The organism is Kribbella sp. NPDC048837, from assembly GCF_055586945.1.
Genome location: NZ_JBVJHF010000003.1, coordinates 507,830 through 621,624, shown reverse-complemented (window position 1 = coordinate 621,624; position 113,795 = coordinate 507,830). Strand labels below are relative to the sequence as shown.

Annotated in this window: 102 protein-coding genes, 1 tRNA gene, 1 pseudogene and 2 riboswitches (1 of these 106 cut by a window edge); of the genes and pseudogenes, 79 read left to right on the top strand and 25 right to left on the bottom strand. The window is 69.6% G+C overall.

All coding sequences use genetic code 11. From position 1 onward, the window contains the following. The 10 genes from ACZ6O0_RS18550 to ACZ6O0_RS18505 all read left to right on the top strand — a co-directional run. Positions 1–168, top strand: the 3' portion of a protein-coding gene (locus ACZ6O0_RS18550) for a Trp biosynthesis-associated membrane protein (RefSeq protein ID WP_465766135.1). 375 nt of this gene lie to the left of the window's left edge; the window shows 168 of its 543 coding nt (coding positions 376–543); the start codon falls outside the window, past its left edge; it ends in the stop codon at positions 166–168. A 68-nt stretch (positions 169–236) separates the two neighbouring features. Continuing rightward, complete coding sequence (locus tag ACZ6O0_RS18545) at positions 237–491, top strand: HGxxPAAW family protein (protein ID WP_465766134.1); 255 nt, start codon at positions 237–239, stop codon at positions 489–491. A gap of 13 nt (positions 492–504) precedes the next feature. After that, positions 505–1,311 carry an indole-3-glycerol phosphate synthase TrpC gene (gene trpC, locus ACZ6O0_RS18540; protein WP_465766133.1) on the top strand — a complete coding sequence of 269 codons (807 nt, stop codon included), beginning with the start codon at positions 505–507 and terminating at the stop codon, positions 1,309–1,311. A 74-nt stretch (positions 1,312–1,385) separates the two neighbouring features. Further along, positions 1,386–2,594, top strand: coding sequence for a tryptophan synthase subunit beta (trpB, locus tag ACZ6O0_RS18535; RefSeq protein ID WP_465766132.1), 1,209 nt, complete (start codon positions 1,386–1,388; stop codon positions 2,592–2,594). After that, on the top strand, positions 2,587–3,411 hold the full coding sequence (gene trpA / locus ACZ6O0_RS18530) for a tryptophan synthase subunit alpha (RefSeq protein WP_465766131.1): 825 nt from the start codon (positions 2,587–2,589) through the stop codon (positions 3,409–3,411). Before trpB ends, trpA begins: the two co-directional genes overlap by 8 nt. Before the next feature lie 7 nt (positions 3,412–3,418). Beyond that, a complete protein-coding gene (locus ACZ6O0_RS18525) occupies positions 3,419–4,078 on the top strand; it encodes an SCO family protein (protein WP_465766130.1) in 660 nt (219 codons plus the stop codon). After that, positions 4,075–4,578, top strand: a complete 504-nt coding sequence (locus ACZ6O0_RS18520) for a MauE/DoxX family redox-associated membrane protein (protein ID WP_465766129.1) — start codon at positions 4,075–4,077, stop codon at positions 4,576–4,578. The genes ACZ6O0_RS18525 and ACZ6O0_RS18520 overlap by 4 nt, the downstream gene beginning before the upstream one ends. Further along, positions 4,575–5,282 carry a DsbA family protein gene (locus ACZ6O0_RS18515; RefSeq protein WP_465766128.1) on the top strand — a complete coding sequence of 236 codons (708 nt, stop codon included), beginning with the start codon at positions 4,575–4,577 and terminating at the stop codon, positions 5,280–5,282. Before ACZ6O0_RS18520 ends, ACZ6O0_RS18515 begins: the two co-directional genes overlap by 4 nt. A gap of 72 nt (positions 5,283–5,354) precedes the next feature. Next, on the top strand, positions 5,355–6,365 hold the full coding sequence (gene lgt / locus ACZ6O0_RS18510) for a prolipoprotein diacylglyceryl transferase (protein WP_465766127.1): 1,011 nt from the start codon (positions 5,355–5,357) through the stop codon (positions 6,363–6,365). Continuing rightward, complete coding sequence (locus tag ACZ6O0_RS18505) at positions 6,358–7,083, top strand: VIT1/CCC1 transporter family protein (RefSeq protein WP_465766126.1); 726 nt, start codon at positions 6,358–6,360, stop codon at positions 7,081–7,083. Before lgt ends, ACZ6O0_RS18505 begins: the two co-directional genes overlap by 8 nt. Here ACZ6O0_RS18505 and ACZ6O0_RS18500 read toward each other — a convergent pair. After that, complete coding sequence (locus ACZ6O0_RS18500; protein WP_465766125.1) at positions 7,044–8,093, bottom strand: 1-aminocyclopropane-1-carboxylate deaminase; 1,050 nt, start codon at positions 8,091–8,093, stop codon at positions 7,044–7,046. The genes ACZ6O0_RS18505 and ACZ6O0_RS18500 overlap by 40 nt on opposite strands. Before the next feature lie 11 nt (positions 8,094–8,104). Here ACZ6O0_RS18500 and ACZ6O0_RS18495 point away from each other — a divergent pair, with 11 nt between their 5' ends. The 12 genes from ACZ6O0_RS18495 (at position 8,105) to ACZ6O0_RS18440 (ending at position 25,647) form a co-directional block, all read left to right on the top strand. Next, a complete protein-coding gene (locus tag ACZ6O0_RS18495) occupies positions 8,105–8,896 on the top strand; it encodes a protein kinase family protein (protein ID WP_465766124.1) in 792 nt (263 codons plus the stop codon). Between the two features lie 366 nt (positions 8,897–9,262). Further along, complete coding sequence (gltB, locus tag ACZ6O0_RS18490; RefSeq protein WP_465766123.1) at positions 9,263–13,786, top strand: glutamate synthase large subunit; 4,524 nt, start codon at positions 9,263–9,265, stop codon at positions 13,784–13,786. Beyond that, a complete protein-coding gene (locus ACZ6O0_RS18485; RefSeq protein ID WP_465766122.1) occupies positions 13,786–15,252 on the top strand; it encodes a glutamate synthase subunit beta in 1,467 nt (488 codons plus the stop codon). The genes gltB and ACZ6O0_RS18485 overlap by 1 nt, the downstream gene beginning before the upstream one ends. Positions 15,253–15,344: 92 nt before the next feature. Then, positions 15,345–16,895, top strand: a complete 1,551-nt coding sequence (locus ACZ6O0_RS18480) for a metallophosphoesterase family protein (RefSeq protein ID WP_465766121.1) — start codon at positions 15,345–15,347, stop codon at positions 16,893–16,895. Between the two features lie 99 nt (positions 16,896–16,994). Continuing rightward, complete coding sequence (pyk, locus tag ACZ6O0_RS18475) at positions 16,995–18,446, top strand: pyruvate kinase (protein ID WP_465766120.1); 1,452 nt, start codon at positions 16,995–16,997, stop codon at positions 18,444–18,446. Between the two features lie 240 nt (positions 18,447–18,686). Next, positions 18,687–18,769 (top strand) — tRNA-Leu (locus ACZ6O0_RS18470). A 172-nt stretch (positions 18,770–18,941) separates the two neighbouring features. Beyond that, positions 18,942–19,532, top strand: a complete 591-nt coding sequence (locus ACZ6O0_RS18465; protein ID WP_465766119.1) for an ANTAR domain-containing response regulator — start codon at positions 18,942–18,944, stop codon at positions 19,530–19,532. 178 nt (positions 19,533–19,710) lie between these two features. Continuing rightward, positions 19,711–20,952, top strand: a complete 1,242-nt coding sequence (locus ACZ6O0_RS18460; protein ID WP_465766118.1) for a branched-chain amino acid ABC transporter substrate-binding protein — start codon at positions 19,711–19,713, stop codon at positions 20,950–20,952. Between the two features lie 84 nt (positions 20,953–21,036). Further along, entirely contained in the window at positions 21,037–22,353 is a 1,317-nt protein-coding gene (locus ACZ6O0_RS18455) for a branched-chain amino acid ABC transporter permease (protein WP_465766117.1), read from the top strand. Further along, positions 22,350–24,065, top strand: coding sequence for a branched-chain amino acid ABC transporter permease (locus ACZ6O0_RS18450; protein WP_465766116.1), 1,716 nt, complete (start codon positions 22,350–22,352; stop codon positions 24,063–24,065). Before ACZ6O0_RS18455 ends, ACZ6O0_RS18450 begins: the two co-directional genes overlap by 4 nt. Continuing rightward, the gene (locus ACZ6O0_RS18445; protein WP_465766115.1) at positions 24,062–24,934 is read left to right on the top strand and encodes an ABC transporter ATP-binding protein; all 873 of its coding nucleotides are present in this window, start codon (positions 24,062–24,064) and stop codon (positions 24,932–24,934) included. Before ACZ6O0_RS18450 ends, ACZ6O0_RS18445 begins: the two co-directional genes overlap by 4 nt. Next, positions 24,931–25,647: an ABC transporter ATP-binding protein gene (locus tag ACZ6O0_RS18440; protein ID WP_465766114.1), complete on the top strand. Its 717-nt coding sequence runs from the start codon at positions 24,931–24,933 to the stop codon at positions 25,645–25,647. Before ACZ6O0_RS18445 ends, ACZ6O0_RS18440 begins: the two co-directional genes overlap by 4 nt. Before the next feature lie 39 nt (positions 25,648–25,686). Here ACZ6O0_RS18440 and ACZ6O0_RS18435 read toward each other — a convergent pair whose 3' ends face one another. Further along, a complete protein-coding gene (locus tag ACZ6O0_RS18435; protein WP_465766113.1) occupies positions 25,687–26,427 on the bottom strand; it encodes a DUF554 domain-containing protein in 741 nt (246 codons plus the stop codon). 126 nt (positions 26,428–26,553) lie between these two features. On the opposite strand from ACZ6O0_RS18435, the gene ACZ6O0_RS18430 reads away from it, so the two are divergent. Then, positions 26,554–27,189 (top strand): GNAT family N-acetyltransferase, encoded by a 636-nt coding sequence (locus ACZ6O0_RS18430; protein WP_465766112.1) that lies wholly within the window; start codon positions 26,554–26,556, stop codon positions 27,187–27,189. On the opposite strand, the gene ACZ6O0_RS18425 is transcribed toward ACZ6O0_RS18430, so the two are convergent. Next, on the bottom strand, positions 27,152–27,559 hold the full coding sequence (locus ACZ6O0_RS18425; protein WP_465766430.1) for a hotdog fold thioesterase: 408 nt from the start codon (positions 27,557–27,559) through the stop codon (positions 27,152–27,154). The genes ACZ6O0_RS18430 and ACZ6O0_RS18425 overlap by 38 nt on opposite strands. 96 nt (positions 27,560–27,655) lie before the next feature. On the opposite strand from ACZ6O0_RS18425, the gene polA reads away from it, so the two are divergent. Next, a complete protein-coding gene (polA, locus tag ACZ6O0_RS18420) occupies positions 27,656–30,358 on the top strand; it encodes a DNA polymerase I (RefSeq protein WP_465766429.1) in 2,703 nt (900 codons plus the stop codon). A gap of 10 nt (positions 30,359–30,368) precedes the next feature. Here the strand turns inward: polA and ACZ6O0_RS18415 are convergent, their stop codons facing one another. Next, positions 30,369–30,848 carry an NUDIX hydrolase gene (locus tag ACZ6O0_RS18415; RefSeq protein WP_465766111.1) on the bottom strand — a complete coding sequence of 160 codons (480 nt, stop codon included), beginning with the start codon at positions 30,846–30,848 and terminating at the stop codon, positions 30,369–30,371. 245 nt (positions 30,849–31,093) lie between these two features. Between ACZ6O0_RS18415 and ACZ6O0_RS18410 the strand changes: the two genes are divergently transcribed. Genes ACZ6O0_RS18410 through ACZ6O0_RS18400 form a run of 3 tightly spaced genes read left to right on the top strand, consistent with a single transcriptional unit; the run spans position 31,094 to position 34,766 of the window. Continuing rightward, the gene (locus tag ACZ6O0_RS18410) at positions 31,094–32,848 is read left to right on the top strand and encodes an extracellular solute-binding protein (RefSeq protein ID WP_465766110.1); all 1,755 of its coding nucleotides are present in this window, start codon (positions 31,094–31,096) and stop codon (positions 32,846–32,848) included. Next, the gene (locus tag ACZ6O0_RS18405; protein WP_465766109.1) at positions 32,845–33,780 is read left to right on the top strand and encodes a carbohydrate ABC transporter permease; all 936 of its coding nucleotides are present in this window, start codon (positions 32,845–32,847) and stop codon (positions 33,778–33,780) included. Before ACZ6O0_RS18410 ends, ACZ6O0_RS18405 begins: the two co-directional genes overlap by 4 nt. Positions 33,781–33,782: 2 nt before the next feature. Then, positions 33,783–34,766 carry an ABC transporter permease gene (locus tag ACZ6O0_RS18400; RefSeq protein ID WP_465766108.1) on the top strand — a complete coding sequence of 328 codons (984 nt, stop codon included), beginning with the start codon at positions 33,783–33,785 and terminating at the stop codon, positions 34,764–34,766. Position 34,767: 1 nt separating this feature from the next. Here ACZ6O0_RS18400 and ACZ6O0_RS18395 read toward each other — a convergent pair whose 3' ends face one another. After that, positions 34,768–36,033 (bottom strand): MATE family efflux transporter, encoded by a 1,266-nt coding sequence (locus ACZ6O0_RS18395; RefSeq protein WP_465766107.1) that lies wholly within the window; start codon positions 36,031–36,033, stop codon positions 34,768–34,770. A gap of 38 nt (positions 36,034–36,071) precedes the next feature. On the opposite strand from ACZ6O0_RS18395, the gene ACZ6O0_RS18390 reads away from it, so the two are divergent. Next, the gene (locus tag ACZ6O0_RS18390; RefSeq protein WP_465766106.1) at positions 36,072–37,784 is read left to right on the top strand and encodes an MmpA family trehalose lipid delivery protein; all 1,713 of its coding nucleotides are present in this window, start codon (positions 36,072–36,074) and stop codon (positions 37,782–37,784) included. Beyond that, positions 37,676–37,936 (top strand): DUF2613 family protein, encoded by a 261-nt coding sequence (locus tag ACZ6O0_RS18385; RefSeq protein WP_465766428.1) that lies wholly within the window; start codon positions 37,676–37,678, stop codon positions 37,934–37,936. The genes ACZ6O0_RS18390 and ACZ6O0_RS18385 overlap by 109 nt, the downstream gene beginning before the upstream one ends. Here ACZ6O0_RS18385 and ACZ6O0_RS18380 read toward each other — a convergent pair. Next, on the bottom strand, positions 37,824–39,008 hold the full coding sequence (locus ACZ6O0_RS18380) for a glycosyltransferase family 4 protein (protein ID WP_465766105.1): 1,185 nt from the start codon (positions 39,006–39,008) through the stop codon (positions 37,824–37,826). The genes ACZ6O0_RS18385 and ACZ6O0_RS18380 overlap by 113 nt on opposite strands. A 117-nt stretch (positions 39,009–39,125) precedes the next feature. Between ACZ6O0_RS18380 and ACZ6O0_RS18375 the strand changes: the two genes are divergently transcribed. Then, positions 39,126–39,881, top strand: a complete 756-nt coding sequence (locus ACZ6O0_RS18375; protein ID WP_465766427.1) for a class I SAM-dependent methyltransferase — start codon at positions 39,126–39,128, stop codon at positions 39,879–39,881. Beyond that, on the top strand, positions 39,869–43,993 hold the full coding sequence (locus ACZ6O0_RS18370) for an alpha-(1->3)-arabinofuranosyltransferase domain-containing protein (protein WP_465766104.1): 4,125 nt from the start codon (positions 39,869–39,871) through the stop codon (positions 43,991–43,993). Before ACZ6O0_RS18375 ends, ACZ6O0_RS18370 begins: the two co-directional genes overlap by 13 nt. Positions 43,994–44,019: 26 nt before the next feature. Here ACZ6O0_RS18370 and ACZ6O0_RS18365 read toward each other — a convergent pair. Both ACZ6O0_RS18365 and ACZ6O0_RS18360 read right to left on the bottom strand, forming a co-directional pair. Then, positions 44,020–45,054 (bottom strand): annotated as a pseudogene (locus ACZ6O0_RS18365) (acyltransferase family protein); the annotation flags it as partial. Next, positions 45,051–46,811 carry a hypothetical protein gene (locus ACZ6O0_RS18360; RefSeq protein ID WP_465766103.1) on the bottom strand — a complete coding sequence of 587 codons (1,761 nt, stop codon included), beginning with the start codon at positions 46,809–46,811 and terminating at the stop codon, positions 45,051–45,053. The pseudogene ACZ6O0_RS18365 and the gene ACZ6O0_RS18360, both read right to left, overlap by 4 nt. A 100-nt stretch (positions 46,812–46,911) precedes the next feature. On the opposite strand from ACZ6O0_RS18360, the gene pgfA reads away from it, so the two are divergent. Next, entirely contained in the window at positions 46,912–48,000 is a 1,089-nt protein-coding gene (pgfA, locus tag ACZ6O0_RS18355; protein ID WP_465766102.1) for a cell envelope lipid trafficking protein PgfA, read from the top strand. Here the strand turns inward: pgfA and ACZ6O0_RS18350 are convergent. Continuing rightward, positions 47,959–48,750 carry a class I SAM-dependent methyltransferase gene (locus tag ACZ6O0_RS18350; RefSeq protein WP_465766101.1) on the bottom strand — a complete coding sequence of 264 codons (792 nt, stop codon included), beginning with the start codon at positions 48,748–48,750 and terminating at the stop codon, positions 47,959–47,961. The genes pgfA and ACZ6O0_RS18350 overlap by 42 nt on opposite strands. A gap of 25 nt (positions 48,751–48,775) precedes the next feature. On the opposite strand from ACZ6O0_RS18350, the gene ACZ6O0_RS18345 reads away from it, so the two are divergent. Next, the gene (locus ACZ6O0_RS18345; protein WP_465766100.1) at positions 48,776–49,666 is read left to right on the top strand and encodes a phosphotransferase family protein; all 891 of its coding nucleotides are present in this window, start codon (positions 48,776–48,778) and stop codon (positions 49,664–49,666) included. A gap of 250 nt (positions 49,667–49,916) precedes the next feature. Continuing rightward, positions 49,917–51,395 (top strand): 30S ribosomal protein S1, encoded by a 1,479-nt coding sequence (gene rpsA, locus ACZ6O0_RS18340; protein ID WP_465766099.1) that lies wholly within the window; start codon positions 49,917–49,919, stop codon positions 51,393–51,395. A 67-nt stretch (positions 51,396–51,462) separates the two neighbouring features. On the opposite strand, the gene ACZ6O0_RS18335 is transcribed toward rpsA, so the two are convergent. After that, the gene (locus ACZ6O0_RS18335) at positions 51,463–52,104 is read right to left on the bottom strand and encodes a hypothetical protein (protein WP_465766098.1); all 642 of its coding nucleotides are present in this window, start codon (positions 52,102–52,104) and stop codon (positions 51,463–51,465) included. Positions 52,105–52,140: 36 nt separating this feature from the next. Here ACZ6O0_RS18335 and coaE point away from each other — a divergent pair, with 36 nt between their 5' ends. From coaE to uvrB, 6 genes are all read left to right on the top strand, one after another. Beyond that, on the top strand, positions 52,141–52,731 hold the full coding sequence (gene coaE, locus ACZ6O0_RS18330) for a dephospho-CoA kinase (RefSeq protein WP_465766097.1): 591 nt from the start codon (positions 52,141–52,143) through the stop codon (positions 52,729–52,731). Positions 52,732–52,959: 228 nt separating this feature from the next. Further along, positions 52,960–54,096, top strand: coding sequence for a PrsW family glutamic-type intramembrane protease (locus ACZ6O0_RS18325; protein ID WP_465766096.1), 1,137 nt, complete (start codon positions 52,960–52,962; stop codon positions 54,094–54,096). After that, positions 54,093–55,121 (top strand): hypothetical protein, encoded by a 1,029-nt coding sequence (locus ACZ6O0_RS18320; RefSeq protein WP_465766095.1) that lies wholly within the window; start codon positions 54,093–54,095, stop codon positions 55,119–55,121. Before ACZ6O0_RS18325 ends, ACZ6O0_RS18320 begins: the two co-directional genes overlap by 4 nt. Further along, positions 55,118–56,005, top strand: coding sequence for a hypothetical protein (locus ACZ6O0_RS18315; RefSeq protein WP_465766094.1), 888 nt, complete (start codon positions 55,118–55,120; stop codon positions 56,003–56,005). Before ACZ6O0_RS18320 ends, ACZ6O0_RS18315 begins: the two co-directional genes overlap by 4 nt. Before the next feature lie 34 nt (positions 56,006–56,039). Then, the gene (locus ACZ6O0_RS18310) at positions 56,040–56,843 is read left to right on the top strand and encodes a hypothetical protein (RefSeq protein WP_465766093.1); all 804 of its coding nucleotides are present in this window, start codon (positions 56,040–56,042) and stop codon (positions 56,841–56,843) included. Positions 56,844–56,890: 47 nt separating this feature from the next. Then, positions 56,891–58,996: an excinuclease ABC subunit UvrB gene (uvrB, locus tag ACZ6O0_RS18305; RefSeq protein ID WP_465766092.1), complete on the top strand. Its 2,106-nt coding sequence runs from the start codon at positions 56,891–56,893 to the stop codon at positions 58,994–58,996. Here the strand turns inward: uvrB and ACZ6O0_RS18300 are convergent, their stop codons facing one another. Then, the gene (locus ACZ6O0_RS18300) at positions 58,997–59,926 is read right to left on the bottom strand and encodes a carbon-nitrogen hydrolase family protein (protein WP_465766091.1); all 930 of its coding nucleotides are present in this window, start codon (positions 59,924–59,926) and stop codon (positions 58,997–58,999) included. It lies immediately after the preceding gene. Positions 59,927–59,995: 69 nt separating this feature from the next. On the opposite strand from ACZ6O0_RS18300, the gene ACZ6O0_RS18295 reads away from it, so the two are divergent. From ACZ6O0_RS18295 to ACZ6O0_RS18280, 4 genes are all read left to right on the top strand, one after another. Next, positions 59,996–60,364 (top strand): VOC family protein, encoded by a 369-nt coding sequence (locus ACZ6O0_RS18295; RefSeq protein ID WP_465766090.1) that lies wholly within the window; start codon positions 59,996–59,998, stop codon positions 60,362–60,364. Then, positions 60,361–60,720 (top strand): MmcQ/YjbR family DNA-binding protein, encoded by a 360-nt coding sequence (locus ACZ6O0_RS18290; protein WP_465766089.1) that lies wholly within the window; start codon positions 60,361–60,363, stop codon positions 60,718–60,720. Before ACZ6O0_RS18295 ends, ACZ6O0_RS18290 begins: the two co-directional genes overlap by 4 nt. 252 nt (positions 60,721–60,972) lie before the next feature. Further along, complete coding sequence (locus ACZ6O0_RS18285; protein ID WP_465766088.1) at positions 60,973–62,082, top strand: TerC family protein; 1,110 nt, start codon at positions 60,973–60,975, stop codon at positions 62,080–62,082. A 135-nt stretch (positions 62,083–62,217) separates the two neighbouring features. Then, positions 62,218–64,023, top strand: coding sequence for a lytic transglycosylase domain-containing protein (locus ACZ6O0_RS18280; RefSeq protein ID WP_465766087.1), 1,806 nt, complete (start codon positions 62,218–62,220; stop codon positions 64,021–64,023). A 99-nt stretch (positions 64,024–64,122) separates the two neighbouring features. Here the strand turns inward: ACZ6O0_RS18280 and ACZ6O0_RS18275 are convergent, their stop codons facing one another. From ACZ6O0_RS18275 to ACZ6O0_RS18250, 6 genes are all read right to left on the bottom strand, one after another. Continuing rightward, positions 64,123–64,356: a hypothetical protein gene (locus ACZ6O0_RS18275; RefSeq protein WP_465766086.1), complete on the bottom strand. Its 234-nt coding sequence runs from the start codon at positions 64,354–64,356 to the stop codon at positions 64,123–64,125. A 53-nt stretch (positions 64,357–64,409) separates the two neighbouring features. Further along, a complete protein-coding gene (locus tag ACZ6O0_RS18270; protein WP_465766085.1) occupies positions 64,410–65,189 on the bottom strand; it encodes a class I SAM-dependent methyltransferase in 780 nt (259 codons plus the stop codon). A 56-nt stretch (positions 65,190–65,245) separates the two neighbouring features. Next, positions 65,246–66,157 (bottom strand): DUF4394 domain-containing protein, encoded by a 912-nt coding sequence (locus tag ACZ6O0_RS18265; RefSeq protein ID WP_465766084.1) that lies wholly within the window; start codon positions 66,155–66,157, stop codon positions 65,246–65,248. 133 nt (positions 66,158–66,290) lie between these two features. Beyond that, on the bottom strand, positions 66,291–67,157 hold the full coding sequence (locus ACZ6O0_RS18260) for a C40 family peptidase (RefSeq protein WP_465766083.1): 867 nt from the start codon (positions 67,155–67,157) through the stop codon (positions 66,291–66,293). Then, positions 67,154–68,218, bottom strand: coding sequence for a mandelate racemase/muconate lactonizing enzyme family protein (locus ACZ6O0_RS18255; RefSeq protein ID WP_465766082.1), 1,065 nt, complete (start codon positions 68,216–68,218; stop codon positions 67,154–67,156). The genes ACZ6O0_RS18260 and ACZ6O0_RS18255 overlap by 4 nt, the downstream gene beginning before the upstream one ends. Continuing rightward, on the bottom strand, positions 68,215–69,027 hold the full coding sequence (locus tag ACZ6O0_RS18250) for a serine hydrolase (protein WP_465766081.1): 813 nt from the start codon (positions 69,025–69,027) through the stop codon (positions 68,215–68,217). Before ACZ6O0_RS18250 ends, ACZ6O0_RS18255 begins: the two co-directional genes overlap by 4 nt. A 42-nt stretch (positions 69,028–69,069) precedes the next feature. Between ACZ6O0_RS18250 and ACZ6O0_RS18245 the strand changes: the two genes are divergently transcribed. From ACZ6O0_RS18245 to ACZ6O0_RS18235, 3 genes are read left to right on the top strand one after another with little or no spacing between them, the layout of a single operon-like run. Then, positions 69,070–70,014: a cobalamin biosynthesis protein gene (locus ACZ6O0_RS18245; protein ID WP_465766080.1), complete on the top strand. Its 945-nt coding sequence runs from the start codon at positions 69,070–69,072 to the stop codon at positions 70,012–70,014. Then, on the top strand, positions 70,005–70,685 hold the full coding sequence (locus ACZ6O0_RS18240) for a phosphoglycerate mutase family protein (RefSeq protein ID WP_465766079.1): 681 nt from the start codon (positions 70,005–70,007) through the stop codon (positions 70,683–70,685). Before ACZ6O0_RS18245 ends, ACZ6O0_RS18240 begins: the two co-directional genes overlap by 10 nt. After that, positions 70,676–71,653, top strand: a complete 978-nt coding sequence (locus ACZ6O0_RS18235) for a DUF3500 domain-containing protein (protein WP_465766078.1) — start codon at positions 70,676–70,678, stop codon at positions 71,651–71,653. The genes ACZ6O0_RS18240 and ACZ6O0_RS18235 overlap by 10 nt, the downstream gene beginning before the upstream one ends. A gap of 4 nt (positions 71,654–71,657) precedes the next feature. On the opposite strand, the gene ACZ6O0_RS18230 is transcribed toward ACZ6O0_RS18235, so the two are convergent. Further along, positions 71,658–72,932 (bottom strand): vanadium-dependent haloperoxidase, encoded by a 1,275-nt coding sequence (locus tag ACZ6O0_RS18230; RefSeq protein ID WP_465766077.1) that lies wholly within the window; start codon positions 72,930–72,932, stop codon positions 71,658–71,660. Between the two features lie 158 nt (positions 72,933–73,090). Beyond that, positions 73,091–73,219: riboswitch (cobalamin riboswitch) on the top strand. A 36-nt stretch (positions 73,220–73,255) separates the two neighbouring features. On the opposite strand from ACZ6O0_RS18230, the gene cobN reads away from it, so the two are divergent. From cobN to ACZ6O0_RS18210, 4 genes are all read left to right on the top strand, one after another. Beyond that, positions 73,256–76,963 carry a cobaltochelatase subunit CobN gene (gene cobN, locus ACZ6O0_RS18225; RefSeq protein ID WP_465766076.1) on the top strand — a complete coding sequence of 1,236 codons (3,708 nt, stop codon included), beginning with the start codon at positions 73,256–73,258 and terminating at the stop codon, positions 76,961–76,963. Between the two features lie 12 nt (positions 76,964–76,975). After that, positions 76,976–77,740, top strand: a complete 765-nt coding sequence (surE, locus tag ACZ6O0_RS18220; protein WP_465766075.1) for a 5'/3'-nucleotidase SurE — start codon at positions 76,976–76,978, stop codon at positions 77,738–77,740. Next, positions 77,737–78,069, top strand: a complete 333-nt coding sequence (locus ACZ6O0_RS18215; RefSeq protein WP_465766074.1) for an alpha/beta fold hydrolase — start codon at positions 77,737–77,739, stop codon at positions 78,067–78,069. Before surE ends, ACZ6O0_RS18215 begins: the two co-directional genes overlap by 4 nt. Before the next feature lie 232 nt (positions 78,070–78,301). Beyond that, positions 78,302–78,574, top strand: coding sequence for a hypothetical protein (locus tag ACZ6O0_RS18210; RefSeq protein WP_465766073.1), 273 nt, complete (start codon positions 78,302–78,304; stop codon positions 78,572–78,574). On the opposite strand, the gene ACZ6O0_RS18205 is transcribed toward ACZ6O0_RS18210, so the two are convergent. Beyond that, the gene (locus ACZ6O0_RS18205) at positions 78,568–81,471 is read right to left on the bottom strand and encodes a helix-turn-helix transcriptional regulator (protein WP_465766072.1); all 2,904 of its coding nucleotides are present in this window, start codon (positions 81,469–81,471) and stop codon (positions 78,568–78,570) included. The two genes, ACZ6O0_RS18210 and ACZ6O0_RS18205, sit on opposite strands and share 7 nt — an antisense overlap. A gap of 247 nt (positions 81,472–81,718) precedes the next feature. Beyond that, entirely contained in the window at positions 81,719–82,372 is a 654-nt protein-coding gene (locus ACZ6O0_RS18200) for a TetR/AcrR family transcriptional regulator (RefSeq protein WP_465766071.1), read from the bottom strand. Positions 82,373–82,462: 90 nt separating this feature from the next. Between ACZ6O0_RS18200 and ACZ6O0_RS18195 the strand changes: the two genes are divergently transcribed. The 11 genes from ACZ6O0_RS18195 to ACZ6O0_RS18145 all read left to right on the top strand — a co-directional run bounded on the left by ACZ6O0_RS18195 (position 82,463) and on the right by ACZ6O0_RS18145 (position 94,533). After that, a complete protein-coding gene (locus ACZ6O0_RS18195) occupies positions 82,463–83,482 on the top strand; it encodes an aldo/keto reductase (protein WP_465766070.1) in 1,020 nt (339 codons plus the stop codon). Between the two features lie 10 nt (positions 83,483–83,492). Further along, entirely contained in the window at positions 83,493–84,353 is an 861-nt protein-coding gene (locus ACZ6O0_RS18190) for an LLM class flavin-dependent oxidoreductase (protein WP_465766069.1), read from the top strand. A 146-nt stretch (positions 84,354–84,499) separates the two neighbouring features. Continuing rightward, a riboswitch (cobalamin riboswitch) is annotated at positions 84,500–84,636 on the top strand. A gap of 72 nt (positions 84,637–84,708) precedes the next feature. Continuing rightward, positions 84,709–86,709: a putative cobaltochelatase gene (locus ACZ6O0_RS18185; protein WP_465766068.1), complete on the top strand. Its 2,001-nt coding sequence runs from the start codon at positions 84,709–84,711 to the stop codon at positions 86,707–86,709. A gap of 1 nt (position 86,710) precedes the next feature. Beyond that, positions 86,711–87,325: a cob(I)yrinic acid a,c-diamide adenosyltransferase gene (gene cobO, locus ACZ6O0_RS18180; protein WP_465766067.1), complete on the top strand. Its 615-nt coding sequence runs from the start codon at positions 86,711–86,713 to the stop codon at positions 87,323–87,325. After that, on the top strand, positions 87,322–88,674 hold the full coding sequence (locus tag ACZ6O0_RS18175) for a cobyrinate a,c-diamide synthase (RefSeq protein ID WP_465766066.1): 1,353 nt from the start codon (positions 87,322–87,324) through the stop codon (positions 88,672–88,674). The genes cobO and ACZ6O0_RS18175 overlap by 4 nt, the downstream gene beginning before the upstream one ends. Then, the gene (gene bluB / locus ACZ6O0_RS18170; protein ID WP_465766065.1) at positions 88,671–90,038 is read left to right on the top strand and encodes a 5,6-dimethylbenzimidazole synthase; all 1,368 of its coding nucleotides are present in this window, start codon (positions 88,671–88,673) and stop codon (positions 90,036–90,038) included. Before ACZ6O0_RS18175 ends, bluB begins: the two co-directional genes overlap by 4 nt. Next, positions 90,035–90,637 (top strand): LURP-one-related family protein, encoded by a 603-nt coding sequence (locus tag ACZ6O0_RS18165; protein ID WP_465766064.1) that lies wholly within the window; start codon positions 90,035–90,037, stop codon positions 90,635–90,637. Before bluB ends, ACZ6O0_RS18165 begins: the two co-directional genes overlap by 4 nt. 158 nt (positions 90,638–90,795) lie before the next feature. Beyond that, on the top strand, positions 90,796–91,896 hold the full coding sequence (locus ACZ6O0_RS18160; RefSeq protein ID WP_465766063.1) for a LolA family protein: 1,101 nt from the start codon (positions 90,796–90,798) through the stop codon (positions 91,894–91,896). Between the two features lie 14 nt (positions 91,897–91,910). Further along, positions 91,911–92,831: an ABC transporter ATP-binding protein gene (locus ACZ6O0_RS18155; protein WP_465766062.1), complete on the top strand. Its 921-nt coding sequence runs from the start codon at positions 91,911–91,913 to the stop codon at positions 92,829–92,831. Then, the gene (locus ACZ6O0_RS18150; RefSeq protein WP_465766061.1) at positions 92,818–93,687 is read left to right on the top strand and encodes an ABC transporter permease; all 870 of its coding nucleotides are present in this window, start codon (positions 92,818–92,820) and stop codon (positions 93,685–93,687) included. Before ACZ6O0_RS18155 ends, ACZ6O0_RS18150 begins: the two co-directional genes overlap by 14 nt. 12 nt (positions 93,688–93,699) lie before the next feature. Further along, positions 93,700–94,533: a putative RNA methyltransferase gene (locus ACZ6O0_RS18145; protein WP_465766060.1), complete on the top strand. Its 834-nt coding sequence runs from the start codon at positions 93,700–93,702 to the stop codon at positions 94,531–94,533. A 52-nt stretch (positions 94,534–94,585) separates the two neighbouring features. Here the strand turns inward: ACZ6O0_RS18145 and ACZ6O0_RS18140 are convergent, their stop codons facing one another. Then, positions 94,586–95,254 (bottom strand): FMN-dependent NADH-azoreductase, encoded by a 669-nt coding sequence (locus tag ACZ6O0_RS18140; protein WP_465766059.1) that lies wholly within the window; start codon positions 95,252–95,254, stop codon positions 94,586–94,588. A gap of 116 nt (positions 95,255–95,370) precedes the next feature. On the opposite strand from ACZ6O0_RS18140, the gene ACZ6O0_RS18135 reads away from it, so the two are divergent. After that, positions 95,371–95,931: a MarR family winged helix-turn-helix transcriptional regulator gene (locus ACZ6O0_RS18135; RefSeq protein WP_465766058.1), complete on the top strand. Its 561-nt coding sequence runs from the start codon at positions 95,371–95,373 to the stop codon at positions 95,929–95,931. A gap of 10 nt (positions 95,932–95,941) precedes the next feature. On the opposite strand, the gene ACZ6O0_RS18130 is transcribed toward ACZ6O0_RS18135, so the two are convergent. Continuing rightward, positions 95,942–96,598, bottom strand: a complete 657-nt coding sequence (locus ACZ6O0_RS18130; protein WP_465766057.1) for a response regulator transcription factor — start codon at positions 96,596–96,598, stop codon at positions 95,942–95,944. A gap of 1 nt (position 96,599) precedes the next feature. Then, entirely contained in the window at positions 96,600–97,967 is a 1,368-nt protein-coding gene (locus ACZ6O0_RS18125) for a sensor histidine kinase (RefSeq protein ID WP_465766056.1), read from the bottom strand. Between the two features lie 373 nt (positions 97,968–98,340). Here ACZ6O0_RS18125 and ACZ6O0_RS18120 point away from each other — a divergent pair, with 373 nt between their 5' ends. The 13 genes from ACZ6O0_RS18120 to ACZ6O0_RS18060 all read left to right on the top strand — a co-directional run bounded on the left by ACZ6O0_RS18120 (position 98,341) and on the right by ACZ6O0_RS18060 (position 109,449). After that, positions 98,341–99,366 carry an ABC transporter substrate-binding protein gene (locus ACZ6O0_RS18120; RefSeq protein ID WP_465766055.1) on the top strand — a complete coding sequence of 342 codons (1,026 nt, stop codon included), beginning with the start codon at positions 98,341–98,343 and terminating at the stop codon, positions 99,364–99,366. Positions 99,367–99,376: 10 nt separating this feature from the next. After that, positions 99,377–100,183: an ABC transporter ATP-binding protein gene (locus ACZ6O0_RS18115; protein ID WP_465766054.1), complete on the top strand. Its 807-nt coding sequence runs from the start codon at positions 99,377–99,379 to the stop codon at positions 100,181–100,183. Then, positions 100,180–100,959, top strand: coding sequence for an ABC transporter permease (locus tag ACZ6O0_RS18110; protein ID WP_465766053.1), 780 nt, complete (start codon positions 100,180–100,182; stop codon positions 100,957–100,959). Before ACZ6O0_RS18115 ends, ACZ6O0_RS18110 begins: the two co-directional genes overlap by 4 nt. Continuing rightward, positions 100,956–102,044, top strand: coding sequence for an Ldh family oxidoreductase (locus tag ACZ6O0_RS18105; RefSeq protein WP_465766052.1), 1,089 nt, complete (start codon positions 100,956–100,958; stop codon positions 102,042–102,044). Before ACZ6O0_RS18110 ends, ACZ6O0_RS18105 begins: the two co-directional genes overlap by 4 nt. Further along, positions 102,044–102,439: a RidA family protein gene (locus tag ACZ6O0_RS18100; protein ID WP_465766051.1), complete on the top strand. Its 396-nt coding sequence runs from the start codon at positions 102,044–102,046 to the stop codon at positions 102,437–102,439. Before ACZ6O0_RS18105 ends, ACZ6O0_RS18100 begins: the two co-directional genes overlap by 1 nt. A gap of 40 nt (positions 102,440–102,479) precedes the next feature. Then, positions 102,480–103,316, top strand: a complete 837-nt coding sequence (locus ACZ6O0_RS18095; protein ID WP_465766050.1) for a fumarylacetoacetate hydrolase family protein — start codon at positions 102,480–102,482, stop codon at positions 103,314–103,316. After that, positions 103,313–104,011: a GntR family transcriptional regulator gene (locus ACZ6O0_RS18090; protein ID WP_465766049.1), complete on the top strand. Its 699-nt coding sequence runs from the start codon at positions 103,313–103,315 to the stop codon at positions 104,009–104,011. Before ACZ6O0_RS18095 ends, ACZ6O0_RS18090 begins: the two co-directional genes overlap by 4 nt. Then, entirely contained in the window at positions 104,008–104,736 is a 729-nt protein-coding gene (locus ACZ6O0_RS18085) for an SDR family NAD(P)-dependent oxidoreductase (protein WP_465766048.1), read from the top strand. Before ACZ6O0_RS18090 ends, ACZ6O0_RS18085 begins: the two co-directional genes overlap by 4 nt. A gap of 3 nt (positions 104,737–104,739) precedes the next feature. After that, entirely contained in the window at positions 104,740–106,314 is a 1,575-nt protein-coding gene (locus tag ACZ6O0_RS18080) for an FAD-dependent monooxygenase (protein WP_465766047.1), read from the top strand. After that, positions 106,311–106,700: a cupin domain-containing protein gene (locus tag ACZ6O0_RS18075; RefSeq protein ID WP_465766046.1), complete on the top strand. Its 390-nt coding sequence runs from the start codon at positions 106,311–106,313 to the stop codon at positions 106,698–106,700. The genes ACZ6O0_RS18080 and ACZ6O0_RS18075 overlap by 4 nt, the downstream gene beginning before the upstream one ends. Continuing rightward, positions 106,690–107,601 (top strand): amidohydrolase family protein, encoded by a 912-nt coding sequence (locus tag ACZ6O0_RS18070; RefSeq protein WP_465766045.1) that lies wholly within the window; start codon positions 106,690–106,692, stop codon positions 107,599–107,601. Before ACZ6O0_RS18075 ends, ACZ6O0_RS18070 begins: the two co-directional genes overlap by 11 nt. Before the next feature lie 64 nt (positions 107,602–107,665). Continuing rightward, on the top strand, positions 107,666–108,604 hold the full coding sequence (locus ACZ6O0_RS18065; protein ID WP_465766044.1) for an alcohol dehydrogenase catalytic domain-containing protein: 939 nt from the start codon (positions 107,666–107,668) through the stop codon (positions 108,602–108,604). Between the two features lie 152 nt (positions 108,605–108,756). Then, a complete protein-coding gene (locus ACZ6O0_RS18060; protein WP_465766043.1) occupies positions 108,757–109,449 on the top strand; it encodes a GntR family transcriptional regulator in 693 nt (230 codons plus the stop codon). Here ACZ6O0_RS18060 and ACZ6O0_RS18055 read toward each other — a convergent pair. Together ACZ6O0_RS18055 and ACZ6O0_RS18050 are read right to left on the bottom strand one after the other, a co-directional pair. Next, a complete protein-coding gene (locus ACZ6O0_RS18055; RefSeq protein ID WP_465766042.1) occupies positions 109,439–110,158 on the bottom strand; it encodes a PIG-L family deacetylase in 720 nt (239 codons plus the stop codon). The genes ACZ6O0_RS18060 and ACZ6O0_RS18055 overlap by 11 nt on opposite strands. 1 nt (position 110,159) lies before the next feature. Further along, positions 110,160–110,624: a PPOX class F420-dependent oxidoreductase gene (locus ACZ6O0_RS18050; protein WP_465766041.1), complete on the bottom strand. Its 465-nt coding sequence runs from the start codon at positions 110,622–110,624 to the stop codon at positions 110,160–110,162. On the opposite strand from ACZ6O0_RS18050, the gene ACZ6O0_RS18045 reads away from it, so the two are divergent. From ACZ6O0_RS18045 to ACZ6O0_RS18035, 3 genes are read left to right on the top strand one after another with little or no spacing between them, the layout of a single operon-like run. Beyond that, on the top strand, positions 110,623–110,790 hold the full coding sequence (locus ACZ6O0_RS18045) for a hypothetical protein (protein ID WP_465766040.1): 168 nt from the start codon (positions 110,623–110,625) through the stop codon (positions 110,788–110,790). The genes ACZ6O0_RS18050 and ACZ6O0_RS18045 overlap by 2 nt on opposite strands. Before the next feature lie 6 nt (positions 110,791–110,796). Continuing rightward, positions 110,797–112,131 (top strand): hypothetical protein, encoded by a 1,335-nt coding sequence (locus tag ACZ6O0_RS18040; protein WP_465766039.1) that lies wholly within the window; start codon positions 110,797–110,799, stop codon positions 112,129–112,131. Then, entirely contained in the window at positions 112,131–113,723 is a 1,593-nt protein-coding gene (locus ACZ6O0_RS18035) for a DNA polymerase Y family protein (protein ID WP_465766038.1), read from the top strand. Before ACZ6O0_RS18040 ends, ACZ6O0_RS18035 begins: the two co-directional genes overlap by 1 nt. The last annotated feature ends 72 nt before the right edge of the window (positions 113,724–113,795 follow it).

Sequence of the window (113,795 nt, the reverse complement as noted above, 5' to 3'; positions counted from 1 at the left end):
CTGGCCGGGGGACTCGCGCTGGTCGCAGCAGGCCTGATCGCCTTGCTGACAGCGGGTCGCTGGCGCCGGCCGACAGCACGGTACGAGCGTGATCCGGCCGCCGCGGCACCGGACCGAGGGGCCGATCAGTGGAAGGCGATCGACGCCGGGGAGGACCCGACTCTCTGATCGCGGCGGGCTACCGCCACAATAGGACGGGACGACAACGAGGAGTGGCGCCAAACATGGACAATACGGTGGCTGACCAAGGAGCGGATCAAGCGACGCGGGTGAGCGAGGAGGCTCCCCACGATCTGCACGGCAACAGCCCGGCGGCCTGGACCGCCGTGACCATCGTGCTGATCGCGTTCACGCTCGGCGCGATCGCGATGGTGCTGGGTCCGAACTGGGTGTTGTTCTGGATCTCGGTCGCGATCGCCCTGCTGGGCGCGCTGACCGGCAAGGTGATGCAGCTGCTGGGGTTCGGGGTCCCGGCCGACGGCGACCACTGAGGGGCGGACGGACATGACTGTGCTTGACGACATTCTCGCGGGGGTCCGGGAGGACCTCGCGGAGCGCCAGGCGCGGGTCAGCCTGGACGACCTGAAGCTGGAGGCGCAGCGCAAGCCCGACGCCAAGGACCCGATGCCGGTGTTCCGCGGCGACGGGATCGCGATCATCGCGGAGGTGAAGCGGTCCAGCCCGTCGAAGGGCGACCTGGCCGAGATCACCGACCCGGCCGCACTCGCCGGTGAGTACGAGGGCGGTGGCGCGGCGGCGATTTCGGTGCTGACCGAGAAGCGCCGGTTCAACGGCAGCCTGGACGACCTGCGCGCGGTCCGTGGCCGGGTCGACATCCCTGTCCTGCGCAAGGACTTCATCGTCTCGTCGTACCAGCTCTGGGAGGCCCGCGCGGCCGGCGCCGACATGGTGCTGCTGATCGCCGCGGCGCTGGAGCAGGAGGCCCTGGTCTCGCTGATCGAGCGCGCGCACTCGATCGGCCTGTGCCCGCTGGTCGAGGTGCACGACGAGGAGGAGACCCGGCGTGCGGTGGACGCCGGAGCGCAGCTGATCGGCGTGAACAACCGGAACCTGAAGACCCTCGAGGTCGACCGGGACACCTTCGCCCGGGTCGCGCCGTCGATCCCGTCGAACCTGGTCCGGGTGGCGGAGTCCGGCGTTCGCGGCCCGCATGATGTAATCGAGTTCGCGCGCGCCGGGGCCGATGTCGTCCTCGTCGGTGAAACCCTGGTGACCGGCCGCGATCCCCGCGCCTCGGTCGCCGACCTCGTCGCCGCCGGATCGCACCCCGCCATCCAGCAGCGGCACTAGACCCGGCCGGTCCAAACGGCTCCGGGACGGACACTCTCCCGCGCTGTAGAGCCGGGTTTTGGAAGGTTTGTCGGATGAGTACTGTGCTGCCCGACCAGCTCGGGCACTTCGGCCGTTTCGGCGGCAGGTTCATGCCGGAGGCGCTGATCGCGCCGCTCGACGAACTCACCGCGGCCTGGCGCGAAGCCATGGCCGACCCGGAGTTCACCGGTGAGTTCGAGCGGATGCTGCGCGAGTACATCGGCGCCCCGAGCCTGCTCTACGACGCGACCCGGTTGTCCGACGTGGCCGGTGCCCGGATCCTGCTGAAGCGCGAGGACCTCAACCACACCGGCGCGCACAAGATCCGCAACGCGATCGGCCAGGCCCTGCTGACCAAGCGGATGGGCAAGACCCGGGTGATCGCCGAGACCGGCGCCGGCCAGCACGGCGTCGCGACCGCGACCGCGTGCGCCTACCTGGACCTCGAGTGCGTGGTCTACATGGGCGAGGTCGACACCGAGCGGCAGGCGCTGAACGTGGCCCGGATGAAGCTGCTCGGCGCCGAGGTGATCTCGGTCAAGACCGGCAGCCGGACGCTGAAGGACGCGATCAACGAGGCCCTGCGCGACTGGGTCGCCAGCGTCGACAAGACCCACTACATCCTGGGTACGGCGGCCGGTTCGCACCCGTTCCCGGCGATGGTGCGTGACTTCGTTCGCGGGATCGGCGACGAGGCCAGGGAGCAGTCGCTGGAGTTGCTGGGCAAGCTCCCCGACGCCTTGGTCGCGTCCGTGGGCGGCGGGTCGAACGCGATCGGCCTGTTCACCGCGTTCATCCCCGATGAGGCCGTGAAGCTGTACGGCATCGAGCCGGGCGGCGACGGGTTCGAGACCGGCCGGCACGCGGCCACGATCACCGCCGGGCAGGTCGGCGTACTGCATGGTGCGCGGTCGTTCCTGTTGCAGGACGAGGACGGGCAGACGATCGAGTCGCACTCGATCTCGGCCGGGCTGGACTACCCCGGGGTCGGGCCCGAGCACGCGTGGCTGGCCGAGACCGGCCGGGCGTCGTACCGGCCGATCACCGACGCCGAGGCGATGGAGGCGTTCAAGCTGCTGTCCCGGACCGAGGGCATCATCCCGGCGATCGAGTCCGCGCACGCGGTCGCGGGCACGCTCGACATCGCCAAGGAACTGGGGCCGGAGGCAACCATCTTGGTGAACCTGTCGGGTCGCGGGGACAAGGACATGGACACGGCGAGCAAGTGGTTCGGCCTGATCGACGGAGCGCGTGATGAGTGAGCTGGTTGCCCTGGGCAAGGCCGGAGCCGCGATCCGGGCGGCCAACGACGCCGGCCGCGGTGCCCTGATCGGGTACCTGCCGGCCGGATTCCCGACGTACGACGGTGGTGTCGACGGGATCAAGGCACTCATCGACGGTGGCGTCGACGTGGTCGAGATCGGCCTGCCGTACAGCGACCCGGTGATGGACGGCGTCACCATCCAGCGCGCCACCGAGGCCGCGCTCGCCGGTGGGCTGCGGACCCGCGACGTGCTCAGCACGGTCGAGAAGATCGCGGCGTACTCCGACGTGCCGGTGCTCGTGATGACGTACTGGAACCCGGTCGAGCGGTACGGCGTGGACCGGTTCGCCGCCGACTTCGCCGGCATCGGGGGAGCGGGCCTGATCACGCCCGACCTGATCCCGGACGAGGGCGCGGAGTGGATCGCGGCCGCGGACAAGAACGACCTCGACAAGGTGTTCCTGGTCTCGCCGTCGTCGACCGACGAGCGGATCCGGATGACCACGGCCAACTGCCGCGGCTTCGTCTACGCGACCGCTGTGATGGGTGTCACCGGCGCGCGGGACAAGCCGTCGGATCTGGCGGCGCCGCTGGTCGTGCGGACCAAGGCGGCCACCGGCCTTCCGGTCGGCGTCGGTCTCGGGATCTCCAACGCGGACCAGGCGGCCGGTGTCGCGGCGTTCGCGGACGCGGCGATCGTCGGCGCGGCCCTCGTCAAGGCGCTCGAGGACGGCGGCCCGGCCGGTGTGCGAAAGCTCACCGAAAGCCTTGCCGAAGGCGTCCGCAGGGAACCCAGTGCCGCCGCCGATCGTTAGACACGCCGTGAGTCGAACCCGAAACGCGGCCCTGCTGCTGGCCGCGGTGGCTCTGCTCGCCCTCGCGGGCTGCAGTGGCGGCAGCAAAGAGAAGGCGGACAACCCCGGCGGTGCGATCATCCGCACCACCCAGGACCCGAACGGTCTGCGCGGGGCGACGCTGGACCGGCCGTACTCGATGCCGGCGGCCACCCTGACCGACACCGGCGGGAACCCGTTCAACCTGGTCACCTCGACCAAGAAGCCGGTCACGCTGGTCTTCTTCGGTTACACGAACTGCCCGGACGTGTGCCCGACGGTGATGGCCGATGTCGCGTCCGCGCTGACCAAGCTGGACCAGTCGGTGCGCGACCAGGTGCAGCTGCTGTTCATCACCACCGACCCGTCCCGGGACACCGGCCCGGTGATCCGTAAGTACCTGGACCGGTTCGACCCGTCGTTCGTCGGTCTGACCGGTTCGCTGACGTCGATCAAGGACATCGCGAAGGCCGTCGGCGTCCCGGTGGAAGGGATGCAGAAGCTCCCGTCCGGTGGGTACGAGGTCGGCCACGGTGCGCAGGTGATCGGCTTCGGCAAGAATGACAAGGCGAACGTGCTCTGGTTGTCGAACGCCGCCATCGGCGACCTGGCCCACGACTTCGGGAAGCTGGTGGAGGACAACCAGTGAAGGTGACGCGACGGCCGTGGTTCGCCTGGGTCTCCCTGGCGGCCCGGCTCGCGCTCGGCGGCGTGATGCTGGTGGCGGGGGCGTTGAAGGTGACCGACCCGGAGACGGCGGCCCAGGCGGTCCGCGCGTACGAACTGCTGCCGGCGTCGCTGGCGGCACCGGTCGGCTGGGGGCTGCCGTTCCTGGAGATCGCGATCGGATTGCTGTTGATCGTCGGTTTCGGTGTCCGCGCCGCCGCGGTGGCGGCAGGTGTCTTCCTAGTGGTGTTCATCGCCGCGGTGGCCTCCGCCTGGGCCCGCGGTCTGGCGATCGACTGCGGCTGCTTCGGCGGCGGTGGACAGGTCGCCCCGGGGCAGACGAAGTACCTGCAGGAGATCCTGCGGGACGTCGGCTTGCTGGTGCTGGCAGCCTGGCTGTGGTGGCACCCCACCAGTAAGTTCGCCCTCGAGCCCGAACCGAGTACCGAGTCGTCCCCCCGGACAGGAGTCACCGCGTCGTGAGCAAGACCAATGCCCCCGTGAATCCGCTGGTGCAGCCGCCGAAGCGCCGGATCACGCCGGGGATCGTCGTCGTCATCGTCCTGGTGCTGGCCCTGGCCGGCGGCGTCGGGGTGCAGTACTGGCGCGGGCACTCCAAGGTCGAGGTGACCTCGAACGGGAAGCCGGAGCCGGCCGTGATCACCGGACCGGGCACGTCCGGCAAGGGCGTCACCGTCGGCAAGGCCGGCGCCAAGGCGCACATCGACCTGTACCTGGACTTCCGCTGCCCGCACTGCGCGGAGTTCGAGGAGTCGACCGGCGCGACCATCGACAAGCTGGTCGAGGACGGTACGGCGACGCTGACCTACTGGCCGCTCGCCTTCGTCAACCCGGACGCCTCGCCGCGGCTGGCCAACGCGTTCGCCGCCGCGGCCGCGAACGGCAAGGCGCTGACGTACGCCGACGAGATGTACGGCGACTTCTCCAAGTCGTGGACCACCGACCAGCTGATCGAGCTGGGCAAGCAGCTGGACATCGGCGACGCGAAGTTCCAGCAGGCGTTGCGGGACAACACCTACGCCGGCTGGCTGGACACCGTCTCGAAGGCCGCGGACGACCGCGGCGTGACCGGGACGCCGACGGTCTACGTCAACGACCAGCAGCTGGACACCGGCCAGCTGACCGCTGACGGCCTGCAGAAGGCCGTGGACGCGATCGCGAGCTGACTCGTTGAGTCCCCATCGTGACCATGAGTTTCTGGTCGCGGTGGGGACGGTCGAGTAGCGTTCCCCTTTGCCATGTCTAGTCTGATTCCCGCCGTGATGGTTCCGGCGTTCATCCCCAGCCCGAGCCAGGGTGTCTGGCACGTCCTCGGCCTGCCGATCCGCGCGTACGCGCTGTGCATCCTGGCCGGCATCTTCGCCGGTTACTGGCTCGGCCGCCGCCGCTGGGTCGCCCGCGGCGGTTCGCCGACCGTGCTCGCCGACATCATGTTCTGGGCCATCCCGTTCGGGCTGGTCGGGGCCCGGATCTACCACGTCGCCACCGACGCCGAGCTGTACTTCGGCGCGGGCCGGCACCCGATCGACGCGCTGAAGATCTGGCACGGCGGCCTGGGCATCTGGGGTGCGGTCGGCTTCGGCGCGCTCGGCGCCTGGATCGCCTGCCGGCGGGCCAAGGTGCCGTTCCTGGCGGTCGCGGACGCGATGGCGCCGGGGATCGCGCTGGCGCAGGTGTTCGGCCGGTTCGGCAACTACTTCAACCAGGAACTGTTCGGGAAGCCGACGGACAAGCCGTGGGGCCTGGAGATCGCCCCCGAGCACCGGCCGGACGGGTACGCCGACTTCGGCACCTTCCACCCGACCTTCCTGTACGAAGCGATCTGGAACCTCGGCGTGGTCGCGCTGGTGATCCTGGTCGACCGCCGCTTCAAGCTCGGCCACGGCCGCGCGTTCTTCCTCTACGTGGCCGGCTACACCGCGGGCCGCGCCTGGATCGAGAACATGCGCATCGACACCGTGAACCACTTCCTCGGCCTGCGCCTGAACGTGTGGACCGCGCTCATCCTGTTCGTCCTGGCCGTCGTCGCCTTCATCATCAGCGCCCGCAAGTACCCCGGCCAGGAAGACCTCACCACCGGCCCCGCCGCCGGCAAGCCCACCGCCGGCGAGGCGACACCGGAGACGACCGGCGACGAGCAGACGAGCACCGGCGAATCAGCCGATACTGGGACGAAGGACGCCGTACCGGACGACAAACCGAAGGTCGAGGCGGCCAACGGTTCCGAATCAGATGGGTCTCGTGACTGAGCTTCCCGAGGTTTCTGCCGAGCATCACGGAGATCACACCCACCGTGATGTGAACGGCGGCTGGCTGCGCCCGGCCGTCTTCGGCGCCATGGACGGCCTGGTCTCGAACTTCGCCCTGATCGCCGGCATGGACGGCGGTACGACGTCCGGCTCACAGGTGATCGTGCTGGCCGGGCTGGCCGGCCTGGCCGCGGGCGCGTTCTCGATGGCGGCGGGGGAGTACACCTCCGTCGCGTCGCAGCGCGAGCTCGCCCGGGCCGAGATCGAGGTCGAACGCAAGGAGATCCAGAAGCACCCGATCGACGAGGAGATCGAGCTCGCCGAGACCTACCGCGCCAAGGGCCTCGACCCGGACCTGGCCAGCAAGGTCGCCAAGCAGTTCCACACCGACCCGGACCAGGCGCTCGAGGAACACGTCCGCGAGGAGCTCGGCATCGATCCCCACGATCTGCCGAACCCGCTGCTCGCGGCCGGGTCGTCGTTCGTCTGCTTCGCGGTCGGCGCGTTCATCCCGCTGGCGCCGTACCTGCTCGGTGCGGGCAGCGTCGTACCGGCCCTGATCCTGTCGCTGACCGCGCTCTTCGTCTGCGGCGCGGTCGTCTCGCGGGTGACCAGCCGGTCCTGGTGGTACTCCGGCCTCCGCCAGCTGATCCTCGGCGGCCTGGCCGCGGGGCTCACCTACTTCGTCGGAACGCTGGTCGGGCCCGGTATCGGCTGAGAGTGCGTGAACAGCCCGCTGTACGCGTTGAGCGCAGGCTGGCCGCCGAGGTGGGCGTAAAGGACGTTGGAGTCCTTCGGGATGTCTCCGTTCCGGATCAGGTCGATCAGGCCCGCCATCGACTTGCCCTCGTAGACCGGGTCGATGATCATCCCCTCGAGCTGACCGGTGAGCCGGATCGCGTCCAGCGTTGACTGCACCGGGATCCCGTACCGGTCGCCGGCCCAGCCCTCGAGCACGGTGATCTCGTCGTCGCGCAGGTCCCGGCCGAGCTCGATCAGCTCCGCGGTGGCGCGGGCGATCCGCCCGACCTGGTCGCGGGTCTCCTGCAGCTTCGCGCTCGCGTCGATGCCGAGCACCCGCCGAGGCCGGTCCTGCCCGGCGAACCCGGCGATCATCCCGGCCTGCGTCGACCCGGTCACCGCGCAGACCACGATCGTGTCGAAGAAGACGCCGAGCTCACGTTCCTGCTGCTCGACCTCGTACGCCCAGTTGGCGAACCCGAGCCCGCCGAGCCGGTGGTCCGAGGCTCCCGCCGGGATCGCGTACGGCGTACCTCCGCGCCGCTCGACGTCCGCGAGGGCTTCCTTCCAGCTGTCCTTGAACCCGATCCCGAACCCGGCCGGATCGAGCCGGACCTCGGCACCCATGATCCGGCTGAGCATGATGTTGCCGACCCGGTCGTTCAGCGCGTCCGGCCAGTCGACCCAGTTCTCCTGCACCAGCACTGCCTTCAGCCCGACCTTCGCCGCCACCGCCGCCACCTGCCGGGTGTGGTTCGACTGGTAGCCCCCGATCGACACCAGGGTGTCCGCCCCCTGCGCCAGCGCCTCCGGAACCAGGTACTCCAGCTTCCGCGTCTTGTTCCCGCCGTACGCAAGCCCGGAGTTGCAGTCCTCCCGTTTGGCCCAGATCCGCGCCCCACCCAGGTGCGCACTCAACCGATCCAGCGGATGCACCGGGCTCGGCCCGAACGTCAATTGGTACCGCGGAAAGTCTTGCAGTGTCATAGATTCCTCCCGTGTTCCCTGGCGAGATCGACGTACTCCCGTCCACCTACCTGAACCACCTGGGCACCATCTTCGCCCGGTTCGACACCCAGGACTCCGGCAATCTCGCCTACGGTGTCCGAACCCCGGCCCACAAGTACTTCGTGAAGACCGCCGGCGACCCCACGGACACCGCGCCGTACCTCGACTTCGCCGGCCGGGTCGCCCTCCTCCGCAACGCCGTGGGGCTGGCCGAGTCCGTCACGCACCCCACACTGCCGACCCTGCACGCCGTGATCGAGTCCCCGTTCGGGCCGCTCCTGGTCTACGACTGGCGCGACGGCGAGCACCTGGGCAATGACCGAGACAATCCGTCCAGCGGACACCAACGCTTCCGTGCGCTCCCGCCGGGGGAGATCCTCACTGCCCTCGACGAGCTCTACGCCCTGCACGCGAAGCTCGACGCGGCCGGCTGGGTCGAGGGCGACTTCTACGACGGTGCCCTCCTCTACGACTTCGCCGCGCGCCGACTCACCGTCATCGACCTCGACACCTACCACCGCGGTCCCTACCGCAACACCATGGGCCGCATGTTCGGCTCCACCCGCTTCATGGCCCCCGAACAACACTCCCTCGGCGCCCCCATCGACACCCGCACCACGGCCTACGTCCTGGCCCGAACCGCCCTCGTCCTCCTCCCCGACCCCCCACCCCCACTCCACGCCGTCCTCCAGGAAGCCACCACCACCCGCTACCCCACCTACCAAACCTTCTACGAGGCGTGGCTAACCGCCTCCTCCAGCCTGAAGAACCGCTCCAGGTGATCGCCCACCCGTCACAGCGCTCCACGGGCGCTAGGCGGTCCCGGCGTACGTCCCTGGCATCCCACGACGCTTCCGCGCCGGGGAGCCCGCAAAGCGGCCTAGAGCGGCTGCCAGGGCATAGGTGTGGCTTGTCAGAGCGCGCGCGTCTCAGCAGGTGAATTTCAGGGGATTCGGGTGGTTCTGGGGCGGGGTTGCTGGGAAGATTGGGCTGGTAGTGAGCGCTTGCTTACTGTGGGTGATGAGGGCGTTGTGACGGTGGGACGGGAGTCCATCTGTCGGGCGTCATGAGGTAGTCTCGGGACTCCCGGCTTGGGCCAATGTTGTCCCGCGGCCAGTTGTTGACCGTAGGACGACGGGAGCCCCTGAATGTATGGTCGCCCCCCATTCCCGAGCGAGGGTCTCTACGACGGACGCCACGAGCACGACGCGTGTGGTGTCGCCTTCGTCGCGACCCTGACCGGTGAACCCAGCCACGACATCGTGGCGAAGGCTTTGACCGCCCTGCGCAACCTCGAGCACCGCGGCGCCTCCGGCGCCGAACCGGACTCCGGCGACGGTGCCGGCATCCTGATCCAGATCCCGGACGCCTTCTACCGCAAGGTGTGCGACTTCGACCTGCCGGTGCAGCGCAGCTACGCCACCGGCATCGCGTTCCTGCCCGCCGAGCCCGACGACGCCGCCAAGGCGGTCGCCCGGATCGAGGAACTCGCCGCCGAGGAGAACCTGACCGTCCTGGGCTGGCGCGACGTCCCGACCGACCCGGATCTGCTCGGCGCGACCGCACGCTCGGTGATGCCGACGTTCAAGCAGCTCTTCGTCGCCGCGAAGGCCGGCCGGGTGCTCGGCCTGGCGCTGGAGCGGATGGCGTTCCGCCTGCGGAAGCGGGCCGAGAAGGACACCGAGACCTACTTCCCGTCGCTGTCCGGCCGGACCATCACCTACAAGGGGATGCTGACCACCGACCAGCTGGACAAGTTCTTCCCCGAGCTGACCGACCCCGATCTCGCCTCGGCGATCGGCATCGTGCACTCGCGGTTCTCCACCAACACGTTCCCGTCCTGGCCGCTGGCCCACCCGTACCGGTACATCGCCCACAACGGCGAGATCAACACCGTGCAGGGCAACCGGAACTGGATGCGCGCCCGCGAGGCGCTGCTGTCCAGCGACCTGATCCCCGGCGACCTCGAGCAGCTCTACCCGATCTGTACGCCGAGCGCCTCCGACTCGGCGTCCTTCGACGAGGTCCTCGAGCTGCTGCACCTCGGCGGCCGCTCGTTGCCGCACGCGATGCTGATGATGATCCCGGAGGCGTGGGAGAACGCCACCACGATGGATCCGAAGCGGCGCGCGTTCTACGAGTTCCACTCGACCCTGATGGAGCCGTGGGACGGCCCGGCCTCGGTGGTCTTCTCCGACGGCACCAAGGTCGGCGCGGTGCTCGACCGCAACGGCCTCAGGCCATCGCGGTACTGGGTGACTGATGACGGCCTCGTCGTCCTCGCGTCCGAGGCGGGCGTGCTCGACATCGACCCGGCCACCGTGACCGAGAAGGGCCGGCTCGAGCCGGGCCGGATCTTCCTGGTCGACGTCGACGCGCACCGGATCATCACCGACTCCGAGGTGAAGAACGCGCTCGCCGCCGAGCATCCGTACGACGAGTGGCTGCACGCCGGCCTGATCCGGTTCGAGGACCTGCACGAGCGCGAGCACGTCGTCCACAGCCACGCGTCGGTGACCCGCCGCCAGCAGGTGTTCGGGTACACCGAGGAGGAGCTCCGCGTCATCCTCACCCCGATGGCGAAGGCCGGTGCCGAGCCGATCGGCTCGATGGGCACCGACACGCCGATCGCCGTCCTGAGCGACCGGCCGCGGCTGCTGTTCGACTACTTCGCACAGCTGTTCGCCCAGGTCACCAACCCGCCGCTGGACGCGATCCGCGAGGAGCTCGTGACCTCGCTGTCGTCGAGTCTCGGCCCGGAGTCGAACCTGCTCAACCCGAGCCCCGCGTCCTGCCGACAGGTGGTGATTCCGTTCCCGGTGATCACCAACGACGAGCTCGCCAAGCTGCGGCACATCAACCTCGACGGCGACATGCCGGGCCTGGCCACCACGGTCCTGCGTGGTGTGTACGACGTCGAGGGCGGGGGCGAGGCCCTCCGGGCCCGGCTCGCCGAGATCTGCGCCGAGGCCGACGCGGCGATCAAGGACGGCGCCCGGATCCTGGTGCTGTCCGACCGGCACTCCAACGCCGACAGCGCACCGATCCCGTCGCTGCTGCTGACCGCCGCGGTTCATCACCACCTGGTGAGGGAGAAGACCCGCACACAGGTCGGTCTGGTCATCGAGGCCGGCGACGTCCGCGAGGTCCACCACGTCGCCCTCCTGATGGGGTACGGCGCGGCCGCGATCAACCCGTACCTCGCCCTGGAGTCGGTCGAGGACCTGTGCCGCCGCGGGACCTACCTGCCGGGGATCGAGCCCGAGCAGGCGGTCCGCAACGTGGTGAAGTCGCTCGGCAAGGGCGTGCTCAAGGTCATGTCGAAGATGGGTGTCTCGACGGTCGCGTCGTACACCGGCGCCCAGATCTTCGAGGCGAACGGGCTGTCCCCGCTCCTGGTCGACATCTACTTCACCGGTACGTCGTCGAGGATCGGCGGCGTCGGTCTGGACACGATCGCCGAGGAAGTACGCCGTCGGCACCTGCGCGCGTACCCGGCGGACGGGATCCTGCCCGCGCACCGCAAGCTGGAGATCGGCGGGGAGTACCAGTGGCGGCGTGAGGGCGAGCCGCACCTGTTCGACCCGGACACCGTGTTCCGGCTGCAGCACAGCACCCGGACCGGTCGCTACGACATCTTCAAGCAGTACACCGCTCGCGTGGACGAGCAGTCCGAGCGGCTGATGACGCTGCGCGGGTTGTTCGGCTTCAAGAGCGACCGCGCGCCGATCCCGGTCGACGAGGTCGAGCCGGTCAGTGCCATCGTCAAGCGGTTCTCCACCGGCGCGATGAGCTACGGCTCGATCAGTGCCGAGGCGCACACCACGCTGGCGATCGCGATGAACCAGCTCGGCGGTAAGTCGAACACCGGTGAGGGCGGCGAGGACTCCGACCGGCTGCACGACCCGGCGCGGCGGAGCTCGATCAAGCAGGTCGCGTCGGGTCGGTTCGGTGTCACCGCGGAGTACCTGACGAACTCCGACGACATCCAGATCAAGATGGCGCAGGGTGCCAAGCCGGGCGAGGGCGGTCAGCTGCCCGGCAACAAGGTGTACCCGTGGGTGGCGAGCACCCGGCACTCGACGCCGGGTGTCGGCCTGATCTCGCCGCCGCCGCACCACGACATCTACTCGATCGAGGATCTGGCCCAGCTGATCCACGACCTGAAGAACGCGAACCCGCAGGCGCGCATCCACGTGAAGCTCGTCTCCGAGGTCGGTGTCGGTACGATCGCGGCCGGTGTCTCGAAGGCCCACGCGGACGTCGTCCTGATCTCCGGTCACGACGGTGGTACCGGTGCGGCACCGCTGACGTCGCTGAAGCACGCCGGTGGTCCCTGGGAGCTCGGACTGGCCGAGACCCAGCAAACCCTGCTGCTGAACGGATTGCGCGACCGCATCGTCGTGCAGACCGATGGCCAGCTGAAGACCGGCCGGGACGTGGTCATCGCGGCGCTGCTCGGTGCGGAGGAGTACGGCTTCGCCACCGCACCGCTCGTGGTGTCGGGCTGCATCATGATGCGGGTCTGCCACTTGGACACCTGCCCGGTCGGCGTTGCGACCCAGAACCCGGTGCTGCGCGGGCGGTTCTCGGGCAAGCCCGAGTTCGTGGTGAACTTCTTCGAGTTCATCGCCGAGGAGGTCCGCGAGTACCTGGCCGAGCTCGGCTTCCGGTCGCTGGACGAGGCGATCGGGCACGCCGAGGTGCTGGACATCCAGCGCGCGGTCGACCACTGGAAGGCCGACGGGCTCGACCTGTCGCCGATCCTGCACGTGCCGGCGCTGCCCGAGGGTGCGTCGCGTCACCAGGTCGTCGGCCAGGACCACGGCCTCGACAAGGCGCTCGACAACGAGCTGATCCGGATCTGCGAGCCCGCGTTGGAGAGCGGCGAGCCGGTACGGGCGCAGTTGGCGATCCGCAACGTCAACCGGACCGTCGGCACGATGCTCGGTCACGAGATCACCAAGCGGTACCGGGCGGCCGGGCTGGCCGACGGCACGATCGACCTGACCTTCACCGGATCGGCGGGCAACTCGTTCGCCGCCTTCGTCCCGCGCGGTGTCACGCTGCGGCTCGAGGGTGACGCCAACGACTACGTCGGCAAGGGCCTGTCCGGTGGTCGCGTGGTGATCCGCCCGGACCGGCACGCGCGGTTCGACGCGGCCGACCAGATCATCGCCGGCAACGTCATCGCGTACGGCGCGACGTCGGGCGAACTGTTCATCAGTGGTGGCGTCGGGCAACGGTTCTGCGTCCGGAACTCCGGGGCCACCGCGGTCGTCGAGTCGGTCGGCGACCACGCCTGCGAGTACATGACCGGTGGGCGCGTCGTCGTACTCGGCGCCGTCGGCCGGAACTTCGCGGCGGGCATGTCGGGCGGCGTGGCCCACGTGCTCGACCTGGACCACACCTTGGTGAACCCGGAGCTGGTGGACCTGCACCCGCCGACCGAGGACGAGTCCGAACTGCTGCACGACCTGGTCCGCCGGCACCACGAGGAGACCGGATCGGAACGGGCGGCCAAGCTGCTCGCCGACTGGCCCGCCGCGGCCGCCAGGTTCACCACGGTGATGCCCCGCGACTACGCCCGGGTGCTGGCGGCCAAGGCGGCCGCCGAGCGGGACGGGCTGGACGAGGACGCCACCACGCGAGCGATGATGGAGGCCATCTGATGGCTGACCCGAAGGGATTCCTGACCACCCGGCGCGAGGTCGCCGAGCGGCGCCCGGTCGACGAGCGGGTGAAGGACTGGAACGAGGTCTACCCCGGTGGGCCCGGCAAGGCACTGCTGCCGATCATCACCAAGCAGGCCGGTCGCTGCATGGACTGCGGTATCCCGTTCTGCCACAACGGCTGCCCGCTGGGCAACCTGATCCCGGAGTGGAACGACCTGGTCTGGCGCGACGACTGGTCCAGCGCGATCGAGCGGTTGCACGCGACCAACAACTTCCCGGAGTTCACCGGCCGGCTCTGCCCGGCGCCGTGCGAGACCTCATGCGTACTCGGGATCAACCAGGACCCGGTGACGATCAAGAACGTCGAGGTCGCGATCATCGACAAGGCCTGGGAGTCCGGCGACGTCCGGCCGCAGCCGCCGGAATGGCTGACCGGCAAGACGATCGCGGTCGTCGGCTCCGGCCCGGCCGGCCTGGCCGCCGCGCAGCAGCTGACCCGCGCGGGTCACACCGTCGCGGTGTACGAGCGGGCCGACGCGCCCGGCGGCCTGCTGCGGTACGGCATTCCCGAGTTCAAGATGGAGAAGCTGCAGGTCGACCGCCGGATCCAGCAGATGAAGGAGGAGGGCACGGTCTTCCGCTCCGGCGTCAACGTCGGCGTGGACGTGACCGGGACCCAGCTCAAGCAGCGGTACGACGCCGTCGTCATCGCCACCGGCGCCACCGCGGCCCGCGACCTGCCGGTGCCGGGCCGCGAGTACGGCGGCATCCACCAGGCGATGGAGTACCTGCCGCAGTCCAACCGGGTCGCGCTCGGTCAGCGGGTCGACGACCAGATCGTTGCCACTGGCAAGGACGTGGTGATCATCGGCGGCGGTGACACCGGGGCCGACTGCCTGGGGACGGCACACCGGCAGGGTGCTCGCTCGGTCACCCAGCTGGAGATCATGCCACGACCGGGTGACGACCGGCCGGCCGGGCAGCCGTGGCCGACGTACCCGATGATCTACCGGGTCGCCTCCGCGCACGAGGAGGGCGGCGAGCGGGTCTACTCGGTCTCCACCGTCAACTTCGAGGCCGATGCCGAGGGCAACGTCTCCGGGCTGAACCTGGTCGAGGTGGAGTTCAAGGACGGCAGGTTCGTCCCGGTCGAGGGCACGGAGCGGACCATCCCGGCGCAGCTGGTGCTGCTCGCGATGGGCTTCCTCGGCCCGGAGCGTGAAGGCTTCCTCGAGCAGCTCGGCGTCGAGCTGGACGAGCGCGGCAACGTGCAGCGGGACAAGAACTACCACACCTCGGTCGAAGGCGTCTTCGCCTGCGGCGACGCCGGCCGCGGGCAGTCGCTGATCGTCTGGGCGCTCGCCGAGGGCCGGTCCTGCGCGAACGGCGTGGACACCCACCTCACCGGTTCGTCCACCCTCCCCACCCCGATCCCTCCGACCGCCCGGCCGTTGGCGGTCTGAACCAGTACCACCTTGGGCACCCACCAACCGGAATCCGTGACGTTGTGTGGTTGGCCGGTGCCCAAGGTGGTCTGTCCCGATAGGTTGGGAATGTGGCTACGCGCCTGGTGACCCGAGCTCGGCTCCGTGCGATCGCGCCGTGGGCCGCGCTCACCCTGCTCTGGCTGGTCACCTCGCTCGCGGTCGGTCTGTTCGCGTTCGCCAACGACTCCGAGCGGGTCACGATCGGCGCCCACGCGGCGACCGTCTCACCGACCTTCGACGGGCACGCCACCGTCGACCTAGGCGCCGTCCTGCCCCGGCTGCGGATCGCCGCCCACAATCCGCTCGGCCTCGGCGTCAACATCGACGTCCAGGAGACCGACGCCGACAACCTGACCGACCTGATCAACCGCGACGCCCTGATCGCCTCCCAGCCCGACGGTGAGATCGCGCGGATCCAGCAGGTGGTGCGGGACATGGCGGTCGACGACGCGCTGGCCGGCGCCGGTTCCGGTCTGCTCGTGGTCGTCGTCGTGGCCACCCTCTGGGCAGTGGTCGGCACCCGGCGCCGCCGCGAGCTGTGGCACCTGGTGCACCGGCACGAACGACGCCTCGAGCACCGCGCGATCGTCGTCCTGGTCGCCATGCTGATCACGATCGCGTCGATCTTCGGCCCGGCCCGGATGCGGCCGGCCGACATACCGCCGACCGAGTGGCGCCCGCTCGCCGAGTTGCTGCCGGAGATCCCGCTGGACGCGCAGCTGCAAGGGGTCGAGGTGGCGTCCGGGTTCTCCACCACGGGTGGGGTCGGGGTGATCCGGACGGCGGTCGAGACGTACCAGCGATCCACCCGGTTCTACGGTCAGCTGAAGGACCGGGTCGGCGATGTCGCCGGCGAGATCCATCAGCCCGGCGAAGACCAGAAGGTCGCGATCCAGGTCAGCGACCGGCACGACAACATCGGCATCGACGGCTTCGCCGCCGAGGTGGCGAAGGCGGGCGGCGCGAAGATCCTGATCGACGCCGGGGACGACACCTCGTCGGGTCAGTCCTGGGAGGTGTTCAGCATCAACTCGTTGCGCCAGCACTTCAAGGACTTCAAGGTGGTCGCCGTCGCGGGCAACCACGACGCCGGCGGGCACGTCGAGAACGCGATGCGCAAGAACGGTTTCACGGTGCTGGACAGCAAGCCGGTCGAGGTCGAGGGCATCCGGTTCCTCGGTGACAGCGATCCGACCAAGACCGGACTGGGCAGTGCGGACCAGCCGGGTGACGAGACCACCGCCGAGCAGTCGCAGCGGCTGGCCGACATCGCCTGCGACCAGCCCGAGGACAAGCGGATCTCGACGTTCGTGGTCCACGACCCGTCGTCGTTCGCGGACACCGCCACCCGGGGCTGCGCGACCCTGCTGCTGTCGGGTCATCTGCACCGGCAGGTCGGCCCGGAGAGCAAGGTCGTCGACGGCCGTCCGGTGACGACGTACACGAACGGCACGACCGGGGGAGCGGCGTACGCGTTCGCCCTCGGCTACACGCTGCGGCGGCCGGGCGAGGTCACGCTGATCACGTACCAGAAGGGTCAGCCGATCGGGCTCCAGACCGTCACCGCCGAACTCACCGGCGACATCACGGTCGGCGCCTACACCCCCTTGCCTTCTTGACGATTCAGGCTTCGGCCCTGGTTGTCATCAGCTGTTAACTGTCCAGTAAGGGGGGCGGACCAGCGGGGTCAGTGGTTTGTAGGAGTAGGGTTTTGTGACGTGCGTCGCGCAAAGATCGTTTGTACGCTCGGCCCGGCTACGGCCGCCCCTGAGCGCATCCTGGAACTCGTCCAAGCAGGTATGGACGTCGCAAGGCTGAACCTGAGCCACGGCGCCCATGCCGAGCATGAGCGCATCTATCAGCGGATCCGGACCGCCGCGGCCGAGACCGGCAAGAACGTCGGCATCCTGGTCGACCTGCAGGGCCCGAAGATCCGGCTGGCGGAGTTCGCCGAAGGCAAGGCCACGCTGACCTACGGGGAGCGCTTCACCATCACCACCCGGGAGGTGCCGGGTGACGTGACCATCTGCGGTACGACGTACGACGGCCTGCCCGGTGACGTGAAGCCGGGCGACCAGCTGCTCATCGACGACGGCCGGATCGCGCTGGTCGCCGAGGAGGTGACCGAGACCGACGTGGTCTGCCGGGTCACCGTCGGCGGACCGGTGTCGAACCACAAGGGCATCAACCTGCCGGGTGTCGCGGTCAGCGTGCCGGCGATGTCGGAGAAGGACGCCGAGGACCTGCGCTGGGCGTTGCACCTGCCGGCCGACATGATCGCGCTGTCGTTCGTGCGGGACGCGGCCGACATCCAGCTGGTGCACAAGATCATGGACGAGGAGGGTCTGCGGATCCCGGTCGTCGCCAAGATCGAGAAGCCGCAGGCGGTCGCCAACCTGGACGAGATCATCGACGCCTTCGACGGGTTCATGGTGGCCCGCGGCGACCTCGGCGTGGAGCTCCCGCTCGAGGAGGTCCCGCTGGTCCAGAAGCTGATCATCGACCAGGCCCGGCTGAACGCGAAGCCGGTGATCGTCGCCACCCAGATGCTGGAGTCGATGATCTCCGCGCCGCGGCCGACCCGGGCCGAGGCGTCCGACGTCGCGAACGCCGTACTGGACGGTGCCGACGCGGTGATGCTGTCCGGTGAGACCAGCGTCGGCCGGTTCCCGATCGAGACCGTCCGGACGATGGCCCGGATCGTGGAGTCGACCGAGGACCACGGACTCGGCCGGGTGGCCGAGATCGACTGGGAGCCGCGGACCAAGGGCGGCGTGATCGCCCGGGCCGCCGCGGACGTGGCCGAGCGGCTCGAGGCGAAGTACCTGGTGGCCTTCACCCAGTCCGGTGACACCGCACTCCGGCTGGCCCGCTACCGCACCGAGATCCCAGTGCTCGCTTTCACGCCGGTCCCGTCGGTCAGCTCCTGGCTCAGCGTCGTCTGGGGGATCGAGACGCACATCGTTCCCACCGTCGACCACACCGACGAGATGGTCCGCCAGGTCGACCAGCGCCTCCTGGAGCTCGGCAAACTCAACAAGGGCGACCTGGTCGTCATCGTCGCCGGCTCCCCACCCAGCATCCCCGGCTCAACCAACGCCCTCCGGGTCCACCGCATGGGCGACGCCATTGAGGGCATCGCCCCCGCCTACCGAACCCCCAACCCGTAACAGGAACCAGAACAGATTTGAGAGCTGTGGCTGAGGCGGGCGGTCAACTGACCGCCCGCCTGCGCGTACGGCGGTGGTGAGGGGTTCCTCTTCGGGGAGGTGCTGGGGACGTCCTGTGGAGCCGGTCGAGCGCCTGGTCACGGAGAGTCGCGGGTGTGGCGGTGGGCAACACGCTCGGCAGGCGGCGGGGGTGGATGAGCGGAACAGGCCGGTGAACCGTTAGAGTTCTCCTGCGACCTCGCCGGGTTGGTGGAATGGCAGACACGACGGACTCAAAATCCGTTGCTCGCAAGGGCGTGTGGGTTCGAATCCCACACCCGGCACAAATTGTCCGCGGCCTCCGCGGCCATGGTGCATGGCTCACGTCAGCTCGAGCTCGGCGGAAGCATCCGCGGCCACATCAGGCTGCCCTGGCAGCGGAAGATTGTTGCCGAGTACCCCGAATACTCGTCAGCCCGACGGCAAGCGGTACGACCAGGTCAGGGGCTCGATAAGGTGTGGGGTGTGACTGCTAAGCGTGTGGTGATCGCCGAGGACGAGGCTTTGATCCGGATGGATCTGGCCGAGATGCTGGCCGAAGAGGGGTACGACGTCGTCGGGCAGGCGGGCGACGGGGAAGAGGCCATCCGGCTGGCGACCGAGCATCGCCCCGATCTGGTCATCCTCGACGTGAAGATGCCGAAGCTCGACGGGCTGAGCGCGGCGGAGCGGATCGCCGGCGAGCGGATCGCGCCGGTGCTGATGCTGACCGCGTTCTCCCAGCGCGAGCTGGTCGAGCGGGCGCGGGACGCCGGTGCCATGGCATACCTGGTGAAACCGTTCTCCAAGGCCGACCTGCTGCCCGCGATCGAGATCGCCGCCTCCCGGTACGTCGAGCTCGCCGAGCTGGAGCGCGAGGTCGCCGACCTGGCCGAGCGGCTGGAGACCCGCAAACTCGTCGACCGGGCCAAGTCGATCCTGCAGACCAAGTTCGGATTGTCCGAGCCGGACTCGTTCCGGTGGATCCAGAAAACCGCCATGGACAAAAGAGTTTCCATGCGGCAGGTCGCGGAGTTGGTCGTTGACGAGGCTGGCGGTAGTGACTGAATCACTCTCCGCTCATCCGGCTGAGCGCACGTACAGCAATCACTGATCCCCATGCGCCTTACCGCTGTAACGACCTCACAACACACGCTCCGTGACATCGCCGGAAGAGCTTGCTGAGGTCTAACCTGCCGGTGCTCGCGGGAAACGCGGGAGTCCGGGTTTCCCGGACTATCCAGACATGGGAGGAACAGTGCACCAGCGTTCCGTAGTAAGGGTCGGCGCGTCGCTGATCGTTGCGTCGTTGGCCCTGACTGCCTGCGGCTCACGCAGTGGCGACGACTCCGGGGGGGACTCCGGAGGATCGACGAAGACTGCCAAGATCGGCGTGATCGCGCCTCTGTCAGGAGACTTGTCGGCGCTGGGACTGGGCATCCAGCACTCGGTCGAACTGGCCGTGAAGCAGGCCAACGACTCCAACGCGATCCCGGGCTGGAAGCTCGAGGTCGTGCCGAAGGACGACGAGGCGAAGCCGGACCCCGGTAAGAACGCGGCCACCGCGCTCGCCGGCGACAAGGACGTGATCGGCGTCGTCGGCACGCTGAACACCAGCGTCAGCCAGCAGGTCCAGCCGGTGCTCGCCACGGCCAAGATCACCCAGGTCTCGCCGGCCAACACCGGCCCGGGTCTGACCCAGGGCGCGAACTGGCAGACCGACCCCAAGCGGCCGTACCCGACGTACTTCCGCACCTGCACCACCGACGCGGTCCAGGGTCCGTTCGCGGCCCGTTACCTGTACGAGACCGCCAAGATCACCAAGGTCGCCACGATCCACGACAAGAAGGCGTACGGCCAGGGTCTGGTCGGCACCTTCACCGAGGAGTTCAAGAAGCTGGGTGGTCAGGTCGTCGCGGCCCAGACCATCAACCCGGACGACTCGAACTACCAGGCCGTGATCTCGGCGATCAAGCCGTCCGCCCCGCAGGCGGTCTACTACGGCGGTGAGTACCCGCAGGCCGGCCCGCTCTCGCAGCAGATGAAGGCTGCCGGGCTGAACGTCCCGCTGATGGGCGGCGACGGCATCTACGACCCGAAGTACATCACCCTGGCCGGCAAGACGAGTGGCAACGACCTGGCGACCTCGGTCGGCGCGCCGGTGGACTCGCTGGAGTCGGCGAAGAAGTTCGTCGCCGACTACAACGCGCAGGGCTACAAGGAGCCGTACGCGGCGTACGGCGGTTACTCCTACGACGCGGCCAACGCCATCATCGCGGCGCTGAAGACCTCGCTGAAGGACGCCAGCGACGTCGAGTCGGCCCGTCAGGCGACGGTCGATGCCATGAGCAAGGTTTCCTTCGACGGCGTCACCGGCAAGGTCGCGTTCGACCAGTACGGCGACACCACCTCGAAGGTCCTGACCGTCTACAAGGTTGCCGATGGCAAGTGGGCGACCGTGGAGACCAAGGACTTCGAAGCCAAGTAAGCAGAGTCGACCTCATACCCCGGGGGTGGGAGCGATCCTCCCACCCCCGTGGTGTGTCATAACTGAGGCAGATGGGAGGTCGACGTGGACCAGTTCTTCCAGCAGCTCGTGAACGGGCTGACCCTCGGGTCGCTGTACGCCCTGATCGCGGTCGGTTACACCGTCGTCTACGGCATCGTGCAGCTGATCAACTTCGCCCATGGCGAGGTCTTCATGATCGGTGCGTTCGGCGCACTGACGACGTACCTGTTGTTCTTCAACGGCGACACCACTGTGTGGGTCCTGCCGATCATGATCATCGGCGCGATCATCGCGTCGGTCGGCACGGCTGTGGCGATGGAACGTGTCGCGTACCGTCCCCTGCGGAACGCGCCACGCCTGGCACCGCTGATCACGGCGATCGGTATCTCCGTGTTCCTGCAGGAGTTCGTCCGGTTGTTCTACGAGCAGCCCGAGTGGACCCTGGTGATCTTCTCCTTCCTGGCGATCGTCTTCGGCTACTTCGTCGCCGCGCGGCTGTCGAAGACCGACCTCGACCATCACCTGACGAAGTGGTACGACCGGGCTCCGCTGCTCGGCGCCGCCGTCGCCGGCGTCGCCGTGTGGGTCGTGATCCGGCTGGTCGAGCCGGACGTGACCGTGGTGCTGGCGCTGGGCGTCGTGGTCCTGGGCACCCTCATCGGTACCGGGGTCGGCTGGCTGTGCGGCCTCGCCGCCCGGAGCAACGCGCGGACCGAGTCCAAGCTCGTGACGATCGTGGAAGCGGCGGCCGTGGCGGCCGTGTCCGCGGAGCTGTTCTGGATCGTGTACGAGAAGCTGATCAGCGAAGTCACGTGGCCGAGCGCCAAGGCGCGGATCCCGTTCCCGCAGATCGACGTGGTGACCGGAACGGCCATCGACGTCGGTGGCGTGACGATCCAGCGGTCCGCGATCTTCACCGTCGCCGCGCTGGTCGTGTGCTCCGTGCTGCTGTGGTTCTTCATCAACCGGACCCGGCTCGGCCGCGGCATGCAGGCCGTGTCGCAGGACCCGGACACCGCCCGGCTGATGGGTATCAACGTGGACCGGATCATCGTGGTCGCGTTCGCGCTGGGCGCGGTCCTCGCGGCCATCGCGGGTGTCTCGCAGGGCCTGCAGAACAACAACATCGACTTCCGGATGGGCTTCCTGGCCGGTCTGAAGGCGTTCACCGCCGCCGTTCTCGGTGGTATCGGCAACGTGTACGGCGCCGTCGTGGGTGGCCTGGTGCTCGGTGTCGTCGAGGCGATGGCGACGCAGTACATCCCGGGCCAGTTCGGCGGTAGTACCTGGAAGGACGTCTGGGCCTTCGTCATTCTGATTCTGGTTCTGGTGTTCAGGCCGCAGGGCCTGCTCGGCGCGAGGGTGGTGGACCGGGCATGACTGACATCAAGACGACCTCTCCGGCGGGTCCGGAGGCAGCGGCCGAGCCGTCACCGAAGCCGATCGCCTGGCCGCTCGGCCTGGCCGGTGTGCTGCTGGTGATCGTCGGCTCGTTCCTGTCCTGGAGCTACGACAGCACGATCCTGGGCGACCTGTCGATCAACGGGTACCCGGGCGGTCTGCAGATCCTCGCGATCATCGTCGCGCTGATCGCGCTGGTCCTGCTGCTGGCCGAGAAGGGTCCGCTGAAGAAGCTGGGCTCGTGGCTGGACGCGACGATGGGCCTGCGCATGCTGGGCATCGGCCTGACGCTGTACATGGTGCTGGTCATCCTCGCGATCACGCTCGATTCCGACGGACTGATCAACGTGAACCCGGGGGCGTACGTCAGCCTGGCCGGCGCCGCGCTGATCCTGGTCAGCGGGTTCATGCTGCCGTTGCGGCAGCTGCGGGACATGAGCGCGGCCAAGATGCCGGCCTGGTTCGAGATCCTGGCCATCGCCGTGCTGATGGGGTCGATCCTGTGGGTGGCGGCGTACGCGCTCGGGCTGGAGGACGCCTGGTCGTTCATCCTGAGCCTGGTGTTCGTCGCCGTGCTGGTGACCGCGTTCTTCCGCATCGGTGCGATGACGTGGATCGGCCACGCCGGGCAGCGCAACCGCAGGGTCCTCACGCTGTCGGCGTTCGTGGTCGCGTTCCTGTTCCCGTTCACCCAGGGCGGGTCGGACGCGAACATGTCGATCGCCGGCCAGGTGCTGGTGTTCGCCGCGACCGCGATGGGCCTGAACATCGTGGTCGGTCTCGCCGGCCTGCTGGACCTGGGGTACATCGCGTTCCTCGGCGCGGGCGCCTACGTGGCCGCGACGCTGTCGACCTCGGCGTTCTCGACCATCGGGTGGCACCCGCCGTTCCTGGTCGTGATGCTGCTCGGCGCGGGCGTGGCGGCGACGCTGGGCCTGATCATCGGTTCGCCGACGCTGCGGGTCTCGGGTGACTACCTGGCCATCGTGACGCTGGGCTTCGGTGAGATCTTCCGGTTCTCGATGTTCAACCTGGACGGCAACAACGGACCGAACCTGACCAACGGCCCGAACGGCATCCCCGGCATCCCGGACCTGCAGATCGGTGGCTTCAACTTCGGTGACGAGCACACCGTCGCCGGGATCGAGCTCGGCCGGTTCTCGAACTACTACTTCCTGCTGCTGATCCTGACCGGCTTCGTGATCCTGGTCTTCACCCGGCTGAACGACAGCCGGATCGGCCGCGGCTGGATCGCGATCCGGGAGGACGAGAAGGCGGCCGAGGCGATGGGCGTGAACGTGTTCGGGCTGAAGCTGCTCGCGTTCGCGATCGGCGCCTTCCTGGCCGGTCTGGCGGGCACCATCAAGGCCCACCAGGACGGCGCGGTCAGTCCGGACCAGTACATCTTCCTGGAGTCGGCGTTCCTGCTGGCCGCGATCGTGCTCGGCGGTATGGGCACCATCGCCGGTGTGTTGCTGGGTGCAACGATCCTGAAGCTGCTGCCGGAGAAGCTGCGGTTCTTCTCGGAGTACCGGCTGCTGCTGTTCGGCCTGCTGCTGGTGCTGATGATGCGGTTCCGCCCCGAGGGTCTGATCCCGAACCGGCGCCGGCTGCTGGAGTTCCACGAAGAGGACGAGGAACTCGCCGAAGCGGTCGAAACCGAGCTGCTGGAAGTCGAGGAGGCGAAATGACCGTCACCGATACGGCGGGTACGGCGTCCACGCAGGCCGGAGCGCCGGTGCTGGAGGCGTCCGGCGTGACCATGCGGTTCGGTGGTCTGCTGGCGGTCAACGACGTCAACCTGACCGTGCGCGAAGGCGAGATCGTCGGCCTGATCGGCCCGAACGGGGCCGGCAAGACGACGTTCTTCAACTGCCTCACCGGGCTCTACAAGCCGACCAGCGGCGAGGTCCGGTTCTCCGGTTCGCCGTTGCCGCCCAAGCCCCGGGCCGTGGTCCGGGCCGGGATGGCCCGGACGTTCCAGAACATCCGGCTGTTCGCCAACATGAGCGCGCTCGAGAACGTGATGGTCGGGCGGTACTGCCGGACCAGCTCGGGCGCGCTGACCTCGGTCCTGCGCGGACCGAAGTACCGTCGCGAGGAGCGGGCCAGCCGGGAGCGGGCCCAGGAGCTGCTCGACTTCGTCGGGCTCGGCAAGTCCACCGAGCACCTGGCCCGGAACATGCCGTACGGCGACCAGCGCCGGCTCGAGATCGCCCGGGCGCTGGCCACCGACCCGAAGCTCATCCTCCTGGACGAGCCGACGGCCGGTATGAACCCGCTGGAGACGCGGCAGGCCAGTGACCTGATCTTCAAGATCCGGGACTCGGGCCTGTCGGTGGTCGTGATCGAGCACGACATGCGATTCATCTTCGGCCTCTGTGACCGGGTGCTGTGCCTGGTCCGCGGCGAGACCCTGATCGAGGGCACGCCGTCGGAGGTGCAGTCCGACCCGCGGGTGATCGAGGCCTACATCGGCACCGGCGAGGAGGAGGACGAGGAAGAGGTCGAGCGCGTGCGGGACCAGGTGGCCACCGCCGACGAGGAGGAGACGCCATGACGGCGATGCTCGAGATCCGCGACCTGGAAGTTGCCTACGGCAAGATCGTTGCGGTGAAGAAGATCAGCTTCACGGTGGAGCAGGGGCAGGTGGTGTCGCTGATCGGCACCAACGGCGCCGGCAAGACCACCACCCTGCGGACGATCTCCGGGCTGCTCCGGCCCTCGTCGGGCGAGATCTGGTTCCAGGGCGAGCGGATCGACAACGTGGCCGCGCACGACATCGTCGCGCGCGGTCTGGCCCACTCGCCCGAGGGGCGGCGGATCTTCCCGCGGCTGTCGGTCGAGGAGAACCTGATGCTCGGTGCGTTCGCGCGCCGGGACCCGGCGGGCGTGCGCAAGGACCTGGACAGCGCGTACGACCTGTTCCCGATCCTGGGGGAGCGGCGCAAGCAGCCGGCCGGGACGTTCTCCGGTGGTGAGCAGCAGATGCTGGCGATGGGCCGGGCGATGATGAGCCGGCCGAAGCTGATGATGCTCGACGAGCCGTCGATGGGTCTGTCGCCGATCATGATGCAACGGATCATGTCGACGGTGACCGAGTTGCAGCAGCAGGGCACCACGATCCTGCTGGTGGAGCAGAACGCGCAGGCGGCGCTGAAGCGGGCCGACTTCGGCTACGTGCTGGAGGTCGGCAAGATCGTGCTGTCCGGCTCCGGCCGCGACCTGCTGGTCAACGACGAGGTCCGCAAGGCCTACCTCGGCGAGGACTGAGACCGTTGCTCCGGGCCCCCTGGTGTCTCACCAGGGGGCTCAGCTGCGGATGACCACCAGCAGCTGCACGAGCAGGGGAGCGACGATCAGCGCCGGCAGCAGATCGGCGACCGCGACCTGCTTGAGCTTGAGCAGCCGCAGCGCGACCCCGATCAGCATCACCCCACCGGTAGCCCCCAGCGCGGTCACATGTGCGTCCGGGAGTACGTCGCCCAGCACCGCGCCGATCGCGGTCACCGAGCCCTGGACGATCAGCACGACCAGCGCGGACGCGGCCACGCCCCAGCCGAACGACGCGGCGAAGGCGATGGAGGTGAAACCGTCCAGAACGGCCTTCAGGTACAGCTGATCCGCGCCCCGGCCGAGCCCGTCGGACAACGCGCCGAGGAACGTCAGCGGCCCGACACAGAACACCATCGACGCCGACACGAAACCCTCGACGAACGTGCTCTCGCCTTCACCCCGGTCGAACCGGTGCTGCATCCAGGCGCCGAACCCCTCCAGCCGCTGCTCGATCCGCAGCAGCGAGCCGATGATCCCGCCGATCAGCATCGCGCCGAGCACGATCAGCACCGGAGCGCTGTCGCCGACCGCGTCCGCGAGCCCCTGATCGCCGACGGCGAGCGCGCCCGAGATCGCGATCAGCAGCGTGACCAGACCGATCGCATCGGTGACCAGATCGCGGGTCCGGTGACTCAGCCGGTGGCCGATGAGTACGCCGAGTACCGAGCCGACGAGCACTGCCGCGACGTTCACGACGGTGCCGATTCCGATGAACAAATCTGTCTCCGATCAGCCCGGGCCGCGCAGCTTTGCAAGTGACCCCCGAGGGCCTACTGTTGCGCGAGGACGAGCGTATCCGCCGTCTCCGTTCACCTCGGGGGTGGACCAGACCAGGAGGTCGCTGTGGCAGCAGCCATCGAGGTGAGGGACGCCCGGCCGGGTGATGCCGACGCCTTGGTCGCGTTGTGGCGTGAGCTGGCCGCCGCGGGTGCGCATCCGTCCCGGTTGCCCGCGACGCCGTCCCCGGCGGCCGTCGAGGTTGCCGTCAGCAAGCATGTGGACGACCCGTTCGGCCGGCTGCTGGTCGGTGAGCTGGACGGCGAGGTGCACGGCATGGCCTACCTGCGCCGGGCCGCGATCAGCCCGCTGCACGACGACCTGACGGTGACGATGGAGTATCTGCACGTCAGCGACGCCGCCCGCCGGCACGGCCTGGGCAAGGCCCTGATCGCCGAGGCGGTCGCCTGGGCCGAGCACGAGAGCTGCGCACACCTCGCGGTGGTCGCGCCCGCGATCGCCCGCGAGGCGAACAGGTTCCTTGCGCGGTTGGGTCTCGGGCAGGCCGGCGTCCTGCGGTTCGCGACCACGCACACGGTGCGTCGCCGGCTCGCCGCCGAGCACGCGCCGAACCTGCTCGCCCTGCTCTCGTCGCGACGGTCCGTGGCCGCGCGGCGCGCGCAGCTCGGCCGCCCGCTGCCGCCCGCCGGGCCGCCGATCGACGTCAGCTACCCGGCGGAGCCTGAATCAGCTGGCACGTGATCCGCGCGGTGCAGACCCGCTTGCCCCGGTCGTCGGTGACGACGACCTCGTACGACGTCGTCGTACGCCCGAGGTAGATCGGGGTGGCGACCCCGGTCACGGTGCCCTCGCGGACCGCGCGGTGGTGGGTGGCGTTGATGTCCACGCCGACGGCCACCTTGTCGTAGCTCGCCGCGTGCAGGGCCGAGCCGATCGAGCCCAGGCTCTCCGCCAGGACGCAGGACGCGCCGCCGTGGAGGAGACCGTACGGCTGGGTGTTGCCCTTGACCGGCATCGTCGCGACGACCCTGTCCGGGGAGGCCTCGCTGACAACGATTCCCATCAGCTGCAGCAGAGTGCCCTCCATGCCCATACCCGGGCCGAGGTCCATTTGATCAGTCACAGGGGCACACTACGCGGGTGTGTCAGAAGTGTCGGTGAGAACCACTAGAGTCGGTACGTGGCTGCAGAAACCAACACCTCGACGATGACCAAGGACGCCCCGCAGGCGGGCGCCGGCCGGCCGCGGATCCTGCTGCTGGACGGGCACTCACTGGCGTACCGGGCGTTCTACGCGCTCCCGGTGGAGAACTTCTCCACCACCACCGGGCAGCACACCAACGCGGTGTACGGGTTCACCTCGATGCTGATCAACATGCTCCGCGACGAGCAGCCGACGCACGTCTGCGTCGCGTTCGACGTGTCCCGCAAGACCTTCCGCTCCGAGCAGTACGCGGAGTACAAGGCCGGCCGGTCGAAGTCGCCGGACGAGTTCAAGGGGCAGGTCTCGCTGGTCAAGGAGGTGCTGGAGGCACTCCGGATCCCGACCACCGAGATCGACGGCTGGGAGGCCGACGACGTCATCGCCACGCTCGCCACGCAGGCGTCCGAGCAGGGCTTCGAGGTGCTGATCAGCAGCGGTGACCGGGACGCGTTCCAGCTGGTCAGCGACGACGTCACGGTGCTGTACCCGAAGCGCGGCGTGTCCGAGATCGCCCGGATGGACCCGGCCGCGGTCGAGGAGAAGTACGGCGTACCGCCGCGGCTGTATCCGGATCTCGCCGCGCTGGTGGGGGAGCAGAGCGACAACCTGCCGGGCGTGCCCGGGGTCGGGCCGAAGACGGCGGCCAAGTGGCTGAACCAGTTCGGCTCGCTGAACGACGTGCTCGACCGGGTGAACGAGATCAAGGGCAAGGCCGGCGAGTCGCTGCGTGAGCACCTCGCCGACGTGATCCGCAACCGGCAGATCAACGAGCTGGTCCGCGACCTGACGCTGGACGTCGTGGTGGACGACCTGGTCCGGACGCCGTGGGACCGGGACAAGGTGCACACGCTGTTCGACAGCCTGGAGTTCCGGGTCCTGCGCGAGCGGCTGGTCGCTGAGCACGAGGAGGTCGACGCGACCGTCGACCACGGGTTCGAGCTGCAGGGTGTGCAGCTGAAGCCCGGTGAGGTCGCCGCATGGCTCAAGGAGCACGTGAGCACCGGTGAGCGCGTCGGCGTTGCGGTGCAGGGCAGCTGGGGCCGTGGCACCGGCGAGATCACCGGCCTGGCGCTGGCGAACACCTCCGGCGCGGCAGCCTGGTTCGACCCGACGGTACTGACGCCGGACGACGACGCGGCCTGGCAGGCCTGGCTCGCCGACCCGAAGCAGCCGAAGGCGCTGCACGACGCGAAGGGCCCGCTGCTCGGCTTCCTGGAGCGTGGCTGGACGCTGGGCGGTCTGAGCTCGGACACCCAGCTGAGCGCCTACCTCGCCCGCCCGGACCAGCGGTCGTACGACCTGGCTGACCTGACCGTGCGGTATCTCAAGCGCGAGCTGCGCAACGAGGAGGTGGACAACGGCCAGCTCAGCTTCGACGACGTCGAGGGCGGCCCGGCCGCGGATCACACGATGCTGCGCGCCCGCGCGATCGCGGACCTGGCCGACACCCTCGACGCGGAGCTCGAGAAGCAGGCGGGGACGGCGCTGCTCGCGGACGTCGAGCTCCCGCTGATCGACGTGATCGCCGCGATGGAGCGCGACGGCATCGCGGTCGACCGGCCGTATCTGGAGCAGCTGGAGGAGCGGTTCGCCACCGGGGTCCGGGAGGCCGCCACGGCGGCGTACGACGTGATCGGCAAGGAGATCAACCTCGGTTCGCCCAAGCAGTTGCAGGTCGTGCTGTTCGACGAGCTGCAGATGCCGAAGACCAAGCGGACCAAGACCGGGTACACCACGGACGCGGACTCGCTGCAGGCGCTGTTCGAGAAGACCGAGCACCCGTTCCTGGCGTACCTGCTGGCGCACCGGGACGCGACCCGGCTGCGGCAGACGGTCGAGGGGCTGCTGAAGACGATCAGCCCGAAGGACGGCCGGATCCACACCACGTTCAACCAGACGATCGCGGCGACCGGGCGGCTCAGCTCGACCGACCCGAACCTGCAGAACATCCCGATCCGGACCGAGGAGGGCCGCCGGATCCGGCAGGCGTTCATCGTCGGCGAGGGCAACGAGTCGCTGATGTCGGCCGACTACAGCCAGATCGAGATGCGGATCATGGCGCACGTGTCCGAGGACGAGGGGCTGATCTCGGCGTTCAACTCGGGCATGGACTTCCACTCGGTGACGGCGTCGCGGGTGTTCTCGGTGGAGCCGTCCGAGGTGACGCAAGAGCAGCGGGCCAAGATCAAGGCGATGAACTACGGCCTCGCCTACGGCCTCTCGGCGTACGGGCTGAGCCAGCAGCTGAAGATCGGCGTGGACGAGGCGAAGGGGTTGATGGACGAGTACTTCGAGCGCTTCGGCGGCGTCCGCGACTACCTGCGCTCGATCGTCATCGACGCCGGCAAGAGCGGCTACACCGAGACGATCCTGGGCCGCCGGCGGTACCTGCCGGACCTGACCAGCGACAACCGGCAGCGGCGTGAGATGGCCGAGCGGATGGCGCTGAACGCCCCGATCCAGGGCTCGGCCGCGGACGTGATCAAGATGGCGATGCTCAAGGTCGACGCGTCATTGCGCGAGTCCGGCCTGAAGTCGCGGATGCTGCTGCAGGTCCACGACGAGCTCGTCTTCGAGATCGCCCCCGGCGAGCGCGAGCCGCTCGAGAAGCTCGTCCGCCGCGACATGGGCCACGCGGTCGAGATGACCGTCCCGCTCGACGTCTCGGTCGGCGTCGGCCGCACCTGGCACGAGGCCGCGCACTAGCCGGTGAGCGTCAGCCCCCGACCCCCGGCAGCAGCGGCAGCGGGCCGGGGGAGAGGGCGTTGTCGATCGACGTCAGTTCCCGCGGCGTGAGCGGCGGCAGGCCGGACAGCGGGAACCAGGCGACCTCGAGGGACTCGTCGTCGTTCACCCGCGGCTCGCCACTGAGGTGGCGGCAGCGGAAGCACAGGTCGAGGAACTGGACCTGGTCGCCGTTGGGGTAGCTGGACGGCGGTAGCGCCTCGACGCTGACGAGGCGCTCGACGGCGACCTCGACCGCGGTCTCCTCGTGGATCTCGCGGGCCAGACCGAGGGCCGGCTGCTCACCCGGCTCGAGGATGCCGGCCACCAGGCTCCAGTGGCCGGTGTCGGCCCGCCGGACCAGCAGGACCTCGGCGCGGTCGTTCAGGACCACGCCGGTGATGCCGGTGAGCCAGAGCAGGTCGTGCCCGATCTTCTCGCGCAGCTCGAGGATGAACTTCGGGGTCGCCATGCTCCGCACCCTATCGAGCGGGCCGGGCCACTTACTTTCCGCAAGAAAGATGTCCGATGGACAGTAAGCGGAAAGCGTTTGCACGCAAGATGCGGACAGTGAGCGGCCGATCTCGGTCGGTTGCGTCCGAGGTCTTCCGTGCTGTCTTTTTGTCTGTCATTCTGCCGGGCAAGATCCGAGATCCTATCGGATATCTCCCTCGGATATTTCGTGCTCGTTCCGGCCCAGCCGCCTAGGAGGAACCCATGCCGAACGACGATGCCCGTCCGCCGGGACTCAGCCGTCGATCACTCATCGCGGGGGCGTTAGGACTGACCGCCGCGACCGCCGGCGGTGGTCTGCTGAGCGGCTGCAGTGGCCCCAGCAGTGCCAGCGGTGCGGCCGCGGGAGCCGGCCAGGCCGCGCCCAGCGTCACCCTCGGCCCGAAGCTCGCCACCGTGCAGTACCCGGAGGGGTACGTCGGACCGGTGGCCCGCACGCTGAAGCCGATCACGACCGAGAAGGTCACGTTCAAGATCGTCGTCAAGCAGGACGTGACGATCGGTGACTGGAAGACCAACGCGTTCACGAAGTGGCTGGAGCAGAAGACCGGCATCCACATCGAGTGGAGCCAGATCGGCGGCACCGACGACGACGTGATGACCAAGGTCAACGCGATGATCGCGGCCGGCGACATCCCGGACGCCTTCCTGGGCGTCGGATTCACCCGCTCGCAGCTGTTTCTGTACGGCGCGCAGGGACTGTTCACCGACATCGGCCAGCACATCGACGCCTATGCGCTGAACCTGCAGCAGGCGATGAAGGACTACCCGGAGACCCGCAAGCTGATCCAGGCGCCGGACAAGAAGATCTACTCGTTCCCGGGGATCAACGACTGCTTCCACTGCCGGGCCATCGACGGACGGGCGTGGCTGAACGTCGACTGGATCAAGCAGGTCGGTCTGGCCATGCCGAAGACCACCGACGAGTTCCGCGAGGTACTGCGAGCGTTCAAGAAGGCGGACCTGGCCGGTAACGGCAAGACCATTCCGTTCGCCGGCTACAACGAGGCTCCCGTCGACCCGTTCTTCATGAACGCGTTCCTCTACGATCCGGGCGAACCGTGGCTGGTGGTCAAGGACGGCAAGGTCGACGTCGCGTTCGACAAGGACGAGTGGCGGGAGGGCCTGAAGTACGCGAACGGCCTGTACCGCGAAGGGCTGATCAGCCGGGACATCTTCACCGCCGACGGGGACCAGCTGAAGCGCTACGGCAACGCGCCGGGCAAACCGCTGATCGGGGGCGCCCGGTCGAACTACTGGGGCAACTTCCTCGACATCGACCAGAAGGACCCGAACGCCCGCTGGCGCCAGTACGAGGCCTGTCCGCCGCTGAAGGGACCGAACGGCGTCCAGTACGCCGCCTGGGACTATCTGACCGTCGGGGTCGAGGTGTCGCACCTGGTGATCACCAAGAAGTGCGCCAAGCCGGATCTGCTGGTCCAGTGGGCCGACGCGCAGTACGAGCTGGAGGCGATCCTGCGCGGGTACGGCGGCCCGGAGTTCGCGTGGGCGAAGAAGGGTGAGCTGGGGATCAACGGCAAGCAGGCGATCTACGGGTTCGACGCGACCTGGAACTCGCAGAAGAACCTCAACTGGGGCCAGGACAACCCGATGTACCGCTCCCAGGACTTCCGGCTCGGTGAGCGGGTGCTGCCGGGCGACCTGACGTTCGAGAAGCCGCTCTACGAGCAGACCAAGGAGCGCTTCTTCCCGCTCAAGCAGCCGCAGGAGATGCAGTTCCCGCCGGTCACCCTGGACCAGGACCAGGCCGCGCAGGAGGCGGAGCTGAAGACCAACCTCAAGGGCGAGGTGAACCAGTCGTTCGCCAAGTTCCTCACCGGGCAGCTCGACCCGAACGACGACGGCGCCTGGAACGACTACAAGGACCGGGTCAGCAAGATCGGAGTGAAGCCGTACCTGGACCTCCAGCAGGCCGCCTACGAGACGTACAACGGATGAGCGCCGGGACGCTGCCGCCGGACGAGACGCGATTGGCGGTCGGCGCGTCGATCCAGGACACCCGCGGCGACAAGATCGCGATGGCCTGCATCTACACCGCGCTCGGTCTCTTCTGCCTGGCGATCCTCTACCCGCTGGTCTACGTCCTCAGCGCCTCGGTCAGCAGCACCCGGAAGGTGTCCGCCGGCGAGGTGTGGCTGTGGCCGGTCGGCTTCACACTCGATGCCTACAAGGCGATCTTCGACTACAAGGCGATCGTCAGCAGCTTCGGCAACTCGGTCTACTACGCGGTCGCCGGGGCTCTGGTGGCCACGGTCCTCACGCTGCTCGCGGCGTACCCGCTGTCCCGGAAAGGGCTGCCGGGCAAGGGACTGATCATGGCGGCGTTCGTGTTCACGATGATGTTCAACGGCGGCCTGATCCCGACGTACCTGGTGGTCGACCAGCTGGGACTGCTGAACACCCGCTGGGCGATCATCCTGCCGACCGCGCTGGCGGTCTGGAACGTGATCATCACCCGGACGTACTTCATGGTCACGATCCCGGAGGAGCTGGTCGAGGCCGGGAAGGTGGACGGCTGCAGCGACTTCAGCTTCTTCTGGCGGGTCGTGCTGCCGCTGAGCAAGCCGATCATCGCGGTGAACCTGCTGTTCTACGCGGTCGGGCAGTGGAACTCGTTCTTCAACGCGCTGATCTACCTGACCAACGAGCACCTGTTCCCGCTGCAGGTGGTGCTCCGGCAGATCCTGATCCAGTCCAAGGTCGACCCGTCACAGATGCAGGACACCAGCAAGCTGCTGCAGATGCAGGAACTGCAGCAGCAGCTGAAGTACTCGCTGATCGTGATCGCGATGATCCCGCCGCTGCTGATCTACCCGTTCGTGCAGAAGCACTTCGTCAAGGGAGCCATGGTCGGCTCGCTGAAGGGATGAGCATGACGACCTCGACGGAAACTCGTTCGGCTGTCCGCGCCGCCACCCACAGACGCACGCGGACGGCGAAGAACGCGGTCGGGCTGGGGTTGCGGATGCGCCGGAACTGGCAGCTGTACGCGATGCTCGCGCTCCCGCTGCTCTGGCTGGCGATCTTCGCCTACTGGCCGATGTACGGCGTGATCATCGCGTTCAAGGACTACAACGTGGTGTCCGGGATCTGGGGCAGCCCCTGGGTCGGGATGAAGTACTTCGACCGGTTCGTGGAGTCGTACCAGTTCTGGCGGCTGATCAAGAACACCGTGTACCTGCACGTCTACGAGCTGGTCGCGACGTTCCCGTTGCCGATCATCCTGGCGCTCTGCCTGAACACGGTCCGGAGGAAGTGGTTCAGCCGGGCGTCGCAGCTGATCACCTACGCCCCGCACTTCATCTCCACGGTGGTCGTGGTCGGTCTGCTCGTCGTCCTGACCAGCCCGAACACCGGTGTGACGAACAAGCTCATCGGCCTGTTCGGGTTCGGGCCGGCCAACTGGATGGGCGACTCCGGGATGTTCCGGCATCTCTACGTCTGGTCCGGGGCGTGGCAGACGATGGGGTTCGCCGCGATCATCTACCTGGCCGCGCTGACCAGTGTCCCGCCGGAGCTGCACGAGGCGGCGATCGTGGACGGGGCGTCGCGGTTGCGGCGGATGTGGCACATCGACCTGCCGGCGATCGTGCCGGTCGCGGTGATCCTGCTGATCCTGAACATCGGCTCGATCCTGTCGGTCGGGTTCGAGAAGGTGCTGCTGATGCAGAACAGCCTGAATCTCGATGTCGCCGAGGTGATCGACACCTATGTGTACAAGATCGGCCTGGCGTCGTCCGTGCCGCAGTTCAGCTACGCGACCGCGATCGGTCTGTTCAGATCGGTGATCGGGTTGGTGCTGCTGGTGCTGGCGAACACCTTCGCCCGGAGGTTCGCCAGATCCAGCCTCTGGTGAGCTAGTCGGTCGCCTGGCGGTGCAGTCCCGCCGCCAGGCCGGCCGACAGCAGGATGGCGCAGGTGCTGGTCATCGCGACCAGCACCTTGACGCCGGTCAGCCCGGTGGCGATGCCGGCGCCGAGGACGATCCCGACCGAGACCGCGAGGACGAGCAAGCCGACCCAGATGAGCAGGGCGGCCCGCTTCTCCTGCTGCGCGATCGCGGCGTAGACGACCAGCTGCAGTACGGCGTATGCCGAGCCGGAGATCGCGAACAGCCAGGTGTACGGACCGAGTGGCGCGTACTTCTCCTCGCCGCCGATGATCGCCACCACCAGATCCGGCAGCAGCAAGGTGCCGATGACCGTACACACGCCGAGCCCGGCGACGGCCTGAATCGCCCGCCGCAGCCGCACGGTGTCACCGGGGGAGCTGGCCAGCGACGGGAACACGATCACGATGACGAACTGCGGCAGGAACAGGCACGCCTTGGCCACGATCACCCCGGCCGCGTAGTACCCGCTGTCCCTGCCGTCCAGCAGCGCCCGCGCGAACAGCACATCTGCGTTGGCGATCACGAAGAACGCCAGCAGGGTGTGCGTGCCGTGCACCGTCTCGCGCAGCACGTCTCTGACGCGCTCGGCCGTCCCACCGGCCGATCCGCGCAGCAGGAAGCCACCGAGCAGGGCGGGTACGACGGCGCCGAGAGCGAGACCGATCATCGCCCAGTCGAGGGACGGGTGGACGAGCAGCGCACCGCCACCGAACAGCAGCCGGCCGACCCCGACCGCGGTGTAGACGGCGGCCAGCTCGGTCCAGCGCTGGCTCCCTTGCAGGACACCCAACTGCGAACCCATCAGCGTCAGGCAGCCGAGGGTGGGCGCGAGCAGCAGAACTGCGACTACGGACTCGATGTGCAGCAGCCACATGAACAGTGGCGTCGCCACCAGGCACACGGCGGTGAGTCCCACCGCCCCGCGGCGGCCCGCCTTGAGCATGGCGTCGCCCAGGGCCTGGGCTTCGGTGCCCGAGCCGGAGTGGATGGCGAGCCGGCGAGCGCCCGTCGCCTGCAGGCCGAGTGACGCAACGTTGCCGATCAGCAGCAGACCGAGCAGTGCGGTGATCGCGCCGAACTGCTCCGGGATCAGGCGGTGACTGCTAATCAGGGTGAAACCGTAGGCGGCGACGTTCATGATGGCCATGCCGACGGCAACCACGGTGGCGCTGCGCAGGAACGCCAGACGCGGTGCCCTGGGCTCTTGCTCCGGAGTGGTGTCAGAACTCATGCTCTACTGCCTCAGGGCATTGGGTGGGGGAGATGGTCATGTCAGAACGTCCGTCAGAACGTGCGCAGCGCGTCCTGCCGTGGTTGTGGCCTGTCCTGCTCACCCTGCTGATCACTGCTCCGCTGCTCGCTCCGGGCTTCGTGGTCGGGTACGACCTGGTGTTCGTGCCGGACCTCACCGTACGGCTTGACCTGTTCGGCGTCACAACGGCCATGCCGCGGGCGGTTCCCTCTGACATTCTCGTCGCCCTGGCCGACGAGGTCACCGGCGGGGAGGTCCTCGACAAGCTGGTTCTGGTAGCCATTCCGCTACTGTCCGGCCTCGGGATGACGGCCCTCTGGCGTGAGCTCCGGCTGGGCGGCGCGCTGCCGGGCGCTGCCGCCGCGACCCTGTACCTCTGGAACCCCTTCGTCGCCGAACGTCTCCGCCTCGGCGCCTGGGCCCTCCTCCTCGGGTACGCCGCCCTGCCGTGGCTCGCGCGGTCCGCGGTCAGACTGCGCCGGGGTGAAGGCTGGCCCGGCTTCGTGATCGCATCCGCCGGGTGCGCGCTGACCGCATCCGGTGGAATCACCGGACTGTTGCTCGCTGCGCTGATCCTGCTGTGGCCACCGCGAACACCGAAGCTGTGGCCGTTGGGTGCGGCCGTCCTGCTGAACGCACCTTGGCTGGTGGCGGGCCTCACGCATGGCGGCAGTTCGACCACCGACCCCGCCTCGGTGGCCGCCTTCGCCGCTCGTGACGAGGGCTACGGCGGCACACTGCCGACCTTGCTCACCTTGGGCGGCGCCTGGAACGCGAACGTTGTCCCGGGCAACCGAGGTGACTTGTTGCCACTGATCTTCGCCTTCGTCATGCTGCTTGCCTCGGTGGTCGGAGTGGCCCTGTGGTGGCGACGAGAGCGCCTGGTGGGTGCCTTCGTCGTGGCTGCGGTCGTTGCGCTGCTCATCGGGATGGCCGGGGTCGTGGCGCCAGGTGCGTTCGCTCAGGTCGTCGCGCACGTACCTGGAGCCGGACTGTTCCGCGACGGTCAGCGCTACCTGCCACCACTGGTTCTGCTCGAGTGCATCGGCTTCGGTGTCGCCGTCGCTGCCGTGCTGAAACACGTGCACCTGCAGAAGGTCGTTGGAGTCACCGCGGTGCTACTGCCGATCGCAGCGCTGACCGCACTCTCCGGCGGAGCCGGTCTGCACGTGTCGCATTACCCGGCCGACTGGGCGCAGGCACAACACGCTGTCGCCGGCCGGTTCATCCCCTGGCCGTTCGAGTCCTATCGCGCACCGGTGTGGAACGGGCGCCGCCCGGTGCTCGACCCGATGCCCCGGTACTTCGCCCAGCCGGCGGTCGTTCCCGACGAGCTGATCGTGAGCGGTCACCGGCTCGCGGGGGAGGACCCGAGCGCCGCCGCGGTGGCGACCGCGGTCCGTGCGGCCATGCGCGACAAGACGGATCCGACCGAAGCCTTGCTGCAGCAGGGCGTCGGGTGGGTGGTGGTCGACCTCGAAGCCGGCGGACCGACGCCATGGACTCTCATGCGCGGACTCACCGAGGAGTTCTCCGGCCCGACGGTGACGGTCTACCGACTCGCCGGGACGCCTGTTCCGCAAGAGCGTGCGCTCTGGCGGACTCTCGTCGTACTGGCTGCCTGGGCGGCCGCGGCAACGACCTTGATCGCCGCTCTGGTGTCTCTGGTCCGGCGTTGTTACTCTTCGGTTCACTTGACCGGGAGGGGACACGTTTCATGGGATCACTGATCGGTGCGGCCATCGCCGTACTCGCCGGACTCGCGGTGGCTACCACGACGGTTGTCGGGGTGGTGCAGTCGGTGAAGGACGACCCGGCCCCGCCGCCTGCCCAGACGCAGGGGCAGGCGGACGATCCGATCGTCGGCTACGGGGTGAAGTAGGCGTCAGCAGCCGGTCGAAGGCCAGTGCGGCGGCACACCAGGTGAATCTGCCCGCACTGGCCGACGCTCCGTCCGACAGCCGCTGCCGCAGGGCGTCGTCCCGCAGCAGCCCAGTGATCGCCTCGGTGAACTCGTCCGGGCTGTCCACCAGCACTCCCGAGACTCCGTCGTGCACGGACTCCTTCGGGCCGCCGGCACTGCGGTAGGCCACCGTCGGTACGGCGTGTCCCGCGGCCTCGCCGACGACGAGACCCCAGCCTTCCTTGAGGCTCGGCAGCGCGAGCACCCAGGCCTCGTCGTACGCCGCGTGCTTGTCGTCCTCGCTGACATGGCCGCGGAACTCGACCGCGTCCACCAGACCGAGCTCTTCGACGTACGCGCGCAGCGAGTCCTCCCACCAGCCCGAGCCGACCACCACCAGCCGGGCGTCGGGCACGACTGTGCGGGCATGGGCGATCGCATCGACGGCATGCTCGAGCTGCTTGTGCGGAACGAGGCGGCCGACGCACACCACGGTCGGCGCGGATGCCTTCGGTCGCCGGCGCGGCGGTGCCGGATCGGTGCCGTTATGGATCACCTCGATGTCCGTGACACCCAGGCCGAGCAGCTCGTCGCGTGAGGCGGATGACACGGTCACGTAAGGACAATCGGCGTACAAGCGTGGTGCGACGCGGGACTCCAGCCACCATCCGAGCCGGCCGCGCCAGCCCGGGTACACGACCTGCCACTGCTCCTGGTGCACGTGATGCACGAGGACGACGACGGTACGACGTACGAGACGGGTAAAGAATGGGAGTCCGTTCTGCACATCGACAACGCGGTCCGGCCGGCGCAGCCAGGTGTGCAGGAGACCGCGCAGGTACACGGTCACCTTGGTACCCCGGTACACGTACCGCACGTCGTCGCGACGCGCTTCGCGGGGGCTCCCCGGGTACGCCGCGCACAGCACGGTCACCGACCAGCCCAATGCCGCAAGGCCTCTGGCCACCTCCTCCACATACCGCTCGGAACCTCCGCCCTCCGGGTTCGTCGTGTCCCGCCAATTCAGCAACAGCACGCTCTGCGCACGCACCTGGTCAGCCCCACCCCTCCGGTCACCTCCCCCGAGGTAATGGCCGGGGACGTTACCAAGGAGTAACGATGTCCGCCAGACCTCGCGAGATCCGTTAATGTCCCGCCTGTGCAACTGATGACGAACGCCACCGGCAGAGCGGAGTGGACGGCCGGTCTCGGCCGTGCGATCCGGCTGTTCCGGGCGTTCGGTGTCGAGCAGACCGACCCGGATCGCTTCTACGAAACGCTGGCCGAAGACTCGGTCGGCCAACTGCGGCAGTACGCCGATCTGCGCGGTGCGCTGATGCTCGACGTCGGGGGCGGACCCGGGTACTTCGCCGACGCGTTCCGCCAGGCGGGAGCGACGTACTACGCGATCGACTCCGACCTCGGCGAGCTGAGCGGCCGCGGTGAGCCCACACCGGGCACAGTGCTCGGCAGCGGCATGGCTCTGCCGGTTGCGGACGCCACAGTCGACATCTGCTTCTCGTCCAACGTGCTCGAGCACGTGCCCGACCCGTGGCTGATGGCTGACGAGTTGGTCCGGGTCACCCGGCCCGGTGGGACGGTCTTCCTGTCGTACACCGGCTGGTGGGGACCGCACGGCGGCCACGAGACGGCGCCGTGGCACTACCTCGGCGGACACCGCGCCGCGAGTCGGTACGAGCGCCGGCAGGGCCATCCGCCGAAGAACAGGTTCGGTGAGTCGCTGTTCCCGATCACCGTGGCCGGCGGACTGCGCTGGGCTCGCTCCTGCCCGGACGCGGACCTGGTCGCGGCACTGCCGAGGTATCACCCGCGCTGGGCGTACGGCGTACTCGCCGTGCCCGGTGTGCGGGAGATCGTGACCTGGAACCTCGTCCTGGTACTCCGGCGGCGATGCGGAGACTGAAGGCCGGCAGTTCGGAGCAGGTGGTCTGGCGAGCGAGGCTCGTGCTGGGCTGCCTGGTCCTGATCGCCCTGTGCTTCCACCAGGCACCCGGCAGGATCGTGCCCGACACCAAGCTCGACCTCACCGCCGCGCCCGGTGGCTTCCTTGTCCGGGCACTGCACCTGTGGGATCCGCAGGGAGCGTTCGGTCAGCTTCAGAACCAGGCCTACGGATACCTGCTGCCCATGGGCCCGTTCCACTGGCTCCTGGATTCGCTGTCCGTGCCGGACTGGATCACGCAGCGCCTCTGGTGGTCCCTGGTCCTGTGCGTCGCCTTCCTCGGTGTCTGGAAGCTCTGCAACGCCCTGCAGTACGGCGTGCCCTGGACGCGCTTCGCCGTCGCGCTGTTCTACGCGTTGAGTCCGCGCATGCTCGGCGAGCTCTCGATCACGTCCGTCGAGGTCTGGCCGATCGCCATGGCTCCGTGGGTACTCCTGCCACTCGTCACCCCGCGCGCCCGCTCCGGCTGGTGGCGGGTCGGTTGGTCGGCCGTGGCGTTCGCGCTGGTCGGCGGAGTCAACGCGGTCGCCACCGGTGCGACGCTCGTACTGCCGGCGATCTGGCTGATCACACGGCGGCTGGACCGATCGACGGTGAAGGTGATGGTCGGCTGGTTCGGCTGCGTGGTCGCGGTGTCGGTCTGGTGGCTCGTGCCGCTATTGCTGCTCGGCCGGTACAGCCCGCCGTTCCTCGACTGGATCGAGGACGCGGCGGTGACGACCGGCACGGCGAGTGTGTTCGAGTCCTTCCGTGGTACGTCGCAGTGGCTGAACTTCCTGGCCGGCGGTGGCGGACCGAGCTGGCCGGCGGGCTGGCTCTATGTCACGCAGCCGACGCTGATCCTCATCACCGCGGTCATCGCCCTGCTAGGCCTGGCAGGGCTGGCGATGGGCTCGCTGAAGAACCGCGGCTTCCTGCAGTTGTCACTCGTCGTCGGCCTCCTGCTGGTGACGCTCGGCCACGCCGGCGCGGCCGGCTCACCACTGGCTCCGCAGCTGCAGGACCTGCTCGACGGACCACTCGCTGCACTGCGCAACACGCATAAGTTCGAGCTGGTCGTCCGGCTGCCGCTGACTCTGGCCGCAGCGCATTCACTGAGCCGGCTCGCCGAGTGGTCCGTGGCGCGCGGGATCCACCGCCGGGTTGTCCCGGCCTTGGCCGCCTGCCTGATCGTCTCGGTCGCGACGCCGGCCATCTTCGGTCAGCTGCCCAGACACGAGTCGTACGACGCCATCCCCGCGCACTGGCGCGAGGCCGCGACCTGGCTCGACAACCAGTCCGCACCGGGCAGTGTGCTGGTTGTCCCGGCCGCGTCGTTCGCCGACTTCACGTGGGGATCGACGAAGGATGAGCCGTTCCAGGCCCTACTCAAGCGACCCATGGCCGTGCGGGACGCCGTACCGCTGGGGTCGGCCGGGACGACGCGATGGCTGGACGAGGTGGAACGCCGGCTCGGATCTGGCGTCGGTGACCAGACTCTGCGGCAGGCCCTCGTACGCGCGGGCGTTCGGTACGTCGTCGTGCGCAACGACCTCAGGTTCGACGCGCAAGTGACGCCGACGCTGGCGGTCCACGAAAGCCTGGCCGAGTCCGGGATCAACCGGGTCGCGCACTTCGGGCCGGCGACCGGCAGCAGCATCGAGCAGCCCGACGTGACACTCGACGGACACACGCGACTGCCGTACCCGAGTGTGGAGATCTACGACGTCGGTGACACCAGTGCCGGCCGGCTGATCCCGCAGTCGCAACTCGTGGAGGTCCGCGGCGCGGCCGAGGACGTACCGGCCGCGTTGACGGCGCTCGGTGGCGACCGGGACGCGATCACCAGTTCCGACGCCGCCGGCCGGTTCGACGGGCTGCCGCTGATCCAGACCGACGGCATGCAACGCCGTGAGGTGTCGGTCGGCCGCCCGGCGGAGAACTACTCACCCGTGCTCACGCAGGCCGAACCAGGCCGCCAGCATCGCCGCACCCTCGGGTACGACGTCGATGCCAACGCACCGAGTACGACCCGGACGTGGGGTGGCGGCATCGTCGACGTACGGGCGTCCTCGTCCGCGGCGGATGCGGATGCCACGTTGCGGACCGGACCGGGCAACGGACCGTTCGCCGCGGTGGATGGTGATCCGTCCAGTCGCTGGATCTCGGGGACGTTCGGCCGGAGCAATGGTGAGTGGCTGGAGCTGACGTTCGCGTCGCCGCGCACGGTCGACGGCCTCGAGGTCCAGTTCTCGCTCGCACCGCCGACCACCGAAGCGGTCCGGACCCTGCAGGTCGAGACGGATGCCGGATCGGTGACCTCGGTGGTCTCGGGATCGGCCGATCCGCAGAGCATCCCGACTCCACCGGGCAAGACGCAGCGGCTGCGGCTCAGTGTCGGAGTGACCGACGGCAAGAACCCGAACGGGGTGTCGATCGCCGAGGTGACGCTGCCGGGCCTGCAGGCGGTCAGCAGGCTCAGCGTGCCGGCCACAGATCGGCAGCCGAGCGCACTGGTGTTCAGGAACCAGCAGATCGGGCGGTCTGCCTGCCTTCACGTCGACACGCGGCCGCTGTGCCGGCCGGGCGAGGCCAAGGACTCGGAGGAGCCGACCGGGCTCTTGCGCAGCGTCGAGCTGCCACAGGCGGCGTCGTACCAGCTGCACGGGACCGCGCTGCCCAAGGACGGCGCGGATCTCGAACGCATGCTCGTGGTGCCGGGTGCCATCACCGCCTCCGCCTCGTCCCGGGCCGTCACGGCTCCGGAGGGACGGCCTGGTGCGGCCGTCGACCGCGACCTCGGCACCGGCTGGGTCGCGGATCCGAGCGACCCGGCGCCGAGCCTGACCTTGAGATTGCCCAGGGCAAGGGAGCTGACCGGGCTGCAGTTCCTCAGCGATCCGTACCTGACCGCGTCCCGGCCGACCGAGGTGCTGCTGCGGTTCGACGGCGGCCCCCCGACGCGGAGCACGGTGGATCCCGAGGGCTACGTCCGCTTCGGCGCGCGCAAGGCGCGGACGGTCGAGGTGGACTTCGCCGAGACCAGGCCGATGATCGACTACGACTCAGCGACCGGGTACGCGCGGACCGCACCGGTCGGCGTGGCCGAACTGCGGGTGCTCGGTGCCGACGATCTCCGCAAGGCGCTCGACCTGAACGGCCGGACCGGGGCGTACTGCGGGTACGGGCCCGGCGTCCGCGTCGACGGCGTACAGGTGGGCACTCAGGTGAAGGCGACCGTGCGCGATCTGCTGCAGCGGCGACCGGTCACGTTCACCGCGTGCGGGAAGGACTCCGGGGTGCCATTGCCGGCCGGACGGCACAACGTGGACGTCCTGGCCGCCGGCGGCTTCGTACCCACCGAGGCCACGCTGACCAAAGCCGGGTTCGGCGACGTGTCGGTGACGCCGGTGCAGAGCGTGGACGTGTGGCGTCCCAACCCCGCCGAGCTCACCGCCGAGGTGCCGGCCGCGGACGAGCAGTCGGTGCTGACCGTCGCCCAGAACTACAACGAGGGCTGGGAGGCGTACGACGGCAGCGGCCACAAGCTCACGCCGATCCGCGTCGAGGGCTGGCAGCAGGGCTGGGTGCTACCGGCAGGCCCCGAGCAAGTCGTCACCGCTCGCTTCATGCCGGACCGGACGTACCGGGCCGGCCTGTTGGTCGGGCTGCTCGGTCTGTTGACGGTCCTCGGCATGGCGGTGTTCGTCCGGCGGCGCAGGTCGCGGCACTCGGGTCACGGGCTACGGGAAGGCCGCAGCATCGGACCATGGCTCGCGCTGGGCATCAGTCTGGCCGCGGGGTGGTTCATGTCCGGCTGGATCGGTCTGGGTGCGGTCGCGGTGGCCGCAGTCTGCTCGTGGTTCTTGTCCAGATGGGTGCTGCTCGTCGTGGTCGCCGCGGCGGGGATGTTCGGGACTCTGGTCGCGGTGGTTCAGCCCTGGCCGGCCGGGGGAGCGGGCGTGACCTCGGGAGTCGTCCAGGCGTCGATCGTCTTCGCCTGCGCGTTGGCCCTGCTGTCCGCGTCCACCGGTGAGACGTCGTACGACTTGTCCCGCCTGCCGAGGCGCATGACGGGCCGCTCCATCCCGTAGTAGCTCGCCGCGGCGACGGCGGCGGACAGGATGAGTGTGGGGAAGAACAGGAGCGCGAACTTCCCGCTGAACAGGTCGTAGCCGCTGATCTGCTCGACCAGGCTCAGCACGATCAGGTGGTACGCGAAGACGCCGTACGAGATGTCGCCGGCGACGTGACCGACTCTGCCGCCCAGGACCCGCTCTGTTCGCGCGGTGGGTGTGACGGCCGGGAACAGCACGCACGCGGCGACGCCGGTGTAGAGAAGGCTCTTCACGAACGCCTGGCCCGGGCTGGAAGTGACCAGGCTGTACGGCCCGGCAATGGGGGTTGCAGCGATCAGGAGGAGGGCCACTGCGATTCCCCAGACGGTTCCTGGGATCTTGGTGAGCGTGTCCAGGGTGGACGGCCCGAGCCGCCCGCTGGCGCGAGCCACCTGCCACAGTGCGAATCCCATGCCGACCGCGAACCAGCCGAGGTACCCGGGCAGCCAGAGGCCGGCCTGTGGATGGCCGGTCGCGTTCACCGCGGCCATCCACACCGGCCCGAGAATCGTCAGCACACCGAGGACGACGAGTCGCCAGCGCACGCTGCGCCGGGTGGGACGCTCGTACCCGGTCAGAAGCTTCGCCAGCGCGGGCAGCAGCAGGTAGAACGCGACCTCGGTGGCCAGGCTCCACATCTGGGTGAGCCCGTCCGCCGCCAGCCCGTCGAAGTAGATCTGGGTGAGTGTCGCGTGCTCGAGGTACGTCGCCCACGTCACGCCGTCCTTGCGCGGTACGAGCAGTGCGGCGAGTACTACGGCGACCCAGAGGGCGGGCAGGATCCGCAAGGCCCGATTGCGCAGGTAGGGCAGGGTGAGCGGGGGCAGCGTGCCTTCGAACCACGCGACCGCGTGCGGCCGGTAGAGCAGGAACCCGGAGATCGCGAAGAAGATCGCCACGCCGACGTCCATCCGCGACAGGATCCCGGCGAACGGCCCGTGCACCGACGCGCCGGTGTGGAACCCGACATGCGTCGTGAGCACCGCGAGCGCACCGATGGCCCGCAGTCCGTCCAGCGCCGGGAATCTGGTCCTCATCTGGGCAGTCCGATCTCGAGGGTTTGCACGCACAGGTTCGTTGCGGGATCGGAGGAGCGTAGCCGCGCCGCCGTGGCTTTGATCAGCGGCGACGGACCGAAGTACATGCTGCCCAGCCCCGCGGGCCACCGCGCGGCCGGCAGCGCCGCGACGTTGCCCTTGGCGTCGACGAGCTCGACCGTCACCTGGTTCTCCCGGTCGGAGAAGTAGGCGGCCTTGACGAACCAGTTCGCGGTGGCGACCTTGCTCTGGGTCGGGGCCAGCGGGATGACGACCGTCTCGGTGCCGTGCTGCAGGTGGTTGCAGAAGGAGTTCGACTCCTTGGTGGGCTCGCTGCGCGACCACACCGTCAGCTGGGACGGACGCAGGTGCCCGGTGCCGTCAACGATCAGCGGCTCACTGCTCGGAGACTGCAACTGGAACGGGATCCCGGCTATCCTCAGCACCGGTGAGAGCCGGGTGTCGGGCATCAGGGAGTTCACGATCGGCGATGGCATGGACGTGTCCCAGAGGTTCACGTTCGGCCCGGCCCGGTCCAGCTCGGCGGTCACGGTGGCGAAGTACGCCTTGGCCGGGTTCTTCCCCCACTCTCTGGCGAACCCGGTGTCCGACACGACCACACCCGCGATCAGCAAGGCGACCGGGACCACGGCGAAGATCCGCAACTGGACCGTGCTCAGCGACAGCACCACGGCCAGGGTGAGCGGGATCGAGAGATCGGACCAATAGTGGTAGTACGAGGTGAGCAGACTCCCCAGCAGGGTGAACCGTCCGTAGGAAACCAGGACCACGGTCACCACCACGTAGACCGCCACGGACCCCCACATCAGTAATGCGCGCCGATCCCGGCGCCACGCCGTGAGCAGGAGCAGCACAGCCACCACACCGCCGAGAACGACGGCTGCCACCGGTGCCGCCGCCAGGCTCATGACGCTGAACGTGTCCCACTGCCAAGGCCCGCCGACCAGCGCACCCAGCACGACACCGAACCCGCGAGCGAGGGCGTTCAGCAGGGCACCCGGACCCGGCAGGTGACCTGCCGAGGGGTTGCCGCGGGACAGGTAGACGATGCCAAAGGCAATGATCGGCGCGGTGAGCGCGACGGCGAACGGCCAGGTCCGGCGCAGCCAGCCGCGGATCGGATCGGTGCGCAGATAGAGGGCGAGGGCGACGGCCGTGACCAGAATCAGTGCGGACTTCTCCCAGCAGGCCAGCGTGATCAGCAGCGACAAGGGGCCGTAGGCAACGGCTCGCCGGCGATGGCCGTCGGACCAGTCGATGGTTGCGTGCAGCAACAGCAGGCCGAAGACGTGCGCGGACAGGTTGTTGACGCCACTCGACAACGACATGAACGACGGCATGCTGAGCGGGGTCAGCGCGTAGAAGAGCGTGCCGGCGACGACCCACCAGTTCGACCCGAGGATCCGGAGCAGCAACAGGCCCATCAGCACGATCGCGATCGCCTGCATCACCACCCGCCAGCCGACGGTGAAGTCGTGGTCGAGCGGAGCGATCGCGGCGAAGACCGCGTAGACGAACCGCAGGCCCGGCGCGATGTGGTCGTTGACCGGCGTGAGCAGCTCGGCCGGCGCGAAGCCGCGACTGCCCTGGACCAGGAAGTCGAGGTCGTCGCTCAACCACGAGCCCCGGCGCGCGAGCAGTCCGAGCACGGCCGACTGCAGCACCGCGATCGCCACCACGACGCCGCGGAGAGCCGATGTCTGCGGTGCCATCGGCAGCGTCCGGATCCCCCTCATGCGGCGCGACTATATGACAGTTCGAAATTCCCTCGCGCATCGTCTGTTCAACGTGGCTACCCGCTGGTAGCGTCCCGCGGACAGACCAGGAGGGGATGCAGTGGGGACTCGTAGTCGAGCGGCGTTGATCGGGCTCGGGGTGTTCTTCGTCGGCGTTGCGGCGCTGGCCAGGTTCTATGCGTATCCGACGCTGGCGGTGGCGCCCGCCGGCCAGTTCGCGCACACGGTGTCGGCCGGACCGGACGCCACCATCTTCAGCGTCGCGGACCTGAAGGAGAAGAAGGGCGTCGACCTCGAGGCGCGGCGGACCGTCCGCGGCGACGTGGCCGCGGCCGAGAAGATCAGCAAGGCGCTGAATCGCAAGGTGGTCGTCTACGACACCGCGGTGGTGACGGACGACTCGAAGGACTACCAGTTCCCCGACGACGCGTCGCTGACCGGCCTGATGCCGCTGAGCTTCGTCCAGGAGCGGGTCGTGCTGGACGCGCACACCGGCGAGGCCGTGCGCTGGAACCCGTCGGGTGACGACGACAGCGGCGAGTACATCGCGACCACGCTGGAGAAGGCGGACCGGCTCAAGCCCGACCCGAAGAGCCCGTTGTTCAAGGGACACGAGGGTCTGGTGCTGAAGTTCCCGTTCGGCACCGAGAAGAAGACCTACCAGTTCTGGGACACCACGCTGCGCAAGGCGTTCCCGATCACCTACAAGGAGACGACCAAGCTGGACGGGCTCAAGGTCTACGTCTTCGAGCAGGACATCCCGAAGCAGGAGGTCCCGCTGGCGAAGCCGCTCGAGGTCCCGGGCAACCTGGTCGACGAGCCCGGACGGGACTCGGTCGAGGCACAGCGCACGTACAAGAACACCCGGACGCTGTGGGTCGAGCCGGTCACCGGCGCGATCATCAAGGGCCGTGAGCAGCAGTTCGCCAGCATCGCGTACAACGGCGAGGACAAGCTGACCGCGACGCAGGTGACGATCGCCTACGACGACGCGACGGTGAAGAAGAACGTCAAGGGCGCGACGGAGAACGGTCACGAGGAAGGCGGCTACCAGTCGAAGGCGACGCAGCTGCACCTGATCGGCTTCTGGGTGCCGTTGTTCTCGCTGATCCTCGGACTGCTCCTGCTGGGCTTCGTCCTGCTGCGGTCAGGTCCTTCGGGCCGACCAGATGGCGGTGCCGGGGACTAGCCGGCCGCGCTCGGGTCCCCAGCCGCCCCAGATCAGGTCGTGGCCGGCCGGCCACTCGGGCTCGAGCAGGTCGTCGACGACGAAGCCGGCGCTGGTGAGTGCGCGAATCCAGTCGCCGGTGGTGCGGTGGTGCTCGGCGTAGACCGGCGTACCGGCGTCGTCGACCTCGACGTACGGCGTGCGGTCGAAGTAGGAATGGGTGATCCGCAGACCGGCCGGGCTGGGGTCGTCCGGCATGGTCCAGCGGAACGGGTGCGTCACCGAGAACACGAGCAGCCCGCCCGGCTTGAGGGTCCGGGCGATCTCGCGGAGCGCGGTCTCGGCGTCGGCGACGAACGGGAGCGCGCCGAACGCCGAGCAGACGATGTCGAAGGTGCTGCTCTTGTAGGGCAGCGCCACGGCATCGGCCGCGACCGTGCGGACCGCGGTGCCGGTCCGCGCGTCGAGCCGGCGCGCGATCCGCAACTGCTCGATCGAGATGTCGAAGGCAACGACGTTCGCGCCCTGCCCGGCCAGCCAGCGCGAACACTGCGCGGCGCCGCAGCCGACCTCGAGGACCCGCTTGCCCCGGACCGGACCGAGGAGCTGGGCGGACTCCTCGTCGACACCCTCGGGGCACCAGATGAAGCGGTCGTCGCCGAGGAAGTCACCGTGGTCGGCCAGATATTCGTCGGCTGCCGAGTTCCAGTAGGCCCGGCTGGCCCGCGAAGTCTCCGCCTCGGTCAACTCCACCCGCACCGGCCCGCTCACGGGACAAACTCTAGTGTTCAGCGGTATGAGTGATTTCGCGGCCAGCGCGGTTCCGCTGACGGGTGGGTACGGCGGTCACACGTATGCGGTCAGCGCCGGCGGTGAAGACGCCGTACTGAAGTTGTACGTGAAGGATCCCGGGCGGGCGGCGGTCGACGCCGCTCTGTTGCAGCTGGTCCGCGGGCTGCTGCCGGTGCCGCGGGTGCTGGAGGCGAAGCGGGAAGGATCGGCCGAGGATCCGCCGTACCTGCTGACCGAGCGGCTGCCGGGCGTGAACCTGCAGGTCTACCTGGAGACGGCGGGGGAGGACGAGCGCCGGACGGTCGGGGAGCAGTTGGGTGAGGTCCTGGCGCGGCTGAGCGGGATGCCGTTCCTCACCTTCGGGATGTTCCGCGACGGCGAGCTGGCGATCGAGCCGTTCGGGCTGGGCGACCTGGACCAGTACGTGGCGGGCCTCGACCTCGGGTTCAGTCCGGAGCAGTCTCGGAATTTCGCCGGCGTGGTCGCGGCCGCCGAGGACGTGCTGGCCGACGGCGCCGACCGGGTCTGCCTGGTGCACAGCGACTTCAATCCGAAGAACCTGCTGGTGGACCCGGCGACCGCGCGGATCACCGGGCTGATCGACTGGGAGTTCGCCCACGCGGGATCGGCGTACGCGGATCTGGGAAACCTTTTCCGGTTCTGCGTCGACCCGGTGCTGGCCGGGGCGGTGCTGAGCGTGCTCCGGGGGAGCGGGCTAGGGCTCGGGGAGCCGCTCGTGGACCTGGGCCGGGCGGCCGATCTGTGGGCGCTCCTGGACCTGGCCGCCCGCTCCACGGAGCACGAGGTGGCCGCGGCCGCGCACGACCTCGTGGCTCGGATGGCGGACACGAGTACCCTCTCTGGAGGACGACCCGCCCTGGACGTCGTACATTGAGATGAATGGCACGTCGGGAGACCTCGGCGGGCGGCCGGTACGGACCGGGTGCCCCAGGTTGTGCTGTCTTCGTCAAGACCGGTATTCTGTGAGATGCGCTATGGGCCTGCGCGACCTCGGACGGAGCAGGCTCGTGCTCGCAGCAGTCGGTGGTGAATCTGTCCTCTTCAGGCAATCCAGCGGTTTGGTGCGATCCAACGGCTCATGACGCGCCCGCACGACACCACCAGTCCACGGAGCAACCCACCACATGACGGCCAGCATCGAGGCACCTCTCGACCCCGCAGTGCGCAACACCCCGCAGGTAGCGGTCAATGACATCGGGTCGGAGGAAGACTTCCTCGCGGCGATCGATCAGACCATCAAGTACTTCAACGACGGCGACATCGTCGAGGGCACCATCGTCAAGGTCGACCGGGACGAGGTCCTGCTCGACATCGGTTACAAGACCGAGGGCGTGATCCCCTCCCGCGAGCTGTCGATCAAGCACGACGTCGACCCGAACGAGGTCGTCAACGTCGGCGACCACGTCGAGGCCCTGGTTCTCCAGAAGGAGGACAAGGAAGGCCGTCTGATCCTCTCGAAGAAGCGCGCCCAGTACGAGAAGGCCTGGGGCACGATCGAGAAGATCAAGGAAGAGGACGGCGTCGTCACCGGCACCGTCATCGAGGTCGTCAAGGGTGGTCTCATCCTGGACATCGGCCTGCGCGGCTTCCTGCCGGCCTCCCTGGTCGAGATGCGCCGGGTCCGCGACCTCCAGCCGTACGTCGGCCAGGAGATCGAGGCCAAGATCATCGAGCTGGACAAGAACCGCAACAACGTGGTCCTGTCCCGCCGGGCGTGGCTGGAGCAGACGCAGTCCGAGGTGCGGATGAACTTCCTCACCCAGCTGCAGAAGGGCCAGATCCGCAAGGGTGTCGTCTCCTCGATCGTCAACTTCGGTGCGTTCGTGGACCTCGGCGGCGTCGACGGTCTGGTGCACGTCTCGGAGCTGTCCTGGAAGCACATCGACCACCCGACCGAGGTGGTCGAGGTCGGCCAGGAGGTCACCGTCGAGGTGCTGGACGTCGACATGGACCGCGAGCGCGTCTCGCTGTCGCTGAAGGCGACCCAGGAAGACCCGTGGCAGCAGTTCGCCCGGACCCACCAGATGGGCCAGATCGTGCCCGGCAAGGTCACCAAGCTGGTTCCGTTCGGTGCGTTCGTCCGCGTCGAGGAGGGCATCGAGGGTCTGGTGCACATCTCCGAGCTGGCCGAGCGGCACGTCGAGATCCCGGAGCAGGTCGTCCAGGTCAACGACGACGTCATGGTCAAGATCATCGACATCGACCTGGAGCGGCGCCGGATCTCGCTGTCGCTGAAGCAGGCCAACGAGGGTGTCGACCCGGTCTCGGACGACTTCGACCCGACGCTGTACGGCATGACCGCGACGTACGACGACCAGGGCAACTACGTCTACCCCGAGGGCTTCGACCCGGAGACCGGCGAGTGGCTCGAGGGCTTCGACGCCCAGCGCGAGGAGTGGGAGCGGCAGTACGCCGAGGCCCACACGCGGTGGGAGGCCCACAAGAAGCAGATCGAGGACGCCAAGACGGCGGACGTCGAGGCAGGCGAGGCGTCGACGTACTCCTCCGCCGCGGCTCCGAAGGACGACGCGCCCGTCGAGGGTGCGCTCGCTTCCGACGAGGCGCTGCAGGCCCTCCGCGAGAAGCTGACCGGCCAGGGCTGATCCTGACCCGGTAGTCGCAGGACCCGAGACCCCCGCACCCCCGTACTGGGTGCGGGGGTCTCGCCTGTCAGTCGTACGGCAGGCGCGGCTTCCGCTTGCCGAAGTCGATGCCCCAGCGGCCGCGGCCCTCGCCCTTGAGCTGGATCTTCAGCTCGATCACCTGCGCCCGGGCCGAGCTGGCGGCGAAGAAGCCGACCTTGTACGGCTCGTTCGGGCCCCCTGCCTCCCAGGCCGGCACCTGGACCTCGCCGTACCGGACCAAGCGGACCGGTGGGTCCTCGCCGGCCCGGATGCGAGCCGCGTCCTGTGCACAGGCCGGCACTCTGCGGGTCGGCCCGTTGGCCGGCGTCCAGACCACATCGGTGCTCGACGGGCCGTGCTGCGGGTTGAAGAAGCAGGGCGTACGCCGCTCCGGCAGCGGAGCGCCCGTAGCCCGGGCCCGGGCGCACGCCAGCGCGTAGCGACCCGCGGTGAGGGTGTCGAGCACCTCGCTGACCGAGTCGGCCGACGTCAGCTTGTCGACCATCCGCCGCGCGGACTGGTAGGAATCGAGAGCGGACTGGTAGTCGTGCCGGGTCTCGGCATCGAACTCGCCCGTCTGAGTCTCGCCGAAGCGCGCGAGCTCTTCGCCGAACTGGATCACATCCTCGTCGGCCATCGATCGGATCTGCCGGAGCTCGAGTGCGGCCCGGCGTCGAAACCACCCCATAAGTCATGTTAGGCCGCGGCTGACTAAGGTGCTGGCGTGCTGAGAGTGGGACTGACCGGTGGGATCGGGTCCGGGAAGAGTGCGGTGTCGGCGCGGCTGGCGGCCCGGGGAGCGGTGGTGATCGACTCGGACGTGCTCGCGCGCGAGGTGGTCGCCAAGGGCACCGACGGGCTGGCCGAGGTGGTCGCGGCGTTCGGCGACGGCGTACTGACCGGCGAGGGTGAGCTGGATCGTCCGGCGCTCGGGCGGATCGTGTTCGGTGACGAGCCGGCCCGGCGGAGGCTGGAGGCGATCATCCATCCGCGGGTCCGGGCCCGGGCCGCCGAGATCGAGGCGCAGGCGCCCGCCGGCGCGATCGTCGTCCACGACATTCCCCTGCTGGTGGAGACCGGTCAGGCGGACAGGTTCGACGTCGTCCTGGTGGTCGACAGCCCGATGGACATCCAGCTGGAGCGGTTGACGTCGCAGCGGGGAATGACTGACGCGGAAGCCAGGCAGCGGATCGCCAGTCAGGCGGCGCGGGAGGACCGGCTCGCGGTGGCCGATCTCGTCGTGGACAACTCCGGCTCGCTCGCCGACCTGGACCGGCGGATCGACGAGGTGTGGGCCGCCTTGCAGGACCGCTGAGGGCACGGTCCGGACACGAAAAGGTGACCCCTGCGCGGGAAATGATGAATCCGGGACCGGCTGTACGAGAATCTGTCCCGGTTCGGCCCGGGAGTGAGCGGGCCGGCCACCGACGGCGCGCCCCGCGCCGGTCCGGACGTCCGACGTTGGGAGGATGGCGTGGTCTGCCCGCGCTGCAACTCTGACTTCCCCGAGGTGTCGCACTTCTGCCATCACTGTGGCAACGATGTGCGGTCCGGGGACGCCGAGCGGAAGAACGCGTACGCCGCCAGGCCCGATGAGCCGGTGGCGTCGTTCAAACTGGTCTCGACGATCATGCCGCAGGGTTCCGGCACCCAGCCGTACACCTACAAGGTCGCGCTCGGTATCGGCCTGCTGCTGACCGTCGTGACGGCCGCGCTCGGCGCCCTGCCGGTGGCGATCATGATCGCGGCGTTCGCCATCCCGATCGTCTACATCCTCTACCTGTACGACGTGAACCTCTGGGAGGACGAGCCGATCCCGGTCGTCGCCGCGGCGTTCGTGCTGACCGGCGTCCTGGCCGCGGTGTTCACCTGGCTGTGGTCCGACCAGCTCGCGCTCACCCTCGACACGATCGGCGGCAACGACGCCGGCCCGTCCGGGCGGGACCTGCTGATCCTGCTCCTCCTGGTGCCGGTGGTCTCGGAGCTGATCCGGCAGATCGGCCCGCTCTACCTGGCCTCCCGGCCGCGGTACGACGACCTCATGGACGGCTTCACCTTCGGCGTGGTGGCCGGCGTCGGGTACGCGTGCTTCGAGACGCTCGTGCTGCACTGGGGCTGGATCAGCGGCGGCTTCGCCGGTCCGGGCAGCAGCGCCGGCACGTGGATCTCGATCGTGGTCCTGCACGGTTTCATCAAGCCGCTGATCTACGGCTCGGCCACCGGTCTGGCGGGGGCGGAGTTCTCCGGCCTGGGCGAGGGGTACGACGGCTTCACGCCGCGCTGGGTGTCCGGTGTGATCCAGGCGATTGTGGTCAACGCGCTGTTCCAGGGCGGTGTCTACCTGCTCGGCTTCGTGGGTGGCCACGGCTCGACCATCGGGGCGATCCTCGGTGTGGTCTGGGGCCTGCTGCTGCTCGGCGCGCTGATCATCCGGGTCCGGACCGTGCTCCACAAGGGCCTGCTCGAGGCGGCGCTGGAGTCGGCCGCGCGCGGTGGCTCGAACCACGCGTCGGGTGACCTGGCGTTCTGCTCGCGCTGCGAGATGCCGCTGCTCCCGCACTCCGACTTCTGCTCCGCGTGCGGCAACTCGGTGCGGTCCGTGCCGAAGTCCGCCCGGGGTGTGACGGCAGCGGCGGGCGCGAGCGGGTACGAAGCGACGACTGGGGAGACGCACGCATGAGCAACCCACAACCGCCCCAGGGTCCGGGCGGCCAGCCGTACGGCGGTCAGCCGGGCCGGCCCCAGGGTCAGCCGGGCTATGGCCAGCAGCCCGGCCAACCGCCGTACCAGCAGCCGCAGGGCCAGCCCGGTTACGGTCAGCAGCCGGGTTACGGACAGCAGCCCGGGTACGGACAGCCGCAGGGCCAGCCCGGGTACGGGCCCCCGCCGCAGGCGCCACCGGGATACGGGCAGCAGCCCGGCCAGCCGCCGTACCAGCAGCCTGGACAGCAGACGTTCCCGGGACAGCCGCCGTACCAGGGTCAGCAGCAGTACCCCGGCCAGCAGCAGTATCCGCAGCAGCAACAGCAGTACCCGGGTCAGCAGCAGTGGGGTCAGTACGGCGGCCGGTCTCCGCGCGGCAAGGGCGGCAACAAGATCCTGTTCATCGCCGGCGGTGCGTTCGCCGTCGTCGCGGTGATCGGTGTCGCGCTGGCCGTCGTCTTCAACCAGGGCGACGACCAGAAGGCCGAGCCGACCCCGGAGCCGACGACCAGCCAGAGCGCCGAGCCGACCGGCAACGTCGACGAGGGCATCGAGGTCGCCGAGGGCGTCTACGTGAAGCCGCAGCCCGGCTACATCCGCAAGAGCCTGGACAAGTTCACCGGCGTCTACCTGCTCAAGCAGGGCGAGGCCTACTTCATGGTGAACGCGTGGAAGGCCGAGGACGGCGAGAACACCGCGACCGTGCTCCCGCAGCTGATGACCGCGGAGACCAAGGACCTGTCCTCGGTCAAGAAGGGTGAGCCGAAGGAGACCAAGCCCGGTCCGGACGACAAGACCGACGTGAAGGTCGTCACCACCCAGAGCTTCGACGCGATCTCCACCACCCAGAACGGCAGCCTGCCGGTGGTCGGGTTCGTCGGCGTGATCGAGCGCAACGACGGCGTGATCACGATCATCCGGGTGTACGGGCGCAAGGACAAGATCTCCACCATCCAGCCGGACTCGACGGCGATGCTGCGGTCGGTGGTCAAGAGCCAGTGAGCGGCAAGCGCGACAAGGGTTCCGCGGGCAATCCCTGGGTCAACGAGCCCGGACCGGACGAGGACGCGGCGGCAGCCGCGGCCGAGCCGGAACGGCCGGTGTCGCCATGGGACCTGGAGGTCCCGCCGCCACCGTCGCCGTGGGCCGACCCGAACACCCCCGGACCGGGGCCCGGCCCCGGTCCGGCGACGGAGACGAGCTCGGCCTGGGGTGACAACGTCGGGCCGCCGTCGTTGAGGCGGCCAGCGCCGGAGAAGACCGGCCCGCGGTTCCCGCCGCTGCTGATCCCGATCGGCGCCGGCCTGATCGTGGTCGTGCTGGTCGCCGTCGCGCTGATCCTGCTGTCCGGCGGCGGTGACGACACCGCGGAACCCACCCCGACCCCGACGCCGACGGCGAGTACGCCGACGACGTCGTACCAGCCGCCCGCGAACGCGATCCCGGTCGGCTTCGGCGTCTCCGTCGTACCGGTGCAGGGCTGGAGCCTGCTGGAGAAGGAGACGCAGGGCAAGGAGCTGGTGACGTACGCGCCGAACGGCGAGGCCCGCTCGTTCTTCTGGGTCCGGCAGAAGCAGAACGTGACCGCGCAGGCGTACGTGCTCGGCATCGTCGAGGGCGAGACCGAGAACGAGATCGCCCAGTTGGGCAACGTACGGAACCTGCCGTGCCCGAAGGACGTCCTGGAGGAGTGCGTTGCGATCACCTACACCTCCACCGCCAAGGACAAGTCCGGCGCGGACGTGAGGGTGCAGGGCTACGTCGAGGCGTACCGGCGCAAGGACAAGGTGGTCACCGCGCTGGACTTCCGGACCCGGGTCGACTTCGCCCAGAAGGCCGAGGCGGACGCGGCGACGATGAAGAAGTCGGTCCTCGACAGCCTGTGATGACGGATCCCCTGAACTACCACGAGGAACAGCTATGAGTCAGCAGTACGGGCCGCCCCCGGGACCGCCTCCCGCCCCCGCTCCCGGCGGTTGGGGACCCGGACCGGGCAGCGCCGGTCGGCCGGGACCGGGCGGCTGGGGTCCCGGGCCGAGCCGGCCGCAGCACCGGCCCGGCACGTCGACCCGGACCCAGTGGATCATCATGGCCGGCGCGATCGTCGCGGTCGTCCTGGTGGCGATCGGTGTGGTGCTGCTGGTGACCGGCGGCGGCAAGGACGACAACCCCGTCGCCCAGCAGACGCCGAACCCGACCGGCACGCTGTACACGCCGTCGCCGTCGGCCACGCCGGTCGACAGCAAGGGCCCGAACGACGCCGGCGTCGAGGTCGGCTGGGGTGTCTGGTTCACGCCGGCCAAGGGCTGGCTGCCGGACTGGGACAAGTCCAAGAGCGGGCAGAACTACATCCTGCAGCAGTTCAACGCGCGCGGCCTGATCGACGGGTACTACTGGGTCCGGCAGACCGAGCTGTACGACGCGAAGGGCTTCGCGGAGCACCTGGTCGACATCGAGTCGAACGGCATGCAGGGCGTCCGGATCGGCAAGGGCGTGGCCTGCAAGCCGGCGAACGAGGCGATCAAGTCCTGCTACGCGGTGTCGTACACCGGCGTCTGGGTGGCCAAGAACGGCCGGAAGGTCGCGATGCAGGGCTTCGTGACGGCCTACCAGGACCAGTTCGACCGGGTCACCGCCACCGACGCGGCCCTCGAGACGAGGGTCTACAAGCGCCGGGTCAACGAGCTCATCTACATGAACAATTCCGTGGTAAAGAGCATGTGACCTGCGGTTTTTAGGAACTGTCGGCGGCGGGTCGTACGGTGGGGGACATGAGACAGGTCTCGGATCTCCAGCGTATGGTCGCCCCGCTGAAGGTGGTGTCCGATTTCGATCCGGCCGGTGACCAGCCGGCCGCGATCGCGGATCTCGAGCGGCGGATCAACGCCGGCGAGCAGGATGTCGTCCTGCTCGGCGCGACCGGTACCGGTAAGACGGCGACCATCGCCTGGCTGGCCGAGAAGATCCAGCGCCCGATGCTGATCCTCCAGCCGAACAAGACGCTGGCCGCCCAGTTCGCCAACGAGCTGCGCCACTTCTTCCCGGCCAACGCCGTCGAGTACTTCGTCTCCTACTACGACTACTACCAGCCCGAGGCGTATGTCCCGCAGACGGACACCTACATCGAGAAGGACTCCTCGATCAACGAGGAGGTCGAGCGGCTGCGGCACTCGGCCACCTGGTCGCTGCTGACCCGCCGCGACGTGGTCGTGGTGGCGACCGTCTCCTGCATCTACGGCCTGGGCTCCGCGGACGAGTACCTGAACCGCATGATCCACGTGAAGGTCGGCACCGAGATGGACCGCGACGGCCTGCTCCGCAAGCTCGTCGGGGTGCAGTACGCGCGGAACGACCTGGCCGGCACCCGGGGCACCTTCCGGGTCCGCGGCGACACGCTCGAGGTGTTCCCGGTCTACCAGGAGCTCGCCGTCCGGGTGGAGTTCTTCGGTGACGAGATCGAGCGGGTGATGACGCTGCACCCGCTGACCGGTGAGGTGCTGAGCGAAGAGGACGAGGTCTACATCGGCGCCGCGACCCACTACGTCACCGCGCCGGAGCGGATGGAGCGCGCGATCACCTCGATCGAGGCCGAGCTGGAGGAGCGGCTGGCCGAGCTCGAGCGCGGTGGTCAGTTGCTGGAGGCACAGCGGCTGCGGATGCGCACGACGTACGACATCGAGATGATGCGGCAGATCGGCACCTGCTCCGGGATCGAGAACTACTCGCGGCACACCGACGGCCGCGAGGCCGGGACGGCGCCGCACTGTCTGCTGGACTACTTCCCCGAGGACTTCCTGCTGGTCATCGACGAGTCGCACGTGACCGTCCCGCAGATCGGCGGGATGTACGAGGGCGACATGTCCCGGAAGCGCACCCTGGTCGAGCACGGGTTCCGGCTGCCGTCGGCGATGGACAACCGGCCGCTGCGCTGGGAGGAGTTCCTGGAGCGGATCGGCCAGACCGTCTACCTGTCCGCGACCCCGGGGCAGTACGAGCAGGACAAGTCCGACGGATTCGTCGAGCAGCTCATCCGGCCGACCGGTCTGGTCGACCCCGAGGTGATCGTGAAGCCGACCAAGGGCCAGATCGACGACCTGATCCACGAGATCCGGATCCGGGTCGAGCGGGACGAGCGTGTCCTGGTCACCACGCTGACCAAGAAGATGTCCGAGGACCTGACCGACTACCTGCTGGAGATGGGCATCCGGACCAGATATCTGCACAGCGAGGTGGACACGCTGCGCCGGGTCGAGCTGCTCCGCGAGCTGCGCCAGGGGGAGTACGACGTGCTCGTCGGCATCAACCTGCTGCGCGAGGGCCTCGACCTGCCGGAGGTCTCGCTGGTCGCGATCCTGGACGCCGACAAGGAAGGCTTCCTGCGGTCCGGCCGGTCGCTCATCCAGACCATCGGCCGTGCGGCCCGGAACGTGTCCGGCCAGGTGTTCATGTACGCCGACAAGATCACCCCGTCGATGGAGCTGGCGATCGACGAGACCAACCGGCGCCGGGCCAAGCAGATCGCCTACAACGAGGCGAACGGTGTCGACCCGCAGCCGCTGCGGAAGAAGATCGCCGACATCACCGACATGCTCGCCCGCGAGGACGCCGACACCGCCGAGCTGCTCGGCTCCGGGCGGAACCAGTCGCGCGGCAAGGCGCCGGTCCCCGGTGGCGGCAAGGCGAAGGCGGGGGAGAAGGCGAAGGAGCTGGCCGGCGGCCTGCCGTCGTCGGACCTGGCCGACCTCATCCAGCAGCTCACCGACCAGATGCACAACGCGGCGGCCGAGCTGCAGTTCGAGGTCGCGGCCCGCTACCGCGACGAGATCTCGGAGCTGAAGAAGGAGCTCCGCCAGATGACCAACGCCGGAGCGAGGTAGTCACTCCCGCGGTACGACGGTGTGCCGCGGTGACTCGTCCACGTGCAGGGTGAAGATGTCCGGCCGCGCATAGTGGCCGACGGCATCGAAATCGAACCTCCCGCGATCCAGCGCCCGCAGGTCCAGCTCGGCGAGCAGGACGCCTTCGCCGCCGCGCAGCGGGCCGGCCAGGATCTCGCCGAGCGGGGAGACGATCACGCTGCCGCCGTCGATCAGGACCGTCTCCGGCGCGTCGCCCTGGATCGGGTGCACGTCGCCGGGGAGGTCGGAACGGGTGAGGTACTGGTTCGCGCTGATCACGAAGCAGCGGCCCTCGAGCGCGACGTGCCGCATGGTCGCCTGCCACTGATCCCGGTCGTCCACCGTGGGAGCACACCAGATCTCGACACCCTTGGCGTACATGGTCTGCCGGAACAGCGGCATGTAGTTCTCCCAGCAGATCGCCGCGCCGAGCACACCGAACTCCGTGCGTACGGCGGCCATGGTCGAGCCGTCGCCCTGACCCCAGAGGACCCGCTCGGCCGCGGTCGGCATCAGCTTGCGGTGCTTGGCGACCAGTCCGCCGACCGGGTCGACGAACAACGCCGTGCAGTACAACGTGCCGCCGTCGCGCTCGATGACGCCGGCGACGACGTGGACAGCGAGCTCGGCCGCGAGTTCGGCGAGCCGGTCGGTCTCCGGGCCGGGCACTTGGATGGCCGACTCGCGGTAGCGGCGGAACACGTCACGACCCTCGGGCGAGCGCGAGCCGACGGTGACGCCGAAGTCGAGGCCCTTCGGATAGCCGCCGAGGAACGCTTCCGGGAGGACGATCAGCCGTGCACCGCCGGACGCGGCCTCCCGCAGGTACCGCTCGGCCTTGACCAGGGTCGCGGGCGTGTCGAAGAGCGTGGAACCGGCCTGGACCGCGGCGACGACGACAGATGTCATGCCGAGCAGCGTAGTTCTGTCCGCCGCGAGGTCTACTGTGCCTGTCAGACCTACCAGGGGAGGACGTTGATGTTCGATCACCTGTCGCTGCAATGTGACGACCTGGGCGCGAGCCGGCGGTTCTACGAGCAGCTGCTCGGTCCGCTGGGGATCAGCGTGACCATGGACTTCGAGGACGTGCTGGGGCTGTCCGGGCCGGACGGCGTACCGAAGTTCTGGCTCGGCAAGCACACGACCGGGGGTGCTCAGCGGGAGATCCACCTGGCCTTCACCGCGCCGGATCGCGCGGCGGTGGACGCGTTCCACGCCACCGCCCGGGAGCTGGACGCCGAGATCCTGCACGAGCCCCGCGAATGGCCGGAGTACCACCCCGGGTACTACGCGGTCTTCGTCCGCGATCCGGACGGCAACAACGTCGAAGCGGTGAGTCACCGGTGACGAGACTGCGTGGGGACGACATCCTCGCGCACTGTCTGGCGAAGCCGGGCGCCTGGCAGGACGAGCCGTGGGAGGGCGACGTGGTCGCGAAGGTCGGGGACAAGATCTTCGCGTTCCTCGGCGGCGGCGAGGGCGTGGGGCTCAAGTGCGGCGCCAACCGGGAGGAGGCCGACGAACTGGTCGACACCTACCCCGGCGACGTCAGCAAGATGGCCTACATCGGGCGCTCGGGGTGGAACACGGTCCGGCTCGGCGGCGCCGTTCCCGACGACGAGATCCTCGAGCTGATCGACACGTCGTACGAGACGATCGTCGCGAAGTTGCCGAAGAGCAGACGTCCATCAGGGACGAATTGATCACGCAGCGCAACTATTCCCCGATCGTGCTGTGACGATTTCGACAGGCGGACACGGCGTCCTGGATTTGGAGTCTTGGACATCGACCCGTCAGAATGGTCGTGGAGAAGGGGAGTATTCCTTCGCGGCGGCATCGTCATCACGGTCAAGGATTCGCTCCTGCGCCCGGTGCCGCCGGCCGGACTCGTCACAGCGAGTGCGGCGGAAGAGACCTTCGGAGTCCTGTTTCGTCTGAGCTCCGGAGGTTATTTGATGCACGTTGCTGACTACGTTTGGTACATCACCGTCGGCGTGCTGCTGGCGCTGCTGGCCTTCGACGTCTTCATCATCGGCCGCCGCCCGCACGAACCGACCACCCGTGAGTCGGCGATCGCGATCGCGTTCTACATCGGTCTGGCGGTCCTCTTCGGCCTCGGGGTGTGGGTGTTCTCCGGCGGCAACTACGCGGGGGAGTTCTTCGCCGGCTGGCTCACCGAGTACAGCCTGAGCGTCGACAACCTGTTCATCTTCCTGATCATCATGTCGAGGTTCGGCGTGCCCAGGAAGTACCAGCAGACCGCGCTGCTGGTCGGCATCATCCTGGCGCTGGTCTTCCGCGGCATCTTCATCGCCGTCGGCGCGGCCGCGATCAACCAGTTCTCCTGGATCTTCTACCTGTTCGGCGCGTTCCTGCTCTACACCGCGGTCCACCTGGCCAGGCAGGGCGAGAACGACGACGAGGACTTCAAGGAGAACGCGGTCATCCGGTTCGCCAAGAAGCGGCTGAACGCCACCGACGAGTACAACGGCGTCAAGCTCACCGTGATCAAGAACGGCAAGCGGCTCGTCACCCCGATGGCGATCGTGATCGTCGCGCTCGGCACCACCGACCTGCTGTTCGCGCTCGACTCGATCCCGGCGATCTACGGCCTGACCCAGGAGCCGTTCCTGGTCTTCACCGCGAACGTCTTCGCGCTGATGGGTCTGCGGCAGCTGTACTTCCTGCTCGGCGACCTGCTCAAGCGGCTGGTGTACCTGTCGCTCGGCCTGTCGGTCGTGCTCGCCTTCATCGGCGTGAAGCTGGTCCTGCACGCGATGCATGAGAACGAGCTGCCCTTCATCAACGGCGGCCACCACATCGAGTGGGCTCCCGAGATCCCGATCTGGTTCTCGCTCGGCTTCATCATCGTCACCCTCGGCATCACCACGATCGCGAGCCTCCGCAAGTCCCGCACCCTGCCGGACGACCCGGCCGACCCTGTCGCCGGGGACGAAGGCCCCGCGGACCGTACGCCGGAGCCCGAGCTGGACCCGAAGACGAAGGCCGAGCTCGACGCTCTCCGCGAGCCGGAGCCGCACGAGTCGGACTCCAAGAAGCCCTGACCTGACAAGCCTTCCGTCGCCCCGGACCCTGCGGTCCGGGGCGACGCGTATGTGGGGACGGACCGATCCGGGGCCGGGTTTGCCGCGAACCGCTGAGAAAGGCGGGGACCGGTGGACTGGCGGAGGGGTCGAATCATGTCCGGATTGCACAAGCTCATCCAGCGACACAGGCGAGACCGGGGACGTCATCGCCGCGGCCGGCCGGCGGGGACTGTCGACGCGGCCCGGCCAGCAGCGGAGACTGCCGGGCCGGCCCGGACGGCGGCGGGGAGTCGCTGGCCGGCGGGCCTGGCCGTCGGGGTGGTGACCCTCGCGGCGATCGTGGCTCTCACAGCGTCGGGGACCGCCAAGGTCCCGGACCGTCCGCCGACCGGCGGGTACGACGCGGCCGGTGGGTACGACGCGGCCGGTGGGTACGACGCGGCCGGGCCCGCGGAGGCGCCGGCGGGCGATCCGTTCATCGATGACGAGGTGCTGGACGAGTTCGTGAAACCGGAGCAGCTGGTCGCGGTTCCCGTCGGGCCCGGCCGGGTGGCGAAACCGGTGCAGATGGTGCTCTCGGGTGCGCCGGTGATCAAGACGCTCGGCGAGAGCGGGATCCCGGCGGTCGCCGTACGGGCGTACAAGCAGGCCGAGGCGCGGCTGGCGGCGAGCGACCCCGGCTGCGGGGTGCCGTGGACGCTGCTCGCCGCGATCGGGCGGGTGGAGTCCAACCACGGGCGGTTCGGTGGCGCACAGTTGCGCGACGACGGCTCGGCGACCCGGCGGATCCGCGGGATCCCGCTCGACGGCCGGCCGAACGTGGCGCTGATCCGCGACTCCGACGGCGGCGCGCTCGACGGCGACACCGTGTACGACCGGGCGGTCGGGCCGATGCAGTTCATCCCGTCGACCTGGCGCTCGGTGAACGCGGACGCCAACGGCGACGGGTTCGCCGACCCGAACAACCTCTTCGACGCCGCGCAGGGCGCCGCCCAGTACCTCTGCACCGGTACGTCGAACCTCCGCGACCCGGGCCGGGCAGCCCAGGCGGTACGCCGCTACAACAACGCCGACTCCTACGTCCGGGTCGTCCTCGGACTGGCTCGCAGCTACGAGGCCGGCCGGGTAGTCGGCCTGCCGTCAACCGGCGAACTCCTGCCCGACGAGCCCGTCGACCCGCCCGCGGCCCGCCCCTGGCCGACCAACGAGCGGCCAGGCGACACGGTCCTCGCCAAGCCCGTCCCGACGCCACGCACCGAACCAGCGTGGCCACCACGTGCCACCACTGACCCGCAGACGACGCCGACTCCGGTCGCCCCCAAACCGCCTGCAACCACAACCGAGCCGACAACCAAACCACAGCCGTCCAAGCCGGCCCCCACGCGACCGTCCGCGCCGAAACCGTCCGTGCCCCAGCCCTCCGAGCCGGAGCCGACCCAAGCACCTAAGCCGAAGCCGTCCGAGCCGAAGCCATCCCAGCCCCAGCCGTCCGAGCCGGAGGCGAGCCAGCCACCCAAGCCGAAGCCATCCGAGCCGGCGCCGTCCCAGCCGCAGTCGTCTGAGCCGGAGCCGACCCAAGCGCCCAAGCCGAAGCCGTCCCAGCCGGAGACGTCCGAGCCTGAGCCTTCGGAGTCCGGTTCCACGCCGGCACCGTCCGCGGAGCCGAGCCCGGAGCGGAAGCCGACCACAGCCGCAGTCGGCTGGGCCCCGGCGATGCGCCAGGTAGTCGGCCAGACCCTGGCCCGACCCGCCTGCCCCCGCATCCCCCAACCCGACCAGACCCCGAAACCGGACCAGCACTCCAAGCCCTGCCCCAACGATCCGGCGAAACCGACCCCAGCTCAGCCCGACAAGTCCGCGAGCGAGAAGAAGCCCGGGAGCGGGAAGGCCGGGACCGGGACGGCCGGGGACGAGAAGCCCGCCGATGAGCAGGCCGGGAGCGAGAAGGCCGGGAGTTAGGACGGCCGAGGGCGAGAGGGCCTGGCATCTTGTGCACCGCAGCAGGTGTGCAAGGTGCGAGGCCCCTCGCGTGTGTCGGCCGGCGCCGGCGGCGGCTGGTTAGTGGCGTTTGCGGCGGTCGGCTTTGGACTGGGCTCGGCGGCGTTTGCGTTCGCGGTGGGCACGCTCCTGCTCAGCGTGGGCATTCTCTTGCTCCCGGTGCGCCTGGTCGTGCTCGGCGTGGGTACTCCCGGCGGACGCGGTGTCGCGGCCGGCCTTGACGCGGGCGTTGCGGATCAGGACCACGACCACACAGAGGATCGCCAGCCCGGCGAACATGAACACGTACCACATGGTGGTCCCCTCCCAGTCCCTACCGATTCTCGGCGGGACGACCGGCGTACGCCTCATCCGTCGCGGCTGACCCGCCTTGCCACCCAGAGTTCTTCGGCGGGCCACTGGGAGGCCCAGGCAGCGGTGACGATCTCGTAGAAGGGGTGGTCTGCCGCGTCCGCCGGAGCGTAGAGCTCGTGCAGCGCTTCGACGCTGAAGCCGAACCGCCGCAGAAGGCGAATCCAGTCGCCGTGAGAGGGATGGAACTCGGCGCCGCCACCCGGCCAGGTCACGTGGTAGGCGGCGCGCTGCCCGCGGTGGAGGCGGTCGGTGGCGACGCCCTCGTCGTCCGGTACGCACAGCGCGGACAGCAGGCTGTTGGTGAGAAACACGAGTCGCCCACCGGGCCGCAGTACTCGAGCAGCCTCGGGAAGCCAACGCTCAGGATCGCACCACGCAGCGGCGCCGTGTTCGCTCACGACGAGATCAAAGGAGGCAGTCGCCAGCGGCAGGCGCTCAGCGTCTGCCTGCAGAAGCGGAAAGGCGGGTCCGGTACGCCGCTGCAGCCCGTGAGCCGTCCGGAGTTGTTCGGCGGACAGATCCACGCCGATCATCCGCGCACCGGACCGGGTGAGCCAGGCCGAGCAGTACGCCGTACCGCAGGCCAGCTCGAGGACGTCGAGGCCGTCGACCTCTCCGAGCACACCCATCCGCCGCTCGGGCACCTCGTACAGGCCCCACACCATCTCCGGCCGGGACCACAGCCCCTCCGCGGCCGGACCGGTGAAGCGCTCGTTGACGATCGCCCACAACGCGCGGTTGCGGGCGATCTCGTCAGCTCGCTTCCCCTCCATCCAGCCAGGCTAGGCCAGGCTCCGGTGGGGCGGAGGCCGGAGCGTGGCCGCGTGACTCAGCGGCTGAGCGGGATGGCCAGGTCGACGACCTGGACCTTGCTCGGGAACGTTCCGAGCTTGGTGGCCTTGCCGGTGGTCAGGGCGATGTCGTACAGCCGCATGCGGCCGTCCGTGTTCAGTACGGCGAGACCCCGGTTGCCGCCGTCCTGCGTGGAGATGTCGAACCCGGCCCACGGACCGGCGTCGACGGTGAGCTTGCCGGTGGGCGCGAGCAGTCCGGCGTTCGCCGGCGACTGGATCACGACCTGGTCGAGCATGGTGTCGATGTCGAACAGCGTCGTCGCGGTGTTCGGGTCGAGGTCGTTGTTCGTGTACGCCGCGGCCGTCACCTGGGTCGCCGTGGTGGGCGGCGCGGGCGGCACGCCCGGGTAGGCCAGCGTGCCGTCGGTGGCGGTCATGCCGGCGGCCGGCGTACCGGCGGGGTCGTCGAGGTTGTGACGCAGGTTCTGGCCGGTGTCGCTGATCACCCGCAGCCGGTTCGCGGCCGGGTTGAAGTCGACGCCGAAGTTCTGGCCGGCCAGCGGGACGGTGAGCTGCGAGACCTTGGTGGCCTGGCCGAAGGAGGCGCCGGTGCTGATCGTGTAGATGCCGCCGAGGTCGCCGACGCCGTACAGCTTCCCGTTCTGGACCCGGTAGTCGATGCCGACCAGCCGCTGGTCGCCGTCCAGTCCCTGGACCCGCGCCGTACTCCGGATCTTGTCGGGGGAGGTGCTGCGGAACTTCACCAGCCGGCCCTTGTCGGTCAGGCCGACCACCTCGGAACGCTCGGGCTGGGCCGTCGCGGCCACGGTCCGCGGGCTGCCGGCCGTCGCCTGGGTCGCGCCGCTGAGGGCCAGAGCCGTCGCGGGCAACGCGATCGCGGCCGCCATCGCGGCGACGACGATGACGTGTCGTCGTGCTTGGAACATGCTGAATCACCTCTCGGTCGCGGCGCCGATCCACCTCGCGCGGCCGGTCGCCGGGCGGACCCCACCGGTGGGCCCAGCTCCGGCGGCGTCCTCAGCCCGTCTTCGTGGCGGGCGACCGATCGGATGTGTGCGATCAGAGGCGGGCGGCGCTGACCAGGGTGGCGCGGCGTTCGTCGGAGACCGGCTCGTCCTCGAGGCGCTTGCCGGTTTCGGAGGCGTGCAGCATGCCGATGGGGGAGACGAAGCCGACGTGGTGGACCTGCTTGCCCGGGCGCGCGAAGAAGTACAGGTCGCCCGGCTTGGCCGCGTCGACGGGGATGTTCTCGAGGGTGTCGGCCTGGTCGTGGGCGTCGCGCGGGATGCGGAGCCCGAGGACGCGGCTGACGGCGTGGATCAGACCGGAGCAGTCCAGCCCGTACGCCGACGTCCCACCCCACAGGTATTCGAGCCCGAGGAACAACCCGCCCAGCCGCAGCCGATCCTCGACCGTGGACGGCTGCTCGACAGGACGCAGTACGTCGTCAGCCAGCCAGCCGGACGCACCGTCCGGGGTGGCGACCCGGGTATACCCGTCCGCGTGCTCGGTCGACGCCAGCACCGTCCCGAAGGACAGCTCCGCCAACGCACCACTGCCGGGCTCAGCCTGCAGCTTGGCCGTCGGTACGGCGATCGCCACCGGACTGGTCGCACTCCCCGGCAGCTCACCCAGATGGCTCGACGGAACCCAGCCCGGGTAGCCCAGCTCGTCCTGGGACGACGGCTGCCACGGGGCGACGATCTCGGACCAGCCGTCACGTTCGGAGCGGACCAGGACCGGCTCGGCGAACAACAGCTGGGTCAGGGTCCGGCCGTGCAGACCGAGGCGGGTCTCGGTGTCCATGGATTTGGCCCATGCGGCGACGTCGGGCTGGGCGGCGATGGCCGGGGCGTCGATGTCACGCGGCGCATCCGGCGAAGTCCACACGGTGCTGACCGGGACTTTGGCGGCGACTAGCTTCATGCGGTCAAGCCTGTCACGCCGAGCCCGGGAGCCGAAGGCAGGTGGATCAGCGAGCCGTCGTACCGGATGCCACCGGCGACCGGCGCCGCACGCAGCCACCAGGCCGCGTCGAGGTCGTTGACCGCCGAGGTCGGGTACGCCGACACCAGTGCGGCGGCCGCGCCGACACCGACGTGGCTCTCCATCATCGAGCCGACGATGGTCCGGATTCCGTGAGCTCGTGCCAGTTCCAGCAGCGTCCGGGCCGGCCCGAGCCCACCGCACTTGGCCAGCTTCACGTTGACCATGTCGGCGGCACCGTGCCGGATCACGTTCACCAGATCGCGTACGCCGTACACCGACTCGTCGGCGAGGATCGGCGTACCGACCCGGTCGGTGACCCACGCCATGCCTTCGAGATCGTCGGCGGCGACCGGCTGCTCGACCAGCTCGATGGCGCAGCCGGCGTCCTCCAGTGCGCGGATCGCGTTCACCGCGTCGCGCCGGGACCAGCCCTGGTTGGCGTCCAGCCGGAGCGTCGGTTCCGGGCCGATCGCCTCGCGCACCCGCCGGACCCGTTCGACATCGGCGGCTGCGTCGGTGCCGACCTTGACCTTGAGTACGCCGAACCCGTCCGCGACCCGGGCCCGCCCGGCAGCCGCGAGCGCATCCGCGTCACCCACGGAGAGAGTCACATCGGTTTGTACGACGTCGACGGTTGAGCCGAGGAAGCCGTGCAGGGTCTGACCACGGCGCCGCGCGGCCAGGTCGTGCAGCGCGATGTCGACGGCGGCCTTCGCGCCGAAGTTGCCGGCGGCAGCGTTCTGTACCCGGCGCAGTGCCTCGGTCAGGTCGTCGGGTCCGAGACCGTCCAGCGCGGTCGCGATCGGGCCTTCGACGCAGGCCTGCGAACCGGCGAGCGAGTCGCCCGTCACCTTCCAGACCTGCGGGGCCTCGCCCCAGCCGCTCAGCTCGTCGTCACTGATCTCGACCAGCAGCGAGTCCGCGTGGGTCGCCGTCCGCAAGGCCGTCACGAACGGGGTGTGCAGCGGCGCCGAGACCAGGTGCGTGCTGATCTTCATCGCACTCCTCCCAGGTCGTGCCGGTGGTTCCAGGCTTCCAGCGCGATCGCGGCGATCAGCTTCTGGGCCTCCGCGTCCGGCAGGTCGGACGTCGTACACACGACCAGGACGAAGGGCTCCGCGTCGGCCGGCCGGACGATGCCGCCGTCGTGGCGGATCCGCGTGTCCCAGCCGTTCTTGTGCTCGACCCGGGTGCCGTCCGGGAGCAGCGCGGGGATCTCGCCGTTCCACTGGTTGCCGGCCAGCAGGTCGCGCAGGTAGTCGCCCGAGGCACCCTTCTGATTGCCCACCGCAACCAGTACGCCGGCCAGGCCGGCCGGGCTCATCAGGTTGCTGATCCCTGCCCGCTGGGCGGCCGCGTCGTCGATCCCGCGCCGGATCACGCTGTCGCCGGGGCCGTACTCCGCGAGGACCGCCTGCGCGGCGTCCACGCCGACCTGCTCGAGCACGAGGTCGGTGGCGAGGTTGCTGGAGCGGGTGATCATCTCGGTCGCCAGCCACCCGAGCGGCGCCGTCGTCCCGAGTTTCGTCCAGGTCGCCGGCGCCTCGTCCTCGTCCGGGTTCACGCCGAACCGGCCACCGGCCGCGGACGCGAAGTCGTTGTGCACGGCCACCGGCTGGTCCAGCGCCAGCTCACCGGCCTCGACCTTGCGCATCATCGCCATCGCCACCGGCAGCTTCATCGTGCTCGCGGCGTAATGTGTCCGCTCCGCCGCGTGCTCGAATACCGGTACGCCGTCCAGTCGCCCGAGCCAGACCCCGAACTCCCCGCTCCCGTCGACCTCCCGGAGCAGCTCCGCGATTCCCATGCCGATCACCCAATCACAGCCCGACCTGGCAGACTGCCGAGGGTGTCCCGGGCTCTCGGCATCCTCCTCGGCTTCGCCGCCGATCGTGCCTTCGGCGATCCACGCCGCTTCCATCCCGTCGCCGGCTTCGGCCAGGCCGCCTCCCGGCTGGAGTCCCGCTGGTACGGCGACTCCCGCGCGACGGGTACGGCGTACACGACCGTCCTCGTCGGTACGGCGACAGCCGCCGGAGTCCTCGCCGAGCGCATGACCAAGAACCGGCCGGTCGCGCACACCATCGTCACCGCGGCCGCGACCTGGGCCGTGCTCGGCGCCCGCAGCCTGGAACGCGAGGCCTCGGTGATGGCCGGGCTGCTGGAGGAGAAGGACATCCCGGCGGCGCGAGACCGCCTCAGCCATCTGTGCGCGCGGGACGCAACCGATCTCGAAGCCGACGAGCTGGCCCGGGCGACGGTCGAGTCGATCGCCGAGAACACGTCCGACGCGTGTGTGGCGCCGCTGCTGTGGGGCGGCGTGCTCGGCGTGCCCGGGCTGCTCGGCTACCGCGCGGCCAACACGCTGGACGCGATGGTGGGCTACAAGTCCGCGAAGTACCTGAACTTCGGGTGGGCGTCGGCCCGGCTGGACGACGTACTCAACCTGCTGCCCGCTCGCGCCTGCGCGGTGCTCACCGGACTCGCGGCGGGGCGACCGCGGGAGGCGGTGACGGTGTGGCGGCGGGACGCACCGAAGCATCCGAGTCCGAACGCCGGGCCGGTCGAGGCGGCGTTCGCCGGGGCGCTCGACCTGACCCTCGGCGGGACCAATAGCTACGGGTCGTACCAGGAGGACCGTGGCACGCTGGGAGACGGGCCACCACCGGCCGTCGCGGACGTACGCCGTACCGCCGCCCTCGCGCGGCACGTCGGGATCGCCGCCACCGGGGTCGCCGCGATCCTGGCCTTTGGGAGACACGCTCTGGGGTGGAAAGGGAAGCGATGGGGTTGAGCCGACGGCCGTTGCGGATCGCGCTGATCCGGCACGGCGAGTCCGAGGCGAACCTGGACAAGACGATCTTCGAGCGCGTCCCCGACCACGCGATCCCGCTGACGGCGCACGGGCACGAGCAGTCGGCCGAGGCGGGCAAGCAGCTGCGGGAGCTGTTCGAGAACGAGCCGGTCCGGGCGTACGTCTCGCCGTACCTGCGCGCCCGGCAGACGCTGGACTCGCTCGGGCTGGACGATCTGATCGGGGTCGCCCGGGAGGAGCCGCGGCTGCGGGAGCAGGACTGGGCCAACTACCAGGACACCGCGGACATCGAGATGCAGAAGGAGCTGCGGGACCGGTACGGGCACTTCTTCTACCGGTTCACCCACGGCGAGTCGGGGTCGGACGTGTACGACCGGGTCTCGACGTTCCTGGAGACGATGCACCGCGACTTCGAGAGCGCGGACGCGCCCCGCAACGTGCTGCTGGTGTCGCACGGCCTCACAATGCGGTTGTTCTGCATGCGCTGGTTCCACTGGTCGGTGCGGTTCTTCGAGACGTTGCGGAACCCGGACAACGCCGAAACACGCGTCCTGCTGCGCCAGCCGGATTTCCGGTACAAGCTGGACCGGCCGTTCGAACAGTGGACACACTACGAACCGACGGAACGGGAGCGATCGGCATGGTTGTAGAACAGACGCGGGATGCGGTGCTCGAACTGCTGGCGAGCCTCACACCCACCCAGCTCGAGAAGATCAAGGCTCCCTTCGACACGCCCGACCACCAGCAGTGGACGTACCTGCCCGGTGCCGTTCCGGGCCTGCCGCTGCACGAGCTGTCCGCGGAGCAGGAGGCGCTGGCGGTGCGCCTGCTCGGACTCGCCTACAGCGAGCGCGGCCTGGCCGACTTCCGTGGCGTGATGGCGGCCGAGATCATCGTCCGCGGTCTCGCCGATCCGATGGAAGTCGCGGAGCGCGGCGGCTGGGCCGGTTCGACGGTGGGCGATCGCTACTACCTGCGCGTGCTCGGCGACCCGGCCGGGACCGAGCCGTGGGCCTGGCGGCTGAACGGTCACCATCTCGCGCTGCACGTCACGCTCGTCGACGGCGCCATCTCGTTCACCCCCCAGTTCTTCGGGTCGAACCCGGCCGAGGTCCGCACCGGCCCGTACGCCGGACGCCGGTTCCTGGCCGCGGAGCAGGACCTCGGCTTCCAGCTCCTGCACGCGCTCGAGCCCGGCCAGCTCGCCGTCGCCCTGGTCTCCGACGCCGCACCGGACGACATCCTGACCCGCCACGACCCGGTCGCCGACGCGTCGCTGCTCCACCGCGGTCTCGCGTACGGCGACATGACCGCGGACCAGCGCCAGCTCCTCAGCCTCCTCATCGGTCAGTACGTCGGCCGCGCCGCCGGACCGATCGGCCTCCAGACCTGGCAGGACATCACCGACCGCGGCATCGAACGCCTCACCTTCGCGTGGGCCGGCGAGACCGAGCCCGGGGTCGGCCACCGCCACTACTACTCGATCGCCGGCCCCAGCTTCCTGGCCGAATACGACAACACCCAGGACGACGCCAACCACATCCACTCCGTCTGGCGAGACCTCCGCAACGACTGGGGCACCGACCTCCTAGCAGCTCACTACGCCATGCACAGCTGAACACTCATCTGTGCACCGGCCTGAACTCGTGGGTGATCGTCCACGTCGCGGTGCGGTGGCCGAGGCGGTTGGCGTCGGTCATCGCCTTCCGGAAGTGGAAGCCGAGCCAGATCCTGGCATTCATCGTCTCGGCATCGAGGACCGCGGCGCTGTCGTAGTGCCGGGTCGTCATGGTCACCGAGGAGGAGATGTCCAGGTCGATGGACCGCGCACCGAACAGATAGCTGAACACTCCGGTTGCCGCGCCGGTGCCGGATGCGTGCCCGCTGACGTAATCCGGATAGGGCGGGGTCTGGAGCAATGACATCCAGGTGGCGTCGGGTGTGGTCGCCCGGTTCCCGTCGGTGTCGGCCAGCCGGATCGCCGTGATCGGTCGCCAGTAGGCGTAGTCGTACTTGGACCGCCAGCACGCGATCAGCGCATCGGCGATGCTCGTGCTGAGCAGGGCGAACGCCCGGGCGCTGTCGACGAGGTTCATCCCGCGCGCGGCGACCTGCCCACGAAGTGCCGTCTGGTACTGCAGGACGGCGTTGGCGTTCCAGAACAGTGCGGTCTCGGTCTGCCACGCGGTCCGGGTGGATCCGACCAGCGCACCCTTGGCCTTCACCTCGGCGAAGTCCCGAGCATAGGCCTTCGACGTGATCGGGTAGGGGCCGGACAGCCGGAACTGCGTCGGCGATCGGAGTGCCAGCGGTACGACGAATCCGAGCCAAGGCGCGAGCATCGGCGCCAAGGCATCAGGTGTCGGGCGCCAGACTCCCGGGGCGGGCGTCACCGTCAGCTGGATGTTCGCGCCTCGGCCGTCGTCGGCCCGCGCTCGGATCAGCTTCTCCGCTGCGTGCCGGCCGACCTCGGTGCCCCGGACCTTGGCGCGGCTGTCGGGGATGGCGGCGAGCGACGCGGCATAGTCGGTGGCGAGGTTCGCGGCCGAGGCCGGGAAGTAGTACCGCAGGACGTCGTACGCCGCCGTCGCGGCCGCCGCGTCCGAGGAGGCCGGGCCGCGGACCTTCGGTTGCTTCAGGTACGGCTCGTAGCGGCCCTCGATGGCGACCACCGCGTCGTACACGGCCAGCGACACGAAGCCGAAGTACAGACTCCCGACCGGGACCGAGGTCGCGTTCTCGGTGTAGATCGTCCGGCCGGCGATGGTGTTCCACTGGGTGATCACTGCCGGGTTCGAGTGGTTGCCGCCGGCCTGACTCGGCACGGCGGTGAGGGCGGGAGCAGCCAGACCGGCCGTCAGGACGACGACCAGAAATCTCCAGAACTTCAAGCGCATGATTGCCTCCTTCAGGTGACGCCGGGCTGAACGGCTTGCGCTGAAGAAGACGTTGTCGTGCGACGCCGGGGGGCGTCCGCAGTACAAACCCTTGGCATTCCGGCCTACACCTGTTGTCCGCTCGGGTCAACGGCGAAGCCTGCGCCCGGTGGCCGGAGTGGTCGTCGGCTAGAGTCGGCTCGTCATCGACGGCATCAGCAGGAACCCGGTGTGAGTCCGGGGCGGTCCCGCCACTGTGAGCCCCTTGTCGAGGGGGAGTCAGGAACTGCCGCCGTCGTACCTCCGAACGGGGCGTGGACACCCCGAGGAAGGACCGGGCGCGCGTGCCTGCCAACCTGCTGCTGCTCTCCACCGCCGATACCGATCTGCTCGCCGCTGCCGAGGCGGAGGCCGGCTGGACGGTCGCCAACCCGGCCCGGCTGGAGCTCGACCAACTGGCTCCGCTGCTCGACGCCGCCGAGGTCGTCGTGGTCCGCCTGCTCGGCGGCCGGCGGGCCTGGGAGGAGGGGCTCGGCGCGGTGATCGCGTCCGGCAAGCCGGCCGTGGTGGTCAGCGGTGAGGCCGCGCCGGACGCCGAGCTGATGTCGCTGTCGACCGTCCCCGCGGGTGCCGTGACCGAGGCGCTGGCCTACCTCCGCGAAGGCGGCTCCGGGAACCTGCGCAACCTGGCCGGCTTCCTGCGCGACACGCTGCTCCTGACCGGTGACGAGTTCGATCCGCCGCGCGCCCTTCCGGCGTACGGCGTGCGCGGGGAGTACGTCGAGGACGACCGGCCCGTGGTCGGGATCGTCTACTACCGCGCGCACGAGATCTCCGGCAACACCGCCTTCGTCGACGCGCTCGCCGCCGCGGTCTCGGCGGCGGGTGCGCAGCCGCTGCCCGTGTACTGCGGGACCCTGCGCGGACTCGATCCGACGTCGACCGAGAACGCCGGACTGTTCGAGCTCCTGCGCAAGTGCGATGTCCTCGTCACGACGCTGCTCGCCGCCGGGGGATCGGTCGCGGCCAATGCGAGTGCCGGCGGCTCCGACGACGCGTGGGACGCCGGTGCGCTCGCCTCCCTCGACATCCCGCTGATCCAAGGCCTCGCCCTGACCTCGACCCGCGAGCAGTGGCTGGCCAGTGACGCCGCGGTCAGCCCGCTGGACGCGGCGACCCAGGTCGCGATCCCGGAGTTCGACGGGCGCCTGATCACGATCCCGTTCTCGTTCAAGTCGTACGACGCCGACGGCCTGGCCCGGTACGCGCCGGATCCGGAGCGGTGTGCCCGGCTGGCCGGGATCGCGGTCGCGCACGCCCGCCTGCGCCACGTGCCCGCTCGGGACAAGCGGCTCGCGCTGGTGTTGTCGTCGTACCCGACCAAGCACGCGCGGATCGGGAACGCGGTCGGTCTGGACACACCGGCGTCGGCGGTCGTGCTGCTCGGGCAGCTGGAGCAGGCCGGGTACGACCTCGGTGGGCTCGACCTCAGCGAGCTCCAGGGCGCGGAAGGCGCCGACGGGCTGATCCACCGGCTGATCGCGGCCGGTGGTCACGACGTCGACTGGCTGACCGACGAGCAGCTGGCGTCGGCGGTCGCCAAGATCCCGCTGCAGGTCTACGCGGAGTGGTTCGGGCGTACGCCGGAATCGTTGCGCGAGGCAATGACCGGGGCCTGGGGCGCGGCGCCCGGTCAGCTGTACGTCGACACGTCCGGTGACGAGCCCGCGATCGCGCTGGCGGCGCTGCGGTTCGGGAACGTCGTACTGATGATCCAGCCACCGCGTGGTTTCGGCGAGAACCCGGTCGCGATCTACCACGACCCGGACATGGCACCGTCGCACCACTACCTGGCGGCGTACCGCTGGCTCGAGGCTCCGGTCGAGGAGGGTGGCTTCGGCGCGCATGCCGTCGTACACCTGGGCAAGCACGGGACGCTCGAATGGCTGCCGGGCAAGGGCATCGGGATGGCGGCCGACTGCGCGCCGGACGCCGTCCTCGGGAACCTGCCGATGGTCTACCCGTTCATCGTCAACGACCCCGGTGAGGGGACGCAGGCCAAGCGGCGCGCGCACGCGACCGTCGTCGACCACCTGGTGCCGCCGATGGCGCGGGCGGAGACGTACGGCGACATGGCGAAGCTGGAGTACCTGCTCGACGAGTACGCGACCGTCTCGGCGCTGGACCCGGACAAGGTGCCGACGCTGCGGGCGCAGATCTGGACGCTGATCCAGGCAGCTCAGCTGCATCACGACCTGCACACGTCCGAGAAGCCGGAGGACGACGACTTCGACGAGTTCGTCCTGCATCTCGACGGGTATCTGTGCGAGATCAAGGACGTGCAGATCCGCGACGGGCTGCACATCCTCGGTGGTGCGCCGGCCGGCGAGGCCCGGGTCAACCTGGTGCTCGCCGTACTGCGGGCTCGCCAGCTGTGGGGTGGGTCGTACTCGATCCCCGGCCTGCGGACCGCGCTGGGGGAGACCTTCGGTGTCGACGAGGCCGAGCTGCTCGCGAACCCGGGTCGGGCGGCCGACCTGGCCGATCTCGCGACGCTGGCGGATCTGCCGGCGGTGAGTGGCGCCGATGGTGTCGACCTGCTCGAGGCGGTGGCGCGGAAGCTCGTCGTCGGGATGGAGACGCTGAGCTGGGACGCCGCGAAGGTCCCGGTCGTCGTGGCCGAGGTGCTGGGTCGGTCGTCGGAGCAGGTCGAGTCGTCGCTGACGTTCGCCGCGACGGAGGTCGTGCCGCGGTTGGCGCGCACCGGCGACGAGCTGACGAACGTTCTGCGGGCGTTGGACGGCCGCTTCGTCGAGGCCGGGCCGTCGGGCTCGCCGACCCGCGGTCTGGTCAACGTGCTGCCGACCGGCCGCAACTTCTACGCCGTCGACCCGAAGGCGATCCCGAGCCGCAACGCCTGGGACGTCGGTGTCGCGCTGGCCGACTCGCTGCTGGCCCGGCACCAGGCGGAGACGGGGGAGTGGCCGCGCTCGGTCGGCCTGACCATCTGGGGCACGTCGGCCATGCGCACCCAGGGCGACGACTTGGCCGAGGTCCTGTGGCTGCTCGGCTGCCGCCCGGTCTGGGACGAGGCATCGCGACGGGTGACCGGCTTCGAGGTCGTGGATCTGGAGGAGCTCGGCCGGCCACGGATCGACGTGACGATCCGGATCTCCGGCTTCTTCCGGGACGCGTTCCCGCACGTGGTCGCGCTGCTGGACGAGGCCGTGCGTACGGTCGCCGCCCTCGACGAACCCGCCGACGGCAACTACCTGCGGGCGCACGTGGACGCTGATGTTGCTGAGGGCAATGACCTGCGATCGGCCACCGCCCGGGTCTTCGGCTCCAAGCCCGGCTCGTACGGCGCCGGCCTGCTGCCGCTCGTGGACGCGCGGAACTGGCGCACCGACGCCGAGCTGGCCGAGGTGTACGCGATCTGGGGCGGGTACGCGTACGGCAAGGACCTCGACGGCGCGGAGGCCCGCGGCTCGATGGAACGCGCGTACGCCCGGATCCAGGTGGCGGCGAAGAACGCGGACACCCGCGAGCACGACATCATGGACTCCGACGACTACTTCCAGTACCACGGCGGCATGATCGCGATGGTCCGGCACCTGACCGGCGCGAACCCGAAGGCGTACGTCGGGGACTCCGCCGTACCTGCGCAGGTCCGCACCCGGACGCTGGAGGAGGAGACCAAGCGGGTCTTCCGGGCCCGGGTGGTGAACCCGCGGTGGATGGCGGCGATGCGGCGGCACGGGTACAAGGGCGCCTTCGAGATGGCCGCGACGGTGGACTACCTGTTCGGGTACGACGCGACCGCGGGCGTGGTGGACGACTGGATGTACGAGACGCTGACCACGTCGTACGTGGCGGATCCGGAGATGGCGGAGTTCTTCCGGAAGTCGAATCCGTGGGCGCGGCACGGGATCGCCGAGCGCCTGCTGGAAGCGGCCCAGCGCGGTCTGTGGTCGTCCCCGTCCGACGAGGCCCTCGAGACGCTGCGGAACGCGGTCCTCGAGACGGAGGGTGACATCGAAGACCGCGGCTGATTGGGTAGAGGTATGGCGCCCGAGCAGCTGAGAGTCCTGATCACCAACGACGACGGCTACCAGGCTCCGGGGATCCGGGCGCTCGCGCCGGCGATCGCCGAGCTCGGGTACGACGTTCTCGTGGTCGCACCGCTCGACGACCAGAGCGGCGTCGGCTCGGCCCGTGCCGGGATGATCGGGCGCCCGATCCGGACCGAGTCCGAGGAGGAGGCCGGGGTCACCTACCTCGGCATCGACGGTACGCCGGCGCTCGCGGTGACCCTGGCGTCCGTGGGAGCGTTCGGGCGGGCTCCGGACCTGGTGCTGTCCGGGATCAACCGCGGCCACAACATCGGCGTACCGATCTTCCACTCCGGCACCGTCGCCGCGGCGCTCACCGCCGCCGGGCAGGGGACCTCGGCAGTTGCCATCAGCATCGACTCGGAGGACCCGGCGCACTGGCCGACCGCGGCCGCGGTCGCCGCCGAGGCGCTCACCTGGCTCATCTCCGAACCGGCCGGCACGGTGCTGAACATCAACGTCCCCGACCGTCCGCTCGACCGGCTGGCCGGCGTCCGGCACGCGTCGCTGGCTCCGATCAAACGCTCCCGGATCACGGGCACCACCGCCCCGACCGGCGAGCCGATGATCGAGCTGGAGCCGCCGCGGCCGAACCCGGTCGCCGACTCCGACGAGGCCCTCCTGGCCGCCGGATTCGTCACGGTCACGCCGATCGTCGGCATCCGGGAGGTCAAGGACGACGCGGCCGCCACCGCCCTCGCCAAACGCCTCGCGTGAAGCTCTTCGTAGCGGAGTACGGCGCGGCCGGCGCGCCACCGCTGCTCTTCATCCACGGCCACGGCGGCGGCTACCACTACCAGCGCTGCCAGGCCGGCCTCCTCGCCCGGGATCTCCGCCTGATCGCCCCGGACCAGCACGGCGTCCTGCGATCCGGCCCACTCGCCCCCGGCGACTCACTCAACCTGGACGTGTTGCTCGCGGACTTCGAGGAGCTCCGTGAGGATCTCGGCATCGACCGTTGGGCGATCCTCGGCCACTCGGCCGGCGGCAACTACGCCGTTGAGCACGCGATGCCTACCGCGACAACGCCGCCACTCCTCGGGTAGTCACCTTCGAGCAGTCCGGCCACTTCCCGCACTTCGAAGAACGGGAACGCTACGCCGACCTGGTCCGCGGCTTCGTCCTGGAGGTAACCCAGTAGCTCCGCGGTGGACCTGCTCCACTCCCCAAACCTAAGGGGGTGCCGCCGCAGATCTGAGGGGGAGCGGCTGATGTGGCCGTCCCCGGCCGCGACGGACGGTGGAGGACAGACGGCGATCCGCGCCGTGAGGAGGAGTTATGAAGCACATCGCCACCCTGGTCGCCGTACCGGTACTGACCTGCGGGTTCCTGCTGGTCGGCACGACCCAGGCTTCGGCGCGCAACGTCGACCCCGAGACCGGCACTCGTGGAGAACCTGTCACGGTCTTCCGCTATCCGGGACCGATCGTCCAGGTCGACGACAACGTCGCCGAAGGACTGCAAGCCGCTGGAAGCGCCATCGGCGGAGCCGGAATCACGCTGGCAGCCCTCTGGGCCTACCGGCGTCGCCATCCGCTCGGCGCTCAGTGATCCGGCAGCCGCCGCTCAGCCAGAGCGGCGGCTGCCACCCGGCTCGTCGTCCCCGTCTTCCGCAGAATGTTCGAGACATGCACGCTCACCGTCTTGTCACTGATGAACAACTCCTTGGCAATCTCCCCGTTCGACCGCCCAGCCACCAAGAACCCCAACACCTCCCGCTCCCGCCCAGTGAGCCCCGCCAGCCGCGGGTCCTCGGCCGCCACCACCGCAACCGGCTCCTGCACATCGATCCGCGCGCGCCGAGCCAAGCCTTCGATCTCGGCCACCAAGGGCTCGGCCCCGAGCTCGACCGCAGACCCATGAGCCTCCCGCAGAAGCTCACGCACCCGCCACGGAGTCCATCCGTTCGCCAGCCCAGCCTCGGCACACCGCCACTGCGCCATGACCTCGTACCAACGGCTTCCCGCCGTACCGCAGGCTGTACTCGCGTCGCGCCAACGCTCAGCCTGGTCCGGTGACTTCCGGCAGCGTGCGAGTTCGGCCGCGAGGAGCGATCGATCCATCGCCTGCACCTCAGGGCCGTCCAAGGCCACGGTGAACGGCTCGCACGGCCATTCGTCGAGAACCATGTCGACCATCTCCGCGAGGTTGTGGTCCCCGCCGTCCAGGGTTGCCTCGGCTGCCGCTCGGACATAGGTCGGAAGCACGGCGTCGTCGTCCGGCTCGGGAAGATCCGGAACGAGCAGCCGCGGGCGTGCCCAGGTGAGAGCCTCCGCGGCGCGGCCTTCGGCGAGCATCAGCTCGATACCGGTGCGGGTCATCGGCGGACGGAGTGGGTTGAAGTCCTCGGAGACCAGCTCCAACGCCCGATCGAAGTGCTGCCGTGCCTCCTCGATCCGCCCGGACCGTACCGCCAGCAGACTCGCGGACAACCTGACACCTGCTCCCGGGATGCCGCCGCAGCGGGCGGCGAGCGCCGACCGCAACATCACCCGGCACTCCTCCCAGCGGCCGAGGTCGATCAACAAGTCGGAGGCCTGGAAGGCGAGGAAATGGGCCCAGGTGCCGGCACCGGCGGCGACCGCGTCCTGGTAGGCCGCAGCGGTGACCTCGGCGGCCTCGACGCGCCGGCCGAGCGCGCGCAGAGCGTCGTAGCGCCAGATCGCGGCCCCGGTGGCGGTGTCGAGATCCCCGCACGACCGCGCCAGCGACTCCGCCAACTCGGCGTCGGTCAGCGCATCCGCCGGCGAACGGTAGTCCGACACCGCCGCGCGGGCGCTGAGAGCACGTCCGATGGCCTGCGCCGAGCCCGACCCGCGGGCGATCCGGACGGCTTCGGCCGCATGGACCACGTCGTCCGGTACGCCGTACATGGTCTCGGTCTCGGCCAGCTCGGCGAACGCAACCGCGCGCTCCGCGCTATCCGGGAGACCAGCGGTCAGTGCGATTGCCTCATGGATCTCGTCGAGGTCAGCGAGAGCGGGCGTCGCCGTTTGCCAGCGGGCGTCGGACCTTCTGACGAGCAGATCGCAAGCCAGCAAGGGTTCCTGCTCCTTGTCCACCAGGCTCAAGGCCTCCGTGAGGAGTGTGACCCCCACCTCCGGCCAGCCGGCCCGGCGGCAGGCCGAGCTCGTCCGTCGGAGCAGCTTGATCCTCTCGTCGCGGTTGCCTCGGATGGTTGGGGAGACTGTTTCCCAGAGGGTGCAGGCGCGGCGGAGCTGGATGGCTTCCTCGGTGGGGGCTCGGAGCTGTGCTGCTTGGTCGGCCGCGATGAGGGACCAGCGGTACGTCGCGTCGAGGTTGCCGGCCTTTTCGTTGTGGACGGCGAGATCGGCGGCGGTGACCTCACCTGGTCGCGCTTCGAGGACGCGGAGGTAGTCGGCATGGAGGTCGGCCGCTCGTTCGGGGGGCAGGCCGTCGTACAAGACCTCGGCCAGGAGCGGATGGCGGAACCACCAGCTGCCACCGTCGGTGTGTACTACGCCGCGATCCTGCGCCTCCAGCAGGGAAGCGGTGGTCTCGAGTCCGGACGCGACTTCGCCCAGTACGGCGGATGACGTCGGGCGGCCGCTCACGGCGAGGATTCTGGTGACCCGGCGGGACTGGTCGGACATGCTGTGCCAGGCGGCGAGCAAGGCGTCGCTGAGGGCCGCCGGGACGGTCGCGGGCAGGCTGTGTTCGGCACCGGACAGGCCGCGGACCATCAGCTCGATCAGGTAGGGGTTGCCGTCCGACCTGGCCAGAACCTCGCTGACGAGCTCGATGTCGGGTGTTCTGCCCAGCAATCCGTGGATCTGATCGGTGGCGCCCTCCAGGTCGAGCGACTCCAGCCGAAGCTCACTGAACGACGGCATCCGGCGCATGTCCGCCAACCACGAGTGCAGCGGATGTCCCTCGGGCCGTTCCTCGGTCCGGCAGGTGGCGATCACTACCAGAGGCTGCCCCCGGAACCCGGCGATCAGGTACGCCAGCACGTCGAGCGACGCGACGTCCGCCCACTGCAGATCATCGATGACCACCGCGGTCGGCCGCCGCTCGGCGATGCGGTTCAGCACGAGGTCGACCAGCACCGGCAGTCTCGTTGCACTGCTGTCAGCTTCGCCGTTGCTGCTGCCGAGTGACGGCAGCAGGGCGTTCAGGCCTTCGGTGCCGGTCAGGGTCTCGGCCTTTTCGCCGGGGTCCGCGTGGGTGAGCCAGTCCTGGAGGGCGCCCACGATCGGGGCGAAGGGGACCGATGCACCGCCGAAGTGGACGCAGGAGCCCCAGAGGACGTTGAGGTGTGAGGCGTTGCAGACTTCGCGGGCCAGGCGGGTCTTGCCGATGCCGGCTTCGCCGTGGATGACGATCGCTTGGGGGACGCCGGTGACGGCGTGCCGTAGTGCATCGCCGAGGAACTGTTGTTCGGCAGCGCGTCCGGCGAAGCGACGATCGGGCTGCGGACCCCCCATGGGTACTCAGTGAACACCCTGCAACGTCCCGACGGGAGCCCTCGGCGAGGCACGCGCCGATCAAGCGTTCGACCCTCGAGGGTGGACCACTTCGCCCGTTTCGAGTGCACCTAACAGGTGTCCTGAGGCGGTCGTCCATCGCAGTCGCCGGCCGATCCGGACCGCTTGTGCAGTGCTTGTCGCGCTGCAGCATCGCGGGACGGCGGGACCTGGCGCTCCGGGTGCGATACGTCTCTCTGGAGCGCTTCTAGGTGACGCGTAGGCCGGTGATCAACAGGCCGACCATGCGGCGGGCGTCGTACCGGGGCGTGTTCTCCGCGCCGATGCAGAGGTTGCCGACGGCGCGCATCAGTTCGTAGGCGTCGATGTCGGTGCGGACCTCGCCCGCGGCGCCGGCGGCCTCGAGGAGTTGGGCGCAGACGGGAACCAGGCGGTCGAGGAAGTAGGCGTGCAGGGTCTGGAAGGCGGCGTCGTCGGACTGCAGTGCCTCGGCGAGACCGTGCTTGGTGACCAGGAAGTCGACGAAGAGGTCGATCCAACTGGCCAGGGCGGCGTGCGGTGAGGTGCTGTCCGCGAGCAGCGCCGGGCCGGCCTCGGCACACGCTTCGACCTGGTGGCGGTAGACGGCGACGATGAGGTCGGCTCGGGTCGGGAAGTGGCGGTAGATCGTGGCGACGCCGACCCGCGCCCGCCCGGCGATGTCGCGGACGGGCGCGTCGACGCCGGACTCGACGAAGGCCGCCGCGGCGGCGTCCAGCAACGTCTTCTCGTTCCGCCGCGCATCAGCCCGTTTCCGCTGAACAGCCGGCCCCGCCGCACTGTCCCCCCGCTTCCGCGCGGCTGGCGTTCCCGCTCCGCTGTCGCTCTGCGTCCGCGCGGCGGGCTGCTCTGATCCGGCCATGCCCCTCCTTGATAAACGGAACAATGTTCCGTATGTTGATTACCGGAACGTCGTTCCGTATTCGGCCATCATGCCAGGAGGAGCACCGCTATGCAGTACCGCACCTTGGGTCGCACCGGCGTCCGGGTCAGCACCCTCGCGCTCGGCGCGATGAACTTCGGCGCCATCGGCCGCACCGGCCAGGACGAGGCCACCGCGATCGTCGACGCCGCTCTCGAGGCCGGGATCAACCTGATCGACACCGCGGACATGTACGGCCAGGGGGAGTCCGAGGAGCTGGTCGGCAAGGCCATCGCCGGCCGCCGCGACGATCTCGTGCTGGCCACGAAGGCGACCATGCCGATGGGTGACGAGCGCAACCACCAGGGCAGTTCGCGCCGCTGGCTGGTCACCGCGCTCGACAACAGCCTCCGCCGGCTCGGCGTCGATCACGTCGACCTCTACCAGATTCACCGATGGGACCCGAGCACCAGCGACGAGGAGACACTGTCGGCGCTGACCGACCTGCAACGCGCGGGGAAGATCCGCTCGTTCGGGTCGTCGACGTTCCCGGCGTACCGGATCGTGCAGGCGCAGTGGGCCGCCCGCGAGCATCACCTCAGCCGTTACGTCACCGAACAGCCCAGCTACTCGATTCTGCAGCGCGGGATCGAGGCCCACGTCCTGCCAGTGACCGAGGAGTACGGGCTGGGCGTACTGGCCTGGAGCCCGCTGGCGTCCGGCTGGTTGTCGGGTGCGGTCCGCGCCGGCCAGGAGATCAGCACCAGCCGTTCGGTCTTCGCACCGGAACGGTTCGACACCACGCTTCCGTACAACCAGGCCCGACTCGAGGCCGTCGAGCAGTTGGCGAAGGTGGCCGACGAGGCCGGCCTGACGCTGATCCAACTGGCCCTCGGCTTCGTCACCGCCCACCCGGCCGTCACCAGTGCGCTCATCGGGCCACGGACCGTAGACCACCTGCACTCCCAGCTCGCCGCAGCCGACACCGTCCTCGGTCCTGACGTCCTCGACGCCGTCGACAGCATCGTTGCCCCCGGCACCGATCTCGCCCCGCACGAGAAGTTCGATACCCCACCCGCGCTGCTCGAGCCGTCGCTGCGGCGTCGCTGAAGGAGAACCCATGCCCAGCTTCGGAATCATGACCGCGCCGATGCAGGTCGACTATCACGACGTACTGCGGGTGTGGCGCGAGGCGGACGCCATCCCGGAGATCGAGCACGCGTGGCTGTTCGATCACCTGATGCCGATCGCCGGGGACCCGGGCGGACCGGCGTACGAAGGCTGGACGCTGCTCTCGGCGCTGGCCGCGCAGACCCAGCGACTGCGCCTTGGTCTGCTCGTGACCAGCAACCGCTTCCGGCCGCCGGCGATGCTGGCCAAGATCGCCACGACCGTCGACATCGTCTCCGGTGGACGGCTCGACTTCGGGATCGGTGCGGGCTCACGGCCGAGCCACCCGCTGGCCCGGCGCGAGTACGAAGCCCACGGCCTGCCGTACGACGACTTCGCGCACTCGGTGGAATCCCTCGCCGAAGCGTGCACCGTCATCCGGCGGCTGTGGACCGAGACCGAGCCGTTCGACTTCGACGGCAGCTACGTCCAGCTCACCGGCGCGTTCGGCAACCCCAAACCCGTCCAGCGCCCGCACCCGCCGATCCTCATCGGCGGACGCTCGTCCGCCACCCTCCGCGTGGTCGCCGAGCACGCCGACGTCTGGAACATCCCGGGCGGCGACATCGAGGACGTCGTACGCCGCAGCGCACTGCTCGACCGCTATTGCGCGGAGATCGGCCGCGACCCCGCGACGATCACCCGCTCGATCCACCTGCCCGTGTCGTACGCCCAGCCCGGTGCCACCAAGGATGCGATCGCCGAGGCGGTCGACGCCGGCTTCGGACACATCGTCCTGGGCCTCCCGGACCCGTACCCGGCCCAGGTCGCACGCTGGGTCGCCGACGAGCTCATCAGCATCGCGGCCTGAGGTGCCGTACCGACGGACGGGTAGTCCTCATCCCCAGGCTCCGGCGTCCCGTGTGACGGGCGGCCGCGGCTCGGCGCTGGGCGGACCACTACCCGTTGTTCGGTACGCGTGTGAACCTCGTCGCTGAGTGAAGGGCTGGGGTGTGCCATGATCGGGCCGACGGTTGTGGAGGAACACCGGTGACCGGCTGCGGCCGGGAGTCCGGGGCGGTCCCGCCACTGTGACCGGGTCGGCTCAGCTGCTGCCCGGGAGCCAGGACATCCGCGTCCGTCCGTCGGGCCGCGGTCTCCGCGGTACGGCGTACCAGCAGCCGTAGCGGGCGCGGACACCCGCTCGACGAAGGGACCCACCGCCGATGCGGCCTGCCTCACCGTCCACCGGATTCCCGTTCACCGCGGTGGTCGGGATGGACGATCTGCAACTCGCCCTGATCCTGGCCGCCATCTCCCCGGCGATCGGCGGTGTGCTGATCCGGGGCGAGAAGGGTACGGCGAAGTCGACCGCGGTCCGCGCTCTCACCGAGATCCTCCCGCCGGTGGACGTCGTCCCAGGCTGCCGGTTCTCCTGCGATCCCGAACACCCGGATCCCACCTGCCCCGACGGCCCGCACCCGGCCGTGCCCGAGACCCTCACCCGGCCGGCGCGGCTGGTGGAGTTGCCGGTCGGCGCCACCGAGGACCGGGTGCTCGGGTCGTTGCATCTCGAGAAGGCGCTCGCCGAGGGCATCACGGCGTACGAACCCGGCCTGCTCGCCGGCGCGAACCGCGGGCTGCTGTACGTCGACGAGGTCAACCTCCTGCACGACCACCTGGTCGATGTCCTGCTCGACGCGGCCGCCATGGGTCGCGCGACCGTCGAGCGCGACGGGGTGTCGGTCACGCACCCGGCGCGCTTCGTCCTGGTCGGCACGATGAACCCGGAGGAGGGCGAGCTCCGCCCGCAGCTGCTCGACCGGTTCGGCCTGACCGTCGACGTCGTGGCGAGCCGCGATCCCGCGGTCCGGGTCGAGGTGATGCGCGCGCGGCTCGGGTACGAGGCGGATCCGGCCGATTTCGTGGCTGGGTACGACGGTCCGCAGCGCGAGCTCGCCGAGCGGATCGTGAAGGCGCGCGATCTGCTCGCGGAGGTGATCCTGACCGACGCCGCGCTCCGCCAGATCGCGGAGATCTGTGCGTCGTTCGACGTCGACGGGATGCGGGCCGACCTGGTCACCGCCCGTACGGCGGTCGCCCACGCAGCGTGGTCCGGGCGCACCGTCGTCGAGGTCGACGACGTCCGTGCCGCGGCCAAGCTGGCCCTCCCACACCGACGCCGCCGAAACCCCTTCGACGCCCCGGGCCTCGACGAGGAGCAGCTGGAACAGGCGATCCAGGAGAGCACGCCCCCGCAGGACCCGGACGACGACCCGGATGGTCCAGGTGGTCCCGACGACTCAGGTGGTCCGGGCGGGGGTGTGGATCCATCCTCCGACTCCAGTGGAGAGGAGGTGGATGCACCCGCGCCAGGAACTGCAGGCCCCGGGCCGACGGGTGACGTCGTCGGGAGTTCGGAGCCTTACAAAGCGCGGTTGTTGAGTGTGCAGGCCGCGGGGGCGGGGGTTGCGGGGCGGCGTTCCCGGGCGATCACCGAGGCCGGGCGCGTGGTGGGGGATCGAGCACGCGTCGGGCGGGAGGCCGGGCGGCCGCATCTCCTGGCGACCATTCGATCCGCCGCGCCGCACCAGCATGCACGGGGTCGCACCGGCGCGGGCCTCGCCGTACGGGCGTCGGACGTACGGCTAGGCGTCCGTGAGGGTCGTGAGGGCAACCTTGTGCTGTTCTGTGTCGACGCGTCCGGCTCGATGGGGACGAAGAAGCGGATGGGCGAGGTGAAGACGGCGATCGTCTCGCTGCTCCTCGACGCCTACCAGCGGCGTGACACCGTCGGCCTCGTCACGTTCGCCGGCGCCGACGCCACGGTTGCGCTGCCGCCGACCGGCAGTGTGGAGACCGCCGTACGACGGCTCGAGTCGCTGCCCACCGGCGGCCGCACACCGCTCGCCGAAGGACTGCTCCAGGCGGCCGAAGTCCTCCGGATCGCCGCGATCCGCGACCCACGCCGCCGCCCCCTGCTCGTGCTCGTCACCGACGGCCGCGCGACCCACGGGGACAACGCGTTCGCCAAAGCCCGGCAGGCGGCCGGATGGCTCGCCCAGCAGGGGATCGCGACCGTCGTGGTCGACTGTGAACCGCGCCGCGGCGTCCGGCTCGGCCTGGCCGCCGAGCTCGCCGCGGATCTGGGTGCCGAGTACCTCGACCTCGGTGAAGTTGCCGCAGGCAACCTCATTCGCACCGTGACCGAGCGGAAGGCGGCCTGAGATGCCGAAGGGACAGCCGGCCGTGGTGCCGGAGGACGGCCTGACCACCCGGCAACGCCGGAACCGCCCGCTGCTGATGGTGCACACCGGCGAGATGAAGGGGAAGTCGACGGCCGCCTTCGGGATGGCGCTGCGCGGCTGGAACCAGGGCTGGAACATCGGCGTGTTCCAGTTCGTCAAGAGCGCGAAGTGGAAGGTCGGCGAGGAGGGCGCGTTCAAGGCCCTCGGTCAGTTGCACGAGGCAACCGGTCAGGGCGGACCGGTCGAGTGGCACAAGATGGGCGAGGGCTGGAGCTGGTCGCGCAAGGCCGGCACCGAGGAGGACCACGCCGCCGATGCCCTCGAGGGCTGGCGTGAGATCCAGCGCCGGATCGCGGCGGAGACCCACGACCTCTACGTCCTGGACGAGTTCACCTACCCGATGAAGTGGGGCTGGGTCGACGTCGACGAGGTCGTCGAGACCCTGGTGAACCGGCCCGGCCACCAGTACGTCGTCATCACCGGACGCAACGCCGACCCGCGGCTCCTCGAGGCCGCGGACCTGGTCACCGAGATGACCAAGATCAAGCACCCGATGGACGCGGGCCAGAAGGGACAGAAAGGCATCGAGTGGTGATCCCACGGGTGGTGGTCGCCGCTCCGGCGTCCGGAGCCGGTAAGACGACGGTCGCCGTCGGCCTGATGGCGGCGCTGCGGCAGGCCGGGCACACGGTGGCCGGCTTCAAGGTCGGTCCCGACTACATCGACCCCGGTTTCCACGCGGTCGCGACCGCGCGGCCCGGCCGCAACCTCGACCCCATGTTGCAGGGCGAGGAGCGGGTCGCGCCGTTGTTCGCGCACGGCGCCGCCGGTGCGGACATCGCCGTCGTCGAAGGCGTGATGGGCCTGTACGACGGTGCCCTCGAAACGGAGGGGTACGCCTCGACCGCGCACGTCGCGAAGTTGCTCAAGGCACCCGTCGTCCTGGTCGTGGACGCGTCCGCGGCCGGGCGCAGTGTCGGTGCCGTCGTCACCGGTTTCGTTGCCTTCGACACCGAGGTGCGGATCGTCGGCGTGATCCTGAACAAGGTCGGATCCGACCGGCACGAGGCCGAGGTCCGGGCCGGTGTCGCGCCGACCGGCGTACCGGTGCTCGGCGTCCTCCGGCGCGACACCCGCCTCACCGTTCCCAGCCGGCACCTCGGTCTGGTCCCGGCCGGCGAGCAACGGGAGCAGGCGGCCGACGCGGTCGAGGCCGCCGCCGAACTGGTCCGGGCCGGCGTGGATCTGGACGCCTTCGTCGCGGCCGCCCGGGCCGCCTCGCCGTACGACGCCGAGCCCTGGGACCCGGCCGCCGAGGTGACCCCGGCCGAGGAGGGCCATCCGGTGATCGCCGTTGCCGCCGGCCCCGTCTTCTCCTTCCACTACACCGAGACCACCGAGCTGCTCGTTGCCGCCGGCGCCGAGGTGGTGACCTTCGACCCGCTGACCGATCCGTTGCCTGAGGCAACCTCAGCGCTCTACCTCGGCGGCGGTTTCCCCGAGCTGCACGCGGAGGCGCTGTCCGCCAACACCGCTCTCCGCCGCCAGGTCGGCACCGAGGTCGCGGCCGGCCTGCCGGTGATCGCGGAGTGCGCCGGCCTGCTGTACCTGTGCCGCGAGCTCGACGGCCATCCGATGACGGGCGTCCTGCCCGCGACCGGCCGGATGACGGGCCGCCTGACGCTCGGTTACCGCACCGCGATCGCCGCGACGACGAGCGCCTTCTTCGACGAGGGCCGCCGCGTCCGCGGACACGAGTTCCACCGTACGGCGGTGGAGCTCGACGGTGAGGTGGATCCGGCGTGGTACCTGCCGGGTGGCGTCGAAGGGATCACGCTGCCCCGCGTGCACGCGTCGTACCTGCATCTGCATTGGACGGCGAGCCCGGATGTGCCGGCCCGGTTCGTCGCGGCCGCGCGGGTCCATGCGGGGCTGGAGAAGTGAGGCTCGTCGTCGGAGTCGGGCTGCGGGCGGGTACGTCGTACCGCGAGCTGCGCGACCTGGTCGACGAGGCGCTGACCGCGGCCGGCGCGGGGGAGGTGCGCACTATCGTCACGGTGGACGGGCGGGAGTCCGAGCCGGGGCTGCAACGTCTGGTGGCGTCGCTGGGGGCGGAGCTTCAGACCGCGTCGTCGGCGGAGCTCGCACGCCAATCCGCGCCGACGCCTAGTGAGCGGGTCGAGGAGCTGGCGGGTACGGCGAGCGTCGCCGAGGCTGCCGTGCTCGTCACGGGCGCCGAACTCGTGGTCACCAAGCGCCGCTCCGCGAACGCGACAGCTGCCGTGGGTCGACTGCCTGCTGCCCCTGGGTACACACCATCAGAACGTGCGGTGGTGCACCGGGTGATCGCCGAGCGGCGGGACGTCCGGCGAGGGTTCGTGGATGTGCCGATCGACGACACCCTGCTGACCAGGGTGCTCGAGGCGGCGCATCGGGCGCCGAGTGTCGGCTTGAGTCAGCCGTGGGACTTCCTGCTGATCCGGGACATCGCCACCCGGCGGAAGGTGCATGATCTCGCGACCGCTCAGCGGGATGCGTTCGCGGCCTCGCTGCCGGCGGATCGGCGGCGGGCGTTCGACGGGCTCAAGATCGAGGCGATCCTCGACACCCCGCTGAACATCGCGGTGACCTGCGATCCGGGCCGCGGCGGACGGCACGTGCTGGGACGGCACGCGGATCCGCGGACGACCTGGTTCTCCGCTGCCATCGCCATCCAGAACCTGTGGCTGGCCGCGCGAGCCGAGGGCCTCGGCGTCGGCTGGGTCTCGTTCTTCGAGCCGGGTGAGGTCGCGGCGGTGCTCGACCTGCCGGCTCATATCGACCTCGTCGGCTACCTGTGCGTCGGGCACGTCGAGGAGTTCGCGGCGGCGCCTGAGTTGATGCGGACGGGGTGGGCCACCCGTCGACCGCTCGCGTGGGCGGTTCACCACGATCATTGGGGCCGGCGCGATTCGTCGATCGTTGGCGATGCGCTGGAGGCGGGGGAGAGCGCCGTACCGAGTGCTGGCCGGCAGACGGTGCGAGTGGTCGTGGGTGGAGATCCGGCGACGCACCTGGAGCAGTCCGAGGCGCTGGTCGTCGTACTGGATGCGGCGAAGTCGCCTGCCGATTTCGGCGTGCTCTGGCGGCCGGCGCGGACTCCGGTGGAGGCGGTCGAGCTCGGAGTGGAGATCGCCCGGGATCTGGCGATGCAGGGTGCCGGGGAGCTCGTCGTCCGTGTCGTAGAGCAGTCCGAGGTGGCGGAGGCGCTGGCGCGGGGGTTGAGGGTCGGTGCGTCGGCCTGTGGGATGGCACACTCCTCCGCATGACTTCGGAGGCCCCCATGTACGTGCCCGCGTTCTCGATGAAGCAGCGGGTGACGATGATGGCGAACAAGTACGAGCTGATCGCCACCAACCCGGACGGGAGCGACGGACCGCTGCTGGCGTTCGCGCAGCAGAAGCGGATGGCGTTCAAGGAGCAGGTCACCTTCTACTCCGACGACACCAAGTCCCGGCCGGTGTTCTCGTTCAAGGCGCGCAAGACGATCGACCTGGGCTCCGGGTACGACGTGTTCGACGCGAACGGGCAGCAGATCGGCTGGTTCAAGAAGGAGTTCGGCAAGAGCCTGCTGCGGTCCAGCTGGCAGCTCAGCGGTACCGGCATCGACACCGACGGGACCGAGCGCAACCCGACCATCGCGATCATCCGCCGGGTCTGGGACTTCGTCCCGTTCATCGGCGAGATCCCGCTGCCGTTCATCTTCCACTTCGACTTCGTCGAGCGGGGGACCGGGCAGCCGGTACTCTCGGTCGAGCGGAGGCTGTCGGTCCGGGACCGCTACCGGATCACCGTCCAGGACCAGCGGATGGACTTCCGCGTCGCGGCGGCGATGACGGTGGCCCTGGACGCCCTCCAGAGCCGCTGAGCGGCCCCACCCGAGCCTGAGCTGAGCCCGAGCTGAGTCTGAGCTGAATCTGATCCGGGTCCGGCGTACGACCACGGTCGTACGCCGGACTCACTCTTTTGGGTGAACCGACCCTGAGACCCCTTGGTTCCGGCCTGAGCCGGTGCGACGCTTGACCCATGGGTGTAGCGCAGCGCAGTCGACGGTGGTTGGTCCCGGTCACGGCGGTCGCAGTGGTGGCGGGTGTGGGGACGCTCGGGCCGGTGGTCGCGGACGCCTCGCCGAAGCTGCCCGGGATCACCGCGCAGGACCTGCTCGCCAAGGTGCAGACCGCGAAGGTCGACGGCCTGAGCGGCACCGTCCGCTCCGACACGGATCTCGGCCTGCCCGCGATCCCCGGGGTCGAGGGTGGCAACCAGCTGACCGAGCTGCTGTCCGGCGAGCACACCGCCCGGGTGGCGTACGCCACCCCCGACAAGGCCCGGGTCTCGGTGCTCGACACCATGGCCGAGCGGGTCTGGACGACCGACGGCAAGTCCGCCTGGGCGTACGACTCGGCCAAGCGGGAGGCCGTGAAGCTGACTGTTCCGGCGCACTCCACGACTCCCAAGGCCGCGCCGCAGGGCTATGACCCGCAGGCGGTGGCCAAGCAGTTCCTCGACGCGATCGACCCGACCACCAAGGTCCAGGTCAGCGGCACCGAGAAGGTGGCCGGCCGCGATGCGTACAAGCTGCGCCTGGTACCGAAGACCGACAAGACGACCGTCGGCTCGGTGACCCTGGCGATCGATTCCAAGACCTGGGTCCCGCTCGAGGTGACCGTGATGCCGCGGACCGGGAACGACCCGGCCGTCCAGCTCGGATTCTCCGCCGTCTCGTTCGACGTCCCCGCCGCGAGCACCTTCACCTTCACCCCGCCGAAGGGTGTGAAGGTGACGGAGGAGAAGGCACCCCAGACCCGCGAGGTTCCGAAGCAGGTCACGCCGCCGAAGACGATCGGCCCGAAGGGCACCAAGCCCGGTCCGGCGAACTCCGACCGGCCGACCGTGATCGGTACCGGCTGGGAGAGCGTGGCGATGATTCGCGGCGTGAAGACCACCGGGAACGGCCCGCTCGACCAGCTGTTGCTCAAGGCGCCGACCGTGCAGGGTTCGTGGGGGAAGGGCAAGGTCCTCACCAGCAAGATGGTGAGCGCACTGATCACCGACGACGGCCGCGTGTTCGTCGGCCTGGTCACCCCGGACACCCTCCAGGCCGCCGCAGCGAAGGCCCCCCGCTGACCGTGGATGCCCCGGTGGTCACCCATGGGCTGACCAAACGGTTCCGGGGTGGGCAGGTGGCGGTGGATGCCGTCGACCTCGAGGTGCCGGCGGGGAGCGTGTTCGGCTTCCTCGGGCCCAACGGCTCCGGGAAGACGACGACCATCCGGATGCTGCTCGGGCTGATCGCGCCGACGTCCGGCTCGGTCGAGCTGCTCGGCGAGCCGATGCCGAAGGCACACCTGCAGGTGCTGCCGCGGGTCGGCGCTCTGGTCGAAGGCCCGGCGTTCTACCCGTTCTGGACCGGGCAGGCCAACCTGCTCAGGTTCGACGCCGCCGACCGCACCGCCGACCCCAAGACCCGCAAGGCCCGCGCGGGGGAGGCCCTCGAACGGGTCGGCCTGTCGAACGCGGCCGGCAAGAAGGTCCGCGCGTACTCACTCGGCATGCGGCAGCGCCTCGCCATCGCGGTCGCGCTGATGCAGCGCCGGGAGCTGCTCGTCCTGGACGAGCCGACCAACGGTCTCGACCCGCAGGGCACCCGCGAGGTCCGGCACCTGATCCGCGACCTCGCCAACGACGGCACCACGGTCTTCACCTCGACCCACCTGCTGGCCGAGGTCGAGCAGGTCTGCACCCACGCCGCGGTGATGAGCCGCGGCCGCCTGGTCCGCCAGTCCACCGTGGCCGATCTCCGCGCCGAGCTCCGGCCCCGCCTGATCGTGCGTACGCCGGACCTCGGCCCGGCGGCCGAGACCCTGCAGGGAATGGGCGTGACCGATCTCCGCACCACCGCCGAGACGGTCGAAGGCGACCCGGGCGAGCTCCCGATCGAGAAGTTCGCCGCCGCGCTGGTCGCCGCCGACGTCCGGATCCACGGCTTCGGGCTGGAACGACCGAGTCTCGAAGACGCCTTTGTCGCGCTCACCGGGGAGGGCTTCGATGTCGCCGAGTAACGAGACGGCGGTCGCCGACGCGGTGATCGTCGGACGGCCGAACGCCGGACGGCACACGCTTGCGCTCTTCACCTCGGAGCTGCACCTGGTCTTCGGCCGCGCCCGCACGCAGGTCGGGCTCGGCGTCCTCGCGGCCGTTCCGCTGCTGATCGGGATCGCGATCAAGCTCTCCGGCAACGACAACGGCGCCCAAGGATTCCTCGGTCAGGTCGCCGGCAACGGGCTGTTCCTGATCGTCGCCAGTCTCGGATTGTCGTTGCCGTTCTTCCTGCCGACCGCGGTGACGGTGATCTCGGGGGAGTCGCTCGCGGGCGAGTCCAGCCTGGGCACCCTGCGGAACCTGCTGACCGCACCGGCCGGCCGGTCCCGGTTGCTGGCGGCGAAGATGGTCGCGCTTGCCGTGTTCTGCCTGGCCGCGACGATGACGATCTGGATCTCCGGGCTGATCGTCGGACTCATCCTGTTCCCCGTCGGCGACGTACTGCTGCTCTCCGGGACGACGGTTTCGCTCGGCGAGGGTCTGGTCCGCGCCCTGGCGATCGCCGTGGTGATCTCGGCGTCACTGCTCGGGCTGGCTGGGATCGGGCTGTTCGTGTCGTCGCTGACGTCGACCCCGCTGGCCGCGATGGCCGCCACCTTCGGCACGTTCATCGTGCTCGGCATCCTGACCGCGATCCCGCAGCTGCACGCGATCCACCCGTGGCTGCTGATGTACCGCTGGCCGTCGTTCGCCGACCTGCTCCGCGACCCGCCGTACTGGCACGAGATCGGCCGGAACCTGCTCCTGCAGGCCGGGTACCTGGCCGTGTTCTACACCGCCGCCTGGGCCCGCATCACCAGCCGCGACATCACCTGAGAGGCTGGGCCGGTGGAAGCCGACCTGGTAGCGGTGCTGAGATGTCCCGTCTGTGGTGACGCCCTCGCGCTGACCGACCGCACTGCGCGCTGTCCACGCAACCATGCGTACGACGTCGCCAAGCAGGGCTACCTCAACCTGTTGCCTTCGGCATCGAACGGGATCGACGGCGACTCGGCCGCGATGGTCGGCGCCCGGACGGTCTTCCTCGGCGGCGGTCACTACGCGCCGATCCGGGACGCACTCATCCTCCAGGCCGCGGGACTTCAAGCCGATGATCTTGTCGTGGAGGTCGGCGCAGGCACCGGGTACTACCTCGCCGGTGTGCTCGGCACGGCGGCCGGCCGCCGCGGCATCGCCTTGGACGTCTCTCGGTACGCCGCTCGCCGCGCGGCCAAGGCGGATCCGCGGATCGGGTCCGTGGTGTGTGACGCCTGGCGGGAGCTGCCGTTGCTGGACGACTCGGCCCGGCTGATGCTGAACGTGTTCGCCCCACGCAACGCCACCGAGATGGCCCGGGTGCTCGCGCCGGACGGCACACTGCTCGTGGTCACTCCGAACCAGCAGCACCTTGCCGAGCTGGTCGGCGTACTGGGGCTCGTCACGGTGGACGAGGAGAAGGAGCGCCGGCTGCAGGACGCGTTCGCCGGTGTGTTCGTGCGCACCGGGTCCGAGGTGATCGAGGACGCGATGCGGCTCGACCGGTCGGCGGTCGAGCAGTTGGTGCTGATGACGCCGAGCGCGCGGCATCTGAACTACCGCGAGCTGCTCGGCAAGATCGCCGTACTGCCTGAGCCCTCCCTGGTCACGCTGTCCGTCACGCTCTCCACCTGGCGGCCCGCCTGAGTGATGCCGGCTCGAGCACGGCACCACCGGACGACCCGGGGCAGGATCAGCGTCAGGCGGCGTTGGCGGTGAGTTCGCGGGCTACCACGGTGCCGTGCTGCTCGGCGCTGACGAGAGCCTCGGACTCGGACACCTTCGAGGCGTCGATGAGCTCCTCCATGCCCGGGGTGACCGGGGCGAGGGTGAGCTCGGCGGCGGCGGTCCGGATGTTCATGCCGAGGATGTCGCCGAAGACGCGCTCCAGGTACGGCGTGGCGTGGTCCCAGCCGTGCTTCGGAGTGCCGGGGCTGTAGCCGCCACCGCGGGCCAGCGTGAAGATGACCGGGCGGCCGGCCGTCGGGCTCGGCCCGCGGACCAGCTCCATGTCGATCAGCAGCAGGTCGATCCAGGCCTTCACGTGCTGCGCGATGCCGTAGTTGTACAGCGGGACCGCGAGCAGGACCGCGTCGGCGTTCTTGACCTCGGCCGCGAGCTCCGCGGCGAGGGCCCTGGCCTCGGCCAGCGGCATCCGCTCGCCTTCGGTGGTGGGTTCCTGGCCGACCTGCGCCGCGGCCAGGGTGGGCCACACGGTCGCGGGCAGCGGGTGCAGCCCGAGATCGCGCCGGACCACGACGCCGTCGGGGTGCTCCGCCTTCCAGGCGGCCTCCGCGCTGTCCGCCAGGGCGCGGGACACCGATCCGTCCAGGCGGATGCTGGCGTCGACGCGTAACAGGGTGCTCATGTCGTCTGTCTCCATCGAGTGAGGGGGCGTAGCTCGTTTGAGCTGCTCCGAAGATAATCTGTCGAACAGAACATATTCAAGTTAGATCGTATTCCGGGTGGCATACACCACGTACGATGGGAGCCGTGACCAGTTCTTCGCCCGAGGTCGCGACCCGGGCCACCCGAGGGGTCGAGCCCCAGACGGCCAGTGGCGCGCCGGTGGACTCCGACCTCGGCTGGGCGCTGGGCGTGGTGTTCCGCCGGTATGCGAAGGCGGCCGCCGCCGCACTGGACGACGTGCCGGGTGGGCCGCGGGGTTATCAGGTGCTCGCCACGGCGAATGCCGAAGGGCCGCGGCGGCAGCTCGACCTGGCCGCGCAGCTCGGCGTGGACCGGACCGTGATGACGTACCTGCTGGACGACCTGGAGAAGGCCGGTCTGGTGCACCGCCAGCCCGACCCGGCCGACCGCCGGGCGCGGCTGATCGTGCCGACCGAGCAGGGTCTCGAGACCCTGTGTGACCTCGAACGCCGCCTCGCCACCGCCGAGGAGGAAGTGCTCGGCATCCTCGACGAGAGCGAGCGCTCGAGCTTCCGCATGCTGCTGCGCCGGGTCGCGATGAAGGCGAACGCGGTGGACCCGCTGCACAACGCGTGTGCGCTGGCCGACGAAACGGTCGACCCCGCCGACACCTGAGCTGGTTGGGCTAGTGCAGCGGCACGAAGCCTGACTCGTACGCGCGAATGACGGCCTGCGTGCGGTCGCGCGCGTTGAGCTTCGCGAGCACGTTGGCGACGTGGGTCTTGACCGTCTGCAGCCCGAGGATCAGTTCGTTCGCGATCTCCAGGTTCGAGAGTCCGCGCGCCATCAACCGCAGCACCTCCTGCTCGCGCTCGGTCAGCTGGTACTCGTCCAGGCCGGTCGGCCGCGGTTCCTGCGTGCCCACGTGGGCCAGCGCGAGTGCCCGGATCGCCTCCGGGAACAACAGCGACTCGCTCCCGGCGACCGTGCGGATGGCCGCGATGATGTCGTCCGGCGGCGTCCGCTTCAGCAGGAACCCGGACGCGCCGGCGCGGAGCGCGTCGTACACGTAGTCGTCGTTCTCGAAGGTCGTGACGACCAGTACGCGCGGCGCCGGGTCGAGGTTCTCCAGCAGCAGCCGGGTGGCCTGGATCCCGTCCACCGCGGGCATCCGGACGTCCATCAGCACGACGTCGGCGCCGGTCCGGCGGACCACCGGGAGCACCTCCGCGCCGTCACCGGCCTCGCCGACGACCGTCAGGTCGGGCTCGGCGTTGATGATGGCGCGCAACCCACTGCGGATCAGCGGCTCGTCGTCGACCACGACCACCGACAGGTTCATGTCATCCCTTCGTCGTCGTCACGCTGACCGGCAGGGTGACCGCGAGCCGCCAGCTGTCCCCGTCCGGGCCGGCGTCCACGGTCCCTTGCAGTACGGCGACCCTTTCACGGATCCCGGCCAGTCCCCGGCCACCGCCCGAGGTGTCCGAGGCGCCGCTCACCGGGTTGGTCACGGCGAGCCGCAACCCGGAGGTGTCCAGCCGGATCGACAGGTCGACGCTGAGCTCACCGGCCGGACGGCCGGCGTGCCGGATCGCATTCGTCAGGCCCTCCTGGATGATCCGGTAGGCCTCCCGGGAGACCGCCGCCGGCAGCTGGTCCAGCCGGCCGGACCGCTCGAGCTCGACCGAGATCCCGCCGGCCCGGGTGGCGTCGACCAGGCGGTCGAGCTCCCCGAGCGTCGCCTGTGGCGTGGTCCGGGAGCCGGGCCGCCGGTCGTCACGGAGCAGACCGAGCACGTGGTCGAGGTCGGCCAGCGCCGCCCGGGCGGACGTCTCCATGGCGGCCAGTGCGGTCTCCGCGAACTCCGGATCGGTCGCCAGCACCCGGCGCGCGGCGGCAGCCTGGATGGTGACCAGGCTCAGGGCGTGCCCGACGCTGTCGTGCAGCTCGCGGGCCAGACGGTTGCGCTCGGCAAGCGTCGCGGTCTGCCGCTCGAGCAACTCGATCCGCTCGGCGGCCGTCGGGCCGAGCACCCGCGGCGCCAGATGGGCGAGCAGAGCGCCGACCGCGGCAGACAGCATGAAGAGCCCGGCGATCCCGCCCAGCGCGGCGGCCGGCAGCCAGAGGTCGTGCCAGGTCCCGCTGATGTCGTACGACAGGCCGGGAACGACGTCGTGAGGGCCGGGGGACCGGAACGGTGCCACCAGCCACATCGCGCCGACCCCGAACACGATCGTGCTGAGGATGCCGACCAAGCCACCGGCGACCAGGTGCAGGCAGAACCAGATCGTCGTCCGGCGCCGCTGTGCCCAGGTCCGCGCCGGGCCGAGCGGGCGCTCCTCGAACCGCACGCCGAGCAGCGACTCGACCGCGATGCCCTCGACCTCACGGACCGCCGGCAGTAGGCCGAGGACGAGCGGCGGCGTGGCCACCAGGATCGCGAGGACGATGCCGCTGGCAACCTTCGGCAGTTGCAGTTCCTGGGCGACCGAGCCGAGCGCGCTGTCCACCAGGATGAACGCCAGCACCAGCGCGGCACCGAGCAGCAGATAGACCCACCGCAGGTACGTCGACGTACGGACCAGGCTGGTCACCGCGATCCCGGCGTACGACGCCCAGCGGCGCAGCGGGGACGTGGACCGGCGGCCCGGCCCCGGCGCCGGCGCGCGCGCGGGACGCGCCGACCCACGCACCAGTCCGTCCGTCACCCCCTCATCGTGTCAAATCCCGCCGCCGGCCACCTCCCTCCCCGGAGGGAGCGCGGGGAAACCCTTGCGATCGGCCGCCGGGGGTGGGCTGGGTCACCTGGATGTGCGGGTTTACGCAAATTTGACGGGGTAGGGACGGGTTCGGAGCCGGTGGACGTCGCGATCTGCTGTCCAGGCGGGTACGGTCTGTGGTCGGGGCGGGTGCCGGTCCGGACACGGGCAGGTATGGGGAACGGCTCCAGGACGGGTGGCCGACGGGCTCGGCGCGGGACCCGGGGCAGTGGACGTTAAGTCACTGTGAAGTCCCCGCGGGCCGATTGACCACCTTTCCATATTTGATGTTTGATCAAATATCGGGACGAGAGAGGTCGATATGAGGTTGAGGCGTTCCGTCATCGCACTGGTGGCGGTCCTGGGGCTCGCCCTGGTCAGTGCTTGCAACAACAGTGACGACAAGGACAAGGCCGCGGACAACGGCCTGACGAAGGTCAGCTACCTGACCTCGTTCAACACCTTCGGCCGTGAGGCCTATGCCTACGTGGCCCTGGAGAAGGGCTACTTCAAGGACGCCGGCTTCGACGTCACGATCAACCCGGGCTCCGGCACGGTCGACGTGATGAAGCTGGTCGCCGGCGGCCAGGCCGACTACGGCATCGGTGACTTCACCGCGGTCGTGATCACCCTGGGCAAGCAGAAGCTGCCGGTCACCACGGTCGGGATGATCCACCAGCGGTCGCTGGCCGCGATCATGTCGCTCGAGGGCTACGGCATCAACAAGCCGGAGGACCTGATCGGCAAGTCGATCGGCGACCAGCCCGGCTCGACCAACACCGTGATGTTCCCGGTCTACGCCAAGGCCGCGGGGATCCCGGCCGACCAGACCAAGTTCATCCCGTCGCCGCCGCCGGGGCTGCCGACCCTGCTCGCCTCGGGCAAGGTCAAGGGCATCGGTCAGTTCGTGGTCGGCAAGCCGCTGGTCGAGAAGGCCGACCCGCAGCACCGCAAGGCCGTCGTGCTGCCCTACGGCAAGGTGCTGCCGGACCTCTACGGCAACGCGATCATCACCCGGACCGACCTGGCCAAGGACCACCCGGACCAGGTGAAGAAGTTCACCGGCGCGCTGCTCAAGGGCCTGCAGGACACCTACGACGACCCGGCCGCGGCCGCCGCGATCCTGAAGAAGTACGTGCCGCAGACCGATCTCGAGGTCGCCACCCAAGAGCTGACCATCATGAAGGACTACATCAAGCCGGAGGACTACAACGGCCCGCTCGGCGCGGTGGATCTGAACCGGGTCAAGAAGGTCATCTCGCTGCTGGACGACGCGAAGGCGATCACTCCGGCCGGTTCGGTCAAGCCCGAAGATGTCGTCACGCTGAACCTCGCGCCGAAGGCGTGAGAACAGCTAGATGATCCAGCTGGACGATGTGGGGCAGGTCTTCGACGGACGCGAGGGCCGGGTCACGGCCCTCGAGAAGATCGGCCTGCACGTCCGCGACGGCGAGTTCGTCACGCTGATCGGCCGGTCCGGGTGTGGCAAGTCCACCCTGCTCCGGCTGATCGCGGGACTCCTCCGGCCGACGACCGGCTCGGTCCGGGTGGCGGGCGATCCCGTCACCGGGCCGCGCCGGGACGTGTCGTTCATGTTCCAGCGCCCGGCCCTGCTGCCGTGGCGGTCGGTGCTGTCCAACGTGATGCTGCCGATCGAGATCGACGGCGGCGGCGATCGCGGGCGGACGGCGTACCGGGACCGGGCTCATCAGCTGCTCGAGCTGGTCGGCCTGCAGGGGTTCGAGCGGCGGCTGCCGCACGAGCTGTCCGGCGGCATGCAGCAGCGGGTCTCGCTGTGCCGGTCGCTGATCCGCGACCCGCAGGTGATGCTGATGGACGAGCCGTTCTCCGCGCTCGACGCGCTCACCCGGACCGAGCTGTCCGAGGAGCTGCAGCGGATCAAGATGGAGCTGTCCACCACCATTGTGTTCGTCACCCACTCGATCGAGGAGGCCGTCGTGCTGGCCGACCGGGTGGTCGTGCTGACGCCGCGGCCGGGCCGGATGCGGGAGGTCGTCGACATCGACATCCCGCGGCCGCGCAGCCTCGGCCAGAACGCGCACCTGACCGAGGTCGCGCGGATCAGCGGTCTGCTGCACGGGTTGCTGGCGGAGAAGACCGGGCCGGCGGCCGAGCGCCCGGTCGACGAGGTGCGGCCCAGATGACCAAGCGTTCCTGGCTGACCAGTTCACCGGCGGCCGCCGTACTGCTCCCGGTGATCGGCCTGGCCGGCGTGATCGTGCTGTGGTGGCTGGCCACGGTCGTGTTCTCGATCCAGCCGTACCTGCTGCCCGGCCCGGGGGACGTGTTCGTCAAGTTCTTCGACCAGCCCGGCTACCTGCTGGGGGAGACCGGGACCTCGTTGCTGGAGACGATCGAGGGCTTCGTGCTCGCGATCGTGATCGGCGTACCGATCGCGCTGGTGATCGTCAGCTCGGGGGTGCTCGAGCGCCTGGTGTACCCGCTGCTGCTGATGGTGAACGCGATCCCGAAGATCGCGGTCGCGCCGCTGCTGGTGGTCTGGATGGGCTTCGGTCAGTGGCCCAAGGTCGTGATGGTGCTGCTGATGTGCTTCTTCCCGGTGGTCATCTCGACCGCGCAGGGGATGAAGTCGACGCCGACCGAGCTGGTCGAGCTGCTCCGGTCGCTGAACGCGAGCCGGATGCAGGAGTTCTTCAAGCTGCGGCTGCGGTACGCGATGCCGCAGATCTTCACCGGCCTCAAGGTCGCGATCTCGCTGGCCGTGATCGGCTCGGTGATCGCCGAGTTCGTCGGTGCCACGCGCGGTCTGGGCTACGTGATCCAGCAGTCCGGCGCGAGCGCCGACACCACGCTGGCGTTCGCCGCGATCACGCTGCTGAGCATCATGAGCATCGTCTTGTTCTACGGTCTGGTCCTGCTCGAGCACCTACTGCTGCCTTGGGCACAGGAGACCCGGTGACCGCTCAAGCCTCCGACGCGGACCGCCGCGTTCTCGTCCGGCCCGCCTGGCTGGAAGCGACGGTCTCGGCCGTCTTCACCGCGCTCGGGTTCGACCCGGCCGACTCCGCCAAGATCGCCAACGCCCTGGTCGAGGCCGACCTGCGCGGTGTCAGCTCGCACGGCGTCATGCTGGTCCCGATGTACGTCGAGCGCCTGAACGCCGGCGGTGTCACCCGCGAGCGCGAGCTCGACATCCTGTACGACGCCGGCGCCGCGATGGTCGTGGACGCGCGCGGCGGGATGGGCCAGCTGTCCAGCCCGCAGGCGATGGGACACGCGATCGAGCGGGCCGGCCGCTACGGCATCGGCCTGGTGTCGGTCCGCAACGCGCACCACTTCGGTGCCGCCAGCCGCTGGGCCATGCAGGCCGGTCAGGCGGGCTGCATCGGCGTCGCGATGTCGAACACCACGCCGCTGATGCCCGCGCCCGGTGGCGCTGAGCGGGTCGTCGGCAACAACCCGCTGGCGATCGCCGTGCCGACCTCGGCCGGGGTGGAGATCGTGCTGGACATGGCCCTGTCGGCCGTTGCCCTGGGCAAGATCCGGCTGGCGGCGTCGGCCGGGCGGCCGATCCCGGACACCTGGGCGACCGACCCGTCCGGGACGCCGACCACGGACCCGGAGGAGGCCGTGCTCGGGATGCTGCTGCCGGCCGCCGGCCACAAGGGCTTCGGGCTGGCGCTGATGATCGACGTCCTGACCGGCGTCCTGAGCGGCGGCGGCTGGGGCGACCAGGTCCGGCCGCTGTACCGGGAGCCGGACCGGCCGAACGACTGTGCCCACCTGTTCCTGGCGATCGACCCGGAGCTGATGGGCGGGGTGGAGAGCTTCCGGCGGCGTTCGTCGGGACTGGCGGCCCGGGTGCGCGGCAGCGCGACGGCGCCGGGGGTGAACCGGCTGCACCTGCCGGGGGAGATCGAGGCGGAACGGGCAGCACACCAGCGGCGGCACGGCGTACTGATCGAGAGGTCGGGGCTGGACGGGCTGCTGGCGGCCGCGCGGGCGGTCGGTGCCGTCGTTCCGGCGGGAGGGCTACTGAACTGATGCCGAAGACACAGGTTTCGACGACCACACTGCACAGCCCGAACGGGGTGTTCTCACAGGCCACCACGATCGAGGCGACCGGGCGGCTGGTGTTCGTCTCCGGGATGACCGCGCGCCGTCCGGACGGCAGCATCGCCGGCGTCGGCGACATCCGGGAGCAGACCCGGCAGGTGTGCGAGAACGTCAAGGCGGCGGTCGAGGCCGCCGGCGGCACGCTCGCGGACGTCTGCCGGGTGGATGTGTACGTGCGCAACATGGAGGACTTCGCCAGGATCCACGAGATCCGGGCGCAGTACTTCACCGAGCCGCTGCCGGCCTCGACGATGGTCGAGGTCTCCAAGCTCGCGCACCCTGACTATCTGATCGAGATCAACGCGATCGCGGTGGTCTCATGACCGGGGGTGATCTGTGTGCGTGGCGTCGAGTGGACCTGAGATGCGGTACGTGATGGTGGAGTACGCCGGGCAGGAACGCCCCGGCGTACTCGAGGGGGACTCGGTCCTGTTGCTGGCGGCAACGGATCTGACCGAGGTGGTCCAGTCCGGGGCGGAGCCGTCGGGGGAGAAGATCCCTTACGACGAAGGGCTGCTGCGGCCGCCGCTGCGCAGGTTCCGGCGCGACATCCTGTGCACCGGGTGGAACTACTGGGACCACTTCGAGGAGAGCAAGGGCAAGCGCGAGGGCCAGGACGTGGACCGGCCCGAGCACCCGGCGTTCTTCACCAAGGGCCCGGACGTGGTGATCGGCCCGTACGACGACATCGCCTGGGACCCGGCCATCTCGGCCAAGTGGGACTACGAGGCCGAGGTCGCGCTGGTGATCGGCAAGACCGGTCGCGACATCCCGGTCTCCGAAGGCCTGGATCATGTCTGGGGCTACACGCTGGCCAACGACGTGTCGCAGCGCGATCTGCAGCGGGCGCACGGTGGGCAGTGGCTGAAGGGCAAGAGCATCGACAACACCATGCCGCTCGGGCCGTGGATCGTGACCGCCGACGAGCTCGGCGACCCGCAGGACATCCGGCTGCAGTGCCTGGTGAACGGTGAGGTCCGGCAGGACGCGTCGACCCGGCAGATGGCCTTCGACGTCGCCACTCTGATCAGTGAGTTGTCGTTCGGCATGACTCTGCGCCCTGGCGATCTGGTGCTGACCGGGACTCCGGCCGGCATCGGCAACGCCCGCGAGCCGCAGGTGTTCCTGCAGGACGGCGACGTGGTCGTCACTCGCGCGGACAAGATCGGCGAGCTACGCAACAAGGTGACCCGCGCATGAGCGGCCCGTTGGAACTGCTGCCCGGTGGCGGCAAGGGCGGCCGGCGGACTCTCGCGGAGCACGCCGCGGCGGAGTTGCACCAGCTGATCCTGTCCGGTGAGCTTCCCAGCGGTACGCCGTTGCGCCTCGTCGAGCTCGCGAGCCGGCTGGAGATGAGCCAGATGCCGGTCCGCGAAGGGCTCCGGCGGCTGGAGGCGCTCGGACTGGTCGAGATCATCCCGCACCGTGGTGCGTGGGTGCGTGACCTCTCGGTGGAGGACCTGCGGGACACGCATGAGACGCGGCTGGCCCTGGAGTCGCTCGCCGTCCGTGCCGCCGCGGGACGGTTCAGCGACGAGGACTTCGAGAAGGCGGCGGCCGCGCTGGCCGATCACCTCCAGCTCTCTCGAACCCATGACTCGGCGGGTGCCCGGCAGGCGCACGCCGACTTCCACTTCGCCATCTACCGCGCGAGCGGATCGCAGTGGCTCCCGCGGGCGATCGAGCCGGTCTGGCAGAACAGTGAGCGCTACCGGTTCGGCAGCCGGCCGACCGCGTTCCTGATCGAGCGGAACCGGCAGGAGCACCAGGCGATCCTGGATGCGTGTGTCGCCGGCGACCCGGACGCGGCCGAGCAGGCGTTGCGCAACCACCTGGCCGGCGCGTTCCAGCGCATCACCGACACTATGACGTCGAAGCAGAAGGAGACGTCATGAAGGCGAGCTTCGACGCGACCGGTGAGGTCGTGGTGATCACCGGTGGTGCGCAGGGCATCGGTGCGGCCCTGTCCGCCGCGGTCAACGCCTGCGGCGGCACAGCGGTGGTCTTCGACGTTGTGAAGCCGTCCGACCCCGCGGTCGAGTACGTCGAGGTCGACGTAGCGGACCGGTCCTCGGTGGAGGCGGCTGTGGAGACCGTCGTCGATCGCCACGGGCGGATCGACGGACTGGTCGCCGGAGCGGCTGTGCAGCCTCGGTCGACGGTGCTGGAGATGGACCCGGCCGACTGGACCCGGACCCTGCAGGTGAACCTCGACGGCGTGGTGTGGACGTGTCAGGCCGTCGTACCGCGCATGGTGGCGCGGCGGTCCGGGTCGGTGGTCGTGTTCACGTCGGGCATGGCCGTCACCGGGTACGCCGGTGCGGCGGCGTACGCGTCGAGCAAGGCCGCGCTGATCGCCTTCGCCAAGACACTCGCCGCCGAGCTGGCCGGGCACCGGGTGCGGGTGAACGTGGCCGCGCCCGGAGTCATCGACACCGAGCAGTTCCGAGGAGCGAACATCGGTGCGGACCGGGAGCACTGGCAGGACACCATTGGTATCGGCGACCCCGAGGACGTGGTCGGTCCGCTGCTGTTCCTGCTGTCCGACGCGGCGGCGATGACCGGGTCGGTGCTGACCCGTGAGCGTGCCTTCGCCAAGCTAGCGACCTTCACGGAGTGATGAGTGACTGCACAACAGCTGCCCGTCGCAGTGGTGGGCGCCGGACCGATCGGGCTCACCACGGCCCTCGGCCTGGCGCACTACGACGTACCGTTCGTGCTGCTCGAGGAGGACGCGGTCCTGTCCTCGGACACCAAGGCGGGGACGACGCTCAGCCGGACGCTGGAGATCTGGAACCGGTACGGCGCGGTCGACGGGATCCTCGCGGCCGCCCTGCGGATCGACGAGATCGGTGACATCGACCGGGCCACCAACACGCCCCGGGCCTCGGTGCAGCTGGCCGAGCTGGTCAACGACACGCAGTTCCCGTTCGTGATCAACCTGCCGCAGCAGAAGATGGAGCCGATCCTCGCGGCGGCGCTGGACCAGCCGGTGCTGACCCGGCACCGCCTGCTGTCGTTCGACGTCCTGGACGACCGGGTCGTGCTGCACGTGGAGACGCCGGACGGCCCGCGGGACATCGAGGCCTCGCATCTGCTCGCCTGTGACGGTGGCCGGAGCAAGATCCGCGACGCCCTCGGGGTGAAGGTGGTGGGGGAGACCCTGCCCGAGCGGTACATGCTGATCGACGTCCTGGTGGACCTGGATGTCGACAACGCAAGGGACTATCCGTACCTCGCGTACTTCGCGGACAAGTCCGAGTGGATGGTGCTGATCCGGCAGCCTGACAACTGGCGCTTCCTGTTCCCGCTCGGCCCCGGGGCGGAGCCACCCGACGACGAGGACCTGCTGGTGAAGGTGAAGCAGTTCATCGGCGAGGTGGACCGGATCGAGCTGCTCGGGTCGGTCGTCTACAACGTGCACCACCGGGTCGCCGAGCAGTGGACCAAGGACCGCAAGGTGTTCCTGATGGGCGACGCCGCCCACCTGATCACGCCGATGTGGGCGCTCGGTCTGAACACCGGTGCGCTGGACGCGTCCAACCTGCCGTGGCGTCTCGCGTGGGTGCTGCGCGGCTGGGCTTCGGAGACCTTGCTCGACGGCTACGAGCAGGAGCAGCGGCCGGTGGCGATCGAGGGCTCGGGTGAGATGGCCGAGGCCGCGCGCAAGTACATGGCCCAGCAGCGTGGTGCCGTCACCGAGGACACGGGCGCCTGGGCGACGGCGTACAACCGCACGCTGCTGAGTGTCCGGCTCGACGTGGACGGTGTGGGCGACTGGTCGATGGTGGCGAACACTGCCGAACCTCCCGCCGTCCGCGCGGGTGATCGGGCGCCTGACCTGGTGCTGCAGAGTCCGGCCGGCCGGACGACGATCCACGACCTGTGCCGGGACTCGTTCGTCGCGCTGTACTTCACCGACGTACGGCGGCGCCCGGACATCCCGGTGAACGACTCGCCGGCGTTGAAGCACTACGCCGTCTCCCGGTGGGATGCCCCGCACGACTCCGGCCTGCGTGACCGGGCTCTGTTCGATCCGGGCAGCATTGCCACGAACAGGTACGGCGTACCGCCGGAGAGCGTCGTACTGGTTCGGCCGGACGGGCACATCGCCGCCGTGGCCCCACTTGGTGCCGGTGTGGCCGAGGAGCTCTACACCGGGATCACCGGCCGCCCTGTGCCTCGGGAGGACTCGTGACGTTCGACGAGCCGCTGCGGGAGGTGCTGCTGCAGACGGAGGACCTGGAGTGGGTCGAGAAGTCGCTGGCCGGGCTGTCGCACAAGATGCTGTGGCGTGATCCGGAGACCGAGGCGTCGATCGCGCTGGTGCGGTTCGAGAAGGGGTCGGGGATCCCGTCGGAGCACAAGCACGCCTCGAACCAGTTCATGTTCTGCCTGTCCGGGCGGTACGTGTACCTGCCGACCGGGACGACCCTGACCAAGGGCAGCTTCTACTGGAACCCGAAGGGCTGCACGCACGGGCCGACGCTCGCCGAGGAGACCTCCATCCTGCTGGAGGTGTACGACGGCCCGCACTACCCGGAGCGGCCTGAGTTCTACGACAACGACGAGGATGCCCGCTGACATGGCCGGCTGGGACATCCACACGCACCTGATACCGGCGACCGTGCTGGCGGCGGCGCACCGCGGCGAGTTCGGTCTGTCGATCGACGGCGGCCGACTGGTGATCGGCGCGGAGCGACTGCCGTTGGGACGCCTGGCCGACCCGGCCGCGCTGCTGCAGTGGATCGCCGACCAGGACCTGGACGGTGCTGTGGTGTCCGTGCCGCCCGCCCTGTTCCGGTACGACGCCGGCGTCGAGTGGGCCGAGTTGGTGAACCAGGGGCTCCGGGAGCTCGCCACACCTCAGCTGCGTGTGCTGGCGCACCTGCCACTGCTGGATCCGTCCGCTCCGGCTGTGGCGGCGGAGCTGGCGCAGGAGGGCGTCTTCGGTGGCTTCGCCCTCGGTACGCCGAGCTACGCCGGGCTGGATCCGGTTTGGCAGGTGCTGCACTCGGTGGAGGCGTTCACCCTCATTCACCCCGGCCACAGTGACGACAAGCGGCTTGAGTCGTTCTACCTGACGAATCTGTTGGGGAATCCGTACGAGACCGGGGTGGCGGCGGCGTCGCTGGTCTTCGCGGATGTGTTGGGGCGGTTTCCGGGGATCCGGTTCTGCCTATGCCATGGGGGTGGTGTGACGGCGGCGCTGGCCGGGCGGTGGCAGCGCGGGGTCGATCAGGACCGGCCGGGGATCGAGCCGCTGACCCTGCCGGTCGCGGAGGCGCTGCGCCGGTTCTACGTCGACGACCTGGTGCACGACGACGCCGTACTGGACCTGCTGACGAAGACGTTCGGGGCCGAGCGGGTGCTGGCCGGCAGCGACTGGCCGTTCCCGATGGGCAGTGACGCGGTGGCGGCCGGGCGGGCCGGCACGGCGGAGGAACTGACCCGGCCGCTGGCGAAGGGGGTTGTCGCCTCGTGAGACAGCTCTTTCGGCAGAGCCAGGGTGTGATCAGATATCAAATCGTGGTGAACGGGGATGAGGCATGAGTACGCGGGGGATCGTAGTGCGCAGTCACGGTCCCGGGGAGCAGCTCAAGGCCGAGGAGGTCGAGCTGTCCGCGGGTCCGGACGAGACTCTGGTGGAGATGCGGCTGGCCGCCGTGACCCAGCAGGACAGATCGGTGCTGGCGGGCAAGCAGCCCAGTGTGCCGTTCACACCGGGTTCAGAGGGCGCTGGTGTTGTGGTCAGCTCGTCCGTCCTGGAGGCGGGCACTCCGGTGGTGGTTCGTGGCGAGGGCGTCGGGGTGACCAGGCCGGGTCTGTGGGGCCAGTACGCCGTCGTGCCCGATAGCGCCGTACATCGTCTGCCTTCGGAGCTGGAGCCGGCGGTCGCGGTGGCGTTGCTGACACCAGCGCTGACGGCCCACACCGCCGTACGACGGGTTGCGGCAGTCGTCGAGGGCGAGACGGTCGTGGTCACCGGGATCACCAGTCTGGTCGGGCGGCTGTGTGCGGCGGTGGCGCGGTCGGCCGGTGCGGCGAAAGTGATCGGGCTGGCGTGGACCACCGAATCCGTGGAGTCAGCGGCGGCACTGGTCGACCAGATCGTCCGGGTGGACGAGTTGGGGCAGGTCGGACGCGAGCTGCCCTGGTGTGACGCTGCCATCGACACTGTGGGCGGTCCGGTGACCAGTGGGGTGCTCGGGCACATCAGCCCCGGCGGGCGGATCGCCGTACTGGGTTATCGGGCCGGTGAGTTCACCACGATCGATCTGCATCAGTTGATCGGCCGCGACCTGCGGGTGCTGCCGGTGAATCTGCAGCGGACCGTTTTCGAGCCCGGTGCGGTCAGTCAGGCGATGGCGGATATCGCGCCGGCGCGGTGGCGACCGGAGTACGAACTGCTGCCCGCGGACCGGGTCGGTGAGGTGCTGGATCGGCAAGCAGGACGGGTTCTGCTGGACCTGACCTCCCTCGGCTGACTGCCTGGTTTGGGCAGCGTGGGCTAGACCACTAACGTGTGTTGGGGTTTCCGCTGGGCAATCTGTCCGCGGATCCCCGCAGAAGCCCCAGCCTGCCGTACGGTTACCTCCCAGAGTTGTATGCAATGGAGGAGAGAGGCAGCCTGCAACCGATGACCCGACGACTCGAGCTCACGCCTGGGGGACCGACCGGCCGTCGTACTCTCGCCGAGGAAGCTGCTGCCGAACTGCACGAGCTCATCCTGTCCGGTGAACTGCCCAGTGGTACGGCGCTCCGGCTGGAAGAGCTCGCCAAGCGGTTGGACATGAGCCAGATGCCGATCCGGGAAGGTCTGCGGCGGATGGCGGCGCTCGGACTGGTCGAGATCGTTCCGCACAAGGGTGCGTGGGTGCGTGAGCTGTCGATGGAGGACCTGCGCGACACCCACGCGACCCGGCTGGCGCTGGAGTCCCTGGCGGTCCGTGCGGCCGCGACCCGGTTCGCGGAGTCGGATGCGGCACTGGCCCGGACCGCTCTGGCCGAGCACGTCCGGCTGTCGAAGATCGGTGACAACATCGCCTCCCGGCAGGCGCACACCGAGTTCCACTTCGCCATCTACCGGGCCGGCGGCTCGCGCTGGCTGCCGCGCGCGATCGAGCCGGTCTGGCAGAACAGTGAGCGGTACCGGTTCGGCTCGCGACAGACCAAGGCGCGGATCGAGCAGACCCGGCGCGAGCACCAGGCCATCCTCGACGCCTGTGTCGCTCACGACGAAGCCGGCGCGGAGGCAGCGCTGCGCGAACACCTGGAAGGCGCCATGCAGCGCATCACTCAAACCATGGAACGCCGCTCGGCTAAGCCTTGAGGACTTCGAACCTGTCGTGCTGCCAGCCGGACGCGTCGAACACTGCTCTGAGCAGGACACCGTCGCCGCGCCCGCCGTACGTCGCGAGCAGGTCCGGCAGCGTCCTGCTGCCGAGTCCGTCGTAGTACTGGTCGAGTGCCTGGCGCCGGCGCAGCTCTGGGATACCGGAGATCTCCTCGAGTGGTGTGTCGTCGGTGCAGCCGACCACGCGCCCGGACCCGATCGGCTCGTCCGGCACCAGCTCCCGCACCAACTGCTCGCCGGCAAGGACGTCCCGAGCTCGTAGCCGTGCGCCCAACGCACGACACTGCCGACCTTCCAGCGCGAGCTGGACGGCCCGTGAGATCGCGATGTGGTCCGGGTGGCCCGTCAGGCCGTCGCTGCCGACGGTGAGCACCAGCTCCGGAGAGAACTCGTCGACGGTCCGCTTGATCTCCTCCGCGACCTCACCGGGCTCGGCACTCGCCAGAGTGTGGGGTCCGTTGACGCCGCCGTCGTCGATCCACCGGTCCGCGTCGCTGAGCCAGGCCCACTCGTCGATCCCGAGCAGTGCGCACGCCCCGGGGAGCTTGTCGGCCGCGGTTCCCCAGCCCTGCGTGGCGACGCGGAGCACGATCCGCCAGCCGGCTTCGCGCAGTACCCAGGTCGCGGCGCCGGTCGCGAAGACCTCGTCGTCCGGATGGGCGTGGACGACGAGCGCCGTCCGCACGTCAGTCCGCGAGGCGGGCGGGGAAGCCACCCGTCGCGAGCGGGCTCCAGCGCTCCGGGGTGATGCGGATCAGGCACTTGCCCTGGGTCCGCATGGCCTCGCGGTACTCGTCCCAGTCCGGGTGCTCACCGGCGATCGAGCGGTAGTAGTCGACCAGGGGCTCCACCGCGTCCGGCAGCTCGATCACCTCGCCGCGGCCGTCCACCTGCACCCAGGCGCCACTCCAGTCGTCCGACAGCACGACGACACTCGCGCGCGCGTCCCGCTTCACGTTGGTGCTCTTGGCCCGCTCCGGGTACGACGAGATGACGATGCGGCCCTCGGTGTCGACACCGCCCGACACCGGCGACGCCTGCGGCGTACCGTCCGCGCGGGTGGTGATCAGCAGCATGTGGTGACGGGGCCGGACGAACTCCAGCAGCCCGTCGAGGTCGACCTTGGTGTTGGTGGCAATAGTCCTCGGCATGCCCCCACCCTATGAGCCCGGCTCCAAGTCCGCCCAGCTGTTCTACCTCGTCGTCGGTGAGCTGGTTGATCAGGTGCTTTGCACGCTGGGCCTCCGCGATCGTGGGGAGTGCACCTGCGAGCAGGTCGGGCAGAAGGAGTTCGTAGCCGGCGCGGGCTCGGGGTGAGTAGCGGTGCCTGGTCCGGGCGACGGCGGAGGAGACGCGGATGGCGTGCTCGTTGCCCGGAGGTACGCCGGGACGGTCGACCTCACGGGCACCGAAGCGGTAGCCGTTCGCCCGGTCGCAGGGCGTGCACCCGGTCGGGCCGGCGCCGAGGGGGGAGCCGCAGTCGGGGCAGGCCAGCTGGTCGAGCGCGCCGTCCACGACCCGCCAGTCGAACTCGGAGGTGTCCTGCAGGACGATCTCGGCCAGCTCGCGGGCTTCCGGCGTACCGGGCTCGACCCGGGACTCGGCGCAGAGCCGGCGCCAGGCGGCGTCGATGCTCTGCTCGACCTGCTCGAGGGCGGCGGTGAACCGCGGGTGATCGACCCGTCGCATGGCCGGACTCTAGTGGTTCCGCGGGCTGTGGACGACCGGATTGACATGTTCGAACAGGTGTTCGAACATGGGGTTATGACGGGGAGTTCCACAGTCGACCAGGCGGGTCGGGTCACAGCGCTCGACCGGGCCCGGATGCTCCTTGCCCGGGCTCAGGAGGCTCCGCGGGACCTCCCTGATCAGGGCACTCCTCGGCTCACGGCGGTCAGTGGCTTCGACCCGGATTCTCCGCATGATCTCGATCCGGAGTCCGATCATCCCGTGCCTGTCGCGGCGCGTCTCGCCTCGGTCACCGGGTTCGACACCCGGGTCACCGAGACGCGGGTGCAGCAGGCTCTCGACACCGCGGGCGTGGAGCGGGCGCTGCCCACGCTGCCGGCGGTGTCGGAGTTGCTGTCCGGAGCCAGCCTGCGCGGCGGATCGGCGTACTCGGTGCGGGGGAGTGCCGCATTGGTGATGGCGCTGATGGCCGGCCCGTCCGCGGAGGGTGCGTGGTGCGGAGTCGTCGGGCTGCCGTCGTTCGGGGCGGAGGCGGCGCGCGGGCTCGGGGTCGACCTGGAGCGCCTGGTCCTGGTGCCCGAGCCGGGGCACGACTGGCTCAACGTCGTCGCCGCGCTGGTCGACGCGCTGACCGTGGTGGTCGTCCGTCCGCCCGGCGAGGTGACACCGGGGGAGGCGTCCCGGCTCGCCGCGCGGCTGCGGACGCGAGGGGCGATGCTGATCGCGTATGGCTCCTGGCCGGGAAGTGAGGCCCGGCTGGAGGTGGAGAGCAACACCTGGACCGGCCTGGGCGACGGTGAAGGTCTGCTCACCGCGCGGCAGGCGACGGTCGTGGTGACCGGCCGGAGAGCCGCCGTCCATTCCCGGCGGCACCAGCTCTGGCTCCCCGGCCCGGACGGCACCATTCGCTCCGCTTCGCCCGAGACCGTGCAAGAGACCGGATGGGATGACATCGAGGCGGTGGGCTGATGGGCGGCCTGACCCGCACGATGGTGATCTGGGTGCCGGACTGGCCGGTGACAGCGGCCGCGGTGGCGACGGGCCGTTCCCCCGACGAGCCGATCGCCCTGCTGGAGAAGGGGAAGGTGCTCGCCACCTCCGCCGCCGCGCGGGCCGAGGGGGTGCGCCGCGGTCAACGGGCCCGGGATGCGCAGTCGCGGTGCCCGGAGCTCGTCGTACTGAAGTACGACCCGGTGATCGACGCCCGCGCGTTCGACCCGGTGATCGGGTGCCTGGAGGCGCTCACACCCGGCGTCCAGGTGATCCGGCCGGGCATGTGCGCGTTGAAGGCACGCGGGCCGGCCCGGTTCTACGGCAGTGAGGCCACGGCCGCGGAGAAGCTGCTCGACCGGCTGGAGACGTTCGACGTCCTCGGCGGCCGGATCGGGATCGCCGACGGTCCGTTCGCCGCTGAGCAGGCGGCCCGGGCGAGCTCGGCGCGGACGCGGGTCCACGTCGTGCCGCCCGGTGGGTCACCGGAGTTCCTGGCGCCGCTCACCGTCGACGTCCTCGAGCAGCCCACCCTCACGGACCTGCTCCGCCGGCTCGGGCTGCGCTCACTGGGCGCGTTCGCGGAGCTGTCCGGCACCGAGGTGCTGACCCGGTTCGGCCCGTCCGGTGCCTTCGCGCACCGGCTCGCCTGTGGGCACGACGACCGCCCGGTGGTGGGCCGGGAGATCCCGCCGGAGCTCACCCGCACCCTCGACTTCGAGCCGGCCGTGGACCGGGTCGACCAGGTCGCCTTCGCGGTCCGCTCGATCGCCGACGAGCTGATCGCCCGGCTCACCGAGCTCGGCCTGGTGTGTACGACGCTCCGGGTCGAGATCGGCACCGAGTCCGGGCGGATCCACGAGCGGGAGTGGTTGCATCCGCGCTGGTTCACCGCGGCCGACGTGGTGGACCGGGTCCGCTGGCAGCTGCAGGGGAGCGGGACGGCGACCAGCGAGCTGACGTCCCCCGTCGTCCGGATCCGGCTCGTCCCCGACCAGGCGGACCCGGTCGGCGCACACGTCGACGGGCTGTGGGGCGGTGGGCCGGACGAGCGGATCCACCGGGCACTGTCCCGGGTCCAGAGCATGCTCGGTCACGGTGCCGTCGCGTCGGTGGTGATCGGCGGCGGGCGAGGGTTCGCCGAGCGGCAGACGTTGATCCCGTGGGGCGACCGTCCGGTCCCGGCCCGCCCGCCGGACCAGCCCTGGCCGGGTGCGATCGCGTCCACCGACCCCACCCGCTGGCCGGTGCTCGCACCCACCACGATCTTCCCCCAGCCACTGCCGGCGAAGGTGTACGCCGAGGACGGCACCCAGGTCTCGGTCACCGCACGCGGCGAACTCTCCGGCGTCCCCACCGCCTTCCGCCTGGCCCCCGGCCCACAGGTTGCCGACAGCAACAAACTCCACCCGATCACCGCCTGGGCCGGCCCCTGGCTCACCCACGAACGCTGGTGGGACCCCACCACCGAATCCCGCCAGGCCCGCTTCCAGTTCCACACCGCCGACACCCGAGCCTGGCTCTTCACCCTCCACCAAACCACCTGGCAAGCCCAAGCCACCTACGACTAACCCACCCGCCCACGCGCGACCAACCGCACAAGCCACGGACCCCGCCGCCCACCACGTGCGCGGACGCCACCA

Bases quoted from the DNA above. Each gene is read 5' to 3' on its own strand.
- ACZ6O0_RS18450 (WP_465766116.1), top strand. From the start codon at position 22,350: ATGACTGACATCAAGACGACCTCTCCGGCGGGTCCGGAGGCAGCGGCC.
- ACZ6O0_RS18135 (WP_465766058.1), top strand. From the start codon at position 95,371: ATGGGAGCCGTGACCAGTTCTTCGCCCGAGGTCGCGACCCGGGCCACC.
- ACZ6O0_RS18165 (WP_465766064.1), top strand. From the start codon at position 90,035: ATGACTTCGGAGGCCCCCATGTACGTGCCCGCGTTCTCGATGAAGCAG.
- ACZ6O0_RS18200 (WP_465766071.1), bottom strand. From the start codon at position 82,372: ATGGCCGGATCAGAGCAGCCCGCCGCGCGGACGCAGAGCGACAGCGGA.
- ACZ6O0_RS18195 (WP_465766070.1), top strand. From the start codon at position 82,463: ATGCAGTACCGCACCTTGGGTCGCACCGGCGTCCGGGTCAGCACCCTC.
- ACZ6O0_RS18280 (WP_465766087.1), top strand. From the start codon at position 62,218: ATGTCCGGATTGCACAAGCTCATCCAGCGACACAGGCGAGACCGGGGA.
- trpA (WP_465766131.1), top strand. From the start codon at position 2,587: ATGAGTGAGCTGGTTGCCCTGGGCAAGGCCGGAGCCGCGATCCGGGCG.
- ACZ6O0_RS18445 (WP_465766115.1), top strand. From the start codon at position 24,062: ATGACCGTCACCGATACGGCGGGTACGGCGTCCACGCAGGCCGGAGCG.
- ACZ6O0_RS18045 (WP_465766040.1), top strand. From the start codon at position 110,623: ATGCCCCCACCCTATGAGCCCGGCTCCAAGTCCGCCCAGCTGTTCTAC.
- ACZ6O0_RS18370 (WP_465766104.1), top strand. From the start codon at position 39,869: ATGCGGAGACTGAAGGCCGGCAGTTCGGAGCAGGTGGTCTGGCGAGCG.
- ACZ6O0_RS18395 (WP_465766107.1), bottom strand. From the start codon at position 36,033: ATGAGTTCTGACACCACTCCGGAGCAAGAGCCCAGGGCACCGCGTCTG.
- ACZ6O0_RS18270 (WP_465766085.1), bottom strand. From the start codon at position 65,189: ATGGAGGGGAAGCGAGCTGACGAGATCGCCCGCAACCGCGCGTTGTGG.
- ACZ6O0_RS18140 (WP_465766059.1), bottom strand. From the start codon at position 95,254: ATGAGCACCCTGTTACGCGTCGACGCCAGCATCCGCCTGGACGGATCG.
- ACZ6O0_RS18065 (WP_465766044.1), top strand. From the start codon at position 107,666: ATGAGTACGCGGGGGATCGTAGTGCGCAGTCACGGTCCCGGGGAGCAG.
- ACZ6O0_RS18500 (WP_465766125.1), bottom strand. From the start codon at position 8,093: ATGACACTGCAAGACTTTCCGCGGTACCAATTGACGTTCGGGCCGAGC.
- ACZ6O0_RS18060 (WP_465766043.1), top strand. From the start codon at position 108,757: ATGACCCGACGACTCGAGCTCACGCCTGGGGGACCGACCGGCCGTCGT.
- ACZ6O0_RS18210 (WP_465766073.1), top strand. From the start codon at position 78,302: ATGAAGCACATCGCCACCCTGGTCGCCGTACCGGTACTGACCTGCGGG.
- ACZ6O0_RS18095 (WP_465766050.1), top strand. From the start codon at position 102,480: ATGCGGTACGTGATGGTGGAGTACGCCGGGCAGGAACGCCCCGGCGTA.
- ACZ6O0_RS18400 (WP_465766108.1), top strand. From the start codon at position 33,783: ATGACGACCTCGACGGAAACTCGTTCGGCTGTCCGCGCCGCCACCCAC.
- ACZ6O0_RS18415 (WP_465766111.1), bottom strand. From the start codon at position 30,848: ATGGCGACCCCGAAGTTCATCCTCGAGCTGCGCGAGAAGATCGGGCAC.
- ACZ6O0_RS18360 (WP_465766103.1), bottom strand. From the start codon at position 46,811: ATGAGGGGGATCCGGACGCTGCCGATGGCACCGCAGACATCGGCTCTC.
- ACZ6O0_RS18390 (WP_465766106.1), top strand. From the start codon at position 36,072: ATGTCAGAACGTCCGTCAGAACGTGCGCAGCGCGTCCTGCCGTGGTTG.
- ACZ6O0_RS18425 (WP_465766430.1), bottom strand. From the start codon at position 27,559: ATGGACCTCGGCCCGGGTATGGGCATGGAGGGCACTCTGCTGCAGCTG.
- ACZ6O0_RS18190 (WP_465766069.1), top strand. From the start codon at position 83,493: ATGCCCAGCTTCGGAATCATGACCGCGCCGATGCAGGTCGACTATCAC.
- polA (WP_465766429.1), top strand. From the start codon at position 27,656: ATGACCAAGGACGCCCCGCAGGCGGGCGCCGGCCGGCCGCGGATCCTG.
- lgt (WP_465766127.1), top strand. From the start codon at position 5,355: ATGTCTAGTCTGATTCCCGCCGTGATGGTTCCGGCGTTCATCCCCAGC.
- ACZ6O0_RS18485 (WP_465766122.1), top strand. From the start codon at position 13,786: ATGGCTGACCCGAAGGGATTCCTGACCACCCGGCGCGAGGTCGCCGAG.
- ACZ6O0_RS18320 (WP_465766095.1), top strand. From the start codon at position 54,093: ATGAGCAACCCACAACCGCCCCAGGGTCCGGGCGGCCAGCCGTACGGC.
- ACZ6O0_RS18260 (WP_465766083.1), bottom strand. From the start codon at position 67,157: ATGAAGCTAGTCGCCGCCAAAGTCCCGGTCAGCACCGTGTGGACTTCG.
- surE (WP_465766075.1), top strand. From the start codon at position 76,976: ATGGCGCCCGAGCAGCTGAGAGTCCTGATCACCAACGACGACGGCTAC.
- ACZ6O0_RS18310 (WP_465766093.1), top strand. From the start codon at position 56,040: ATGAGTCAGCAGTACGGGCCGCCCCCGGGACCGCCTCCCGCCCCCGCT.
- ACZ6O0_RS18085 (WP_465766048.1), top strand. From the start codon at position 104,008: ATGAAGGCGAGCTTCGACGCGACCGGTGAGGTCGTGGTGATCACCGGT.
- ACZ6O0_RS18275 (WP_465766086.1), bottom strand. From the start codon at position 64,356: ATGTGGTACGTGTTCATGTTCGCCGGGCTGGCGATCCTCTGTGTGGTC.
- ACZ6O0_RS18035 (WP_465766038.1), top strand. From the start codon at position 112,131: ATGGGCGGCCTGACCCGCACGATGGTGATCTGGGTGCCGGACTGGCCG.
- uvrB (WP_465766092.1), top strand. From the start codon at position 56,891: ATGAGACAGGTCTCGGATCTCCAGCGTATGGTCGCCCCGCTGAAGGTG.
- ACZ6O0_RS18440 (WP_465766114.1), top strand. From the start codon at position 24,931: ATGACGGCGATGCTCGAGATCCGCGACCTGGAAGTTGCCTACGGCAAG.
- ACZ6O0_RS18110 (WP_465766053.1), top strand. From the start codon at position 100,180: ATGACCAAGCGTTCCTGGCTGACCAGTTCACCGGCGGCCGCCGTACTG.
- ACZ6O0_RS18185 (WP_465766068.1), top strand. From the start codon at position 84,709: ATGCGGCCTGCCTCACCGTCCACCGGATTCCCGTTCACCGCGGTGGTC.
- ACZ6O0_RS18070 (WP_465766045.1), top strand. From the start codon at position 106,690: ATGCCCGCTGACATGGCCGGCTGGGACATCCACACGCACCTGATACCG.
- cobO (WP_465766067.1), top strand. From the start codon at position 86,711: ATGCCGAAGGGACAGCCGGCCGTGGTGCCGGAGGACGGCCTGACCACC.
- trpC (WP_465766133.1), top strand. From the start codon at position 505: ATGACTGTGCTTGACGACATTCTCGCGGGGGTCCGGGAGGACCTCGCG.
- gltB (WP_465766123.1), top strand. From the start codon at position 9,263: ATGTATGGTCGCCCCCCATTCCCGAGCGAGGGTCTCTACGACGGACGC.
- ACZ6O0_RS18130 (WP_465766057.1), bottom strand. From the start codon at position 96,598: ATGAACCTGTCGGTGGTCGTGGTCGACGACGAGCCGCTGATCCGCAGT.
- ACZ6O0_RS18115 (WP_465766054.1), top strand. From the start codon at position 99,377: ATGATCCAGCTGGACGATGTGGGGCAGGTCTTCGACGGACGCGAGGGC.
- ACZ6O0_RS18460 (WP_465766118.1), top strand. From the start codon at position 19,711: ATGGGAGGAACAGTGCACCAGCGTTCCGTAGTAAGGGTCGGCGCGTCG.
- ACZ6O0_RS18335 (WP_465766098.1), bottom strand. From the start codon at position 52,104: ATGGGGTGGTTTCGACGCCGGGCCGCACTCGAGCTCCGGCAGATCCGA.
- ACZ6O0_RS18205 (WP_465766072.1), bottom strand. From the start codon at position 81,471: ATGGGGGGTCCGCAGCCCGATCGTCGCTTCGCCGGACGCGCTGCCGAA.
- ACZ6O0_RS18255 (WP_465766082.1), bottom strand. From the start codon at position 68,218: ATGAAGATCAGCACGCACCTGGTCTCGGCGCCGCTGCACACCCCGTTC.
- ACZ6O0_RS18090 (WP_465766049.1), top strand. From the start codon at position 103,313: ATGAGCGGCCCGTTGGAACTGCTGCCCGGTGGCGGCAAGGGCGGCCGG.
- rpsA (WP_465766099.1), top strand. From the start codon at position 49,917: ATGACGGCCAGCATCGAGGCACCTCTCGACCCCGCAGTGCGCAACACC.
- trpB (WP_465766132.1), top strand. From the start codon at position 1,386: ATGAGTACTGTGCTGCCCGACCAGCTCGGGCACTTCGGCCGTTTCGGC.
- ACZ6O0_RS18375 (WP_465766427.1), top strand. From the start codon at position 39,126: ATGACGAACGCCACCGGCAGAGCGGAGTGGACGGCCGGTCTCGGCCGT.
- ACZ6O0_RS18285 (WP_465766088.1), top strand. From the start codon at position 60,973: ATGCACGTTGCTGACTACGTTTGGTACATCACCGTCGGCGTGCTGCTG.
- ACZ6O0_RS18250 (WP_465766081.1), bottom strand. From the start codon at position 69,027: ATGGGAATCGCGGAGCTGCTCCGGGAGGTCGACGGGAGCGGGGAGTTC.
- ACZ6O0_RS18345 (WP_465766100.1), top strand. From the start codon at position 48,776: ATGAGTGATTTCGCGGCCAGCGCGGTTCCGCTGACGGGTGGGTACGGC.
- ACZ6O0_RS18120 (WP_465766055.1), top strand. From the start codon at position 98,341: ATGAGGTTGAGGCGTTCCGTCATCGCACTGGTGGCGGTCCTGGGGCTC.
- ACZ6O0_RS18295 (WP_465766090.1), top strand. From the start codon at position 59,996: ATGTTCGATCACCTGTCGCTGCAATGTGACGACCTGGGCGCGAGCCGG.
- ACZ6O0_RS18050 (WP_465766041.1), bottom strand. From the start codon at position 110,624: ATGCCGAGGACTATTGCCACCAACACCAAGGTCGACCTCGACGGGCTG.
- ACZ6O0_RS18405 (WP_465766109.1), top strand. From the start codon at position 32,845: ATGAGCGCCGGGACGCTGCCGCCGGACGAGACGCGATTGGCGGTCGGC.
- ACZ6O0_RS18230 (WP_465766077.1), bottom strand. From the start codon at position 72,932: ATGCGCTTGAAGTTCTGGAGATTTCTGGTCGTCGTCCTGACGGCCGGT.
- ACZ6O0_RS18240 (WP_465766079.1), top strand. From the start codon at position 70,005: ATGGGGTTGAGCCGACGGCCGTTGCGGATCGCGCTGATCCGGCACGGC.
- ACZ6O0_RS18150 (WP_465766061.1), top strand. From the start codon at position 92,818: ATGTCGCCGAGTAACGAGACGGCGGTCGCCGACGCGGTGATCGTCGGA.
- ACZ6O0_RS18265 (WP_465766084.1), bottom strand. From the start codon at position 66,157: ATGTTCCAAGCACGACGACACGTCATCGTCGTCGCCGCGATGGCGGCC.
- ACZ6O0_RS18160 (WP_465766063.1), top strand. From the start codon at position 90,796: ATGGGTGTAGCGCAGCGCAGTCGACGGTGGTTGGTCCCGGTCACGGCG.
- ACZ6O0_RS18235 (WP_465766078.1), top strand. From the start codon at position 70,676: ATGGTTGTAGAACAGACGCGGGATGCGGTGCTCGAACTGCTGGCGAGC.
- ACZ6O0_RS18100 (WP_465766051.1), top strand. From the start codon at position 102,044: ATGCCGAAGACACAGGTTTCGACGACCACACTGCACAGCCCGAACGGG.
- ACZ6O0_RS18300 (WP_465766091.1), bottom strand. From the start codon at position 59,926: ATGACATCTGTCGTCGTCGCCGCGGTCCAGGCCGGTTCCACGCTCTTC.
- ACZ6O0_RS18410 (WP_465766110.1), top strand. From the start codon at position 31,094: ATGCCGAACGACGATGCCCGTCCGCCGGGACTCAGCCGTCGATCACTC.